The sequence below is a fragment of the Paracoccus sp. JM45 genome (assembly GCF_003590715.1).
In the GTDB taxonomy this organism is placed as follows: Bacteria; Pseudomonadota; Alphaproteobacteria; order Rhodobacterales; family Rhodobacteraceae; genus Paracoccus.
Map to the genome: position 1 here is coordinate 1 of NZ_QQVY01000008.1, position 113,448 is coordinate 113,448.

Below are 113,448 nucleotides of genomic sequence, written 5' to 3' on the forward strand. Positions count from 1 at the left end.
CGTGCGCGGTCGAGATCGTGATGCCGCGTGCCTTTTCTTCGGGCGCGCCGTCGATCTGGTCATAGGCGCGGAAATCGCCGAAGTACTTCGTGATCGCTGCCGTCAGAGTTGTCTTGCCGTGGTCAACGTGACCGATGGTCCCGATGTTGACGTGCGGTTTGTTCCGTTCAAACTTTGCCTTTGCCATGTGGGCCTCCTGATCAGCGGGGCATGGCTGTTCGGCCCCGGATTTGACGTGCGCAGCGATGTATAAGCCGTCGAAAGGAAAATCAAGGGGATCATCAACGATCCCTGCCCTGTCCGGCATGACAACCACAGCCGCTTTTACCCTTTCCTTGCGCATGATCATTGTCGATGCGCCGCAAAGCCCCATATCCTTTGATGAAGATGCCCCGCAGCATCCTGCGCGGGCGCCAAATCATAAGGGGATTCGCATGAGCCTGATGAAAAGCCTGACCAAAGTTGCAGCCGGTGTCATGGTGGCCAAGGGGATCGGTGCCGTCATGAACAATCGTCAACAAACCAGCCAGACCCCGACCAGCGGGTCATCCGGTGGTGGCCTGTTGGGCAGCCTTCTGGGAAACAATACCGGGGGCACCGGCGGTGGCATGTCACAAACACTGGGACGCGCCTTGGGTGGCGGTTCGGGCCAGTCGGGTGGTGGCCTTGGCGGGTTGCTGGACAGCCTGTCGGGAAAATCGGGCGGGACCACCGGTTCGGGTGGCGGCATTGGTGGAATGCTGACCGGCCTGCTGGGCGGCGCGGCTGCTGGCGGTGCCGCAACCGGTCTGGCGCAAAAAGGTGCGCAGGAATCAAATAACGCCACCTTTGGCGACCTCTTTAACGATTCGATTGCCAATGGCGGTGAACCCACTGTTGCCCCGACCGTCGAACAGAATGCCGTCGCAGGCCTGATGCTGCGTGCCATGATCCAGGCCGCCAAATCCGATGGCCATATCGATGATGCCGAAAAGCAGCGCCTGTTGGGGCATCTGGGTGATGATCTGGACGATGACGAACGCCAGTTCATCCGCGACCAGATGGCCGCCCCCGTCAATGCACAAGGTCTGGCTGCCGAAGTCCCCGAGGGGATGGAATCCCAGGTCTATCTGATGTCCCTGCTGGCCATCGATTTCGACAGCGAGGCCGAGGCCCGTTATCTGAACGATCTGGCCACAGCGATGAAGCTGGACCGTGCTGCAGTTAATCAGATCCATGAAAAAGCCGGTGTCATGCCCTTGTACAACCAAGACTGATACCTGCGCGGCTGCGTGGACCCCATGCAGCCGCATAGCATTATCGTGATGGTCGATACGCAAGATTGATCAAAAGCGCCTGCTCTGCCACTCTGACATCTTACACCTATGTCCGAACAGCAGGAGCCAGCCATGCGCCAGTCCATTCTTGTCGCCTCCCTTTGCCTTATCGGCAGCGCCGCCTTGGCAACCCCCGCCGAAGATGCGCTGGAAGCGCGCCACGGGTTGATGAAAATGATCTCGATGGAAATGGGCACCCTTGCAGGGATGGCCAAAGGCGAGGTGGATTACGATGAAACTGCAGCTAGCGCCGCTGCCAAAAACCTGATGGCGCTGGCGCAATATGATGCACCAAAGCTGTTTATCGAAGGCACATCCTCGGATGACATGGAGGGCTCGGACGCTTTGCCCGCCATCTGGTCCGACACCGAAGATTTCGCCGCCAGATACGCCAGCTTTGCCACCGCAACCGACGGCATCGATCAGGAAGTCATGGGCGGTCAAGGCAACCTCGGGCCGGTTCTGCAAAAACTGGGCAGCACCTGCAGCGAATGCCACAAACCCTATCGCGCAGACCGCTGATGCACGCCCGGCAGGCACAAAAGGTCAAGGTTTGGGATCCGGTTCTGCGGATCTTCCACTGGTCGCTGGCAACCCTGGTGATCGCGAACTGGCTGCTGGGCAAATTCGGTCCGACGGTGAAAACCTATCATTTCTGGATCGGCTATACGATTCTGGGTCTGGTGATCTTCCGCATCATCTGGGGGATCATCGGGCCTGATCCGGCACGATTCGTGAATTTCCTGCGCGGGCCCAAGGCGACGCTAGCCTATATGCGCCATCTGCCCCGCCGCCAGCCGAGCCTGTCACCGGGCCACAACCCGATGGGTGCGCTGTCGGTCATTGCGATTTTGCTGGTGCTGTTGTGGCAGGTCGGCAGCGGTCTGGTCATGGACCCTGACGATTTCATCAACGTCGGTCCTTTGGCGGATCAGGTCAGCCGCGACATCAACCGTTCAGCTGTCGGCTGGCACAGCTTGGGGGCAGATCTGATTTTTGTCGTGGTCGTCCTGCATATTGCCGCCATTGCCTTCTATCGCATCTGGAAGCACGAGGATCTGGTCCGCCCGATGATCACAGGTTGGAAGTGGGTTCGCAAAGGTTAACCCGCCTTTGCAGGAACCAAGAACGCGGGACTTTGTTGGCTTCGTGAAACAACCGCACGAGGTTACGATGTCCAGTGACAGCATCCAGCCGCCGTTCCGCAGCGGCGCAATTTCCGACCCCACGCTGCATGTTCCGGATTTTCCGGCACAAGAACAGGCCTTCCCCGGTCTGGCCCGCGAAATGTCCCCCCTGCCCGATCATGGTGAGACGAGCTATCGCGGGACAGGTCGCCTGACGGGCAAACGCGCCCTGATCACCGGCGGCGACAGCGGGATCGGCGCGGCCACCGCCATCGCCTTTGCCCGTGAAGGGGCCGACGTCGCCATCACCTATCTGCCTGATGAACAGGCCGATGCCGACCGCGTGGTCGCCTCTATCCGTGCTGACGGACGGACAGCCGTCGCGATTCCGGGCGATCTGCGCGAAGAAGCTTTCTGTAAAGAGATGGTCGAAAGCGCCACGTCCCAATTGGGTGGATTGGACATTCTGGTGAATAACGCCGGACGCCAGCAGTTCTGCAACCATCTGGAGGACCTGACGACCGAAAACTTTGACGCCACGATGAAGACAAACATCTATGCGCCTTTCTGGGTAACGCGCGCCGCATTGCCGCATATGTCCAAAGGTGCGTCGATCATCATCACGTCTTCGGTGCAGGCATTTTCACCTTCGGCACATCTGTTCGACTATGCCCAATCCAAGGCGGCGAATGTCGCCTATGCCAAGTCACTGGCCAAACAACTGGCCCCGCGCGGCATTCGCGTGAATGCGGTCTGTCCCGGTCCTTACTGGACGCCGCTGCAAACCAGCGGTGGCCAACCCACTGAAAAAGCGATGGAGCACGGGAAAAGCGCGCCCCTTGGCCGTCCGGGCCAGCCGGTCGAAATTGCCCCGATCTATGTGCTGCTCGCCTCGGATGAGGGCAGCTATATCACCGGTGAATATTTCGGATCCGTTGGCGGCAGCGGATTGTAAAACACAAAGGGCGGGGAATTTCCCCGCCCTTTCTATTCAGTTTCCGGCAAATTTGTTATCGCGCGGAAAACCCCTTGGCGCCATCCGCCCCGAAGTTCCCCGTTTGCCGATCCAGTCCGACAGATCGCTTTCGGTGCGGGTTTTGCCCCCGCCCATCGGCCATGACATGCCCTCGGCCAGCGTCAGGGTAATGGCATCGGTCAGGAATTCATCCTTGAACAGACCGCCCGGCTTCAGTTTCATCAGGCGAACGCCTTTGCCGCGCGACATTTCCGGCAATTCTGTCAAGGAGAAAACCAGCATCCGGCGTGTGCCTGCCACTACGGCAACATGGTCACCCGTCACGGGGCGGCACAGCAAAGCCTCTCCGTTCAGGACCTGCTTGCCGGATTTGGTCTGCGCCATAATATCTGCCGAACTGACGATAAACCCGTTCGCATCCTTGGAGGCGACCAGATATTTCGCACCAGCCTGCCACGGGAACATGGCGATCACCTCAGCCTCGTTCGGCAGATCGACCATCAGACGCAAAGGCTCGCCCATACCGCGCCCGCCGGGCAGAGTATTGGTTGCCAGCGTATAGAACCGCCCGTTCGAGGCATAGACCATCAGCTTGTCGGTCGTTTCCGCATGGACGGCAAAGCCCGGTCCATCGCCATCCTTGAACTTCAGTTCCGCATCAAGCGGTTGATGGCCCTTCATCGTACGGATCCAGCCCATCTTCGACAGGATCACCGTCACGGGTTCGCGCTCGATCATCGCGTCCATATCGATGACCAGCGTTTCGCCTTCTTCCTGAATCCGCGTGCGGCGCTGACCTTCGGGGGTGGATTTGCCAAAGAGGTTGCGCACCTCTTTCAACTCGTCCGAGATTTTGCCCCATTGCAGGGTTTCGCTGTCCAGCATCGCCTGCAAACCGGCACGTTCGTCCATCAGGGCATCGCGTTCGGCCCGCAGTTCGATTTCTTCCAGCTTGCGCAGGGCGCGCAGACGCATGTTCAGGATCGCTTCGACCTGAACATCGCTCAGCTTGAATTCGGCGATCATCAGGGCTTTGGGCTCATCCTCGTAGCGGATGATCTCGATCACGCGATCAAGGTTCAGATAGGCAACTAGATAGCCTTCCAAGACCTCAAGCCGTGCGGCGATCTTTTCCAGACGGAAGTTCGTGCGGCGGACCAGCACCTCGCGGCGGTGGTCAAGGAAAGCGCGCAGAACCTCTTTCAGGCTGCAGACCTTGGGCACGCGGCCATCGATCAGCACGTTCATGTTCAGGTTGAACTTGATTTCCAGATCACAGGACCGGAACAGCGCACCCATCAATTGTTCAGGATCAACCGTGCGGTTCTTGGGTTCCAGAACAATGCGGATGTCTTCGGCGGATTCGTCGCGCACATCACCCAAGATCGGGATTTTACGTGTGTGGATCAGCTCGGCCAGACGCTCGATCAATTTGGATTTTTGGACCTGATAGGGGATCTGCGTGACAACAATCTGCCACAACCCGCGACCCAGATCTTCCTGTTCCCAAGATGCGCGCACGCGGAAGGCACCACGTCCGGTGCGATAGGTTTCCGCGATGGATTCGCGGCTTTCGACGATGACGCCGCCTGTCGGGAAGTCCGGCCCCTGAATGATTCCCGCCAGCGTATCGTCGCGGGCTTCGGGGGTTTTGATCAGATGCAGGCAGGCATCGACAACATCATGCAGGTTATGTGGCGGAACGTTCGTGGCCATGCCAACCGCAATGCCTGACGACCCGTTGGCCAGCAGGTTCGGGAAGGCGGCGGGCAGGACCACAGGCTCGGTCAATGTGCCGTCGTAATTGGGGCGGAAATCGACCGAATCTTCCGTCAGGCCGGTCAGCAATGATTCTGATGCCTGCGCCAGACGCGCTTCGGTGTAACGGGCGGCGGCGGGGTTATCGCCGTCGATATTGCCAAAGTTCCCCTGACCATCGACCAGCGGATAGCGCATGGCAAAATCCTGCGCCAGACGGGCCATCGCATCATAGATCGCGGCATCGCCATGCGGGTGATAGTTGCCCATCACATCGCCGGTGATCTTGGCCGATTTACGGAACGGCCCGTTCGGCGCAAGGCGCAATTCGCGCATCGCATAAAGAATGCGGCGATGCACAGGTTTCAGGCCGTCACGCGCATCGGGCAAGGCGCGATGCATAATCGTGGACAGCGCATAGGTCAGATACCGTTCGCCAATAGCCCGGCTGAGCGGTTCTGTTTCAAAGCCCTTATCGGGTGCGGGAAGTTGATCATCGGACATGCGTCTTGGATAGGCTGCGTGGCCCTGACGGTCCAGACGGAAATGCATGCCATCCGGTTGGCCTTATGTCCTCATTTGGTTTAATGGTGCCTGAAACGCGTTGCGAAGGGCTGCAGGATGATCAGACTTGGATTGCTGATGCTGGCAACATTGCTGGGGCTTTTTGTGGCGTTGCAGACCTTCGGGACCGGTGATCTGCGCAGCCGCCAGCACCCCCCGCGCCCCGAAAAACCGGTCAGCGCGGCGCAGGATGCAGGCCGCGACCCCTTGGCGCAGACGGCCCCCATCCAGCCGGTTGTGCAGGCCGAAGCACAGACACCCGAAAAAAAGATCGAATATCCGGGACCGGAGCTTGTCCCTTCGCCCGAATATGCGGGGCGCACGCCAGCGGCCCCTGCGGTGGTTCTGGGCGAAGATGGTGAGATCATGTATGTGACGGCATCACGGGTAAATATGCGGTCGGGTCCGGGCACGCAGAATTCGGTCGTCGACAGTCTGGCGCGCGGCACCGCGGTCGAGGCTGTGGCCAGCGCCGACGGCGATTGGGTGCAGATCCGCACCGCACAGGACCAGTTGGGCTATGTATCGGGGCAGTTCCTGTCGCCTGACGCACCATGATAAAGCCTCGCGTTCTGATCACCGGCTGTTCGTCAGGCATCGGCCTTGATGCGGCGCGTCACTTGCAGGCGAATGGCTGGGATGTCATCGCAACCTGTCGCAAACCTGAAAACATCGCCGCCCGTCAGGCAGAAGGGATGGAATGCCTGCATCTGGAACTGTCAGACGAAGACAGCGTCGCGGCCTGTGTCGCGCAGGCATTGGCGGGCGGCCCGATCGATGCGCTGGTCAATAACGCTGCCTTCGCCCTGCCCGGCGCGGTCGAAGATATGCCGCGCGGTGCGATGCGCGCCATTCTGGAAACCAACCTGCTGGGCACCCATGATCTGACCACGCGCCTGATTCCGCATTTCCGCCAACGGGGCGCGGGACGGATCGTGACCATCAGCTCGGTCCTCGGGCTGGTCGGCATTCCTTGGCGCGGCCCCTATGTCACCAGCAAATTCGCGCTTGAGGGGCTGACCGATGTCCTGCGGCTGGAAATGCACGGCACGCCCGTCAAGATTGTGCTAATCGAACCCGGCCCCATCACCAGCCGCATCCGTGAAAATGCCATTCCGCATTTCGAAAAATGGGTCGATTGGCAGGCCAGCCCGCGTGTCGAACAATATCGTGCCAGCCTGCTGAAGCGGCTTTACGAACCTTCGGGCAAGGACCGGTTCGAATTACCACCATCTGCTGTCAGCGCACGTATCCTGACTGCTTTGACAGTGCCGGACCCCAAAGCGCGTTACTATGTCACAGCGCCGACGCGCATATCGGCGGTGGCGCGGCGGGTTCTGCCGGGGCGCGCTCTGGACTGGTTTGCGCGGCGCAGTTAATCTTTGCGCCGAAAGGCGGTGCGCCCATGCAAGATAAATCCCTGTTTGTCGTCTCTGTTCTGGCCATCGGCGTTGTGCTGGCGGTTCTGATGACCGGTATCGGCGGCTTTGCCCGTGGCGGCGAATTCAACAAGAAACATGGAAACCGGATGATGCGCTGGCGGCTTTATGCACAGGCAGCCGCAATCGTCATCATGCTGCTTTTCGTCTGGTGGAGGGCCTGAACCATGGTCGTGCTGAACAAGATCTATACCCGTACCGGCGATAAGGGCGACACCGCCCTGTCGGACGGCAGCCGTGTGGCCAAACATGATCCGCGTGTCGAAGCCTATGGCACGGTTGATGAACTGAACGCCACGCTTGGCCTGTGCCGCCAACATGCCACCGGCGATCTGGCCCGACAAATGGCAGTGATCCAGAACGATCTGTTCGATCTGGGCGCAGACCTGTCACGCCCGAATATGGCGGCTGACGATCAGGCGGGTTACCCTGTGCTGCGCATCATTGACGCACAGGTGGATCGGCTTGAGGCCGAGATCGACGTGATGAACACCGACCTGCAGCCGCTACGCAGCTTTATCCTGCCCGGCGGGACTGCATTGGCTGCGCATCTGCATCTGTCGCGCACTGTCGCGCGCCGCGCCGAACGCCGCGCGACCGAAATGCTGGTGGCTGGTGACGTGAACCCTGCGGCCATCCGCTATCTGAACCGGCTGTCCGATTGGCTGTTCGTGGCGGGACGTGTGGCCAATAACGGGGGGACCGATGACATCCTGTGGGTGCCGGGGGCCAGCCGTTAACCTATGAAAACAAAGGGGTTCCTGCCGCGATTTTCTGCAAACGCTGCGTCTTTTCGCGTTTTTGCACTGTTATCGCGGCGTTTCCCTGTCTAACAATTTGCCCGGACAGATGACGCATATAAGGGAGAGAGACCAATGAAGGTGCTCGTGCCAGTCAAGCGCGTGATCGACTATAACGTGAAGGCCCGTGTCAAAGCGGACGGATCGGGTGTCGATCTGGCCAACGTTAAAATGTCGATGAACCCATTCGACGAAATCGCCGTCGAGGAAGCCATCCGCCTGAAGGAAAAAGGCGTTGCAACCGAAGTTGTCGCCGTATCCATCGGCGTCAAGCAATCCGCCGAAACGCTGCGTACCGCGCTGGCGATGGGTGCGGACCGTGCGATCCTTGTGATTGCAGCCGACGACGTCCATCAGGATATCGAACCGCTGGCCGTCGCCAAGATCTTGAAAGCCGTGATCGATGAGGAACAGCCCCGTCTGGTCATCGCCGGCAAGCAGGCGATCGACAACGACATGAACGCCACCGGCCAGATGCTGTCCGCCCTGCTGGGTTGGAGCCAGGCAACCTTTGCCAGCAAGCTGGACATCGAAGGCGACGCAGCCAAGGTCACCCGCGAAGTCGACGGCGGCCTGCAGACCATCGAGGTCACGCTGCCCGCGATCATCACTGCAGACCTGCGCCTGAACGAACCGCGCTATGCGTCCTTGCCAAACATCATGAAGGCGAAGAAAAAGCCCTTGGATGAAAAGACCGCCGCCGATTACGGCGTCGATGTCACGCCGCGCCTGACGGTTGTCAGCACGCGCGAACCCGAAGGCCGTCAGGCCGGGATCAAGGTCGGCTCGGTCGATGAACTGGTGTCGAAACTGAAAGAAGCGGGGGTCGTGTGATGGCTGTTCTACTTCTTGCCGAAGTCACCAATGGTGAACTTAGCCGCGATGCGACGGCCAAAGCCGTTGCCGCAGTCCAGCCTCTGGGCGATGTGACCCTGCTGTGTGCAGGGGCATCCGCCCGTGCCGCCGCAGACGAAGCCGCCAAGATCGACGGCGTTGCCAAGGTGCTGGTCGCCGAGGATGCGCGCTATGGCCATCGCTTGGCCGAACCGACTGCCGCGCTGATCGTCAGCCTTGCGGGCGATTACAGCCATATCGTCGCGCCCGCCACGACCGATGCCAAGAACGTCGTGCCGCGCGTGGCCGCCTTGCTGGACGTGATGGTGATGTCGGATGTGTCCGCCGTTATCGACGCTGACACGTTCGAGCGTCCGGTCTATGCCGGTAACGCAATCCAGACGGTCAAATCTACCGATGCGACCAAGGTCATGACCATCCGCACCGCCAGCTTTGACGCAGCGGGCGAAGGCGGATCGGCTGCGGTTTCCGATGCGGCAATTGCCGATGATCCGGCGCTGTCGAAATGGGTCTCGGACGAGGTTGCCGAAAGCGACCGCCCCGAGCTGACCTCGGCGGGTCGTGTGGTTTCGGGTGGTCGTGCGCTTGGTTCGAAAGAACAATTCGCCATCATCGAGGCGCTGGCCGACAAGATGAATGCAGCCGTCGGTGCATCGCGTGCGGCAGTTGATTCGGGTTATGCGCCGAACGACTGGCAGGTCGGGCAGACCGGCAAAGTGGTCGCGCCGGACCTGTATGTTGCCATCGGCATTTCAGGTGCAATTCAGCATCTGGCCGGTATGAAGGACAGCAAAGTCATTGTCGCCATCAACAAGGACGAAGAAGCGCCGATCTTCCAGATTGCCGACTACGGTCTGGTTGGCGATCTGTTCACCATCGTGCCGGAACTGACCGAAAAGCTGTAAGGCTTCCGACAATCCGACCTGAACCGCCCCCGATATTTTCGGGGGCGGTTTTGCATTGCAGCACCTTTCCCCCCGCCCTATCGTCACGTCCAAAGAATATGAGGGTGCAAAATGGCAATTCAGTCGGTTGGCGTGATCGGTGCGGGTCAGATGGGCAACGGAATTGCCCATGTCTTTGCACTTGCGGGGTTCGACGTTCTGATCAACGACATCAATCAGGATGCGCTTGATAAGGCAGTCTCGCTGATTGATCGTAATCTGGAACGGCAGGTCAGCCGTGACAAGATCAGCGCCCGGATCAAATCCGATGCCATGGCCCATATTAAAACTACGCTGAAACTGTCCGAATTGGGCCAATGTGATCTGGTAATCGAGGCTGCGACCGAACGCGAAACGGTCAAACAGGCAATTTTCGAAGATCTTGTTCCGCATCTGAAGCCTGAAACGATCCTGACCTCGAACACCTCCTCCATCTCGATCACGCGTTTGGCCAGCCGCACCGACCGGCCAGAAAAATTCATGGGTTTCCACTTTATGAACCCCGTTCCCGTGATGCAGCTGGTCGAGCTGATCCGCGGAATTGCGACGGATGAACCAACCTATACCGCCTTGCACGAGGTGGTTGAAAAACTGGGCAAGACCTCTGCCACGGCAGAAGATTTCCCCGCCTTTATCGTCAATCGCATTCTGATGCCGATGATCAACGAAGCTGTTTATACGCTGTATGAAGGCGTCGGATCGGTCAGTTCGATCGACAGCGCGATGAAGCTGGGGACCAATCATCCCATGGGACCGCTGGAACTGGCGGATTTCATCGGTCTGGATACCTGTCTTGCGATCATGAATGTCCTGCATGACGGTCTGGCAGATACGAAATACCGCCCCTGCCCGCTGCTAACCAAATACGTCGAGGCTGGTTGGCTGGGCCGCAAAACCGGTCGCGGCTTTTACGACTATCGCGGCGAAACGCCGGTTCCGACCCGCTAAGGCCCGAAGTCAGGCGGCGGGGCCGTTCACCGGCCCCGCTTGTCGCATTACGCTGCGTCTTTGGGTGCGCGGCTTTCCATGAACTGATCGAATTCGGCTTTATCCTTGGCTTCGCGCAGCTTCTGCAGGAAGCCGATGAATTCGTTATGTTCATCCTCAAGGCGCTTGAGCGTCTGTTCGCGGTAAGCGTCGAAAGCATGGTTGCCCGTGCTGGGCGCGGCATAGGTGGCGCGGGCCGTATAGCTGCGCTTGTTACATCCGAACATACGTTTGCTCCAAATCATATAGGTTAATAGGGCCAGACCAACCGGCCAGAAGGCGATGAAGCCAAGGATCATCGCAGCGATCCAAGCGGGTCGCCCCTTGCTGTCCAGCCAGTCACGACCGCGCGCTAGAAAATCGCTGAAACGCGTCTTGGCGGGATCGGCCGGATAGATTGCCTGAGTGGCGGTGTTCATGTGGTGTTACTCCCAATGTTAATGTTAATCACATTTACATAGATTGGCATGACAGGGCCATCCGTCAAGGGTTCAAGGATGAAATTTCAATCGGGGATCAGGCCAAGCCCGCGCAGATAGATGATCGCGCCACTTTCCAGCATCTCGGACGGGGCCACGGGACTGCGGCTGCCGGGCTTGCCACGGGAAAACAATTCGACCACGCCGTGACTTAGCGCCCAGATATGGTTGGCCACCATGCGCGACGGCGGGCGCTTGTCGACAGGCAGGCGGATTGCCAAAGCCTCGGCTGCCGAGATCAAGACACCTTGTGCGCGATCGGACGCTGCAGAAAGCTCGGCGTTACCTGCGACCGAGATTCCTGATTCAAACATTGCCATATAGAAACCGGGCCGCGCTGCAGCGAAATCAAGATAGGCCTGGCCCGTGCGAAGGAAAGCCGTCAAAGGACGGGGACGGCCATCATCGAAGGCGGCCTTCAGCCTGTCGGCAAAATCGACGAACCCTTGGCGGGCAACCTCTTCCAGCAGGTCTTCACGTCCTTTGAAATGGCGATAGGGCGCGGCAGGGGACACACCTGCACGGCGCGCAGCCTCGGTCAGGGTGAAAGCTTGGGGGCCGTTTTCTTCAATCAGGGTGGCGGTCGCATCCACCAATGCCTGACGAAGATTGCCGTGATGATAGGATTTCCGGTCGGCCACTACATGCCTTCGCCGAAGAAATCCTTGACCAGGGCTTCAAGCGCGTCTGCCAGTTCCACAGCTTGCGGACCACTTGTGGTCACGCGGATTTCGCTGCCACGCGGGGCAGTCAGCATCAGCAGACCCATAATGGAATCGCCGGACACGCCCTGCCCGTCCTTTTCCACATGCGCCTGTGCATCAAAGCGTTCGACCACATCGACGAATTTCGCACTGGCCCGCGCATGCAGGCCTTTGACGTTAATGATTTCGAAGGTGCGCGTCACAGGTCCGGTCATCAGGCATGGCTTCTTGTAATGATGCCAGCCTCGGGCGGGACATTGTATGAATTGATATATTTGCGGCCAGCTTCCTTGGCAAAGGACACCGCATCGACAACCGACAGCTTACGCGATTTTGCCAGTTTGACCAGCATCGGCAAATTGGCACCGTAAAGGATCGTCCGGTCCTGCACCGCACAAGCGGGCAAAGACAGGTTCGAGGGTGATCCCCCGAACAGATCGGTCACCAGAATGACGCCATCGCCGCGATCCACAGCATCGGCGGCGTTTTTGATTTCCGCAGTTTTGGCCGCGCGGTCATGATCGTCTTCGATCGCGACAGCAGCGATACCCACCTGCGGGCCCACGACATGTTCAACCGCCGCGAGATATTCTCGCGCCAAGCCGCCATGTGCTACGATGACTATTCCGATCAACGCGTCCTACCAAGTTCAAAAGCCCGCGTCATCATGACGCCTGCCTCTGCGTCGGTTTTGCCTCGCCGTTAGGCGACGCGTCCCCGCCAGAGTGCAACGCCGCATTGCGACGCTCTAGTTCTCTATGTCTTATTGACACCGGCCAGCCAGCATTCGCAAGCGCCACGGCCATCTTTTCCACCAAAGTGACGGAACGGTGTTGCCCTCCGGTGCAGCCAAAGCCCACTGCCAGATGGGATTTACCCTCTTGCAGATGTGCGGGCAGCAGAAATTCAACCAGACCTTGGGTCCGGTCAAAGAATTCATCGAATCGCGGATCGGCAGTGACATGGTCTTGAACACGAGTGTCGCGACCGTCGAAGGCGCGCAAACAGGGTTCCCAATGCGGGTTCGCCAGAAAGCGGCAATCGAACATCACATCGACCCCACGCGGCACACCCCGTTTATAGCTGAAGGAATGCAGTGACACGCTCAGGCTTTTTTCAGGCTTCAGATCGAACCAGCGGGTCAGTTCCGCCTTCAGATCGTGGGGCGACAGTTCGGACGTATCAAGAAGCACATCGGCACGGGTCCGGATGGCCGCCAGCAGGTCGATTTCGGCCTGCACCCCTGCCATCGGTTCGCTATCCGGTGTCAGCGGATGGCGACGTCGTGTTTCATTATAACGGCGCACCAGCACATCGGCCTGACAGTCCAGAAACAACACCTCGGGGGAATATTGCGGCAGACGGGTCAGACGGTCGATGAGTTCGATCACGTTGCTTGATGAAAAATCCCGGTTGCGGACATCCAGCCCCAAGGCCAAAGGTTCCGGCCTCGCCGGACCGTCCAGCAAGCGCGGGATCAGCGACAACGGCAAGTTGTCGATCGCCTCGAATCCCAGATCCTCCAGCACGTTAATGGCGGTCGATCGCCCTGCCCCCGAGGGTCCGGTCACAAGCACCAGTCGCTGCACCCCTTCGGGCGGGTCTTCGGGGGTCGTGCTGTCGTCGGCCATCCGTCTTCCTTTATGCGTCAGGCGGGGCAGCTATGCCAAGCGATGTCCCAGCATCAACTGCCGCAACGCAGCATAAAGATGCGACCGATACGGCCCCGATACAAGGGGAACCCTGATCCCCAGCCATTCCTGATGGCGCAACTGTGGCAAACGATCCTCTTCCATATGTCCCAGATCGCAAGCCTGCGTCACGGGAACAGGGGCGGAAGGGGTGGCCTGCAAGATGCCGACACCGCGCGCCTCGATCTTGCCCAGCAGCGGATGTGGCGCTTGCGCAATCAATCGCCCTGCTGACAGACGCAGATCGGTGCGGTCATCAGCCACCAACAACGCACCCACTGCCATCAGCTGCAGCGCCACGGAAGATTTGCCAGATCCCGACGGGCCAAGAATGACCAGCCCTTTGCCGTTGATTGCCACAGTCGTTGCGTGAATCTGGATCATGCGAATCACCCTGCCTTCGGTTTTCGGGTTCACAAGCCTGATGGTCCGCCCGAAACTGTCGCAAGACTAGTCTGTTGGCGATAACATTCAAAGTTTGCGCTAACTGTTAGCGCTGGCTTCTTTCGCAATAAAAAGCCCGTGCTATAGCCGATTCATCCGCATCACACAGCATTGCGGACAGCTTACAAAGCAGGAGCTTCAAATGACGACGCGCGTGAACCCCGATTGCCGGCTAGAGGATCAAGGCATTAACGGGCTGGGACAGGTCTATTACAACCTGCCAGAGCCTGCCTTGATGACCGAAGCAGTCGCACGCGGCGAAGGCAAATTGGGGCTGGGCGGCGCGTTCCTTGTTTCGACCGGTGCGCATACGGGCCGATCGCCCAAGGATAAATTTGTCGTCCGCACGCCCTCGGTCGAAGACACGATCTGGTGGGAAAACAACGCGCCCATGTCGCCCGAGGCGTTCGATCTGCTGCATGCGGATATGCTGGAACATATGAAGGGCCGTGATTACTTTGTGCAGGACCTGTTTGGCGGCGCCGATCCGGCTGAACGTCTGGATGTGCGTGTCGTCACCGAACTGGCATGGCACGGCTTGTTCATCCGCCACCTTCTGCGCCGCCCCGAAGCCGAAGAGCTGGCAGGTTTCGCCCCGGAATTCACCATCATCAATTGCCCGTCTTTCAAGGCGGATCCCGCGCGCCATGGCTGCCGCTCCGAAACCGTCATCACGCTGAACTTCGACAAGAAGCTGATTCTGATTGCGAACACCGCTTATGCCGGTGAAAACAAGAAATCGGTCTTCTCGCTGCTGAACTATATCCTGCCGTCCAAAGGCATCATGCCGATGCATTGCAGCGCAAACCATGCGCCGGACAATCCTGATGACAGCGCGATTTTCTTCGGCCTGTCGGGCACGGGCAAGACCACGCTGTCGGCTGACCCGTCGCGTGTGCTGATCGGCGATGACGAACACGGCTGGTCCGATGATGGTATCTTCAACTTTGAAGGTGGCTGCTATGCCAAGACCATCAATCTGTCCCCCAAGGCCGAGCCTGAAATCTATGGCACCACGACGCGCTTTGGCACCGTGATCGAAAACATGGTCTACGATCAGGACACGCTGGAACTGGATTTCGAGGATAACTCGATCACCGACAATATGCGCTGCGCCTATCCGCTGGAGGCGATTTCGAACGCATCACCGACCAGCCTTGGCGGTCACCCGAAAAACGTGATCATGCTGACCTGCGATGCCTATGGGGTGCTGCCCCCGATCGCGCGACTGACACCAGCACAGGCGATGTATCACTTCCTGTCGGGCTTCACTGCCAAGACGCCGGGGACCGAGGTCGGGGTGGTGGAACCGATCCCGACATTCTCGACCTGTTTCGGCGCGCCCTTCATGCCCCGCCGCCCCGAGGTCTATGGCAAGCTGTTGCAGGAAAAGATTGCCCAGCACGGCGCGTCCTGCTGGCTGGTGAACACCGGCTGGACCGGTGGTGCGTTCGGAACGGGTTCACGCATGCCGATTGCGGCCACCCGCAACCTGCTGGCCGCAGCATTGGACGGTAGCCTGAACGAGGTCGAATTCCGCAAAGATCCGAACTTCGGCTTCGAGGTTCCGGTCAGTGTGCCCAATGTCAGCGACATCCTGCTGGACCCGCGTCGCACATGGGATGACCCGATGGCCTACGACGTGCAGGCCGCAAAGCTGGTGCAGATGTTCTGTGACAATTTCGCGCAATATCTGGATGCCATCGACGATGAAGTTCGCAGCGCGGCTATCGGCTGACGCAGGGGCCGCCGCAGCCGGCGGCCCATATCATCCTGCTATGGCTAGACAAATAAGAGTGCCCCGGAACGGCATGATCAAGCGTTCCGGGGCATCTTACATATAATGTCGCGGACTAGAGTCCGAGGCAATGGCGCATAACGGCTTTTTGCGCGTGAAGCCTGTTTTCCGCTTCGTCAAAAATGACCGAATGCGGACCGTCCATCACTTCGCTTGTCGCCTCATCATCGCGGTGTGCGGGCAAACAATGCATAAACAGCGCTTCAGGCTTGGCTTTTGCCATTAAGGCCGTATTGACCTGATAACCGCGCAATTGATTGTGACGACGCTCTTTTGCGGATTGGGGATCATGCATGCTGACCCATGTGTCCGTGACAACCAGATCGGCACCTATAACGGCTTTATGCGGGTCGCGCTCGATCGTTACCGGATAACCTTTGGCGGCTGCGTAATCCAGCCATTCGCGTTCGGGGTCCAGCGGGGGCGGGCCGGTGAAGGTCAGGTCAAAGCCGAACTGGCCAGCTGCCTGCGCGAAACTTGCAAAGACGTTATTGCCATCGCCCGACCAGACCACCTTTTTGCCCGCAATCGGACCGCGGTGTTCCTCGAAGGTCATGATATCGGCCATGATCTGGCAAGGGTGGGTACGATTGGTCAGGCCGTTGATCACCGGAACGGTGGCATGTTCGGCCATTTCCAGCAGGGTTGCTTCCTCGAACGTGCGGATCATGATCAGATCGACATAGCGCGAAAGGACCCGCGCCGTATCGGCAATGGTTTCGCCGTGACCCAGCTGCATTTCCGATCCCGACAGGATCATCGTCTGCCCGCCCATCTGGCGCACACCCACATCGAAACTGACGCGCGTGCGGGTCGAGGGCTTTTCGAAAATCAGCGCGACCATATGGCCTGCCAGCGGCGTTTCGTCGTCCGGCGTTCCCTTGGGCTGGCCTTTACGGGCCGTTTTCATCGCTTTGGCATTGTCGATGATGGACCGCAGGTCCTCGGGGCTGGTCGTGTGGATATCAAGGAAATGGGTCATCTGTCTGTCTTTCGGCGATTTTCGCAAGCAAGCCCGCTTGAGAGGGCGGGGTCAAGGGGGCGTTGCCCCCACCGCGCATTCACGCGGCCCCTTGGAATGTTTTCACACCAATGATGCCCTCATCGAAGGCGTTTTCGCGATTTACCGGCCAGACACAGCGACATCCTTAGGCCGCCAGATCGCTGGCGGCCTGATCCAGACGGTCCACCGCCTCGGCAATATCCGCATCCGAGATATTTAGCGGCGGCAACAGGCGCAGGGTGTTGTCGGCGGCAGGTACCGTCAGGATGTGCCGGTCATAACCTGCCCTGACCAGATCGACCGGAGCCACCTTGCACTTCAGGCCCAACATCAAGCCCTGACCGCGCACGCCCTTGAAGACATCGGGATGGGCCGCAATCAGCCCTTCCAGCTTTTGCCGGAACAAACCGCCCTTGCGGTTCACCTCGGCCAGAAACTCCGGCTCGGCCACGATCTCCATCACACGGGATCCGACAGCGCAGGCCAACGGGTTGCCGCCATAGGTCGAACCATGCGTCCCCGCCACCATTGCAGCCGCCGCTTTTTCCGACGCCAACACCGCCCCCAAGGGGAAGCCGCCGCCGATGCCCTTGGCGATCATCATCACATCCGGCGTCACGCCGGAATATTCATGGGCGAACAAACGTCCGGTCCGGCCAACACCACATTGAACCTCGTCCAGTACCAGCAGCGCGCCTGTTTCATCGCATAGCTGGCGAATGGCGCGCAGATCCTCATCCGCGATGGGACGAATGCCGCCTTCGCCCTGCACGGGTTCCAGCATCACAGCAGCAGTCCGGTCCGACATCACGGCCTTCAGTGCCTCCAGATCACCCCACGGCAGGGTCCGGAAACCGGGCATCAGCGGACCAAAACCCTTAACCATTTTTTCGGCGCCCGATGCGGCGATGGCACCAGTGGAACGGCCATGGAAGGCACCTTCAAAGGTCAGAACCTCGATCCGGTCGGGGTCACCGGCGTGATCCCAGTATTTGCGAATCATCTTGATCGCCAGTTCCGCAGCCTCGGTGCCGGAATTGGTAAAGAAGACCGTATCGGCAAAAGTTGCTTCGACCAGTTGCGAGGCCAGTTTTTCCTGCTGGGCGATCTGGTACAGGTTCGACACATGCCAGATCTTACCGGCCTGTTCGGTCAAAGCGGCCACCAGCTCGGGGTTTGCGTGGCCCAGAACATTGACTGCGATGCCCGCGCCCAGATCCAGATATCGGGTCCCGTCAGCGGTAATCGCCCAAGAGCCTTCGCCCCGTTCGAAAGACAAAGGGGCACGGTTATAGGTCGGCAAGACATGCGAAATCATGGGAATGCTCCGGCAACGGGATCAAAAGAAGCGGGAAGAAGAAGACAAACGGGGGGCGGGACGCGGCCCGCGGGGGCTGCGTCAGCGTCGGTTGATGCGGGCACGTCGTTTGCTCATGCCGGCAAAGATGCGCAGGATGCATCTTCGACGCAAGCGCTATTTGCGCATTTATCAGGGTTTCATGCGATATCCCGATTTCAGCCAGCGCCACGCGACATAAAGCACAACCACTGCCACAGCCACGCAGATCAGTGCACCACGCAGGGGCGGCGCATCACTGACGCCTGTCACGCCAAAGCGTGCGCCGTCGATCAGATAAAAGATGGGATTCCAATGCGACAGTGTGTTGAACGGCTGTGGCAAGGTTTGCACGGAATAGAACGTCCCCGACAAAAAGCTGAGCGGTGTGATAATAAAATTCGTGATCGCAGCCATTTGATCGAATTTCTGAGCCATGATTCCGGCCAGAATGCCCAGACCGCCCAGCAGCACTGCCGCCAGCAGGACAAAACACAGCGCCCACAAAGGATGGGAAATTCCCCGTCCCGTGACCAGCACCATACCCGTGCCAATGACCGTCGCCACCAGCCCTGCGCGCACGACCGAACCGGCCAGATAACCGGCCAGCAATTCGCCCGCCGACAAGGGCGGCATCAGCGTGTCGACGATATTCCCCTGCACCTTGGCCGAGGTGATGCTGCTGGAAGTATTGGCAAAACTGTTCTGGATCACTGTCATCATCAGAATGCCCGGTCCAAGGAAAACCAGATAGGGCAGGCCCATGATTTCACCGCGCCCCTGCCCCAAAGCCAGCGCGAAAACGACAACGAACAACCCCGCCGTCATCAGGGGGGCAAAAATTGTCTGTTGCCAGACGGCCATGAAACGCATGACCTCTCGTCGGGCCAAAGTGCGAAGGCCCAGCCAGTTTACACGTCCGAAACGGCGGACGCCCATTGCGGGGCGGTCAGGTATCATCTGCAAGGTCATCATGCGGTCCTTGAATTTCTGCGCATCGGCGGCTAAATCTCGGCATCCCGTTTCTGACGGGACCAATCGCAGGTTACAAGATGGGGCGGCAGGTCAGACCCGCCCGGAAAGGCAGCCATGTCCTGGACGGATGAACGTGTCGAGACGCTGAAGCGCATGTGGTCCGAGGGCCAGTCGGCCAGTGCCATCGCAAAAGAACTGGGGGGCGTCACCCGGAACGCCGTGATCGGCAAGGTGCACCGCCTTGGCCTGTCCAACCGCACCGAAGAGCCCGAGGCAACGCCTGCACCCGCAGCAGCAGCCCCCGCGCCCGAAGCTGTGGCACCCAAAAAGCCGGCAGCACCCAAGGCCGCAGCCCCCGCGCCGCAGCCCGCAGCCCCACGCCCCGCACCTGCCGCGGTCGAGCCCGAGGAAAAGGAAGAACCCGCGCCCCAGCCCGTGTTCACCCCCGTCCCCCGTCGTCCGATCGTGCCCGCAGGTCAGCCCCTGCCGCCGCAGCCTTCTGCAAACGAGATCAGCCCCGAGGCGCTGGCCTCGGTCCGCGAAGTCGAAAAGAAGGCGTTGAAGCTGTCGTTGATGGAATTGACCGAACGGACCTGCAAATGGCCGATCGGCGATCCGGCAACGGAGAAATTCTGGTTCTGCGGTCTGCCCAGCCAGCCGGGCAAACCTTACTGCGAGGCCCATGTCGGTGTCGCCTTCCAACCCATGAGCTCGCGTCGCGACCGTCGTCGCTGAATGCCACGCCCATAGAAATCACGAAAGGCCGCCTGCATGGGCGGCCTTTTTCATGTCAGCCCTTGTTTTGATGTGCCGAGATCAGGGCGACCACTTGCAGGATCAGGATGGCGGCCACCAGTTCAAGCGCCTCCTCGGCGCGGCCCGCGACTGTATTGGTCCAATCTGACAGATTGATCCCCCAAGGCGCCAGTTTGCGACCCAGACCGTCCAGCGTTTTTGCAATGACATGCAGTCCAAGGCAACCAGCAACCAGCCACGCAGCCACATCACCTGCCCGCAGTGACATCACCCAAGGTTTGAAATCACGGCGCAGCAAACGCAGCCCCGCCGTCATCAATAAGACCAGAATCACCAGACCGGCCAGCTTTTGCCCCCAGCCGCTGTCACCTGAATAAAGCCGCAGCGATAAGATCCCGCTGTCGGTAAACGCCTTGTCCCAATCCAGCTCGCGCAACCCGCCAGCAGCGATCAGCACCACCTGATGCCAGCGTGACAGGTCGGTTATGACACCCAGCCATATGGCTGCGCAGACCAGATAGATTGCCGACAAACGCTCGATCGGGCCGCTTTCGGCAAAAACATCCTTGGGCGTATGGGCCATCACCAGCCCCGCCATGACAACTGTCAAGGTCGACAGGCAAACAACAGCGAACAGAAGGACAGGATCGAAGGGGCGGTTCTGGGCGGAATAGGGCAATGCAGGCTCTGTGACAGTTATGTGAAAGCAGGCCAACTGTCGAAAGTGGCGCGGGGTTGCAATGCCCCGGCACGCTGACGTTGCGTTAATATGGCCGGCATTCATTCCACCGAAAATCCAGCCCAGACTTTCAATCGCATCCAACAAGGGCTAGAGATGCGCCGACTGAAAAGGACGCATTCCATGGCCCGCCATCTCATCACCTCTGCCCTGCCCTATATCAACGGGATCAAGCATCTGGGGAACCTTGTCGGGTCCCAGCTGCCCGCCGATCTTCTGGCCCGCTATCAGCGCGCAAGGGGGCACGAGGTGATGTTCATCTGCGCCACCGACGAACATGGCACGCCCGCCGAACTGGCCGCCGCCAAGACCGGTGAAGCGGTCGAGGATTACTGCGCGCGGATGCATGGCGAACAGGCCGAACTGGCCCGTGGCTTCGGGCTGTCTTTTGACCATTACGGCCGGTCCAGCAGCCCGCAGAACCGTGCACTGACCCAGCATTTCGCAGGTCAGCTGGCCGATCAGGGCTATATCCGCGAGGTGTCTGAAAAGCAGGTCTATTCCAACGCCGATGGCCGCTTTCTGCCCGACCGCTATATCGAGGGCACCTGCCCCAATTGCGGTTACGACAAGGCGCGCGGCGACCAATGCGAAAACTGCACCAAGCAGCTGGACCCCACCGATCTGATCGACCCGCGCAGCGCCATCAGCGGCAGTACCGATCTGGAAGTGCGTGAAACCAAGCATCTGTATCTGCGCCAATCCGCCCTGAAGGACGAGATTGCCGCATGGATCGACAGCAAAACCGACTGGCCGATCCTGACGACCTCAATTGCCAAGAAATGGCTGACCGATGGCGACGGCTTGCGTGACCGCGGCATCACGCGCGATCTGGACTGGGGCGTTCCCGTCAAGCATGGCGACAAGGATTGGCCGGGGATGGAGGGCAAGGTCTTCTATGTCTGGTTCGACGCCCCCATCGAATATATCGCAGCCACCGCCGAATGGGCCGATGCGAACGGTCGTTCCGATGCCGACTGGCGCAGCTGGTGGCGCAAGGATGAGGGCGCGGATGACGTGACCTATACCCAGTTCATGGGCAAGGATAACGTTCCCTTCCACACGCTGTCCTTCCCGGCGACCCTGATCGGCTCGGGCGAACCGTGGAAGATGGTCGATTACATCAAGTCGTTCAACTATCTGACCTATGACGGTGGCCAGTTCAGCACCAGTCAGGGACGCGGCGTTTTCATGGACCATGCGCTGTCGATCCTGCCCGCCGATTACTGGCGCTGGTGGCTGTTGTCCCACGCCCCCGAATCAGGCGACAGCGAATTCACGTGGGAAAACTTCCAGCAGTCGGTGAACAAGGATCTGGCCGATGTGCTGGGCAACTTCGTCAGCCGCATCACCAAATTCTGCCGCAGCAAGTTCAGCGAAGCCGTCCCTGAAAGCGCCGATTACGGCCCCGAGGAACTGGAACTGATCGCCGATCTGACGTCCCGCATCCGCACCTATGAGCGGATGATGAACGATATGGAGGTTCGCAAATCCTCGGCTGAATTGCGCGGCATCTGGGTTCGTGGCAATGAATACCTGCAAGCCGTAGCCCCATGGACGGCCTTCAAGACCGATCCGGACGAGGCCGCGATGCAGGTCCGTATGGGCCTGAACCTGATTCGCCTTTATGCGATCCTGTCAGAACCCTTCATCCCCTTTGCCGCCAAATCGACCCTACAGGCGATGAATGTCACCGATGCTGCATGGCCCGATGATGTCACCGCAGCGTTGCGCGCCCTGCCCGCAGGCCATGTCTTTACTGTCCCCGATGTGCTTTTCGCCAAAATTTCGGATGAAAACCGCGCCGAATGGGAAGAACGTTTCAGCGGCGTCCGCAGCTGACCGTTTGCACCGCCGTGACAACAATCACGGCGTCGCCCCCGAGGTGGACATTCCACCGCCGGACAGGTCTTATCCGGATCAACCCTGAATAACGGAGATCCGGATGACCCATTGCATCCTTATCGGCGCCCCCGTGGACGAAGGGCAGCGTCGCCCCGGCTGCCTGATGGGCCCTGCCGCCTATCGCACCGCAGGTCTTGCCGGCACCCTATCCGCCCTTGGCCACACGATCGAGGATCGCGGCGATGTCGCACCCGCCCCCATCGGGCAGGAAACCTGCGCCAATCCCGCTGTTCATCACCTGCCTGAAACTATCGCATGGACCAAGGCGCTGGCATCTGCGACCCAAAATGCCCTGCCTGACGGCATGCCCATCATTATGGGCGGCGATCATTCACTGGCCTTGGGAACGGTCGCGGGCGTTGCGGCGCATGCTGCGAACATCGGACGCCCGCAGTTCGTGATCTGGCTGGACGCGCATAGCGATTTCCACACCGTCAATTCAACCACATCGGGGAACCTGCATGGCACGCCGATGGCTTATGCCAATGGTCAGGACGGCTTTGACCCCTTCCCGCCTTTTCCAAACCCGATCCCCGGTGACAACATCTGCATGTTCGGTATCCGCAGCGTCGATCCCGCCGAACTGGCACTGATGCAGCCAACCGATATCACCGTGAACGATATGCGGGTTCTGGATGAACAGGGCATCGTCGCGCCGCTAAGGACCTTCCTCGACCGCGTCTGTGCGGCAAACGGGTTGTTGCATGTCAGTCTGGATGTCGACTTCCTTGATCCCTCCATCGCACCAGCTGTCGGCACAACCGTCCCCGGCGGTGCCACTTTCCGCGAGGCGCATCTGGTGATGGAGCTGCTGCACGAATCAGAGCTGGTGACATCGCTGGATCTAGTCGAATTGAACCCGTTTTTGGATGAACGCGGCCGGACAGCCAAGCTGATGGTCGATCTGGTCGGCAGTCTGATGGGCCGCAAGGTCTTTGACCGTCCGACTCGCAGTTACGGATAAGGGGCAGCCCCCGACCAAGACAAAATCCGGGGGCATGATGCCCCCGGGATACTGGTTACCAAAGCTTGTTTTCGCGGTCATAGAACCGCTTTGACGCGGCTGCCACAAATGCATCTGCATCCAGCGCGGTAACGCCGTCGTCAGCTTCGACGCCTGCAGCCTTCAGCAGGGGTGCCGCGGCATCATCGGCAGCGATTGCTTTCAGGTGCGCGAAGGCGTCCGATACAAAGTCGATGGCGGGTTTGTATTTGGCGAATTTTGCCCCGTCATCTTCGCCCAGAACCAATGCAATCGCGTCCAACAGGACCGAAGGCGTGCCTGCCAACTGCGCCTCTGCCTTGCCGCGTTCCTTTGCGATCATGGTGACCTTGCCACCCTGCGCCTCGACGGCGGCCTTGATGGCATCTGCCTTCGCCGTATCGCCCCCATCGCCGATCAGAATGCCGACACTCCGGCCTTTCAGCGTATGCTTGGCATTCTTGACGATCGACAGCGCGTCCGAGACGGGCATGTCGATCGGGTCACGGAAGGGGGTCGCGGCCTCTGGCAGTTCCTCGGCCAGACCTTCTGCGACCATCTTGGCCAGACCCTCGTCCACGACGCGCAGATGTCCCAGAATGCGCTGAATCACATGACCCAAGCCGACCTTTGACAATTCGAACGTAATTGCATCCGCAATATGATGCTGTTCAGCCTCGGTCTGGCTGCGATAGAACATGCGGGCCTGACTATAATGGTCACCGAACAGCTCCGAACGCACGCGCAGTTTCTGGTCCGGCTCATTCCCCAGATCGGTCATGGATTTGACTGTTTTGAAGCCCTGATCAACGGCGCGGGGGCCAGTTTCCTCACCCACTTGGCTGAGGCTGTTGGGTTCGTAATTGGCACGGCCTTTGGGCACGGCCATTTGCATCATACCGTCGCGCTGGAAGTTGTGCATCGGGCATTTGGGCGCATTGATCGGGATCTGGTGGAAGTTTGCCGTCCCCAGACGGGATTTCTGCGTATCCAGATAGCTGAACAAGCGACCTTGCAGCAGCGGATCATCGGTGAAATCGATGCCGGGAACGATATTGGCAGGACAGAAGGCGACCTGTTCGGTTTCGGCAAAGAAGTTATCGGGGTTGCGGTCAAGCACCATACGACCCACGATGCGGACCGGAATATCCTCCTCGGGGATCAGCTTTGTGGCGTCCAGCACGTCATAGGGCTGCTGTTCGGCCCATTCGGCGTCAAATGTCTGGATGCCCAGTTCCCATTCGGGGTAATCGCCGCCCTCGATGGCTTCCCACAAATCCTGACGGTGGTAATCCTGATTGGCACCGGCGGTTTTGACAGCCTCGTTCCAGACCTGACTTTGCAGACCCAGTTTCGGCTTCCAGTGGAATTTGACAAAGGTCGATTTGCCTTCGGCATTCACCAGACGGAATGTATGGACGCCGAACCCTTCGATCATACGATAGCTGCGTGGAATGCCGCGATCGGACATGGCCCACATGATCATATGCATCGATTCGGGCATCAACGATACGAAGTCCCAGAAGGTGTCATGGGCACTGGCGGCTTGGGGATAGCCCTTGTCCGCCTCCATCTTGACGGCATGGATCAGGTCGGGAAATTTGATGGCATCCTGAATGAAAAAGACCGGAATGTCGTTGCCGACCAGATCCCAATTGCCTTCTTCGGTATAGAATTTCACCGAAAATCCGCGAACATCGCGGGGGGTATCCACACTGCCCGAACCGCCTGCAACGGTCGAGAACCGCGTAAACACCGGAATGCGGGATTTTTTAGTCAGAAAACTGGCCGAGGTCAGCTCGGGAATAGGATCCGTGCATTCGAAATAACCATGTGCGCCTGACCCGCGGGCGTGGACGATCCGTTCCGGAATACGTTCATGGTCGAAATGGAAAATCTTTTCACGCAGAACAAAATCTTCCAGCAGAGTTGGCCCCTTGGCCCCTGCTTTCAGGCTGTTCTGGTTGTCTGAAACGGGAATGCCCTGATTGGTGGTCAGCGTTTCGCCGCCCCGCTGGTGCAATTCGCCGCCGTTGCCTTGCGTCTCGGTGATATCGGACATGCTGGCCTCCTCTGGTCGCTTGCGCATCTGGGCAAGTAACACGTGCATCAATCACGCAGTTCCCGATTTCATCGGCTGATATACATCAACCCGCTTGCCGAAGGCGGCAGCATTTGTCATATGCAGGGACGGTCACGCGGACGTGGCGAAATCGGTAGACGCACCAGACTTTAAAATTTGGAGTGCCCGGCGGGAAATCGTCGGAGTAGAACCGCTCAAATTCGGGGAAAGCTGTGGGGGTCAAACCCCGTGCCAATCCCGAGCCAAGCCCGAGCGATCGGGAAGGTGTAGAGACTAGACGGGCGGCACCTAAGACCCCTTGCGGGGAGATGGTGAAGGGATAGTCCAGACCACGAACGTCGAAAGACGGCGGCGAAAGTCGAAGTGGTACGAAAATCTGTTTTCCGTAAGGAAGTGCGGGTTCAAGTCCCGCCGTCCGCACCACCACCCCCTTGTTTTACCGGCGGCCCGCCGCCATTCTGGCGGCCTGCGGCAGCCCCCGCAGGCGCATCATGGCCCATGCACCCATGAAAGGTCCGGGCATCAGGGCCAGAAAAACCCAACGCCATCCGCCAAGCAGCGTTGCCAATACCGGCATCAGCCAGATTGCCACCACCGTCAGCGCAAAGCCCAAGGCCAGCTGCATCGTCAGCGCCGTACCGACAAGGCGCGGGTCGGACAGCTCTGTCAGGGCGGCGGAAAACTGGGCGCTGTCACCGATGATGCTGATCCCCCAGATGATGGCAATCAACGCCACCACCCATGCAGGCCCAGCCCATGCCAGACAGATCAGCACGGCACAGGACCCCGAAACAGCCATCATGCCTGCGGTGGTCAGACAACGCCCGACCAGATCGGACAAAAAGCCGCCAAGTGCACATCCGATGACCCCCGAGGCGATCACAACAAATGTCAGGACCGAAGCGTTGCCGAACGGCAAATCGCCCGCCTGCCCTGCCGCAATCGCAAAAGACAGGAACCACGCCCACATCGCATAGAGTTCCCACATATGGCCGAAGTAGCCCAGATTGGCCAAGCGGACCGGACGGTCGCGCAGAACGGCCAGCGTCTGGCGGGGATCAAAGCTGGCGCGGGCAAATCCGTGCGGACCCTCACGCACGGTCAGTCCGAAGATACAGGCCGATGTCAGGGCCGCAATGCTGGCCCCCGCCACGACAAGGCGCCAATCCAGCCCCTGCCCCAAAGCCCGCAACAGATGCGGCATGGCAGACCCCAAGGTCAGCGCCCCGACCAGCAGACCCATGGCAAGACCGCGCCCTTTGACGAACCATGTTGCCATCAGCTTCAATGCTGGGGGATAGACACCGGCCAAAGCCACACCTGTCGCCAGCCGTGCCAACAGCAGTCCGGCAAAATCCGGTTCCAGCAAAACAGCACCATTGGCCAACGCCGCCAGCGTGGCTGCGATGGTAATCAGCCGCGTCATGGGCATAATATCGGGCAGGTTCACCGCCGAGGACGCAAGCGCCCCCAGCACGAAACCGATCTGGACCGCATTGGTCAGCCACGCGGATTGCGTATTGCTTAGCCCCCAATGGCTTACCAGATCGGGACCGATTGCCGTGGTCGAAAACCAGCACGCCATTGCACCGATGACACCGGCACAGATCAGCGCCAACGCTTTCCAGCGTCCGTCCGCGACCACAGCGGACATCAGGTTTCGACCTGCTGCGGCTCGCGCGGGGGGCGGCCGATGATGTCGCGCAGGGCGTCCAGCTCGATGAAGTTATCCGCCTGACGACGCAATTCATCGGAAATCATGGGCGGCTGGCTGCGGATTGTCGAAACGACCGACACCCGCACACCTTGCCGTTGCAATGATTCCACCAAAGGCCGGAAATCACCATCGCCCGAAAAGATGACCGCGTGATCCAGCCGCGGGGCCAGTTCCATTGCGTTCACCGCCAGCTCGATGTCCATATTGCCTTTGATTTTACGGCGTCCGACAGCATCGGTATATTCACGCGCCGGTTTCGACACGACACAAAAGCCGTTGTAATGCAGCCAGTCCACCAAAGGACGAATGGGGGAATATTCGTCGCCCTCGACAAGGGCGGTATAATAATAGGCGCGCATCAGCTTGCCACGTCGGTCGAATTCCTGACGAAGCAGTTTATAATCGACATCGAACCCAAGCGCCTTCGCTGCCGCATAGAGGTTCGCACCATCTATAAAAATTGCCAATCTGTCGTCTTTGTAGAACATTCAATGTTGCCTTTAATGGACTTGAGGATTCAAGGCGCGTATCAAAACCGGGGTGAGGGACCCGGAAATTGAGGCCCATGGCGTAACCTGTAGGACAAAGCGGAAAGCGTGGTTAACCTATCTTTTGGTATCGTTGCACTTGGTGCGAACCTTCCGGTGTCAGCGCAGAGTCTTTGGGCGACCTTAGGGTCGACCTTGGGCATTCTGCACAAACATGCTGATATTTCAATATGTTCAGTAAGCCGGTTTTGGAAAACACCGGCCTTCCCTGCGGGCTCTGGCCCTGATTATGCAAATGCTGTGGCACTTGTCTCTACTAAACTTTCCCCTACGGCACTTTTGACGGAACTGCACAGGATCGAAGCGGGGGCCGGACGCGACAGAACCAACGGGCGCTGGTCCGCACGGGTTTTGGATCTGGATCTGGTTGCTTATGACCGGGTGATATTGCCCGATGCAGCGCATGTGGAAAGCTGGATCGACCTGCCTTTGGACCAACAAAAGATCAAGGCCCCCGACCAGCTGATCCTGCCCCATCCCCGCCTGCAAGATCGCGCATTTGTGTTGGCACCGATGGCGGAAATTGTCCCGAACTGGCGTCATCCGATGACAAGCCGCACCGTGGCGCAGATGCTGGCCGATCTTCCCCCCGATGCACTGGCCGGAATACAGCCCATGCCAGCCGCTGATTTACCGGCTTTTGCTTGACAAAACCGCCGCATCTGCCCACTAGTCCTTTTTCGCCCCGAATATTCGATTCGCAACTGCACAGGTGATTCCATGGCCCGCGTAACGGTTGAAGACTGCGTCGACAAAGTTCCCAATCGCTTTGATCTGGTGATGCTTGCGTCGCATCGCGCCCGTGAGATCACGGCCGGCTCTGCGCCGACTGTGGATCGTGACAATGATAAAAATCCGGTCGTCGCCCTGCGCGAGATCGCTGATGAAACCCAGCCCGTCGATGATCTGCGCGAGCGGATGATCGAATCGACCCAGACGCAGATCGAAGTCGATGAACCCGAAGAAGACGCGATGGCGCTTTTGCTGGGTGCCGAGGTTGATCGTCCCAAGCCCGCCGATGAAGAATCGGAAGAACGGATGCTGCGGATGATGCTGGAAGCCAACCAGCGCGGCTGATACAAACACGCGAAAGCACAGGGCAGACGAGGTCTTCGACAAAGCTATGATTGACGTCGAGGATCTGCTTGCCCTGGTGCGAAACTATAACCCGCGCAGCAATGCCGCGCTGATCCGCGACGCTTACGAATATGGCATGCGGATGCATGAGGGGCAGTTCCGGCATTCCGGCGAACCCTATTTTACCCACCCCATTGCTGTCGCTGCCATCCTGACGGAAATGCGTCTGGATGATGCCACCATCATCACCGCCCTTCTGCATGACACGATCGAGGATACGCGTTCGACCAAGGAAGAAGTCGCGGGCATGTTCAGCCCCGAGATTGCCGAACTGGTCGATGGCGTCACCAAGCTGACCAATCTGGAACTGTCCAGCACCCAGTCGAAACAGGCCGAAAACTTTCGCAAACTGTTCATGGCCATGTCGCGCGACATGCGGGTCATTCTGGTCAAACTGGCCGACCGTCTGCACAATATGCGCACCATCCGGTCGATGCGCCCTGAAAAGCAGGTCAAGAAAGCCCGCGAGACCATGGATATCTATGCCCCCCTTGCGGGCCGCATGGGCATGCAATGGATGCGCGAGGAGCTTGAGGATCTGGCCTTCAAGGTCATCAACCCCGAGGCGCGTTCCTCGATCATCCGCCGTTTCGTCAGCCTGCAAAAAGACAGCGGCGATATCATTGGCCAGATCACCACGGACATCCGCGCCGAACTGGAACGCGAAGGCATTGATGCCGATGTTTTTGGCCGCGCCAAAAAGCCGTTCAGCGTCTGGCGCAAGATGCAGGAAAAGCAGCTGGCGTTTTCGCGTCTGTCCGACATCTATGGCTTTCGGATCATCACCCGCTGTGAAATGGACTGCTATCGCACACTTGGTGTGATCCACCATCGCTGGCGCGCCGTTCCGGGCCGGTTCAAGGATTACATCAGCCAGCCAAAAACCAACGGATATCGGTCCATCCACACGACGGTTTCGGGCCGTGACGGCAAGCGGGTTGAAATCCAGGTTCGCACCCGCCAGATGCACGAAGTCGCCGAGGCTGGCGTTGCGGCCCATTGGGCTTACCGCGATGGCGTTCGCACGAAGAACCCCTTTGCTGTCGATCCCGCCGAATGGGTTGCCAGCCTGAATGACCGTTTCGACACCGAGGATCACAACGAATTCCTCGAACATGTCAAAATGGAGATGTATCAGGATCAGGTCTTCTGCTTCACCCCCAAGGGCGACGTGATGCAGCTGCCGCGTGGTGCAACCCCGATCGACTTTGCCTATGCCATCCATACGCGTCTGGGCAATTCCTGCGTCGGCGCGAAAATTGACGGCATCCGCGTCCCCTTATGGACACGCCTGAAGAACGGCCAATCGGTGGATATTATCGCCGCGTCCGGCCAGCGCCCGCAGGCGACATGGCTGGACATCGTCGTTTCGGGCCGCGCCAAAGCCTCTATCCGCCGCAGCTTGCGCGAGGAGGACCGCGACCGCTTTATGCGTCTGGGTCGCGAATTGGTCCGCGTCAGTTTCGAACATGTGGGCCGCAAGGTCACCGATAAGGCGCTGCGAACCGCTGCTAGACAGATGGGCATCGCCTCGGCCGAGGATCTGCTGGCCCGCATCGGCAGTGCCGAAAATTCCGCCAAAGAGGTTCTGGGCGTCCTTTATCCTGAACTGGCCGACCGTCAGGATGAAATCGACGGCAAGCGCCCCTTTTCAGGGTTGGAGGCTGACGCGAATTTCAAACGTGCGCCCTGCTGTAATCCGCTGCCCGGTGAACGCATTGTCGGCATCACCTATCGGGGTGCGGGTGTGGTGATCCATGCGATCGATTGTCCGGTTCTGGCCGAATTCGAAAGCAGCCCTGATCGTTGGGTCGATCTGCAATGGCGTGACGGGCGCCATCCTGCCGCTTATTCCAGCGTGTTGAATTTGACGATCCGCCATGATGCCGGCGTGCTGGGACGCATCTGCACCTTGATCGGGGCCCAAGGGGCGAATATCTCGAATCTCGAGTTTATCGCACGCAAGCCTGATTTTTACCGGATCGAGGTTGAAATTGAACTGCGTGACCATGAACATCTGCATAATCTGCTGACCGCACTGGAAGCAGAGAGTGATGTTGCACAGGTCGAACGGGTCCGTGATCCGGCGCTGAAACCCTAGGGCATGTCGGGCCAAAAGGCCCGCATCCCCCATTTATCGGGTGCCATTTTGTTTAAACGACGCAAGCCGCGCAGCTATGGGCAGATCGCCAGCGAGATGATCTATCCCCGCGGGGGGTGGCGACGTGCCACACGATACGTGATGTATCGCCTGCGCCGCCTGCCCGACCAGCCGCATCGCATTGCCCGAGGGGTGGCTGCGGGGGTGTTTGTGTCCTTTACGCCGCTTTTCGGGTTTCACTTTCTGTCAGCGGCGGCTGTGGCATGGATCATCCGCGGCAATATCCTTGCCGCGCTATTGGCGACATTCGTCGGCAATCCGGTAACGCTGCCCTTTATCGCCTTCGCCTCGACCGGCGTGGGGCGGCATATTCTTGGCCTGCGGGGTGATCTGTCGCCGCATTTCATCTTTCGCGAATTTTCCCGTGCCACAGGGGAAATCTGGCACAATATCCATTCGATGTTCGGCCCCAAGGTCGCGCATTGGAATATGCTGCACGATTTTTTCTTCCAGATTTTCTGGCCCTATGTGGTCGGCGGGACAATCCTCGGGCTGCTGATATCGGTGGGGGTGCATTATCTGACGGTGCCGGTCTTTCGCGCCTATCAAAGACGGCGCGAAAAGAAGATGGCGGACCGGATCGAACGCGCCTCGCAGCGGGCCATCGCGCTGGCGGCCCAACGTGCAGCCGCCCTGTCCAAGGCCGAAGCTGACAAGGATCTTCCCTAATACCCTTTGTTGCGGTCGACCAGGTTCCTCACGGGCTGCCCGTTCATGGCGCGCGAAATATTTTCGACCGCCACCTTGGCCGCCGTTTGCGCCCGCGTATCGGCGGCAATATGCGGGGTGACGGTGATCGCCGGATGGCCCCAGAACGGATGGTCCTTTGGCAAAGGCTCGGTCCGGAAGACGTCCAGAACCGCATGGGCGGGTCTGCCGCTTTCCAGCCCTGTCAGCAGGGCCTCGTCGTCAATCAGCGTCCCGCGCCCCGGATTGATCACCCATGCCCCTTGGGGTAACAGGGCCAGCCTGCGGGCATCCAGCAGGTTCCGCGTCTGCGGCGTATCGGGCAGCAGGCAGATCAGGATCTGCGAGCTGGTCAACACATCATCCAACTGCGCCAATGATCGGACATCGATACCATCAACCGGACGCCCCGACGCGCTGACCCCCGTCACAGGAAAACCGACCGCTGACAGCATTGCGGCGGTGGCGCGTCCCAATTCCCCGACACCAAGGATCGTAACGGGGCGTTCGGATGCCAAAGGGGGCACCGTGCTGTTGCGCCATGTCCCGTCCTGCGCATAACCGTCCATCCCCAGATGCGCGCGCATGGTCCAGCCGGTGCAATATTCGGCCATGCCCTGCGCCAGTCCCGGATCGACCATACGGGCCAGCGGCTGGGTCAGCGTCTTGTTCGTGACGATCTTTTCGACCCCAGCCCATAGGCTCTGGATCAGGCGTACATTCACATAGGGGGTGAAATCCGTAATATCGCCGTTCGGGGCATAGATGATCGCATCAAAGCTGGCCGGATCGCCGTCCTGATGCAGCGACAGGTCGGAATCGGCGGCGCGCAGGGCCGGTGCCCATTCTTCCCAAGAGGCGGCAGAAGCGGAAAAACGGACTTTCATAGGATCACCTTGGTCTGTGGACGTGGGCTGACTGCACCAGACCAAAGCCCAGCATCAGGATCATCAAGGATGTTCCCCCATAGCTGACCAATGGCAAAGGCGAGCCCTTGGCGGGCAGCAGCCCCATCACTGTGGCCATGTTGATCGCGAAATACAAAAAGAACGTGGCACTGATGCCGATTGTAATCAGGCTGGCAAAGCGGTCCTTGTTCGAAAGCGCGGAATACAGGCAAAATCCGATGATCAACATATACAGCGACAACAGGGAAAACGCGCCGATAAAGCCGAATTCCTCGGAAAGGACGGTAAAGATAAAGTCCGTGTGCTTTTCAGGCAGGAAGTTCAGGCGGGACTGCGTGCCCTGCATAAAGCCGCGGCCCGACCAGCCCCCCGATCCAAGCGCGATCTGGCTTTGGATGATGTTATAGCCCGCGCCCAAAGGGTCGGCTGTGGGGTCCAGAAAAGTGTCGATCCGCCGGAACTGGTAATCCTTCAACAGCTGCCAATCGGTCCCGCGCGAATGCAGCACTGCATAGACAGCCCCCACCGCCGCACCGATCACCGCCGCAAAATACCACAGCGAAACCCCTGCAACGAACATCACGATCCCGCCGCCCGTGATCAGCATGATCGAGGTGCCAAGGTCAGGCTGCATCAACACCAAAGCCGTCGGTGCCAGAATGATGATCACGGGGATCAGCACCCAAAGCGGGCGCGACACCTTCTTCAGGTCCAGCCAGTCGTAATAAGCCGCCAGCAGCAGCACTTGCGCGATCTTCATCAGCTCGGACGGTTGGACGCGGATGGGGCCGATGTCGATCCAGCGCTGTGCGCCCATGCCGATGGCACCGAACAGATCAACCGCGATCAGCAGCAAAAAGCAGACCACATAGGCCGACACCGAAATGCCGCGCCAGAACCACATCGGCACGAACGCCAGCCCAAGCATGATCACCATGCCCACGGCAAAGCGGTACATCTGCGGTTCGGCCCATGTTTCGATCTTTCCGCCCGCGACGGAATACAGCATCAGAAAACCGATGCAGGATACGGCGGTGATCAGCAGGACCAAGGGCCAGTTGATAAAAAAGACCTTGCGCAGTCCGGTGGGGACCTGCGCGACCTTGTAATTCAGATATGACATCTATCCCTCAGGCGCGGCTGCGACCGGGGCGCGGGGCCTCGGGGGTGTAAAGCTGCATGGCGTTATGGCGTTCTTCCATCTCTGCCCGCTGGTTGGAAGGCACGGCGTCCAGCGGTGGCAGTCCCCCGTTCAGGGCGAACAGCATGATATCGCGGGCAATCGGCGCGGCCACGGTCGATCCGCCACCGCCATGTTCCACAACGACCGACACCGCATAGCGCGGCGCGTCATAGGGGGCATAGCAGACAAACAGCGCATGGTCGCGGCGTTCCCAAGGCAGCTGGTCGTTGGAAATGACGCCACGCGCGCGTTCTGCGGCGGTAATGTTTCGGACCTGACTGGTGCCGGTCTTGCCGACCATGCGCCATTCCTCACGCTCGATCCGGGCTTTGCGGGCTGTGCCGCGGGCGCTGTTCATCACCGCATCCATTCCCGCGCGCGCCACCTTCAACGAGGCTTCGCTGATATCCAGCGGGGGGAAATCCTCGGGCAGTTTCTTGACGCCGTCGATGGACCGGATCAGCTGCGGGTCGATCTGGCGACCAGAGGATATCCGCGCCGTCATCACCGCCAGCTGCAAGGGCGAGGCCAGCACATATCCCTGCCCGATCGAGGCGTTCAGGCTGTCGCCGATCTGCCATGCCTGACCATAACGCGCCTCTTTCCACGCGCGGTCGGGGGCGATGCCTTCTGAAACCGCCGACATCGGCAGGTCATGTTTGACCCCGATGCCCAGCTTGCGGGCCATAATCGCCATGCGGTCAATGCCGACGCGCTGCGCCAGTTCGTAAAAATAGACGTCGCAGCTTTCCTGCAGGCTTTTGACCGCATCGACGGACCCGTGGCCACCGCGGCTCCAGCAATGGAAACGACGACCACCCAATTCGGTATAGCCGGGACAGAAAAAGCGACTGCCGGAATTGATGACACCGGCTTCCAACCCCGCCAGCAGGGTCACCATCTTGAAAGTAGACCCCGGGGGATAGACCCCCTGAACGGTCTTATCGGCCAAGGGACGATGGTCGTGATCCATCAGCCCGCGGTAATCCTTGGTGGAAATCCCGCGCACGAATTTATTAGGGTCAAAACTGGGCGATGAACAGATCGAGACCAATTCCCCTGTCCGGCAATCAATGACGACAGCAGCGGCACTTTCCTGCCCCAGACGTTGGGCTGCATAATTCTGCAGGGCGGCATCAACGGTCAGTTGCACCGTCGCCCCCTGTTCACCTTCCTGACGCGACAGCTGGCGCATTTCGCGGCCCATGCTGTTCACTTCGACCCGACGGGCACCGGCTTTGCCGCGCAAAACCTCCTCCAACCGGCCCTCGACACCGATCTTGCCAAGCTGGAAATCCGGCAGGCGCAGAACGGGATCGGGGTCCTCGATACGCGACAGATCATAATCCGAAACAGGCCCGACATAGCCCATGACATGCGCCAGATCGCCCGCCCGCGGATAGGCCCGCGACAGCGCCGATTCCGGCGTCACACCCGGAAGCGAGGGCGCATTGACCGCAATTGTGCTGAATTCTTCCCACGTTAGGCGGTCAGCCAGCACAATCGTGGTGATCGCGCTGCGCTTGGAAAATTCGTCGCGCAATTCGGTCATCCGCGCATCGCTGATCGGGATCAGCTGGGCCAGACGCTGCAACACGGGTTCGACATCACCGCCCGCTTCTTCGCGGGTCAGGGTAACGCGGTAATTCTGCTCGTTTCCGGCCACGATCAGGCCGGTGCGGTCAAGGATCAGCCCGCGTGACGGTGGCAGCAGACGGATCTTGATCGAATTGCCGTCCGCCAGCGTCCGGTATTCCTCGGCGTGATCCAGCTGCATTGACCGCATTTTCAGCGCCAATGTCGTCACGGTGCCGATCTGGATCCCCGCCAGCAGCAGACCACGACGCGTGATCTTGCGATTGCTGTCCACGATTTCGCGTTGAGACTTTTTCATTCGCGGTCCCTTTTTACGTCCCCTCGCCATGCCCCACGCGGCGCAGGCCAATCAGCAAGCGCGCCACGAAGATGACAAGCGGATAGACCAGCACTGTCGCCAGATATTGCAGGATCACCTGACCAAGTGCCGGCACCGGCAGTATGAACAGGATCTGGACCAGACGGCTGCCCAGCAGCATCAAACCGATCAGGATGGTCACCCGCAGCCATTCAACCATAAATGGCTGGTCCCGCCAACGGTGCTCTCGAACTCGTGCGGCCTCGCTGCCCATCAGGACAAAGACGGCCCACAGACCAAGCGGACGCATCAGCAAGACATCCTCGACCAGAACGGCCAGAACGATGACGGGGGCAGACAGCTGGTCGGGGCGACGCAGCACCCATGCAAGGATCAGGGCCAGCAGCATATCAGGGCCGGGCCAGCCCATAATACCGCCCTTCAGTGGCAAAAGCCGCAGGAACAGCAACAGGGCTGCCGACAACAGAAAAACGAATGTGCCGGTCAGAAAGCTGCGGCTGGGCAATTGGATCATGGCGTGGTGCCGGGGTCCAGTGGATCGGTCGCCGATGCGGCGTCCACAGGACTTTCGGGCAGCATCGGCCCGATGAACCCTTCGGGACCACGGCGGATGACGGCACTGGTATCAACCACCGATTCTGCCGGATGGGACCGCAGAACGCGCAGGAATTCCAGCCGGCCATAATCAGCCGCCATACGCAGACGCATCCGGCCATCGGCACTCTGTGCCACCTGCCCGACCAGCAGGCCCGGCGGAAAGACCCCGCCATCCCCCGAGGTGACAATCCGGTCACCCGGACGGACGTTATCCCCTGATTCGATAAATTCCAGCACCGGCAGCGGGGTATTGTCCCCCGTGGCCAGTGCACGTTCACCAGTTGGCTGAACCACCACCGGAATGCGCGACGACGGATCTGTCAGCAGGATGACGCGGCTGGTGCGCTGCCCGACCCCTGCAATGCGGCCCACAAGCCCCAACCCGTCCATCGTAGCCCAACCTTCGATGATGCCATCGCGTGCACCGACATTCAGCAACACCGATTGGCGAAACGCCGAGCCGCTGTCCATGGTGACAACGCCCGTCACGCTGGTCAGCGCGGGATCAATGCGGACATTGTTCTGCGCCAACAGCTTGCTGTTTTCCTGTTCCAGCTGGACGGCGGCTTCTTTCCATGCGGACATGCGCTGCAATTCGCGGCGCAATTCCTGATTCTGTTCGTAAAGCCGCGAATAGCTTTGGAAACCCGCGACCATTTCGGACAAGCGGGTCACCGGCACCAGGGCCCATTCGAAACGCGGCACGATGCGGTCAATCATCGCGGTGCGCATCTGTTCGGCACGTGGACTGTCGATGCGCCAGAACAGGAACAACGCCAACAGCGCAAGCGCCATCAGCGTTATCAGGACGCGCCGGACCGGCGTCGCGAAATCTGGTCCCTTGCGGGCCATTCAGGATCAGCTGTCGTAGTCGATGACGTGGCGCAGCTGCTTCTCGAATTCGAGCGCTTTGCCGGTACCCAGTGCGACGCAGCTCATGGGCTGGTCGGCTAGGCTGATCGACAGGCCGGTCTGTTCGCGCAGCGCCAGATCCAGCTCGCCCAGCATCGCGCCACCACCGGTCAGCATCACACCGCGATCGACGATATCGGCGGCCAGATCCGGCGGGGTCGCTTCCAGCGCGACCATCACAGCCTCGCAGATGGCCTGAACCGGCTCGGTCAGGGCTTCGGCGATCATGGCCTGGCTGACCTCGATTTCCTTGGGAATGCCGTTCAACAGATCGCGACCACGGACCATCAGCGTCGCGCCACGGCCATCATCAGGCATGCGGGCAGTGCCGATGCTGGTCTTGATGCGTTCGGCGGTCGAATCACCGATCAGCATGTTTTGGTTGCGGCGCAGATAGTTGATGATCGATTCGTCCATCCGGTCGCCACCGATCCGGACCGAACGTGCATAGACCACATCGCCGAGCGACAAAACCGCAACCTCGGTGGTGCCGCCGCCGATATCGACGACCATGCTGCCGGTCGGTTCGGTGATCGGCATGCCTGCCCCGATGGCCGCTGCAATCGGTTCGGCAATCAGACCGGCCTTGCGCGCGCCTGCTGACAGAACCGACTGACGGATCGCCCGCTTTTCGACCGGCGTTGCGCCATGCGGCACACAGACGATGATTTTCGGCTTGGAAAATGTCGTGCGTTTGAACACTTTTTTGATGAAATGCTTGATCATCTGTTCGGCACTGTCGAAGTCGGCGATAACGCCTTCACGCATCGGGCGGATCGCCTCGATGCTGCCGGGCGTGCGGCCCAGCATCAGTTTCGCATCCTCACCCACGGCCAGAACCTGCCGTTTGCCGTCCTTGACGTGATAGGCCACGACGGACGGTTCGTTCAGGATGATACCCTTGCCCTTGACATAGATCAGCGTGTTCGCCGTCCCGAGGTCGATTGCGATGTCGGTCGAAAACAAACCACCGAATGCCATGCCCGTATCCTTTTCGCGCCGGTTGGCCCGGCCTGCCCTGCTTTGAAATCAGTCTTTCGGACTTATAATGCCCTGAATCGCCCCTGCAGGCGTGGCCCCGTATAGAACCCAGACCCGCAGGCGAAAAGCCCCGATACACGCAAAACGAGGTAATGGCGGCTTCTTGCGCGTGATGTGATGGTCCGGACCCGCAATAGGTCCGGACCGGTTAATCAATGTGAATACATGCTGATCTGCTTGGCGTCGCTGCCCTGCGCGGTCATCGCACGGCGAAGGATCAGGCGGTTCAGCGCGCCGACATAGGCTTTGACAGACGCCAGAATCGTGTCCGTATCGGCGGCCTGACCGGTGACGATGCGGCCCTCTTCCTCCATCCGGACGCTGACGGTGGCCTGCGCGTCTGTGCCTTCGGTCACAGCATGCACCTGATACAGCTGCAGCCGCGCGTCATGCGGAAAGATCTGCTGGACGGCCTTGAAGCAGGCATCGACCGGACCGTCACCGCTTGTTTCGGCCTGTTTTTCAACACCATCGACCACCATCGTCAGCTGGGCGGACTGCCCGTCGCTGCCGCAGATGACGCGCAGATGCTTGACCTGAAGATGGTCATCCTGGGTGTTGGCAGCCGCATCCAGAACCAGCGCAATGATGTCTTCGTCAAAGACCTCTTTCTTGCGGTCGGCCAGCGCCTTGAAGCGGACGAAAATATCCTTCAGCTGGTTGTCGCCAACCTCGTATCCCAGATCCGCCAGCTTGGCGCGCAGGGCGGCGCGGCCCGAATGCTTGCCCATGGCGATGTTGTTTTCGTTCAGACCGATATCGGCGGGGCGCATGATTTCAAACGTCTCGACGTTTTTCAGCACGCCATCCTGATGGATGCCCGATTCGTGCAGAAACGCGTTCTTGCCGACGATCGCCTTGTTGAACTGCACCGGAAACCCGGAAACCGAGGCCACGCGCCGCGAGATTCCCATGATTTTCGTTGTATCGATGCCTGTCTGGAAGGGCATGATGTCGTTGCGCACCCGCATCGCCATCACCACCTCTTCCAGTGCCGTATTACCGGCGCGTTCGCCCAGACCGTTGATGGTGCATTCGATCTGGCGGGCGCCCGCCTCGACCGCGGCCAGCGAATTCGCGGTCGCCATGCCAAGATCGTTGTGACAATGCGTGGCGAAGATGATGTCGTCCGCGCCGGGAACGCGTTCCAGCAGCATACGGATCAGCTCGGCGCTTTCACGCGGGGCGGTATAGCCGACGGTGTCGGGGATGTTGATCGTCGTGGCACCTGCCTTGATGGCAATTTCGACAACGCGGCACAGATAGTCATGTTCGGTGCGCGTGGCATCCATCGGTGACCATTGCACATCCTCGCACAGGTTGCGGGCGTGGCTGACGGTCTGATGGATGCGGTCTGCCATCTGGTCCATGTCCAGATTGGGAATGGCGCGGTGCAGCGGCGAGGTGCCGATAAACGTGTGGATACGCGGGCGTTTGGCGTGCTTCACAGCTTCCCAGCAGCGGTCGATGTCGGGCAGCTGGGCGCGGGCGAGGCCGCAGATCACGGATGTCTTGGCCTGCGCCGAAATCGCGGAAACAGCGGCGAAATCACCTTCAGAAGCAATGGGGAAGCCGGCCTCGATCACATCGACGCCCATTTCATCCAGCATGCCCGCGATTTCCAGCTTTTCGGCATGGGACATTGTGGCACCGGGTGACTGTTCGCCGTCACGCAGGGTGGTGTCGAAAATCACGACGCGGTTTTTATCGGTCATTTGTTCTGTCTTTCTTACGGCCCGTATCGGGCTTCATGCGTGTCTTGGGATAAACCCGGACCATGACCTGACTGAGCGGCGGCCCGGACGACCCGCTCAGCGCAGCGTAAGACGCAACAAACCACGGAGATTCACGGCCGACAGCGCCCCGTAGGGCGTTGAAATTGCAGTGGCGATATGGCGCATCCGTGTCATGGGCCGAATATGCAGCCCCTGCCCCCGGTTGAAAAGTCAAAAATTCGCCAATCGACCGGAAACCCGCGAAAAACCCTGCCCATCACACGGGCAGAATGCCCGTCACGAATGCGCCACAATATGTATCGCTACATTTTCTCTGGCCCAAACACAAAGCTGTGCCTATCCTTTCAGCACCAATACAAAAAACAAAACCAACAGATGAGGGTAAGATGTCACGCAAATTAGTCGTCGGTTTCGACGGCAGCGATGCCTCCCTGCGGGCGCTGGATTTCGCCATTACCCGGGCCCAGACCCAAAGCGACAGCCTGCTGATCGCCCATGTCCTTGAATGGTCACCCTATAGCTTTTTGACCCCGAGCGAACTGGAAGACCGTCACCGTCGCCGCAAGGAAGAACTGCAGCGTGCGGAAACCTCGGTGATGGGGCCCGTGATGAAACGGATGGAGATCGCCAATATCCCGTTCGAAACCACCATGCGTTACGGCCATATCGCCGAAACCCTGTGTCGCGTCGCAAAAGAGGAGGTCGCCGCCATGATCTTTATCGGGCGGATGGGCAATTCCGGTTTCGCCAGCCGCATTTTCGGCTCGGTCGCGGCAACTCTGGCGCAGGTCGCACCTGTGCCGGTCGTCATTGTTCCCTGAACCTCAGCGCGCGTAAGCAATAAGGACTGAAGATTATGAAGACATCGACACAAGCGCTGATGTCGGCAGCCACGGGGGCCATGTTGGCCACAGGGCCAGCCGCAGCGCAGGGCATCGACGAAACCATCAATACCGTTTTTGCCAATTCGACGGGCTGGTTCGTCAGCCTGATCTTTGCCAACTTCCCGGGAACGACCTTCCCGTGGATCGTCGGCTGGCTGGTGATCGGAGCGATCATTTTCACCATCTATTTCGGCTTTGTTCAGTTCCGCGCCTTCGGTCATTCGATCGCATTAGTGCGCGGCGATTATTCCGACCCTAATGACGCGGGCGAGGTCAGCCATTTTCAGGCACTGACCACCGCATTGTCGGGCACTGTCGGTCTGGGCAATATCGCAGGCGTTGCCGTTGCCATCGGCATCGGCGGGCCGGGCGCAACCTTCTGGATGATCCTTGCAGGTCTTCTGGGAATGGCGACCAAATTCACCGAATGTACGCTTGGCGTGAAATACCGCAACGAATACGCGGATGGCACGGTTTCCGGCGGACCGATGTATTACATGACCAAAGGGTTCGCGGAACGCAGCCTGCCGGGGGGAAAATTCCTTGCTGTTCTATTCGCGATCTTCTGTATTCTCGGGTCGTTCGGCGGCGGGAATATGTTCCAGTCCAATCAGGCACATGCGCAGATCATCAACGTCGTTGGTGACTATCCGGGCTGGATTACCGGTGTCGTCATGGCGGTCATCGTGTTTCTGGTCATCGTCGGCGGTCTGAAATCCATCGCCAGCGTGACCGAGAAAATCGTCCCCTTTATGGCCGCGCTTTACGTTGGCACGGCGTTGATCATCATTTTGATGAACTTCAACATGATCGGCACGGCCTTCGGCCAGATCTTTGCCGGTGCATTCACCAATGACGGTGTCGTCGGCGGTGCTATCGGCGCGTTGATCCAGGGCTTCCGCCGCGCTGCGTTCTCGAACGAGGCTGGCGTCGGTTCGGCCGCCATCGCGCATAGTGCGGTCCGCACCAAGGAACCTGTCACCGAAGGCTTTGTATCGCTGTTGGAACCCTTTATCGATACGGTCGTCATCTGCACCATGACGGCTTTGGTAATCATCATCACCGGACAGCTGGTCACCGACCCTGCAACCGGAATGTTCTTGTTGAACGAGGCGGGCGACGCAATCCAGACCGTGGATGGCAATTCCGGCGTGGCACTGACCTCGGCTGCGTTCAGCAGTTCTTTTGGCTGGTTCCGCTATATTCTGGTGGTTGCGGTGGTTCTGTTCGCCTTCTCAACCATGATCTCGTGGAGCTATTATGGCCTGAAGGCGTGGACCTTCCTGTTTGGCGAAGGCCAGACCAAAGAGCTGGTCTTCAAGATCATCTTCTGCCTGTTTGTCGTCATCGGCGCGTCCGCCGGTCTGGGTCCGGTCATCGACTTTTCCGATGCGGCGATCTTTGCCATGGCAGTCGTGAACATCCTTGCGCTGTATATGCTGATGCCCGTCGTGAAGGCCGAGATGACCCGCTATCTGGAGCGTTTGAAAACCGGCAAGATCCGCAAGTTCGAATAGGCCATTGGGTCTTTTGCCATAAGCCGCCGAAGGGCGGGCGCATCACGCGCCTGCCCTTTTTCCATTCCGCCGGACCGTCGCGCACATAAAAATGGCCCGATCAGGGATCGGGCCATCGCGCCATATCTTGGTAAAAACAGGCTGTCAGTCTTTGCGGGGGATCAACTGTTGCACCGCCCCTGCCAGCAGTAACCAGACCGATGTCGCAACCAGCCCCCAGATCGCCCAGCTTGAGGGATGAAATCCGACCCAGGCCGCACGTCCTGCGAACAGCACCCAAAGGATGGCGACAGGCAATGAAATCGCACGCCAGCGTTCGGTCCGTACCGGGTGGATGAATTTGATGTTGGTGAACATCGCGATGCTCAGGATCAGAACGATGGCCAGACTGACGGTCCAATGTGGCTGGACCGCGAATAGCACCAGCACCACCATGTTCCAGCAACCCGGAAAACCGGCAAACGAATTGTCTTTGGTCTTCATCCGCGTATCCGCGAAATAGACCACACTGCCGAAAACAATCACGATATTGGCGACCCAGCCCATCCAGCCCGCCAGCAGCCCCGATTGGAACAGCGCGAAGGCAGGAATGAACACATAGGTCAGATAGTCGATAATCAGATCCATCAGGACGCCATCATAGGCGGCCCAATTCTTCTTGACGTCATAACGACGTGCCAATGGCCCGTCGATTCCGTCGACAACAAAGGCGGCCACCAGCCATAAAAACATGATGGCCCAATCGGCATTGGCCGCCGCCAGCATCGCCAGCATGGACAGGACAGCGCCGGTGGCGGTCAAAAGATGGACGGACAAAGCTTTGTGTTCAATCTGCATCCGCAGGTTCTCGCAGGTTGATGCAATCCGTGCAACCGAGGAAGAATCATCAGCGCAGGATCGGTGGTCCCTTGGGCTTGGGTGGCACAATAACCGGTTCCGGCGGCGTTAGATCGAAAATCAGTGCACCAGAGGGGGTTACCGCCTCAGCAAAGGTAATATCGACGCCACCGGGTTGGGGCGGCAGGAAGGCAAGCGCCTCGGACAGGGCTTTTGCGATGGCGGGCTGACGTTCGACCGGTGCCCCCGAAATCAGCAGAAGATGCGCCGCAGGGCCGTTTTCACCTGCAACCCCCACCAGCGCCGCACCTGCAATCAACCCGCGCATATCGGCCAGCCGGTCGGCAAGTGCAGGGGCCAGTTCGTCAACCACCGCCGCATCCGGTGTCACAAGACGCATCCGCGCCTCATCCTGTTCGGGGCTGTTTTCCAAGGCACCCGTCAGCCAGTCCAGCATCGACGCATCCAGCATCATTTCGGATGGCGCACCGGGATTGACCAGCACTCCGGCCCCGTCAGCTTTCAGCAAGGATGCCAGCACCCGTCCGGGCAAGGCGGCATAGGCAACGGCATGGCCAAAGAAATCGGCCAGACGGTCTTCGGAATCACAGGCCAGTGCCATGCGGGCGCCCTCCAGATCGAACAGCTTCAGTTCGACTTGATCGTGCAGAGGTTCTTTCACCAAGGCGACAGAAAGTTCGGTATCAGCCAGACGCGACAGCATGCGGGCGCGTTGCGGCGCATCGGCGTCGTGGAACGGAACAATAGCTAGATCATCCAAAGCGGTCATGTTGCGGCCTTTATGAATGCGGGTTGCCCTGCCCTAATCGCAGCGACGCGACGGGACAAGCCCATGACACTGTCATAGGCGATTGCGTCTTCGGCGAAAATTCGCCCATATTGTGCAGATGAAACGTCGCGACCTGATCATGACCGCCGCCCTTGCCCCGCTTCTGGCCGCACCCCGTGTGGCGCAGGCAGGACTTCTGCCCATTATCGAGGAAGCCGCCAGCCTTGACCCGCTGCGTAGCGTTGCCATGTGGTGTGACGACGAAAGCGGCGGGCAAGAGATCGCAGCACAGGGTTTTCATGGCGCGACACCCGACACGCCAACGAATATCAAATCGGCATCGAAATCCATCATCTCGGCGATGGTCGGCATTGCGATCGGACACGGCCTGCTGGAAGGGACCGATCAACCCATTGCCCCCTTGCTGCGCCCCGACCTGCCCGCAGATCCCGACCCGCGCCTGATGCAGATCACCCTTGGCCAGTTGCTGTCGATGCAGGCAGGGCTGGAACGCCAGTCGGGCCCGAACTATGGCCGTTGGGTCAGCAGTGGCAATTGGGTCAAAGCGGCATTGGCGGCACCCTTCACCCAGGACCCCGGCGGCACGATGCAATATTCGACCGCATCGTCCCATCTGGTGGCAGCGATCCTGACCCGCGTGACGGGCAGACCCTTGCTGGATGTGGCGCGCGACTGGCTGGGACAGATACCGGGGTTCCGCATCACCGGCTGGGACCGCGACCCGCAAGGCATCTATATGGGCGGGAACCAGATGGCGATGACCACACGGTCACTTTTGGCCTTTGGCGCGACCTATGCCCGTCAGGGGCAGGCGGCAGGCCGTCAGGTCATTCCGAAATCATGGATCCACGACAGCTGGCAAAGACAGACCACATCGGTCTTTACCGGTCAGGCATATGGTTATGGCTGGTTTCTGGGGCGAATCGGTGGACGTCCAATGCGCTGCGGCTGGGGATATGGCGGGCAGATGATCTATGTCTTCCCCGCAACCTTCACCCATCCGGCCATGGCCATCGCAATTACATCCAATCCGGACCAGCCTTCATCCCATAACGGATACAGGATCGAATTGAACCGGCTTGCCGACAGGATGGTGCGCGCCGTCTGATCCGGCGCGCCACCCGTTTAGTCGATAAAGTCGCCAGCCTGGAAGTTTCCAAGGTTGCCCAGCAGCTGTCCGATCAGCGACACCTCGATCACGCTGCCTTCTGTCACACGGCGCGACAGCGACACGACACGACCGCGTTCCAGTCCGAAACGTTCGACATTGCTGACAACACCCGTCGGCGTGAAAGAGATGGCAACAACCTGCCGCTCGATCTCTTTCGAGGGGGCGGGACCGTAACGCCGCCAGCGCGATCCGACGTAATACCAACCCGATCCCGTCAGCAGACCCTGCGCCGAGGGGCGCCCGATCAGGGTGGACAGATCATCCATCGTCGTCTGGCCGACAACAATTTGTGCCAGATCGATATCGGGCGGGACATAGCCGTGGTTGCGATAGACCGGGGCACAGGCTGCAAGCCCGAGAATGGCAATGAACGCCAGTGTCATCAGACTTCTGATGGCAGTCATGGGCAAGGTTCCCTTCCTGGGGCGGTTGACGCGGCCCGCCCTGCCTAGCAAACTCGGGCACCCTGCTCAAGAATATCAATCGGCTGGCGGGTTCAGGACAATCCGATGTCCGCCTCTGCCATCCGCCGCATCCGCACACGAACCCCCGAGGCCCCTATGATCGCCCCCGAATCGCATCCGCAGCGCCTGCGCGTCGCGCATCTGAACCCGAACGCGGCAAACCCTTTTCACCTGAAGCCTGGTGAACAGCCCCGTCTGGATATCGCGGACGAACTGGGACTGGACGGCCTGACGCGGCTGGACTTTCAGGGCAATATTCGTGGCGAAGGCCGCGATGGCTGGGTTTTGATCGCAAAATTGCAGGCGCGTGTGACGCAGCCCTGCGTTGTTTCATTGAAACCCGTGCGTACGGATATCGCCGAAGATGTCCGCATCCGCTTTACGCCCCACATGCCGAAGGTCGAAAGCGAAGAGACCGAAATGCTGGATGAGACGTTAGAGCCTTTGGGCAGTTTCATCGACCTGACCGCCCTGATGGTCGAGGCGCTCAGCCTTGCCCTGCCCGAATATCCGCGGGCCGAAGGGGCGCAGTTGACGACGGGCGCACAAGATAGTGATGACGCACCCGCATCCGACACACGCCGCCCCTTTGCAGGACTAGAGGGCCTTTTGCGCGACAGCAAACGCGAATCCTGACACCTATAGCCCGGCGCGATACCTGTGAATCGGTCTTATCATGGTGCCTGTTTGCAGCATCGCGCCGAATATCGGGTCATTTCGCCCGCAAATACGCCCAATTCGGCCTTGCCAGTGACCACGAGGGCTTGCGGGCAGGGCTTTGATGCCGTATCTGCGCGGTTCATTTACGAATTCAAATCCACGGTGTACGCGCGTTTCGACGCAACACCCTGACAACTCGAGGTGGTGACATGGCTGTCCCTCAGAATCGCGTAACCCGCTCGAAGCGTAACATGCGCCGCGCGCATGATGCCCTGGTTGCGGGCAACCCGAACGAATGCACTAACTGCGGCGAACTGAAGCGCCCGCACCACGTTTGCCCGTCCTGCGGTCATTACGCGGACCGCGAAGTGATCGCGCAGGCGAACGAGATCGATCTGGACGACGACGCAGCCTGATAAGGGCCAGCGTCGCATCTAAATGATCGTCGATTCAGCGACCACAGCGTCACCACGTCCTTCAGAAGACGAAGGCACCGTGGTGATATCGGTTGACGCCATGGGCGGCGACCGCGGCCCTTCGGTCGTGGTGGCTGGCATGGCGCAAAGCGCCGAAAAGAATCCTGAAATTCGCTTCATCGTCCATGGCGATGAAGTTGAATTGCGTGGTTTGATCGCCCGTAAGAAATCACTGGTTGGTCGTTGTGACATCCGTCACACCGAATCAGTCGTGACGATGGACGACAAACCAAGCCAGATCGTCCGCAAGGGCGCGGGCACCTCGATGTGGTCCACAATCGAATCGGTCAAACAGGGCGAAGCTCAGGTCGCTGTGTCCTGCGGCAACACCGGCGCGCTGATGGCGTTGTCGATGCTGCGGCTGCGCAAACTGCCGGGCGTCAACCGCCCCGCCATCGCCTGCCTTTGGCCGTCGCGGAACCCGCAAGGGTTCAACATCATGCTGGACGTTGGTGCCGATATCCGCGCCGACGCGCATGACCTTTTGCAATATGCGCTGATGGGCACCTCTTATGCCCGCAACGGCCTTGGGCTGACCTGCCCGCGTGTCGGTCTGTTGAATGTCGGCACCGAAGAACACAAAGGTCGCCCCGAACTGAAGCAAGCCCATGACATGATCGAAGCCGCCGCCAAAACCGGTAACTTCGAATACATCGGCTTCGTCGAGGGGGGGGATCTACCTTCGGCACGCGTGGATGTGATTGTCACGGACGGCTTTACCGGCAACGTCGCCTTGAAGACCGGCGAAGGCACCGCCAAGTTGGTTGGTGCGTTTCTGAAAGACGCGTTCTCGAATTCACTGATGTCGAAATTCGCGGCCCTCGTTGCAATGACGTCATTGAAACGATTGCAAAAACGTATCGATCCCCGTCGGGTCAACGGCGGGATATTCCTTGGCCTGAACGGAACGGTCGTGAAATCGCACGGCTCTTCTGACGCGACGGGTGTCTCCGCCGCGATCAAGCTGGCCTTCACATTGGCCAAGTCGGGCTTTCAGGACCGGCTGGCCGCCCGAGTCGCCTTGGGTGCAGCAGCCTCGGCCGACACGGCCGAGACAGGAGCATCGTCTTGATTCGACGTTCGGTCATCCGGGGCAGCGGACATTACCTGCCAGAACGCATCGTAGAAAACAGCTGGTTCGAAGAACGGCTTGAGACGACTGACGAATGGATCCGGTCCCGCACCGGCATCGAGCGTCGCCATTTCGCCGCCGAAGGTCAGACCACCAGTGATCTGGGTATCCGTGCTGCCCGCGTGGCGCTGGATCGCGCTAGTATGACGGCGGCTGATATCGACGGCATCGTTCTGGCAACCTCGACCCCCGACCTGACCTTTCCTGCCGTTGCGACGATGGTGCAGGCAGGTCTGGGCATGAAACGCGGCTTTGCCTATGACGTGCAGGCCGTCTGCGCGGGCTTTGTCTTTGCGTTGGCAAATGCCGATGCGATGATCCGCGCTGGTCTTGCCGATCGGGTGCTGGTCATCGGGGCCGAAACTTTTTCGCGCATTATGGATTGGACCGACCGTGGCACCTGTGTGCTGTTCGGTGACGGCGCCGGCGCGGTTGTTCTTGAAGCGCAGGATGGAAACGGGACCAGCGATGATCGCGGTATCCTTTCAGCCGACCTGAACAGCGACGGGACCTATCGCGATCTGCTTTATGTCGACGGCGGCGTTTCCTCGACCGGATCGGCAGGACAGTTGCGCATGCAGGGCAATCTTGTCTTCCGCCACGCGGTGGAAAAATTGTCCAAAACTGCTGCCGCCTGTTTGGCCAAAGCCAACCTGACCGATCAGGATGTCGATTGGCTGGTGCCGCATCAGGCCAATTTGCGGATCATCACCGCAACCGCGCAAAAGATGGGTCTGCCACTGGACAAGGTTGTCCTGACAGTTGCAGATCACGGCAACACCTCGGCGGCTTCGATTCCGCTGGCGCTGTCGGTTGCCGATCAGGAAGGTCGCTTCAAACCCGGCCAGTTGCTGGTTACCGAGGCGATCGGTGGCGGTCTTAGCTGGGGGTCGGTGGTTCTGCGCTGGTAACCAGCGCGGACCGTTACTTCAGCAAGGCATCCTTGCTGGCACGCCTGTTTATCCCGCCAAATTGCCGATGCGACCTGTCTTGGCCGCTTTGGCATGACACACACAGCTTGACCCCCGGCACGGCCTGACGGCGCGCCTGCGGGATCGGCTCATCGCAATCCGCACAAAATTCCGCACTGTTCCCACGTGCTGTCTGTCGGGCAGCGTTTTGACGTGCGCGGGCGACAGCCTCGGCTGTGTTGATGTCGATCTAGTCGTTTACCGCGCCGTCGCGGGCCCATCCTCCGGCCATGACAGTCCTTTCTGTTACCTGTCCTTTCAGATGGGGATTGCGGTAACAGGATGCAAATCCGGTCAGCACGGTTGACACAAGGGCAACCATTGGGAACACTTTGATGTGCAGGTGCAGAAAAAAGCCCTGCAACTCTGGGGAGGGTTCACAATTTGCCGATTATCCGTCTTATCGACGGCATAAACGAGGCCGTCGGGCGAATCGTTTCGGTCGTCGCGCTCGTTTTTGCCGCTATGATTATCTATGACGTTTTCATGCGCTATGTCTTGGGTCAGCCGACCCGCTGGGCCTTTGATGTCACCAAGCAGCTGTACGGATTTTATTTTGTTATGCTGGGCGGTTACGCGCTGCGCCATCAGGCCCATGTGCGTGTTGATCTGGTCACATCCCATCTGACCGGCCTGCCCCGCCGTCTGGTCGAGATTGCCGGTTACATCATCTTTTTCTTCCCCTTTGCATGGGTCTTTGCCACCCGCAGCTGGTCCTTTGCCATCACATCGTGGCGGCAGGGCGAACTGACCTATGGTGCGGTGCAACTACCCGTCTATCCGCTGAAAATGGCCATGTTCGTGGCCGCCGTCCTGCTGTTGATCCAAGGCATCAGCGAGGTTCTGAAACTGGCCCTGAACAAGGCCGACCATCTGGAGCCGCATGATGTCGGGTGAAACGATTGCACTGATCATGTCGGGCCTGCTGCTTCTGGGCCTGTTCATGGGACATCCGCTGGCGATGGTTCTGGGCGGCACCGCCGTTCTGGGTGCGCTGATCGCGGGCAAACCGATGGTGCTGGGCATCGTCATCAACCGCATCTTCGGCGACGTTCTGGACAATTATGTCCTGATCGCCATTCCGCTGTTCGTGCTGATGGCGCGGTTCCTGTCCGACAGCGGCGTCACCGACCGCATGTTCGAGGCACTGCGCCACCTGATGTCCCGCGTCACCGGCGGGTTGGGGTTGGCGGTCGTATTCATATCCATCCTGCTGGCCGCAACGACGGGGATTATCGGCGCATCCATCACCGTGATGGGCATGATGGCCCTGCGGCCGATGCTGCAATACGGCTATGACAAGCGGCTGGCGACGGGGCTGATCGCGGCCTCGGGCTGTCTGGGCATCCTGATCCCGCCGTCGATCATGCTGATCCTTATGGCATCCTATGCCCCCGGTCTGTCGGTTGGACAGCTGTTTGCAGGGGCGATGGTGCCGGGCATGCTGCTGGGGGTCATGTATGCGATCTATGTCGCCTTCATCGCATGGCTGCGTCCCGAATGGGCACCAAAGGTCGCGGACGCCGATAAGATCAGCCGCGGTGCCATGTGGCGCATGCTGATCGTCGAGGCTGTGCCGCCGCTGATCCTGATTCTTGGCATCCTTGGATCACTGCTGGCCGGTATTGCGACGGCGACCGAGGCCAGCGCCATTGGCGCGGTTCTTGCGCTGCTGATCGTCATCATGCGCGGGCGCTTCGAGTGGAAAACCTTCTATTCGGCGCTGCTGGAAACCGGACGCACATCGGCGATGATCCTGTTCATCGTCATCGGGGCCACGGCCTTTACCGGCGTTTTCAACATTACCGGCGGTCTGCGTGCCAGTCAGGACCTGATTCGCGGCTTGGCAGATGATCCCTATACGCTGGTGGCCGTCATGCTGCTGGTCGTGTTTATCCTTGGCATGTTTCTGGACTGGACGGGCATCGTGCTGCTGTCCTTCCCGATCTTTCTGCCCTTGGTCAGCGAAATGGGCATCAACCCGCTATGGTTCGTGGTCCTGATGGCGGTCGTGTTGCAGACCAGCTTCCTGTCGCCGCCCTTCGGCTATGCGCTGTTCTATATGCGCGCCATCGCCCCGCCCGAAATCAGGACAGCCGATATCATCATGGGCGTGCTGCCCTTTATCGGGCTGGTGCTGTTCATGTGCCTGATGATGATCCTGTTTCCGGCGCTGGTCACATGGCTGCCCGCCGTTCTGTACGGCTGATATTTTCACCCTGAGGAGGATAATATGAAACATCTGCTGACCACAGCCGCCCTTGCGTTGACCGTCGCCACCCCCGCCCTGTCCGAAAACTGGACGATGACCACGACGTGGCCCTCCAGCCTCGAACTGATCGAGCTGGACAAGCATTGGGTCGAACTGGCCAACAAGCTGGTTGATGACGACAAGCTAACCATCGAATTCTTTGACGGCGGCAGCCTTGTCCCCGCGGGCGAGGTTTTCGGCGCCGTCGAATCAGGCACCATTCAGGCCGGTGCCGACTGGCCGGGCTACTGGGCAGGCCGCGACAGTGCCTTTTCACCATTGGCCACCACCACCAGCCTGTTCAACGCTGTTGATTACGTGAACTGGATTCAGGAATGGGGCGGCAAGGATATCTATAATGAAGTTTATGGCAAATTCGGCATGGTCTATCTGCCCTATGGTGTGACCAACAACGAATCAGGCTTCCGCACCGTCAGCCAGCCGATCAGCACTCTGGAGGATCTTCAGGGCCTGCGTCTGCGGCTTTCTGGTCTGGAACAGGGTAAGTTGCTGGAAAAGCTGGGCGGCAATCAGGTCAGCATGGCGGGTGGCGAAATCTATCAGTCGCTGGAGCGCGGCGTGATTGACGGGGCCGAATTTTCCACGCCGAATGTCGATTTTTCGGGCGGCTTCCAGCAGGTGACAAAATACTGGTCGACGCCCGGCTGGCACCAGTCGTCTTCGGTCTTCGGGGTCATGATCAACAAGGGCGCGTGGGACGCGCTGGATGACGAAACCCGCGAACGTCTGGAAATCGCGGCCGAGGCGACGATGCTGTGGTCGCTGTCCTTTACGGAAAAGCGCGCGACCGAAGCCTATGGGCAGTTTCAGGAAGCGGGCACCGAAATTACCCGTTTGGACGATGCGGCACTCACGCGCGTGCAGGAACTGGCCAATGAAACCATCACCGAGGTTGCCTGCGAAAACCCGTTGTCGGCCAAGGTCTATGCCAGCCAGCTAAGCTATCTTCAGGATTACAGCAGCTGGCGCGAAGCTTCGGCGCCATTCAACCTTGGACGGACGCCGAATGGTCCTGATCTGGCTGAAATTCAGGCCTGCGCCGAATAATACGACATTAAACTTACAGCCAAGTATCGGGCGGGGAACAGTTTCCCCGCCCTTCTCGTTGACAGGGGACGCAAACACACCCATCCTTGATCCCAATCCAAGAGGACTGACCATGGGCTATAAGACTCTGACCCGAATGGACTTGGCCGAAGCGGTGTTCCGCGAAGTCGGCTTGTCACGTCACGAATCGGCACAGCTTGTCGAAAGCGTTCTGGATCATGTCTCGGACGCGCTTGTGCGCGGCGAACAGGTCAAGATATCGTCTTTCGGCACATTTTCCGTTCGCGACAAGAATGAACGAATCGGACGCAATCCCAAGACCGGGGAAGAGGTTCCGATCACCCCCCGTCGCGTCCTGTCTTTCCGCCCCTCGCATCTAATGAAAGATCGCGTGGCGGAAGGAAACAAGCGATAGGATCTGACTGACAGCATGGCCAAAAGCGCAGAGGCATTCCGATCCATCGGCGAGGTCGCCAAACTGATCGGGGTGGCACCCCATGTCCTGCGCTATTGGGAAACGCAGTTTACCTTGCTGCGTCCGATGAAACGCGGTGACGGCAGGCGGTATTACCGGCCTGCCGATGTCGCATTGATTGCTGGCCTTTGCGAATTACTACGCGATCAAGGTCTGACGATTCGCGGCGCCCGCAAGATATTGGCCGAAGATAAGGGCGCATCCGTACGCCATTTAGGCAATGAACGCTTGTCCCGCGATAACGCCGGAGCGTCTGGCACCACCGACCCGTTACCGCCCCTGCCCCGGACCGACTGGTTACTGCAGTTGCATGATCTTGGCCGCAGATTGCGCCATCTGGGGCCACGCGACCCACGCTGGCAGGCAGCAAGACCTGTTGCCATACGTCTGGGTCGGCTGCTGAACGCCGTTTTGTGACAGGTCATTGCAATTTGGCAAAGAATTCCGCCTCTCAGCCCTTGTGCCCGCTTAGGAAATCGCACTATACGGTGCGCGTCGGGCCGTGGCGCAGCCTGGTTAGCGCGTCCGTCTGGGGGACGGAAGGCCGCGAGTTCGAATCTCGCCGGCCCGACCATTCCGAAAACGCCCATTCTCATCCGAGAATGGGCGTTTCCCCTTTTTAAGACCACGATCAGGAGAGATCTGGATGAACGGTGTCCTGTCCGACAGTGAAATCCGCAACCTGATCAGCACTGGCGTTATCCGTGCCGATGCCCCGATTATCCCCGAACAGATCCAGCCAGCCTCGCTTGACCTTCGCTTGGGCCAGACCGCCTATCGTCTGCGCGCCAGCTTTCTGGCCGGTAAAGGCAAACGGATTGCCGACCGGATGGACGATCTGCAAATGCACCAGATGGACCTGTCTGGCGGCGCAGTTCTGGAACGCGGCTGCGTCTACTTGGTCCCGCTGCAGGAACGCATCACCCTGCCCCACGGGCTGACGGCGGTGGCCAACGCCAAATCATCGACCGGACGTCTGGACCTGCTGACGCGGCTTGTGACCGACGACGGCACGGAATTCGACCGCCTGCCCGAAGGTTATGACGGTCCACTTTATGCCGAGATTTGCCCGCGCAGCTTCTCGGTCCTTGTCCGCCCCGGCATGCGCCTGAACCAGCTGCGCCTGCGCCGTGGGCAGGCTGTTCTGAACGACGACCAGCTGCGCGATCTGCATGCCGACCAGCCCCTTGTCGGGGGCGGCGAACCGCTGATTGATCAAGGTTTGGGATTCTCTGTCGATCTGCGGCCCGAAACCGGCGATCTGGTCGGCTATCGTGCCCGCCCGCACAGCGGTGTCATTGATCTGGACCGGATCGGCAAATACCCCGCGTCGGAATTCTGGGACGAATTGCACAGCACCGAAGGTCGCCTGATTCTGGACCCCGGCGCGTTCTATATCCTTGTCAGCCGCGAATCAGTGGCCATCCCTGCCGATTACGCCGCTGAAATGGCCCCCTATCTGGCAATGGTCGGTGAATTCCGCGTCCATTATGCGGGTTTTTTCGATCCGGGTTTTGGCATCGGCGACACAGGCAACGGCGCGCGCGGCGTGCTGGAGGTTCGCTGCCACGAGGCGCCCTTTGTGCTGGAACACGGGCAGGTCGTCGGACGGCTTGTCTATGAACGCATGGCGACCCGCCCCGAACGCCTTTACGGCGAAGGGATCAAGTCGAATTATCAGGGTCAGGGCCTGAAGCTGGCCAAACAGTTCCGCTAAAGCGCCGCTGTCTGCCACAAACGAACCTTCAGCCCGCCATGCGCCACGATCGGGCCTGCGGGCTTGAAGGGCAGGCCGGTCGCCTTGGCCAGCCCCGCCTCGCTGGTAACGATGCCGATGCGCCAGCCTTGGAAGCGGGTGCGGAACACTTCGCCCATATTGCCATGCAAGCCGAACAGCGGGCCTTTGTTGCCGATCCTCGCGCCATAGGGCGGGTTCAGGATGACGATCCCCGGTTCGCAATCGGGGCGCTGCAAATCGGCAATCTGGCAGGCGTCAAATGTGATCAGATCCTCAACACCGGACCGTTCGGCGTTTGCGCGGCTCATCCGGATGGCACCGGGGTCGCGGTCACTGCCAAAAAACGGCGTCGAAACCGGGCGGCGCTGGACCTGCGCCTTCATCTGGTCCCATGCTGCAGGATTGTGGTTGGCCAGACGTTCAAAGGCAAATTCACGGCTGCGTCCGGGGGCAAGGCCCGCTGCCATTTCAGCAGCTTCCAATAGAAACGTCCCCGAACCGCACATCGGGTCCAAGACAGCTTGCGTGCCGTCATACCCCATTTCGGCCAGAAACATCGCGGCCATGGTTTCGCGCATCGGCGCTTTGGCCACCGCAACCTTGTGACCGCGTTTATGCAGCGATTCGCCCGTGGTATCGATGCTGAAAGTGACCAGATCATCCTCGATTCGGGTCTTGATGGTCATCGGCGCATCGGCGGCGATGGGCGCGCCCAGTTCTTCGGTGATCGCACGTTCGATCCGCTGCGTCGCCGCCCCCGCGTGATAGATTTTCGAGGCTTTGCACACCGCCTCGACCTTGACGGGCAGATCGGGGCGCAGGATGTCGCCCCATGCAAATTTACGCGAACGCTTGTCCAGCTGCGCCAGATGCATGGCACGAAAGCTGCCGATGCGGGCCAGAACGCGGGTCGCGCCGCGCAACATCAGGTTGGCGCGGCGAACATCTGTCCAGCCGCCCTGAATGGTTACGCCGCCCGGCTGGATCACCGGTTGCCAGCCCAAAGCAGCAGCCTCGGCTGCCAAAGGGGCTTCAAGACCCGGTGTTGCCACCAGAAAAATTTCGAAATGATTGTCGCTCATATCGCAGCCCTAGCGCGGGTTGCGCGAAAAGCAAAGCCTCAGCGGCGCGTCATGCGGTTCAGGTTCTTAATCCGCTTGGCAACATCTTGCGTTTGCTGGTTCGGACGTTGCTTTTTCCCCGCGATCTGGTCATCGGGTTGGTCGCCCTTGCGCGCAAAAGAGTTCACGCCCTTGTTGATCCCCCAGTTCATCGCCTTTCGGGCGATCAGCTTGGTAAACATATTGATCAGCATGTTCATATTCATTGGCCTGCCCCTTACGTGTCCTTGAACAGATCCTCGGGGGGATCCACATGTTCAATATCGTCATCCTCACCCCGTCCGGCAAGGGGCATGGCCAATCCTTCTGCCGGTGGACGCGAATCCAGCAACCCTGCCGCGCGTAATTCTGACAAACCGGGCAAATCGCGCGAGGTTTCCAGACCGAAATGATCCAGAAATCCGTCGGTTACCACAAAGGTCGCGGGGCGGCCGGGCGACATCCGGCGACGGCCCATGCGGACCCACTCCATCTCGATCAGTTGATCCAAAGTGCCGCGGCTGACGGCGACGCCGCGAATCTCCTCGATCTCGGCGCGGGTGACGGGCTGGTGATAGGCAATGATCGCTAGCGTTTCGATGGCCGCACGCGACAGGCGGCGTGATTCGACGGTCTGTTCCTGCATCAGGAAGGCCAGATCGGGGGCCGTGCGAAAGGCATAACCGTCACCAAGATGTTCGACCGTTACACCGCGCCCGTCATATCGGCGGCGCAGGGCGGCCAAAGCCTCGGCGGGGTCACAGCCATCGGGCATCCTTGCGGTCAGATCACGCATGGTGACAGGCACCGCAGAGGCGAACAGGATCGCCTCGACCATGCGTTCCTGCTGGTCCAGCGAGGGGGGCGGAAAATCATGGCTCATGCGTGGTCTGCCGATAACTGATGGGGGAAAAACTTTCGCCCTGCCGTATCTCCAGCCGCCCCTGTCGCGCAAGCTCCAACGAGGCGGCAAAGGTGGCGGCGGTCGCGCTGCGGCGGCGCTGGCCGTCAGCCTCCCACCCTTGGGGAAGAAAGACAGAAAGGTCGGTCCATTCGCCCGCAAAGCCGATCATCTTACGTAGTCGGTCCAGCGCCTGCTCCATCGTGAAGACATCCTTGCGATCAAAGGCATAGGGGCGGAATTCATCGCGGGTCTTCAGTCGGGCATAGGCGCGCATCAGGTCGATCAGGCCGGCCTTATATTCGGTGCGACGACTGCGGGCGATGGTGTCAGGTGCCCCGCGTGCAAAGCGGTCGATGCCCAGCCGGTCCCGCGCCATCAATTGCGCCGCCGCTTGGCGCATGGCCGACAGGCGTTCCAGCTGGAACGCCAGATGTCCGGCCATGTCTTCGGCAGTGGGACCATCGGCTTCGGGGTCGGGTGGCAACAACAGGCGCGATTTCAGAAAGGCCAGCCATGCCGCCATCACCAGATAGTCCGCCGCCAGTTCGATCCGCAGTTTGCGGGCCTTTTCGACAAAGCGCAGATATTGTTCGGCAAGTTCCAGAACCGAGATGGTCATCAGATCGACCTTCTGCGACCTCGCCATCGTCAACAGCAGATCCAGTGGCCCTTCATAGCCTTCGACATCGACGATCAACGCCTCATCCGCGCGGCGCTGCGCGACGTCCTCTGCCGCGTCGAAATCGGGCATATCTGCGGAAGACTGGGGCACGCGGCCTCCTGTTCGGGGGATCACCGGAGGGTTCGGGTCAGATTATGCCGGATTGCCGGTCAGTTCACGCCACTCAGCCATCAGACCGGCGATATCGGCGTCTTGCGGCGCATGGCGGCGTGCAATGGCAGCGTCCGCACGGCGTATGGCATCAGGCGACATGGCCCCTGCGGCCTGCACCACGGGCTGCATATCGGCAACGCTGCCATTGCAATGCAGGACCAGATCGCAGCCTGCCGCAATGGATGCCGCAGCCCGTTCGGCTTGCGTGCCTGACAGCGCATTCATTGTGATGTCATCGGTCATCAGCAGGCCATCGAACCCGATCAGATCGCGAATCAGTCCGATCATCCGCGCCGAGGCGGTTGCGGGGGCATCGTCCAGTTCCGTGAAACGGATATGCGCCGTCATCCCCATCGGCAGGTCCGCCAAGGCATGGAAGGGCGCGAAATCCAGCGCCTCCAGCGCGGTCTGCGATGCGGTTACGGTCGGCAAGCCATGGTGGCTGTCCGCGATGGCGCGTCCGTGTCCCGGCATATGTTTGACGACGGGCAGCACACCTGCTGCCAGCAAACCATCCGCCGCTGCACGCCCCAGTTCGGCCACATGCGCCGGATCGGTGCCAAAGCAGCGGTTGCGAAGGAAGGGGTGGGTGTCCGCCTGCGCGACATCCAGCGTGGGCGCACAGTTGGAATCGATGCCGACGGCGCGCAATTCCTGCCCGATCAGGTGATAACGCAGCCACATGGCGCGCAATCCGGCCTGTGCCTGATCCAGCGGGGCGGGCCAGTCGATCCATTGCGGACCGCGCAGACGTTGCACGCGCCCGCCTTCCTGATCGACCGTGATCACGGCGTCACGACCCACGGCGTCGCGCAGATCGCCGGTCAGGCGGCGCAATTGTTCGGGGCTTTTGACGTTCCGCCCGAACAGGATAAAACCCCACGGGTCGGCGTTACGGAAAAAGGCAGCCTCGTCGGGGGTCAAAGACGTACCGGCGATGCCGCCCAATATGGTCGCATTCTGGGTCATAGGGATGGGATCAACCGCCCAATGCCAGACAATCGGTCCCCGACGTTTTCAGTGCCGAACAGAACTGCCGCGCCTCGCTAAGGGACCCAAAACCGGCGACCCGCAAACGCCAGAAACTGCGCCCGTTGGAATCATGCTGCTGGATCACAGGTGATTTCCCCGAGAAAAGCGACGAATTTTTGCCCGACAGGCGCGCCCATTGGTTCTGGGCAATCGCACTGCTGTCAAAGGCACCGACCTGCACAACAGGCCCATTGGCCGAGCTGGCAACAACTGCCGGCTTATCCGCAGGCTTTTCGGCCACCGCAGCAGCGGGGGCCACAACGGGCGCGGCGGCGGCCACTTGGGTCACGCGCGGACGGCGCGTCGGACGCGAGGATGCAACCAGCACGCCGGGGTTTGCTTCGGCTTGGGCTTGGGCCAGCGCCTCGGTGATGGCGGCGGCTTGGGTGGGGACACCGTTTTCATCGGTCACGACACCGGTCACGGTACCCTCGCTTGCGGGGGCATCGATGATCGCGGCTTCTGCCACAGCCTGATCGGCCAGCGCGCGTTCAGCGTCGGCGGCGGCTTTGGCAGCCGCTTCGCTGTCGGACATTGGCACGATCGGTTCACCGGCAAAGGTCAGTGGCGTTTCGGACGGGTTCATCGGTTCGCGCGCTGTGGCACCCAATTGGCCCATCGCAACATCCTCGTCCGAAAGCTCGGTCGCGGCGGGGGCAATGGCCACCTGCTGGGCAGGGGATGCGGTATCGCCACCGGCAACTGTGTTCACCGCTAAACCGGTGTGATTGGTCAACTGGCCACCGGGATCATCGGCGGTAGTGCGGGCTTCGCCCTGAACCGCGCGGATGACCGGAACGCCCGACACATCGCGTGACACCAGCTGCCAGCCCCAAGCCAGCAGACCGACCATCAACCCGACCGAGGCGACAGCACCGACATAATGGGTCAGACGCCCCAAACGGGCCTGCAGACCATCCCCGTCAACGGCTGCGCCGTATCGGGGTTCTGCCTGCCCCTGGGCTTGGGTTTCATCCCATCCCTGCTGGTCATACGAGAATTCGCGCTTCACCTTGTGACGCGAGAACACATAGCCGCCTTCGCGGAAATCCATCACTGCCATGTCTGTCTGCCTGCCCGCCGGTTGTTCCGGATTAACGTTGTGACTGCTCTAGCATGTCCTGCAGCGGCACTGTTGATCAGCGCATTTCTTCTGCAGGTGCGACGCCAAGAATACCCAGACCACATGAAATAACAACGCCAACCGCCCGAACCAGTGCAATTTTTCCCTGGCTGGTTGCCGCGTCGCCATCTTGCACAAAGCGCAAGGAATGGTCTTCATTCCCACGATTCCAAAGGGAATGCAGGTCCGAGGCGATGTCATAAAGGAAGAAAGCGATGCGATGCGGCTCGTGTGAACGGGCTGCATTTTCGACCAAACGGGGCCATTCCGCGATCTTGCGGGCCAGTTCCAGTTCGGCCGGATGGCCCAAAACGGACAGATCGGCAGCCGCCAAGGCAGAATCGCTGACGTCGATACCGGCTTCTGTTGCCCGGCGCAGGATCGAATGGACCCGCGCGCTGGCGTATTGGACATACCAGACCGGATTGTCCTTGGACTGTTCCAGAACCTTGGCAAAGTCGAAATCCAGCGAGGCGTCGTTCTTGCGGGTCAGCATGATGAAACGTGTCACATCCGCGCCCGCTTCCTCGACCACGTCGCGCAGGGTGACGAAGGTCCCTGCCCGCTTGGACATCTTGAAGGGCTCGCCGTTCTTATACAGCTTGACCAGCTGGATCAGCTTGACGTCCAGCGGCACGCGACCGTTGGACAGCGCCTTGACCGCGGCGTTCATCCGCTTGACGTAACCGCCATGGTCAGCGCCGAAGACGTCGATCAATTGGTCAAAGCCACGGTCGATCTTATCCCAGTGATAGGCGATATCAGGCGCGAAATAGGTCCATGCACCGTCCGATTTCTGGATTGGACGGTCCACGTCATCGCCATGTGCTGACGACCGGAACAACAGCTGTTCGCGGGCTTCCCAATCCTCTGGCAGTTTGCCTTTCGGTGGTTCCAGCACGCCGCGATAGATCAGGCCCTGACTTTCCAGCCGCGCAATGGCGGATTCGATGCGACCCGTGCCGTAAAGCGCCTTTTCGCTGGAAAAGACGTCCATCTGCACGCCCAAAGCGGCCAGATCGCCACGGATTTCTTCCATCATCGCCTTTGTGGCGAATTCACGGATATCTTCCAGCCAGTCTTCTTCGGGGCGGTCCAGAAGGCTGTCGCCATACTTTTCCTTCAACGCCTCGCCGACAGGGATCAGGTAATCGCCGGGATAAAGGCCTTCACGGATCTCGGGCTCCAGCCCGTTCGCCTCGCGATAGCGTTCAAAGGCCGAACGTGCCAGCACATCGACCTGCGCGCCGCCGTCGTTGACGTAATATTCACGCGTCACATCATGACCGGAAAAGTCAAGCAGCCGCGCCAGCGCATCCCCGAAGACCGCGCCACGTACATGGCCGACATGCATCGGGCCGGTCGGGTTCGCGCTGACGAACTCGACGTTGACCTTCAGCTGCGCGCCCATATCCGAACGACCAAAGTCTGCACCTTTGGTCAGGGCCGCGGCAACCACGCCCTGCCAGACTGTGGGGGACAAACGCAGGTTCAGGAAGCCCGGCCCCGCAACCTCGGCTGCGGTGATGCGCGGGTCGGTCAGGCGGGCGGCCAGTTTGTCCGCAATGTCGCGCGGCTTCATTCCGGCAGGCTTGGCCAGCACCATTGCAGCATTGGTTGCCATGTCGCCATGCGCCGTATCGCGCGGCGGCTCGACCGTGACGTTGCCGTAATCCAGACCGGCGGGCAGTTCGCCCGCGGCAGTCATTTGGTCAAGCGCCTCGACGACGACGCCGCGAAGATCGGTGAATAGGTTCATCATTAGCTTCCTGATTGATGCTTGCGGGTTAACGCCACAGGTCGGGCAAGGTCAACACTTAGCCCCGAAACCGCGCCCTCAGGTGCCACTTTCCTTCTTGTTGCGCTGTTCTTCGGCCACGTCCTTGGCATCCTCCGCCAAGGCACGGGCGGCAGCATCACGCGCCGCCGCAAGTTCGGGCGGAAGGAAGGCCGTGATCCAGTCGCCGGAATTAGCCGCAACCGGCTGATCCGGCCCCAGAAAGCGCAAATCGCCGCCCTTTGTGACCACGACGAAAGGTTCGGCCCCCGGACGTTCGCTTTCCCATGTCTCAAGGTCGTATTCATCGGTCAGACGGGTGCTGCGCAGACCCCATCCTTCGGCCAGACGCTGGTTCACATCCTCGAATGTCATTTTTCCGACAACACGCTGTCCACCCAGCTGTGCGGGCAGGGCATGGCGGGAATTGTCCTTGACGCGGCTAAGTTGCCAGATCGCCTCGCGTCCCATTTCCGGCCCCAGATCGGTGGCGACCAGCGTATTATAGGCATCATTATCCGACGCCGTCAGAACCGAGGGGTAGGCGATGAATTCCACCTGGTGCTCGGCAGCCTCACCCAGAATATCGCCATAGAAGGTCGCAATGCCGGCATGGCGGGCCTTCGTCAGATGCTGGCGGTTGGTATCGGCAATCAGCGAATTGACCCCCGCCTTGTCCAGCGCCTGCGACAGGGCCACGGCAAAGGGCGAACCGCCGACAATCAGCAGGCCGGGGTTTTCCGCGCCCGACAGTTCCAGCCGTCGCGCCAAAGGCGCAAGGGTAAAGCCGTGGATAATGACCGTTGCCAGCACGATGATGAATGACAAAGGCGCAAGTGCTGCGCCATCCTCGATTCCGACGCTGACCAGCTGTTGCCCGAACAACCCTGAAATCGCCACCATCACCACACCGCGCGGTCCGGTCAGGGCAATCAACACACGTTCCTTCATCGGAAGCTTCGTTCCGATCAGTGGCAACAACACTTGCAATGGACGAACGACAGCCACCGTCAGCACGACGAACAGGGCAGCGCGCCATGTCAGCTGTGTCAGGGTCGCAAAATCAAGCGATGCTGCCATCAGGACGAAAACACCCGACACCAGCAGAATAGTAGCATGTTCCTTGAAACGGTGCAGTTCGGTATAGGAAGAGAGGTTGGCATTCGCCAGAACCATCCCCATCACCGTCACCGCCAGCAGACCGGATTCATGCAGGACCGTATCGGTCAGTGCAAAAATTGCGATCACAACTACAAATAGAACCGGCACCTTCATATATTCCGGCACCCAAGCGCGGCGGAAGGCAATTTCCAGCCCCTTGCCCGCAGCCAGCCCCGCCAGCAGGGCAAAACCGATCCCCGTTCCCAGCAGCATGACCGCATCGCCCGCCGAAAGGCCGGTTTCGATGACCAGAACCACCTCCAGCACAAGAACCGCGATCAATGCCCCCAAGGGGTCGTTCACAATCGCCTCCCATTGCAGGATCTGGGCGGGGCGGGCACGCAATTTGGCCTGCCGCAGCATGGGTGCGATAACTGTCGGGCCAGTGACGACCATAACGCCGCCAAAGACCGCTGCCGATTGCCATGACAGTCCGACGGCCAGCCACAGGACCAATGTCGACAGGGCCCACCCAAGCGGCGCACCAAGATAGACCAAACGTCGCACCGGACCTTTGGCATCACGCAGACGCTGGTATTCAAGGGTCAGGCCGCCCTCGAACAGAATAATGGCGACGGCCACGCTGATCAGGGGTTTATAGATCGGGCCAAGATCGCGGTCGGGCAGAAACAGCCCCATCACCGGACCGACCAACAGGCCGATGCCCAGCATCAGCACAATTGCGGGCAAGCGGAAACGCCATGCCAGCCATTGCGCACCCACGCCCAGCACGCCAACCAGCGCCACCACCTGCACGGGGCTAAGCGCCTGCATCACACCATCATCCATTCCTGCCCCTTCGCATCCTTGTCGTTCCAAAGCCCTAACTAACAGCTTGGGTTCCGCCCGTCTGCCATGACGCGGAAGATTGACGCGGCAGGCAGTTTGGTCTAGGCGATGCTGGCTTGCATCCGGCAGGCAAGAAGGCGGGGCGTCCGTAATTGCGTCCCAACTTTGTCGCGATTGCGCCGATCGGCGCGCGGCATGGAACGCATTCGCGCCGCAGACGGCGTGGCTAATGGAAAGCCCCCTATGATAAAGTTCTCTGATCTGAAGCTTGATCCCAAAGTGCTAAAGGCCATAACCGAAGCCGGTTATGAAAGCCCGACGCCCATCCAGCAAGGCGCGATCCCGCCCGCACTGGAAGGCCGCGACGTGCTGGGGATCGCGCAGACGGGAACCGGCAAGACCGCCAGCTTTACCCTGCCGATGATTACCCTGCTGGGCCGTGGCCGTGCACGTGCGCGTATGCCGCGCAGTCTTGTGCTGTGCCCGACGCGCGAACTGGCCGCACAGGTCGCGGAAAACTTTGACACCTATGCCAAGCACACCCGCCTGACCAAGGCCCTGTTGATCGGCGGCGTCAGCTTCAACGAACAGGACAAGCTGATCGACCGAGGCGTAGATGTGCTGATTGCAACGCCCGGCCGTCTGCTGGACCATTTCGAACGTGGCAAGCTCTTGCTGACCGGCGTGCAGATCATGGTCGTGGACGAAGCCGATCGCATGCTGGACATGGGCTTTATCCCCGACATCGAACGCATCTTCCAGATGACGCCCTTCACGCGCCAGACTCTGTTCTTCAGCGCGACCATGGCACCTGAAATCGAACGCATCACCAATACCTTCCTGCATGCGCCGGAACGGGTGGAAATCGCACGCCAGTCCAGCGCCAGCGAAACCATCACCCAGCGTCTGGTGGAAATCGCCGCAACGCGCCGCGACACAGCCTCGAAGCAAAAGCGCGACCTTCTGCGCGCCCTGATCGAGGCTGAAGGCGAAGATCTGAAAAACGCCATCATCTTCTGCAACCGCAAGACGGATGTGGATATTGTGGCGAAATCACTGGCCAAATACGGCTATGACGCAGCGCCGATCCATGGTGATCTGGAACAAAGCCAGCGCACGCGCACGCTGGAATCCTTCCGCGACGGCAAGCTGCGCTTGTTGATTGCGTCCGATGTGGCTGCCCGCGGTCTGGATATTCCGGCCGTTAGCCATGTCTTCAACTATGACCTGCCCACCCATGCCGAGGATTACGTCCACCGCATCGGCCGGACCGGTCGCGCGGGCCGTCTGGGAACCGCGATCAGCATGTCGGCCCCTTCGGATGAAAAATACCTGACGGCGATTGAATCGCTGTTGAAAACTACCCTGCCGCGCGTCGATCAGCCTGCCGGATTTTCGGCATCGGGTGCCCCTTCGGCCCCCGCACGCAAACCCGAAGACGCACCGCAGGACGACCGCAAGGGTGGCAGCCGCGAACGCAGCCGTCGCCGTCGCCGTGATGACGACCAGCCCGCAGCGCAGGCCAATGCCGCCCCCGCCCCCCAACAAGAACCCGCCAAACCCGAGGTTGTTATGCCCGAGGTCATCGAACAGACCCGCAAGGAAGCCCAGCCCCGACAGGAGCAACCGCGCCAGCAGCCCCGTCTTGCCGCTGCGGCAGCACCCGAACAACCGGCACGCCGTGACAACCGTCGCGATGGCCGCCGTGGGGGCAACGATGGCAATCGCGGTCAGCAGATCGTCGGCATGGGCGATCATGTCCCGCGCTTTATGCTGGTCGAATTGCGCACCACCGACACCCCCGAGGATGACGACACAGCCGTCGCCCCTGTGACGGATACCGCGCCGCAGGCAGCGGTCGAAGCGCCCGCCAAGCCCAAGCGCACCCGCAGCCGTCGCAAACCGGCAGCCGCCGCAGCACCTGTCGCCGAACAGCCCGCACAGAACACTCCCGCCGCGCCGCAGCCCGAGGTTGCCGCTGCACCGCAGGCAGAAACCGCACCCGAGCCGCAGGTGGAAGCCGCACCCCAGCCCGACGCGACGGAAGCACCGGTCAAGCCCAAGCGGACCTATACCCGCAAGACCGCTGCCAAGCCCGCAGCAACCGAAGGCGAAGAAGCCCCCAAGCCCAAGCGGACCCGCACACGCAAGCCTGCTGCGACCACCGAAGCCGCCGCGACCGAAACAGCAGCAGAACCTGCGGAAAAGCCGAAACGCACCCGCCGCAAGAAAGCCGAAATCGAGGCTGATGCTGCGGTTGAAAAGCCCAAGCGCACCCGTCGCAAAAAGGCCGATATCGAGGCTGAAGCAGCGGCCAAGGACACTTCCTCCGAGGGATAATGACCGCGGGTCTTTCCAGCCAGATCCCGTTAAGCCTGCATCGTAGGGGCCGACCGCCCCTGCGACAGCTGTGGCCGGATCTGCTGCTGGGGGCGGTTGCTGCCTTGGGACTTGCGCCTTTCGGCATCTGGGCTGCGACACCTGTTGTTCTTGCGATCCTGATCTGGCGGCTGGCGCGTGTGCGGGCCGCCGCCGTTTTCTGGCACAGCCTTGTCGCAGGCTTTAGCTGGTTCGCCCTTGCCCTGTTCTGGATCGTCGAGCCGTTTCTAGTCGAACCCGAAACCTATGGCTGGATGGCACCTTTCGCTTTGATGCTGATGGCGCTTGGCGGTGCCTTGTTCTGGGCCATCCCCGCATGGGCCGCTGCGATCTGGACGCGCAACTGGCGGTCCCAAGCCATCGGCATCGCCGTGGCGCTGGCCCTGTCTGACTGGCTGCGCGGCTGGATTTTCACCGGTTTTCCCTGGGCGCTGATCGGTCACATCTGGATCGACACCCCCGTCGGCCAACTGGCGGCATGGGGTGGCGCGCTGGGGCTGACTGTCTTTACCATGACACTGGCCTGCCTTCCGACGCTGCTGTGGCGTCCCCATATGACGCGCATCGCAGGCTATCTTCCCGCTATTTTCGTGATGATCCTGACCATCGGCGCGGCGTGGGCCGTGGGTCTGGCCCGATTGGCCAGCCCTGCCCCCCCAGATACGGGCAAGGTCGTCCGCATCGTCCAGCCGAATGCAACACAGCATCTGAAATGGGACCCCGAATGGTCACAGGTCTTTTTTGACCGCCTGATGGATCTTTCAGCCGAACCCGGCGCGCATGATCTGGTCATCTGGCCCGAAACCGCCGTGAACTTCCTGCTGGAGGATGCCACAGGCCTGTTACCGATCATGTCGCAAGCGGCAGGCGCGCCGCTGGTCATGGGCATCCAGCGTCGCGACGACAGCCGCTATTACAACAGCCTTGCCGTCGTCGACCCCGGAGGAGAAGTCAGCCAGACCTATGATAAATTCCATCTGGTGCCTTTCGGCGAATATGTCCCATGGGGTGACCTGCTGGCCCGCATCGGCATCAGCGCCTTCGCTGCCCAGCAGGGCCACGGCTATTCCTCGGGAAGCGGCCCGAAGGTCATCCGGACGGGCGATATCCCACCCTTCCAGCCGCTGATCTGTTACGAGGCGATCTTTCCCCAGCATCTGCGTAACCTGACGTCGCGACCCGCATGGATTTTACAGGCAACGAATGATGCATGGTTCGGTAATATTTCAGGGCCGTACCAGCATCTGGCACAGGCACGGTTGCGGGCCATCGAAAGCGGCCTGCCCGTGGCGCGGGCAGCAAATACCGGTGTCAGCGCGATGATCGACGCCAAAGGCCGCATTCTGGACAGTCTGGAGATGCAGGTGGCGGGCAAGATGGATGTGATGTTGCCCGGGGCATTGCCGACGACCCTGTGGGTCCGGATTGGCAATCTGCCATTGCTGATCCTGCTGTCGCTGGTGTTATTTGCAACCCTGCGGATCAGGCGGCGCTAAGGGGGCCAAAGCCCCCCGCAGTTGACCCGCGACATTCCTAGTCGCGGATAAAGCGGCTTTCCTTGATCTGGTCCCATGCCCAGACAACCTCGGACAGGCGATCCTCGTCCGAACGGTCGCCGCCGTTCATGTCAGGGTGCAGATCCTTGACCAGCGCCTTGTATTTCTTACGAATTTCAGGGCGGGTCCAGCTGTCCTTCGCTTCCAGAATATCCAGCGCGCGACGTTCGGTGGGCGGCAGCTTGCGGGTGCTGACCTGTGCGCGGGCTTCGGGGGCTGTGCCATTCGCGCCAAGGATCTCATGTGGATCGCTGACGCCGTGGCGGGCCCATTTCTGTTCCTCGGTGCTTTTGCTGAACGGCTTGGTCGGACGTTCCCACACCGTGGCATTGTCGATGAACTGCTGGAATTCTTCTTCGGACTGGCCTTGGAAGTAATTCCAGTTGGCGTTGTATTCACGCACGTGTTCTTTACAGAACCAGAAATAATCATCCAGATTGCGCGGGTTCTTGGGCGCGCGGTATTGACCTGGTTCGTCACAACCTTCGCGTTCACACACGCGGGTCGAGGTTTCGAAGGCACCCGACATCCCTCTGCGGCCTTTGGACTTGCGCTTTTTGTCCTTGGCAGCAGAAATGTCGAAACCAAACGGGTCGTTCTTGCTCATGGTTGGGGCACCTTTGCGACTCGGAGGCGGCAGTCTATGCTATCTGGCGGCACATGAAAGGGCTTGACGAAAAGTTATGCAGTTGATTTCGGATGAAATGACAGAGCGGCTGGAAAGCCTGACCCCCACCCGGCTGGAAATATTCGACGAAAGCGAAAGCCATCGCGGCCATTCAGGTTTCCGTGAAGGCGGGCAAAGCCACTTTCGCATTGTCATGGCAAGCCCTGCCTTTGCGGGATTATCACGGTTGCAAAAGCACCGGCTGGTGCATGAAACCCTGGGCGATATCGTTCCGCGCATCCATGCATTGGCGCTGGAATTAACCGAAAGCTGAAACGTTAGCGCCCCCAGTCTTGCCGCCCCGCGGTGTGATCCCTAGAAGCGCGGTAAATTTGCCCGAACCACACAGGGGATAAGGGATATGACCGCGTCGAAGGATTTTGACGATCGCCTGCTGTCACTGGGACTGGCGCGCGTCAGCGAAGCTGCAGCCTATGCTGCGGCCTCGCTGATCGGGCGGGGCAATGAACATGCTGCCGATCAGGCAGCCGTCAGTGCCATGCACGCCGCGCTGAACCAGATGGATATTACCGGCACAATCGTCATCGGCGAAGGTGACCACGACCAGACGCCGATGCTGTATCTGGGGGAAACCCTTGGCACCGGCGACGGTCCGCGGGTCGATATCGCGCTGGACCCGTTGCAGGGCTGCACGCTGACCGCCAAGGATATGCCGAATGCGATGACAGTCATTGCGCTTGCCCTGCGCGGCAGCCTGATGCAGGTGCCCGATGTTTATATGGACAAGCTGGCCATCGGGCCCGGCTATCCGCCCGATCTGGTCACGCTTGATATGTCCCCCGCCGAACGGGTCCATACACTGGCACAGGCACGCGGCTGTGCTGCCAGCGATATCACCGTCTGCATTCTGGAACGCCCCCGTCACGAAGACATCATCGCCGAGGTCCGCGACACAGGTGCCGCTGTGCGCCTGCTTAGCGATGGCGATGTTGCAGGGGTCATCCACACCGCCGAACCCGAACTGACGGGCATAGATATGTATATGGGATCGGGCGGTGCCCCTGAAGGCGTGCTGGCCGCATGTGCGATGAAATGTATGGGGGGCCAAATCTGGGGTCGCCTGATCTTCCGAACCAAGGATGACGAAGCCCGCGCACGGCAGGCCGGCATTACCGATCTGAACCGCATCTATGGGCGGGACGATATGGTCACCTCGGATGTGATTTTCGCGGCAACAGGTGTGACGGATGGAACAATCGTCGCGGGGGTCAAGCGTGAACCCGGCTATCTGACGACCGAAACCATTTTGATGCGGTCCAAGACCGGATCGGTGCGGCGGATGACCTACCGCAGCCCCGTCAAATAGGTTAGACGGGGCCTGATTAACGGGACCAGAACAAAGGCGGGCACGACGTGGCATTCCTAGGCATCGACACTTCGGTGACAGGGCGGCGCTGGATCGGCCCCGCCGCAGACCTTGAACGGTGGGCCGAAGGACTGGCGCAGCAGGCAAAGCTGCCGTTGCCGGTCGCACGGGTTCTGGCCGAACGCGGCATCGACCCGATCGATGCCGAGGCTTTCCTGACCCCGAAACTGCGCGACCTGCTGCCCGACCCCTTGGTCCTGCGCGATATGGAGGTGGCAGCCGCCCGCATTGTCGATGCCGCGATCAAAGGCGAACGCATCGCCATTTTTGCCGATTATGACGTGGATGGCGGTACATCGGCGGCGCTGCTGATCGACTGGTTGCACCAGCAGGGGCGGCAGGCGACGCTGTATATTCCCGACCGGATCGATGAAGGCTATGGCCCGAACGAACCTGCCATGTCGGCGCTGGCGGCGGAACATGACCTGATCATCTGCGTCGATTGCGGCACGCTTAGCCATGACGCGCTGGCGGCGGCCAAGGGCGCAGAAGTCATCGTGCTGGACCACCACCTTGGCGGGGAAACCCTGCCCCCCGCATTGGCCGTGGTGAACCCCAACCGCGTGGACGAAGACAGCAGCCTTGGCCATCTTTGCGCGGCGGGCGTCGTGTTCCTGACGCTGGTGCAGGCGGGACGTGTGCTGCGGGCCAAGGATCTGCCGCAGCCCGACCTGATGGCCATGCTGGATCTGGTGGCGCTGGCCACCGTGGCCGATGTGGCCCCCTTGGTCGGTGTGAACCGTGCCTTTGTGCGTCAGGGGTTGGCCGTCATGGCCCGCCGCCAACGCCCCGGTCTGGTGGCCCTATCCGACATCGCACGGTTGGACGGCCCGCCTGCGGCCTTTCATCTAGGGTTCCTACTAGGGCCGCGCATCAATGCCGGTGGCCGTGTGGGCCGCGCCGATCTGGGGGCGCAATGTCTGGCCTCGCGCGATCCGGTGCAAGCGGCGCAGCTGGCACAACAGCTGGACGATCTGAACCGCGACCGCCGCGCGATCGAGGCTGCCGTCCGCACCGAAGCCTTGGCGCAGGTCGAGGCGCGGATGGACAGCCGCCTGTCATGGGCCGCCGGTCAGGGCTGGCATCCGGGCGTCGTCGGCATTGTCGCCGCCCGCGTAAAAGAGGCGACCGACCTGCCCTCGGTCGTGATCGGGGTCGAAGGCGGCATCGGCAAAGGCTCGGCCCGATCGGTGCCGGGCGTCGATCTGGGGCGTGCCATCCAGCGACTGGCCCGCGAGGGGCTGCTGATCAAGGGCGGCGGCCACGAAATGGCCGCGGGTCTGACGGTTGCCGAAGACAAGATCACTGCGGCGATGGAACGTCTGTCGGACCTGCTGGAACGCGATCTGGCGGGCCGGACGGGCGGTGGCGATCTGCGAATTTCCGGCCTGTTGGAAACATCGGGGGCCACACCACAGATGTTCAAAATGCTGGAAGACGCCGGCCCCTATGGTCAGGCCGCCCCTGCCCCGCGCTTTGCCTTTGCCGATCAGGTGATCGACAGCGCCGCGACCATGGGCGACCGCCACCTGCGCCTGTCCTTTCGCACCCCCGGCGCCCCCGCGATGGAGGCTGTGGCATGGGGCGCGATGGACGGCCCGCTTGGTCCGTCGCTGATCGGGTCTAAGGGACGGCGCTTCCATCTGGCGGGCAAGCTGGAACTGTCCACATGGGGCGGGCGTGAAAGGCTGCGCCTGCGGCTGGATGATGCCGCCCCTGTGATCTGACGCAACCCGATCGGGCGGGCGCGGGTTCTGATACCGACTGAACGTGATATTCTTCAAAGACAGGAGCCTATGATGAAACTGATCTGGCTTGGCCATTCCGGCTTTCGACTGGAAACAGGGGATGCGGTTATTTTGATCGACCCGTGGATCACCGGAAACCCCGCCTTCCCGCAGGACCAGCGCGATCAGGCCATCAAGGGCGCCACCCATATTCTGCTGACCCACGGTCACGGCGACCACAGCGGTGATGCGCTGGCACTGGCGCGTGATCTGGATATTCCTATCGCCGGCATCTATGACCTGATCACCTATTGGGAAGCCGAGGAAAACATCACCGGCATCGGTTTCAACAAAGGCGGCACGGTCGATCTGGCCGGCGTGCAGGTGACCATGGTCAATGCCTGCCATTCCAGTTCCATCAGCGGACCCAACGGCCCGATCTATGCGGGGGCCGAGGCGGGCTATATGATCGCCGCCGAAGGTCACGTTATCTATCTGTCGGGCGATACCGACATCATGGCCGATATGGACTGGATGGGCGATCTGCATAAACCCGATATCGGCATTCTGTGTGCGGGTGGCCATTTCACCATGGATATGACCCGTGCCAGCTATGCCGCGAAACGCTATTTCAATTTCAAGACGGTCATCCCCTGCCACTACAAAACCTTCGACGCGCTGGAACAGGATGCATCGGTGATGATCCAGGCCCTGCCCGACGTTCAGGTGGTCGAGCCTGAAATCATGAAAGCCATTGAATTATGACCCCCTTCCAGACATTCGACGACCCCGAGGGCGGCGGCAACCACGCCCCCCGTCTGGCTGAACTTCGCACTGCATTACGGGATCAGGATCTGGTCGGCTTCATCGTTCCGCGCGCCGACGCCCATCAGGGGGAATATGTTGCCGATGCCGATGCACGGCTGGAATGGCTGACAGGTTTCACCGGCAGCGCAGGCTTTGCCATTGTCACGATGGATCGGGCCGGTGTCTTTATCGATGGCCGATACCGTGTGCAGGTCCGCAGCCAGATCGACCCCGCCCATTTCACCCCCGTTCCATGGCCAGAAACGCGCCCCTCGGACTGGCTACGAGAGGCGCTGCCGAAAGGCGGTCGCATCGGCTTTGATCCTTGGCTGCACACCCGCAAGGAAATCGAAGGGATGGAGCAGGCGCTTGAGGGCAGCAACATCGGCCTGATAGCCCTTGACCAAAACCCCGTCGATACCATCTGGCCCGATCGCCCCGCCACCCCCGTCGGGCAGGCCCGCATCCACCCCGCCGAATGGGCAGGGGAAGGCGGCGACGAAAAACGCGCAAGACTGGCCGCGCAGCTGAAATCGGCAGGACAGGCTGCCGCCTTCATGTCGCTGCCCGATTCGATTTCATGGCTGCTGAATATCCGCGGCACGGACGTCCCCAAGAACCCCATCGTGCAATCCTTTGCCGTATTGTCCGACAGCGGCCATCTTGCGCTTTTCGCCGATCCGGCGAAATTCGATGATCAGCTGCGGGCGCACTTGGGCAATCAGGTCACCATCCTGCCCCATGATGCCCTATCTGCTGCATTGACTGATCTGGAGGGCCCCGTCCGGCTGGACCCTGCCTCTGCCCCAGAAGCCGCCTTCCGCATCCTTGAAAACGCACAGACGGATATCGCCCGCGCGCCTGATCCCGCCATCCTGCCCAAGGCAATCAAGAACGGCCCCGAATTGGCCGGAATGCGCAAAGCCCACCATCAGGACGGCATCGCAATGGTCCGCCTGCTGTCATGGCTGGACCGGCAGCAACCCGATACGCTGACCGAAATCGGCGTTGTCCGCCAGCTTGAGGATTTCCGCCGCGAACAGGGCATTCTGGATATCAGCTTCGACACAATTATGGGGGCAGGTCCGAACGGGGCGATTGTCCATTACCGCGTGTCACAGGCAACGAACCGCACCATCAGCGCGGGCGATTTGCTGCTTATCGACAGCGGCGGACAATATGAGTGCGGCACCACGGATATCACCCGCACCGTACCCATAGGTGACCCCGCTCAAGAAGCGATCGGCCCCTATACTGGGGTTCTGCGGGGCATGATCGCCCTCAGCCGCGCCCGCTTTCCACAAGGCGTCACGGGCGGCCATCTGGACGCATTGGCGCGCCAACATCTCTGGGCGCAGGGACTGGATTTCGATCACGGCACCGGCCATGGCGTCGGCGCGGCCCTTTGCGTCCACGAAGGCCCGATCCGCGTCAGCCGCGCCAACGATGTTGCCCTGCAAGCGGGGATGATCCTGTCAAATGAACCTGGCTATTACCGCGAAGGTGCCTTTGGCATCCGGATCGAGAATCTGATCGCCATTGAGGAAGCACAGGCTGAAGCAGGCCGTCAGATGTTGGGCTTCCAGACACTGACCCTATGCCCGATTGATCGCAGATTGATCGATATTGCGGCATTGTCCCCCGATGAACGCGACTGGCTGGATGCCTATCACGCACAGGTTCGAGATGCCTTGTCGGATGACTTGGACGACAGGGATCGCGCATGGCTGGCCAAGGCCACGGAACCGCTGATCGCCTCGTGACACGACGCCCCGGGGGGGGGGTGCGGGGGGCAGGCAGCCCCCCGCTGCGCCGCGGGACGCAATTTACAGGGCGCTCAGAATCCGCTCGGCCTCGGCTTTGCAGGAGATCAGCTGGCTGCGATCCTCGCCGGGGAAAAACCGTGCGCGCACAGCAGTTGGCATGGGTGCGGGCGAATCAATCACCACACGTGGCCCCATACGGGCTGTTTCGGCCTGCCATGTGCGGGCCAGCGCAATCTGGGCTGCCTTGGTTGCACCATAGACGCCAAAAAACTTCTGTCCTTCGCGCGGATCGTCAAAGAACAGCGATGTACCGCCATTGCGCCGCAACAACGGCTCCAACAGTGCGATCAGACCGCGCGTCACCTCGACATTGATCAACATCGATTTGGACCAGTCGCGGCCTTCTATATGCGGCGCAGGCGACATGGGGGCCGCGTGGATCGCGCAATGCGCCCACAGGTCCAGCCCACCCCAACGGCCTGCAATCGCTTGCGCCATCTGCTGCATCGCCGCAGCCTCGCCCACATCCATCGGCGCAAGGGTCGCCTGACCGCCCGCCGCGCGGATACGGTCGTCCAACTCCTCCAGCCCGCCGACCGTTCGTGCCACTGCCAGCACGTGATACCCGCGTGCTGCCAGACTTTCGGCCAAAGCCGCCCCCAGCCCGCGCGAGGCCCCCGTCACCAACGCCACTTTTGGCGTCTTTGCCTGATCATGTTCACTCATGCCGGACCCCTTGCCACTGCCGCGCCTGTCACGCAAGCTTTTCGTTGTCGCATAAAAAAGGGGCCCGCGACGGGGCCCCTTTCCTTTATCCCCCGAAAACTTAGCGCTTCGAGAAATCTACATAGTCGCGGCGTTCCGAACCGACATACAGCTGGCGCGGACGACCGATCTTGTTCTGCGGATCGCCGATCATCTCTTTCCACTGGGCAATCCAGCCAACCGTACGCGACAGCGCAAAGATCGGCGTGAACATGGACGTCGGGAAGCCCATGGCTTCCAGAATGATGCCCGAATAGAAATCGACGTTCGGATACAGCTTCTTGCTGACGAAATATTCGTCCTCAAGCGCGATGCGTTCCAGTTCCTTGGCGACCTGCAGGGTCGGGTTGTCCCCGACGCCCAGCAGCTCCAGAACCTCGTCTGCGGATTCCTTCATCACGTTCGCACGCGGATCGAAGTTCTTATAGACGCGGTGGCCAAAGCCCATCAGGCGGAACGGATCGTTCTTGTCTTTGGCGCGGGCGATGAATTCCGGAATCCGGTCAACCGTGCCGATTTCACGCAGCATTTCCAGACATGCCTGGTTTGCGCCACCATGTGCCGGACCCCACAGGCATGCAATGCCCGCAGCGATACAGGCGAAGGGATTCGCACCCGACGAACCTGCCAGACGCACGGTCGAGGTCGAGGCGTTCTGTTCGTGATCGGCGTGCAGCGTGAAGATGCGGTCCATGGCACGGGCCAGCGCCGGATCGACAGTGTATTTCTCTGCCGGAACCGAGAAGCACATGTGCAGGAAGTTGGACGCGTAATCCAGCTCGTTGTCGGGATACACGAAGGGCTGCCCGATCGAGTATTTATAGGCCATCGCAGCAATCGTCGGCATTTTCGCGATCAGACGGATCGCGGCCACTTCACGCTGCCACGGATCGGCAACATCGGTGCTGTCGTGATAGAATGCCGACATTGCACCGATTACGCCAACCATTGTGGCCATCGGATGCGCATCGCGACGGAAGCCACGGAAGAAGTTGTGCATCTGTTCGTGGACCATCGTGTGACGGGTCACGCGGTGTTCAAAATCAGACATCTGCTCTGCCGAAGGCAGTTCACCGTAAAGAAGCAGATAGCAGACTTCCAGATAGTTGGACTGGCCGGCCAGCTGTTCGATGGGATATCCGCGATACCACAGTTCACCCTTGTCGCCATCGATGAACGTGATGGTCGAATCGCAACTGGCGGTCGAGGTAAAGCCGGGATCATAGGTGAAGACATCGGCCTGACCATAGAGCTTGCGGATGTCCAAAACATCCGGTCCCTGCGTCGGGCTAAGGATCGGCAGATCGTAATCCTGGTCGTTAATTCGCAGTTTGGCGCTTTTATCAGCCATCCTGTGCGTCCTTTCCGGCTAAGCCTTACAGCCTGTCGTTAAAACCGGCAGGCTGTATTGGCATGTGAAAGCAGGCTTCAGCCTGCCAAATCGGTCTGGTCCTGAAGCCGGGCCAGCGTTTCGTCGCGACCAAGCGCAGTCATCATGTCGAATACACTGGGGGTCGCGCTGGTTCCGGCCAAGGCTGCCCGCAAGGGGCCGGCAATCTTGCCAAGGCCCACGCCATGTTGCTCTGCGATTTGCTTGGCGAAACCCTCCAGCTCGTCTCGGCTCCAGCTAGCATTCTGCACCGCGGCAGTCAATGATTTCAGCATACCACGGGATACCGCGTCAAGATTCTTGGCCGCTTTGGCGTCGACCTCGATCGGGCGCTCGATCAGGGCGAAGCGTGCCTGATCCATCAATGCAGGCAGCGTTTTGGCTTTTTCTTTCAAGGCAGGCATGGCGCCTTCGATCCGTTGAAGCTGCACGGGCGTCAATGCCGCGCCATCCGATTCCGTAAGGTAATCCTGCAACGCTTCCATGACAGCGGCGTCGGACATGGTGCCGATATGGTGGCCGCTGACATGTTCCAGCTTCTTGAAATCCAACCGCGCAGGCGCACGACCAATGCCCGAAAGATCGAACCATTCGCGGGCCTGCGCGTCGTCGAACAGCTCGTCATCGCCATGGCTCCAACCCAAACGGGCCAGATAGTTACGCATGGCAGCGGGCGGATAGCCGAGGGCCGCAAATTCATGCAGGCCGACCGCGCCGTGGCGCTTGGACAGCTTCTTGCCATCCTCACCATGGATCAGCGGGATATGTGCAAAGACCGGACGGTCCCAGCCCATCGCGTCATAGATCTGGATCTGGCGGGCCGTGTTGGTCAGGTGGTCATCGCCGCGCACAACATGGGTGACGCCCATATCATGGTCATCCACAACCACGGCCAGCATATAGGTCGGTGTGCCGTCGCTGCGCAGCAGGACCATATCGTCCAGCTGGTCATTGGCCACACGCACATCGCCCTGCACTTCGTCGGCAATCACCGTTTCGCCGTCGCGCGGGGCCTTCAGGCGGATCGCATAGGGCGCATCCGGCAGGTCGGTCGCATCGCGCCACGGGCTGATGAAGGGCTGACGGGGGTTTTCTTCACGCCATGCGGCGATTTCATCAGTCGTCGAAAAGCATTTATAGGCCTTGCCCGCCGCCAGCATCTGGTTGGCGACCTCGGCGTGGCGGTCCTTTTGTTCGAACTGGCTGACGGGTTCGCCGTCCCAGTCAAGGCCCAGCCATTCCAGACCCTTCAGGATCGCGGCGGTGGCTTCGGGGGTGGAACGGGCGCGGTCGGTATCTTCGATCCGCAGCAGGAACTTGCCACCACGACCACGGGCATAAAGCCAGTTGAACAGCGCCGTTCTTGCGCCACCGACATGCAGATATCCGGTGGGCGAAGGGGCAAAACGGGTGACGACAGAGGGGGTTTCGGACATGGGGGCCTTCGGAAAATGTCATGATGCGACACGGCGGTCGGGCGTTAACGCTTTGGTAACAGTCGCCGTGCCATTCTTAGGGGCAATTGATAGTCAACAGGCCGCGAAAGGACAAGGATGTTGCCCCATACGGGTACGCCCCCCTTCCAGCCACGCCCGGCCGCCGCAACGCGTGCGGGCCTGTTCCCTTGGGTGCCTGTGCTGCTGTCGGTCGGTATCACCCTGTGGTTCTGGCGACCGGCGCTGCTTGGCGCGTGGCAATGGGTGGCCCTTGGCGCGCTGGTTCTTGCGGCCCTGACGCTGGCGGTATCGGCCCATCGTTTTGCCGATCGCGGGCGTATCGGCTGGCGCATGGCCGATGCGCTGCATCTGGGGGCTTTGGCCGTGATGCTGGTGGGCATCGGCACCGGTTTGGCCGGTTTTCGCGCGGCACATATCGCCGCGCCGGTGTTGCAATGGCGGTATTACGGCCCCGTCGAAGGCCGCGTGACCGAGATTGACCGGTCATCGCGCGACCGGATGCGCGTGACGCTGGATCAGGTGATGCTGCGCGATCTGGCCCCCGATCGCACGCCGGCCAGGGTGCGTCTGTCGCTGATGACGCCCGACGCCGATCTGCCGCCCGTCGGCCAGCGGGTGATGATGACCGGACATCTTGGGCCGCCTTCGGGCCCTGCCGCGCCGGGCAGTTTCGATTTCCGCATCTATGCGTGGTTTCAGGAACTGGGGGCGGTCGGTTATTCCCGCACGCCGATCATGGCGGTGGCAGCCCCCCAAGGCGGCATCTGGTGGCTGCACCGCGCCCGCCTGAAGGTCAGCGCCGCCATCCGCGACCGCATCGGCGGTCAGGCGGGGGGCGTCGCATCGGCCCTGATGACAGGGGACCGGTCGGGAATTTCGGAACAGACGAACGCAATCATGCGGGCCTCGAACCTGTATCACATCATCTCCATCTCGGGTCTGCATATGGGGATGCTGGCGGGGTTCGTGTATGCGGGGCTGCGGTTTTTGACCGTGGGCCTGCAAGGGGCGGGCATCGGGTTGGGCCAACCCTTGCACAAATGGGCGGCGGGCGGCGCATTGGCGGCGGCGGCGGCGTATCTGTGGCTGTCGGGGGGCGGGGTGGCGACGGAACGCGCGTTCATCATGGTTGCCGTCATGCTGGGCGCAATTCTGGCCGACCGGCGGGCAATATCGTTCCGGTCCGTCGCGCTGGCGGGGACCGTCATCCTGATCATCACCCCCGAAGCCGTCACCGGCGCCGGCTTCCAGATGAGCTTTGCCGCAACCATCGCCCTAATTATCAGCTATGGCCCGTGGTCGCGGATTGCCCCCTGGTTCCCGTGGTGGATCAAACCTGTGGCGATGCTGGTGGTATCATCGCTGGTGGCGGCGCTGGTGACATCGCCCATCGCTGCCGCGCATTTCAACCGGATGTCGCAATACGGGCTGTTGGCCAACCTGTTGGCGGTGCCGGTGATGGGGACGCTGGTCATGCCCGCAGGCGTCATCGGTGCGATTCTGGCGCTGATCGGGGCCGAGGCACCCGCCCTGTGGGTCATGGGCATCGGCACAAAATGGATGCTGTTGGTGGCAGGATTTGTCGCAGGTCTGGGTGGGTCGGTGATGGCCGTCTCCAAACCGCCTGCCGCCGTTATTCCAATGATGGAGTTCGGGGCCGTGCTGGCCATCCTGTGCTGGCGGTTGCGGGGGCAACGGACATGGGTGCTGAATTGCGGGTTGGTAGTGGGGCTGGTGATGATGGTCGCAGCGGGCGGGATATGGGCAACCACGCAGCGTCCGATGATCCTGATCGCGCCCGAGGGCGAGGCCGTCGGTCTGATGACCCCCCAAGGTCGCGCCGTGTCAAAACCGGCGGGCGGGGCCTTTGTCATCTCAAGCTGGTTGCAAGAGGATGGCGATATGGAAACGCAGGAAATATCCGCCGCCCGCCCCGCATGGCAGGGGGATAAGCGCGACCATTGGGCCGACCTGCCGAACGGTTGGCAGCTGTGGCATCTGACGGGCAAAGGATCGGGTGATCGCGCCCAAGGGGCCTGTAAGGCCAAGCGTATCGTTGTTGCCTCAGAAAAGCTGCCCGAAACCGGACATCTGCCCTGTCTGCTGTTCGATCCGGCCAGTCTGCGCAAGACCGGCGCGATTTCGATGGATTTCCGCGACGGCGCACCTGTCTGGCATCAAGGTGATGTCATGCGACTGCGGTGACATGCCCGCCCCTTTGACAGGGACGGGCGTTGATCCGGTCAGGCGACTTCGGCGAAGACCTTGCCCAGCGCCTTGTCCAGCTTTTCGAACATTTCATCCATCTGGGGTTCGGTCATGATGAACGCAGGGCACAGCACGATGGATTGGCCCAGCGGACGACAGATCAGGCCCATATCGGTGCAGGTATTGGCAATGCGTTCGCTGACCGACAGATGGCCGTCAAAGGGTGTCTTGGTGGCCTTATCCTTGACCGCCTCCAGCGCCCACATAAAGCCGATGCCGCGATATTCGCCGATATTGGGGTTCTGGGCCAATTGGCGCATGCCGTCTTCGAACCGCGGCGCAAGGTTGCGGACGTTTTCGGCCAGACCTTCATTCATCACCACATCAATAGCCTTCAACGCGATCGCGCAGCCGACCGGATGACCCGAGGCGGTGAAGCCATGCGGGAATTCCTCGATCTTTTCGATGGCGGCTTGCAGGCGGTCGGACAGTTCCGGCCCAAGGATCACAGCCCCCATGGGGAACAGGCCCGCCGTCAGGTTTTTAGAGCTAATGATGGCGTCCGGTGTGAAATCATAGGTTTCACAGCCCCATGTGTTCCCCGTGCGGCCAAATCCGGTGATCACCTCGTCCGAGATCATGGGGATGCCATATTTCTTCAGGATCGGCAGGACCGCCTGGAAATAGCCTTTGGACGGCGGAATAACCCCGCCAGCACCCTGCACAGGTTCTGCAAAGAAACCGGCGATGGTGTCTGCGCCTTCCTGCAAGATGGTGTCTTCCAGTTCGCGCGCAAGGCGGGCGGTGAACTGTTCTTCTGTCTCGCCCTCGGCACCGAAACGCCAGAAGTGAGGGCAGCCCACATGGATAAAGCCGGGCAGCGGCAGGCCGAAAACCTCGTTATAGGGCTTGGCGGTCATACTGGCCGACACAGCCGTCACACCGTGATAGGCATTGCCACGGGTGATGATCTTGCGCTTTTGCGGATTGCCTTCGGATGCATGCATGAACCACAGCATCTTGACCATCGTGTCATTCGCTTCGGAACCGGAGTTCGTATAGAACACCTTGCCGTTGGAAAAAGGCGACACCTCGATCAGTTTTTCCGACAGCATCACGGTCTGGTCGGACATCCGCCCGAAAAACGCGTGATAGCCCGGAAAGCGGTCGTACTGGTCTTTGGCAGCCTGCGCCAAACCCTTGTGGTCGAAACCGGCGACCATGTTCCACAGGCCCGAATTGGCATCCAGATAGCGGTTGCCGTTAACGTCTACGACATAGGGGCCTTCGCCATGGGTCAGCACGACCGCACCGCGTTTATGCACGCTGGGCAGGTCCGTGAAGCCGTAAAGGGAATATGCGTCGGCGCGTGCTTCCCAGCTTTGCGGTGTCGTCATGGTGATGCTCCTCAACCGGATATTGCTGGCAGGCTATCCGCCGCACACGGCGCGTTCAATGGGTGTCGCAGCGACTTGCCAACTGTGTGGACCGCACGCACAGTGCGCCGAAACTTCAGGAGGAGATATCCGTGAGACAATTTTTGATGGCCGCAGCCGCCGCCATGGTCTGCGCGACACCACTTGCCGCCGAAGAACCCGCCATGAACCGCATCGATATGATTCGCCCTGATGCGCCCGAACTGGCCGCTTATGGCGATCTGCCCGTTGGCGTCAGGACCGTGGAATTCACCGACCCCGACCGCATCAACGTTGCGGCCACCACTGCCGAAGGCACCCCGCCGACCGGTCCCCGCACCATGACTGTGGAAATCTGGTATCCCGCAGCCGAAGACACCCAAGCGGGCGGCACCTATGATGTCCTGCTGCGCGACGGTGAAACCCATGTGATCCTGACAGGCCGTGCCAGCCGCGATGCCGCCACCGCCACCGGCGAATTCCCCCTGCTGATCGTCTCTCACGGTTTTCCCGGCAACCGTTATCTGATGAGTCATCTGGCGGAAAACATGGCCTCAAAAGGTTATGTCGTTGTTTCGGCAGACCACCCCGAAAGCACCTATGACGATATGGGGCCTTTCATCTCGACCCTTGTGAACCGTGCTGTTGACCAGCGTTTCCTGCTGGACAGCATGGCGGGTCTTGATGATGAAATCGGCGCGATTACCGATGCCGATCATACCGGCGTTATCGGCTATTCGATGGGCGGCTATGGCGCGGTGATCTTTGCGGGCGGTGGCCTGACCGAAACCGCCGTTACCCGGTCCGAGCCTGACCGCTTCGTCGCCCCCCAGCCCCTGCTTTCCCGCCTTCAGGCCGGCAGCGACGAATTTGCCGAACTGGTCGACCCCCGCGTCAAAGCCGTCATGGCAATTGCCCCATGGGGTCGCCAGCATGATTTCTGGGACGCCGAGGGTCTGGCACAGATCGACAAGCCCCTGATGCTGGTCGCAGGCAGTGTTGATGACGTGTCGGAGTATGATGCCATCCGTCAGATTTTCGACGAAACCACCGGCACCACCCGCCATCTGTTGACCTTCAACCACGCCAACCACAATGCTGCCGCCCCTATGCCAGCCCCAGCCGAATCCTATGCGATGTCGGAAAAGCTGGGCTGGGCGCCTTTTGAACATTATGCCGATGCAGTCTGGGACACGGTGCGGATGAACAACATCCTGCAACATTTCAGCACCGCCTATTTCGATGTCCACCTGAAGGACAAACAGGACGAGGCGCGTTTTCTGGACCTGACGCCGGTCTCGGATGATGGCGTGACCGCGCTTGATGATGACGGCAATGAAACGCCCGAACACACCTATTGGGCCGGTTTCCCGGATCGCAGCGCCAAGGGCCTGCGGTTCGAAACCCACGCCAAAGGCGAATGACCTAACCGGGGCGGCGCAGGCCTATGACATCCAGTTCGGCCTCCAGTCCGGACAGGGGGTCGCCCCGCACATCTGCCACCAGCGCATCGAAGCGCTGGCGCAGGGCGGCCTTTTCGTCGCCCTTGCAATCATTCCACGGGCGTCCTTGCAGCGCCATATGCATCACATAATAGCCGATGAAATGCGGTCGCTCCCCGCCTGCCAGCAACATAGCGTAGGCCGCATCCGCCCCCAGCCGGTGCAGGGTTGCAGCATCGGGAATACCGACAGCCATCAGCGATTTCGCCGTCGCGGGCCCGATATTACGGATGGTCACCAGATCGCTGTCCATGCTCTGTCTTTCCAAAAGCCCGCCTTTCCTGTATCAGCGCGCGAACCCCAAGGACAGCGTGGCATGACCGAAGAAGCCAAGACCGCACCGGCGGCCAAAAAATTATTTATCAAAACCTATGGCTGCCAGATGAACGTCTATGACAGCCAGCGCATGGCAGAAGCCATGGGCGCCGAAGGCTATGTCATGACCGAGGATCAGTCGGACGCCGATATGGTCCTGCTGAATACCTGCCATATCCGCGAAAAAGCGGCGGAAAAGCTGTATTCCGATCTGGGTCGTCTAAAGCCGCTGAAGGCCGCGAAACCCGACCTGAAGATCGGCGTCGCAGGCTGCGTGGCACAGGCCGAGGGCGCCGAGATTACCCGCCGCATGCCGCTGGTCGATCTGGTCGTGGGCCCGCAATCCTATCACCGCCTGCCCGCCATGGCGCGCGGCGAAGGCCCAAATATCGACACCGACTTCCCCGAGGAAGACAAGTTCGACCACCTGCCCGAACGCATGGCCACCCGCCGCGCACCGGCTGCGTTTTTGACCGTGCAGGAAGGCTGCGACAAATTCTGCGCCTTTTGCGTCGTGCCCTATACCCGCGGGGCCGAGGTTAGCCGCCCCGTCGACCGCATTCTTTCCGAGGCACGCAATCTGGTTGCACGCGGCGTGCGTGAACTGACCCTACTGGGACAGAACGTGAACGGCTGGCATGGCGAAGGCCCCGATGGCCGCGAATGGGGCTTTGGCCGCCTGATCCGCGCCATCGCCGAACTCGACGGTATGGACCGTATCCGCTATACCACCAGCCACCCCAATGACATGGCCGAGGATCTGATCGCCGCCCATGGCGATGTGCCGCAACTGATGCCCTATCTGCATCTGCCGGTCCAATCGGGCAGTGATGGCATCCTAAAGGCGATGAACCGTAAGCATACGGCGGATCACTATCTGCGCCTGATCGACCGTATCCGTGCCGCGCGCCCCGACATCTTGCTGACCAGCGATTTCATCGTCGGCTTTCCGGGTGAAACCGATCAGGATCATCGCGATACGCTGCGCCTGATCGAACAGGTCGGCTATGGCATGGCCTACAGCTTCAAATATTCACCCCGCCCGGGCACCCCCGCCTATGACCGCCCCGAGGTCGAGGCCGCCGTCGCCGACGCCCGCCTGCAGGAATTGCAGGCCCTGCTGACCCGCCAGCAAAAAGCCGTCCAGCAGGATATGGTCGGTCGTACGGTCGGCGTGCTGTTCGAAAAACTGGGCCGAGATGCTGGTCAGATTATCGGCAAATCCGACTATCTGCATTCAGTTTTCGTCAACGCCCCGCAGGCGCAGGTCGGCGATCTGGTGCAAGTGCGGATTATTGAAAGCGCGACAAACTCCCTTCAGGGCGAATTGATCGCTTGAGCCGCCAGCGGGGGGTCCGGGGGGCTGCAGGCCCCCCGGCGTCGCGGGACGCAATCACACCCCGCGCAGGTTTCCCCACAGCATGACATGCAATTGCGGCAACACCCGTGGCCTGAACCAGCGGTCCGCAGTGACCTTATTCACCAGCCATAACAGCCGGTCCGCCACATCCTGCGCGGCAACAGGCACATCGGGGTCCACCTCGGGGTTGCCGGGTTGCAGATACAGCGGCAGGTTCGGATAGCGGGCCGCAGCCTCCTGCGCCCACCGGTAATCAGCATCGTCGAAAATCACGATCTTGATGACGGTTTGCTTGGCCGTCTGCCCCGCCTGAACGCAGGCATCAAAGGCATCCCAATCCACCACCTGATCGCTGGAGGGCGGCTTGGGGCTGAGCACCAGCATATCCAAATCGCCGAACCAAACCCGCGCGACCGACCCTTGGGTTTCGCAAGCAAAGCGATAGCCGTCGCGCTTTCCCATCGCAATCACCGGCCCGAAATCCTGAATCGCCGGATTCCCGCCCGAAATGGAGATCGTCAGCGGTACGCCCCCCGACAGATCGCGCACCTTGACCCAGACCTGTTCAGGTTCCAACGGCGTCCATGTCTCGCGGAAGGCGCTCTCCACCGCATGCAAGGAATCGCACCAGCTGCATCGGTAATCGCAGCCACCTGCGCGGATAAAGACGGTCGGTTCGCCGATCAACGCGCCCTCGCCTTGGATGGTCGGGCCAAAGATTTCAGCAATGCGAAGGCGGCTCATGGGCGGTACTCGGCCCATGTCTTGGGCGTCTCGCTGATCTTGACGGCGGTGGTTTCGGGCCAGCGGGCCTTGCACCAGTCAAAGAAATGCCGCGCCATGTTTTCGGCGGTGGATGGACCCTTTAGCACGTCGTTCAGATGGCGGTGATCGAAGGTGCCGTCGATGTAATCTTTCAGCGGCTTTAGTTCGTGGTAATCGCGCACGAAGCCATCGGCGTTCAGATCGGTCGATGCCAGTTCGACTACAACGATGTAGTTATGCCCATGCAGCCGCGCGCATTGGTGATCGTCCGGCAGATGCGTCAGCTGATGCGAGGCACTGAAGTGAAATTCCTTGCTGATCTTGTACATCACGGCCCCTCATGCGCGGCGATGGCCGCCTGCCAGAAATCGGGATCGGCATAATCGGTGGGGTCGGTAACGCCCGCCAGATGGAAGGCCTCGCGCCGCTCGACGCAGGTGCCGCAGCGCCCGCAATGCCGGTCGCTGCCCTTATAACAGGACCATGTTTCGGCAAACGGCGTGTTGTGACGCGCGCCTTCGGTCACGATGTCGGCCTTGGTCGCGTGGACAAAGGGCACATGCAGATCGATATCGGCATAGCCGTCCAGCGCCGCCTTCTGCATTGCACCAAAGGCATCCGTAAAGGCGGGGCGGCAGTCGGGATAGATGAAGTGATCGCCCCCATGCACCGCCGCAGCAACTGCATCATCACCATTGGCAGCAGCAATACCAAAGGCAATCGTCAGCATGATCGCGTTGCGGTTGGGAACGACGGTGACGCGCATCGTTTCTTCGGCATAGTGGCCGTCAGGAACGTCGATATCATCAGTCAGGGCCGATCCTGACAGTGCCGACCCAAGGCCGGACAAATCGACCAGATGGAACGGCACGCTCAGACGGCGCGCACAAGCGGCGGCAAAATCCAGCTCCTTGCGGTGACGCTGGCCATAATCAAAGCTGACCAACCGCGACAGGTGCCCCTGCCCCGCAAGGCTGTGCGCCAAAGAAACGGAATCGATTCCGCCAGAGCAGACGAGAGTAGTTTTCATATCTGTAACCCTTGTTTTTGTGACCCGGGTAGGCTGCGACCGGGTGCGCGCCGCCTAACAGGCAGCGCGCGGAAAGTGAAGCCTTGGCTTAATGGGCATCCGCCCAGTTCAGCCCCTGTCCCGCCTCGACCGTCAGGGGAACGGACAGCTTGATCACAGGTTCGGACGCGTTTTCCATGATGTCACGGGCGACTTTGATCAGATCGTCAACCGCATCGTCGCGCACTTCAAAGACCAGTTCGTCATGAACCTGCAACAGCATCCGCGCGGGCAGATGCTTGATGGCATCAGGCATTCGTACCATCGCGCGGCGGATGATATCGGCAGCAGCACCCTGAATCGGCGCGTTAATTGCCGCACGACGCGCACCACCTGCGGCAGGGCCGGACTGGTTGATGCCGGGCGTATTGATACGCCGCCCGAACATGGTCCGCACAAAGCCGTCCTGTTTGGCATCCGCCACGGTTTTGTCCATATAGGCACGGATTTCGGGGAAGCGTTCGAAATAGGTGTCGATGAAGCTCTGTGCCTCGGCCCGCGGAATACGCAGGTTGCGCGACAACCCGAACCCCGAAATGCCATAGATGACGCCAAAGTTGATCGCCTTGGCCTGACGGCGAATCATCGGGTCCATACCCTCAACCGGCACGCCGAACATCTGGCTGGCGGTCATGGCGTGGATGTCGATATCATCACGGAACGCCTGCTTCAGCGCCGGAATATCCGCGACATGGGCCAGAATACGCAATTCGATCTGGCTGTAATCCAGACTAACCAGTTTATACCCGTCGGGTGCCACAAAGGCCTGCCGGATACGGCGACCTTCTTCGGACCGGATCGGGATGTTTTGCAGGTTCGGATCACTGGACGCCAAACGCCCCGTCTGCGCGCCCGTGATGGAATAGCTGGTATGGACCCGCCCCGTTTCGGCATTCACATAGGTTTGCAGCGCATCGGTATAGGTCGATTTCAGCTTGCTGATCTGACGCCAATCCAACACCCGCGCCGGCAGGTCGTGACCTTCGGCGGCCAAATCCTCCAACACGTCGGCACTGGTTGAAAACGCACCGGTTTTGCCCTGCTTGCCGCCCTGCAAGCCCATGCGTTCAAACAGGATTTCACCTAATTGTTTGGGGCTGGCGATGTTGAATTTCTCACCGGCCAGTTCGTGAATCTCATCCTCTAGCTGGGCCAGTTTTTGGGCAAAGACGTTCGACATCTGGCTCAGGGTGGACCCATCGACGCGGATGCCGGTCATCTCCATTTCCGCCAATACCGGAATCATTGGACGTTCCAGCGTCTGATAGGCGGTCATCACCTGCTGGTCAGGCAGCATCGGCAGGAAATGTTGATACAGACGCAGCGTGACATCCGCGTCTTCGGCCGCATAGGGGGCGGCCTTTTCAATGGCCACCTGACCGAAATGGATCTGGCTTTTGCCCGTGCCGATCAATTCCTTGATGGGGATACATTTATGGCCCAGATAGCGTTCGGCCAACTCGTCCATACCGTGATTATGCGTGCCCGCATTCAGCGCATAAGACATCAGCATCGTATCGGCCAAGGGCGTCATCTGCACACCCAGCCGCGCCAAGATCTTCCAGTCGTATTTCAGGTTCTGCCCGATCTTCAGGATCGAGGGGTCTTCCAATAGCGGCTTCAACGCCGCCAACACGGCCTGCATGTCCAACTGGCCTTCAACCAGTGCGGATTTGCCGAACAGATCGTCGCCCCCCGCGACATGGCCAAGCGGGATATAGCAGGCCCTGCCCGCAGCCACGGAAAGCGAAATCCCGACCAGATCGGCCTGCATTTCGTCCAGTCCGGTGGTTTCGGTATCGATCGCCACCTGACCGGCATCGCGAATCGCGGCAATCCAGCCGTCCAGCGCGGCCATATCGGTCACGGTTTCGTAGCTGGCAGTGTCGATGGCGGGCTGTTCGGGTGCGGCGGGCGCATCGGCCACGGGGGGGGCCGTAATGGCGGGGGCTTCGGCGCCCAGCTTGTCGGCAATGCGTGTTGACAGCGTCCTCATTTCCATCACGGACAGAAACTCCAACAAGGTCTGCGGATCGGGGTCGCGCACTTCCAGACTGTCCAGCGTAAAGTCCAACGGCGTGTCGCAATCCAGCGCGACCAGACGGCGGCTGATGCGGATTTGTTCGGCATGGTCGATCAGGGTCTGGCGGCGCTTGGGCTGCTTGATTTCACCCGCCCGTTCCAGCAACGCATCCAGATCGCCGTATTCATTGATCAGCAGGGCGGCGGTCTTGATGCCGATGCCGGGCGCACCGGGCACGTTGTCGACCGCATCGCCTGCCAGCGCCTGCACATCGATGACACGATCGGGGCCGACGCCGAATTTCTCCATCACCTCATCGGAGCCGATCAGCTTGTTCTTGATCGGGTCCAGCATATCGACGCCATTGCCGACCAGCTGCATCAAATCCTTGTCGCTGCTGATGATGGTGACACTGCCCCCCGCATCGCGCGCCTTGCAGGACAGGGCAGCGATGATGTCATCGGCCTCATACCCTTCGGTCTCGATGCAGGCGATATTGAAGGCGCGGGTCGCATCGCGGGTCAGCGGGAATTGCGGGCGCAGATCCTCGGGGGCCTCGGGGCGGTTGGCCTTGTATTCGGGATAGATCTCGTTGCGGAACGTCTTCGAGGAATGGTCAAAGATTACCGCCGCATGGGTCGGCGCGGCATTGCCATCCTCGTTCTGGACATAGCGCCACAGCATGTTGCAGAACCCTGCGACGGCACCCATCGGCAAACCGTCCGATTTGCGCGTCAGGGGCGGCAGCGCGTGATAGGCGCGGAAGATAAAGGCCGAACCATCAATCAGATTCAGATGGCAGCCCTTGCCGAATGCGTCGCTCATGCTCAACTTCCCCTATGGTCCAAGCATGTCTTTTGGCACGGCTGGACCGAATCTTCCAGCCGCCGAAAAGGGGGGCTTATGCCCAAAATGCGCCGGAAAGCGGACTTGCCGCAAAAGACCTGCACAGCCTGCGGGCTGCCGTTCACATGGCGCAAGAAATGGGCCAAGGACTGGGATCAGGTCAAATATTGTTCGGACCGTTGCCGCAACAGCGGTCGCAAGGGTGGCGAAGCCACCCGGCCTTGACGCCCCCTCGACGGGGGCGGGCAAGGCCAGCCGTGCCGGGACGGATCAGTGATCGTCGTGGGCGTTTTCGCGGTCGATCACAAAGCGCTTGTCGCAATAGCCGCAATCGACAAACCCCAATTCCGGAGAGATTGCCAACCACACACGCGGATGGCCCAGACCTGCCGTATCGTCGCCATCACAGCAGACGCGCCACTTGGTGACTTTTTCGGTGACTGGGGCGGGCATTTTCATCGCCTCGGGACCCGTCTCGGTCGAGAGAGCGGTCCGTGACGTGACATGGCGGATGATGGGTTGGGTCATGGGCTGGCCTTCTTGTGGCGGCGGGCTTCATCTGGTCTAACTCCACCAATAGCGCAGCGCCGCCTGCCTTCGCAAGCACTGCAAGGATAGACCTATGACCGACGCTCTGAAAATTACGGGTCTTCGCAAGACCTATGCCGCCCAAGGCAGCGCCCCTGCCAAACATGCCCTGAAGGGCGTGGATATGACCATCAAGGCCGGCAGCATCTTCGGGCTGCTGGGTCCCAATGGTGCCGGAAAATCCACGATGATCAATATTCTGGCAGGTTTGGTGAATAAAACCGCCGGTCAGGTGGTCATCTGGGGCTTTGATCAGGATGTGAACCCGCGCCAGTCGCGGGCCGCCATCGGGATCATGCCGCAAGAACTGAACATGGACCCCTTCTTTACCCCGCGCGCCAGCCTAGAGGTGCAGGCAGGCCTTTACGGTGTCCCAAAATCCGAACGCTGGACGGATGAATTGCTGGCCCTTGTCGGCCTGACCGAACAGGCCAATGCCTATGCCCGCAACCTGTCGGGCGGGATGAAGCGCCGTCTGCTACTGGCCAAGGCCTTGGTGCACCGGCCACAGATTCTGGTGCTGGACGAACCGACAGCCGGCGTCGACATTACCCTGCGCGATATGCTGTGGGCCAATGTCCGCAAGCTGAACGAACAGGGTATGACCATCATCCTGACCACCCATTATCTGGAAGAGGCCGAACAGATGTGTGACGAAATCGCCATCATCAACCACGGCGAGGTCGTCATTCGCCAGAACACCAAAGAACTGCTGTCACGCACCGATGGCAAGACGCTGGTTCTGGACACCGGCGGTCCGGTCACCCTGCCTGCCCTTCCCGAAAGCGTGCGCCATGAACGCCGCGATGATGGACGGCTGGCGATCACATATCCGCCATCGACCCTGCGGGCGGACCAGATTCTGGACGCATTGCGCGGTGCAGGCATCCCGATTTTGGATGTTGCCACCGAACAGCCCGACCTTGAAGATGTCTTCGTCGAACTGACGCGCGGCAAGTAACCCCGCCGCGCCGGTGTTGATCAGTCGCGCAGGCTGACCATCGGTCCCATCATCCGGCCACCCATGATGTGCAGGTGGAAATGCGGAACCTCTTGCACGCCGTCTTCGCCGGCATTGGTGATGGCGCGGAAACCGTTACCGCCATCCAAGCTGACGCCCTCAGCGGCGGCAACTTCGGCGCACAGCCGCATAAAGCCGACGATCTCGGCGTCCGAGGCATTTTTCGAGAAATCGTCGAAGCTGACATAGGCCCCTTTCGGGATCACCAGCACATGCGTCGGCGCCTTGGGCGAGATATCCCTGAAGGCCAGCGCGTGGTCGTTTTCCGCGACCGTATTGTTGGGAATCTCTCCTCGCAGGATTTTGGCGAAGATGTTGCTATCATCATAGGCAAAGCCCATAGAAAGAACCTTTCTAATCGTCGAACAGATGCGGCGTTTCCGCCAGCGTACTGGCCTTATCTGCCGGAAGTTTCAGGAAGGCCGCAAGGGCTGCCGCATTTTCTTCCTGTGATGCCGTTTCGGAAATCAATGACAGATAGGTAAAGCCCGCTTCTTTCAGGCGGTCAGCCTCATGTTCCAGATCGCTGCGCACGACGGGCAGCAAGCTGTCGATCTGGCCGCTTGGGGCGTCATCTGCCACCAGACCGACACGTCCCATATGGCCACGAACGTAATCATCGCTGAACTTGCTGTCGACGAACAGGACGCGGACCTCGGACCGGTCGCTGTGGAAATCACGGACCAGATTAAGCGCCGAAGGATCGACGCAAAACGCCAACCGGTTCGCATCCAGCTGGTCGAACATCAGTTTGACCAAGGCCCGACGGTGGCGTTCCCGCTTGCCAAGGGATGATTCGACGCCACCCATTTCCGGCAGATTGGCCTCTTCTTCGTTGAAGACATAATCCACCGCGGGAATATCCGTATGATAGCGGATCGCAGCGGTCAGGCGTTTGGCAATATGCCATTTCTTGGCAACAATAATGTGGGCAACCCGATCATTTCCCAGACTGCCGTCCGTTTCCCAGAATCGCGGGGCGAAACGGCGACCGATTCGCCCCCGACCAGTCAGAAAACTGAACAGACGCCGCCCTTCGGCAGCAATAGGAAAATTCTGGCCGATTGTCTGCCACAGCGCGCCCAGCCTTGCACGCAGCTCGACAGCCTCGGTGCTGATCTTGCGGGCGAACAAATAATCCTGCCGCAACAGCAGATCGTAATGATCGTTATAAAAGGTCACCGGCATTCCGTAATCGGTGAAAATCAGGAATGTCAGCGTCCGCGTGCGTATCTGGGTCTTGGGCACGACATGGGCAACCAGTGTCTGGAAAAAGGTTTCATCGGGAATCCACGTCGTGCTGAAAAACCTGACAATTTCCGGACGTTCGCGGATCAGATCAAGGATCGCCTCGATGGTTTCGCGACGCAGGCACCACCATTGCGATCCGATCATGATCTGCAGATCCTTGGGAATCTGACGGGTGATTTTATAGCGTTTCTGGATGTTATAGCTGGTATAGAACAGCCATTTCTGGGTCCGCTCATTGAACCAATGCCTATAAATCAGGCGTTCTTCCTTGAAGCCGGTCTTGATCCAGTCGCTTGCCAGAAAATCAAAGCTTTCGATGTAATCGCAGTCTTCGTTGTCCAGAAACGCCCGTGCATATTCCCCTGATTTCACAGGCATGCAATCGCCGGATAGCATATAGAAATGCGTGGCTTGCGGAAATGCGGCCTCGGCTGCCCGCACAGCCTCCAACGTGGCGGCCACAAGGGACCAGGCACCCCAGCCACACTTCAACCGTCGTTGCGCAAACGTCACCCCGGGATGGTCAGCCAGCGCGTCATGGACCTGTTGGAACATGGCTGCAGGTGCACGCTTGTCGAAATGGATGGAAACAAAATCCCCGGTTGCTGTCAGACGCCGCGCTTGGTCAATTACGCCCTGAGGATCCTTATGGGTCAGCAAAATGAAGGCTATTCGTGCCATATTACGAAAACTTCCCCCGGACTGATTACATTTGAATAGACGTAAGGCGTTGAAAATCTCTGTCAGTTTTGCTTTGAGTGTGTAACCATTTTTAACGTTGGGACAAGCAGCACGGTCAGACCCTGATTTTACGTCGGGCCATAAGCTAGCAATTCGGAGTAGTGCGCATATGGGTTTTCCCGGCGTCTGGATGACGGAAAGTGAAAGCATGATCTATAGGGTCGTGCCTAAATGTGCCTGTTCGACCATCGGACAGATTATGTTTTATTCTGACCAAGGCCGTTTTTTCGATGGAGATATCCACGATTCGACCGAGGGGATGCATAAATGGGCCCAGGACTACAGCCATGAGCCGATCGAACGGGCTGTACGCGCACATGAGGCGCTAAGCTTTACCTGCGTCCGAAACCCCTATGCACGGCTTTTGTCGTCGTTTTTCGACAAGATCGCAGGCATCCAGCGTAATGGCCGCCGGTATCGTGGCAATCTGGTCCCGCAACTGGTCCAGCGTTACGGCATTGACGTCGGTACGCCGGAAAACGGCTTCGAATTTGACCAGATCGCCAGTTTCCGCCGCTTTTTGCTGTTTGCACGCGACACCATCCGCTTTCGCAAACCGATGGAGCCGGACATCCACTGGTCGGCCATGTCGGGCCATATCTCGACCTTCATCGTGAACGGTGGTCGCTATGACCAGATTTTCCACACCGAAGCCTTCAACGACGGGATGCAGAAGGTGCTGGATCAGGCCGATACCAAGGTCGAGATCGACCTGAACACGGTTCCGCGCTTTAACGAATCGGAAGGTCACGGGCCCAAGCGTGCCCATAAGGTCAGCGAATATTTCGATGATCTGTCGCGGCATCTGATTTGGGAAATCTACAAAGATGATTTCCAGCTTTTCAAATACGACTTTGATAATCCGGATAATAAATTCGCGACCGCCGAAATCGATATGGACGAGGTCCACGCCAAATTGGGTCGCTAGAATAAAAGAAAATGAAATTCAAAAGGGCGCCGAATTGGCGCCCTTTTGAATATGTAGATATTTATTATTCCAGATGGCTTTCCAGAAACCACAGATCTTTATCTGCCGTACGTGATGCGGCGGTAAAGATATCTGCCGTATTTGCCTCACCTGCTTCATCGGTCGTATCGATGGCTGCGCGCAATTTCGCGCCATGTTCGCGGAAACGTTCGCAAAGTTCGCGAATGTGATCATTGGCTTTGGTCACATCGGTCGGATAGGGCGTCAGGGTTGTTTCCTTGGCCACAATCTCGGCGGTTCCGACAGCAACGCCGTCCAGAATCTGCACGCGTTCGGCAAAGGTATCCAGATGCTCGTTCAGGCGATCATAGGCGCCGTCCAGAAATTCATGAACAGCGATAAAATTGATGCCCTTCATGTTCCAATGCGCCTGTTTGATCGACATGGCCAAAGCCAGACCATCGGCCAGACGGCCATTCAGTTCGGAAATTGCGGTTTTGCGGGCGTTATCGGTTAGCCCTTTCAGGTCAACAGCCATGATGTGCTCCTTTATCGTCATTCGGCCTCTCAACACGAATGCCACGACGCAGGTTCCACAAATGAAAAAACGGCGCCTCCCGTTCGGGGAAGCGCCGTCTTATTTGTTACCCTGAAGCGGGCAACCAAAAGCGTGGAATCAGACCGCGCCTTTGATAAAGCTCACAGCATCGCCAACCGTCTGGATGGTTTCTGCGGCGTCATCGGGAATCTCGATCCCGAACTCTTCCTCGAAAGCCATGACCAGCTCGACGGTGTCGAGGCTGTCAGCGCCCAGATCGTCGATGAACGAAGCAGCTTCAACCACTTTGTCCTCGTCGACACCCAGGTGCTCGACTACGATCTTCTTCACGCGATCAGCGATATCGCTCATGTTATATCCTCATACTCGCGGGCATCCGCCCATTTTTTGCACGGGCCGATGACCCGTTTCAGCACAGGGCGGTTCCCCTGCTACTAAAGCGGGGGATATAGCACCCATGAACCTTCATGCAACCGCTTTCGCATGGTTTGCAATGCAGCGATGCAAGGCGGCCAGCACCGGTCAGATCATCGCCATGCCGCCGTTCACATGCAAGGTGGTTCCGGTGACATAACCCGCCTGCGGGCTGGACAGGTAAAGAACCGCCGCCGCAATATCATCCGAAGTGCCCATAGCCCCTGCCGGAATCTGCGTCAGGATTTTGGATTTCTGGTCCTCGGTCAGCTTGTCGGTCATCGGCGTGGCGATAAAGCCGGGGGCCACGCAATTCACTGTGATTCCGCGGCTTGCAACCTCATATGCCACGGATTTCGACATGCCGACCAGACCCGCCTTGGCCGCAGCATAATTCCCCTGCCCGGGATTGCCCGTGGACCCCACGACCGAGGTAATGTTGACGATCCGCCCCCAACGCGCCTTCATCATGCCGCGCAGCACCGCGCGCGACAGCTTGAAGACGCTGGTCAGGTTCACATCCATGACCTGCGCCCATTCATCATCCGACATGCGCATGAACAGGTTATCACGCGTGATACCGGCATTATTGACCAGCACATCGATGCTGCCCATCGCTTCGGCAGCGGCCTTGGGCAAGGCGGCAACCGAATCAGGGTCGCCCAGATTTGCCAGAACAACATGCGCCCGATCACCAAGGCGGTCGGCCAGTTCGCGCAAAGGGGCCTCGCGCGTGCCCGACAGAGCGACAGTCGCACCGGCACCATGCAGCGCAGTGGCAATCGCGCCACCGATCCCGCCCGAAGCGCCGGTTACCAGCGCGGTCTTTCCTGTCAGATCGAACATATATGCCTCATCATCATTCGTGCTTAAATATCCCGGGGTCCGGGGCTGGCCCCGGTCCGCCTTATGCCTTCAGCGCCGCGATATCGGCAGTTGCACCGATATTACGGACCGCGGCATCCTTGACGATCCGCTTGATCATCCCCGACAGCGCCTTGCCTGCCCCGATTTCCCAGAATTCGGTCACGCCCGCTTCGCCCAAGACCGCCATCGACTCGCGCCAGCGCACGGTGCCGGTGACCTGTTCGACCAGCAAACGACGGATTGCACCGGGTTCGGTGACCGGTTCGGCCCGCACATTGGCAATCAGCGGAACCAGCGGCGACTGGATATCCACACCCGCCAAGGCATCCGACATGACGGCGGCTGCGGGCTGCATCAGCACCGAATGGAAAGGCGCCGACACCGGCAGCATCAACGCGCGCTTGGCACCGGCTTCTTTCATCGCGGCCGCCGCACGTTCCACAGCGTCCTTATGACCCGAGATCACAACCTGACCCGGATCATTGTCATTGGCGGACTGCACGACTTCATCGCCCCCAACATCGCGGGCAATACGGTCGACGGTTTCGAAATCAAGGCCCAGAATGGCGGCCATCGCACCAATGCCGACGGGCACAGCCTCTTGCATGGCCTGACCGCGCAGACGCAGAAGACGCGCGGTATCCGACAGCGTCAGCGCACCGGCTGCACAAAGGGCGGAATATTCGCCCAGCGAATGGCCAGCAACATAGCTGGCGTCATGGATGCTGAAGCCCTCAGCCTCCAATGCGCGGAATGCGGCAATGGACGTCGCCATCAGCGCCGGTTGCGCGTTCTGCGTCAGGGTCAGCGTTTCGGCGTCCCCTTCCCAGATCAGGGCGGACAGCTTTTCACCAAGCGCCTCGTCCACCTCATCGAAAACGGCGCGTGCGGCAGGATAGGCCTCGGCCAGTTCACGCCCCATGCCGACGGTCTGCGCCCCTTGCCCCGGGAACACGAATGCCCGCATTTTGGCCTCCTGATTGAATGATCGTTGCGCAAGGCAATAGCCTGCCCGCCCCGTTCCCGCAACCAAGCCCGACATATGCCCATGAAAAAGGGCCCCCGAAGGGACCCGTTTCCGATCGAAAAAAGGTGGCGATCAGCCGACCAGTTCAAGACCCGAGAAGAAGTAGGCGATTTCTTCGGCAGCCGTTTCCGGTGCGTCCGAACCGTGGACCGAGTTTTCGCCCATGGACAGTGCGAATTCTTTACGGATGGTGCCCTCATCGGCGTTTGCCGGATTGGTTGCGCCCATGACTTCGCGGTTTTTGGCAATGGCGTTTTCGCCTTCCAGAACCTGAACGACGACCGGCTCGGAGGCCATGAAATCAACCAGTTCGCCATAGAAGGGGCGGTCTTTGTGCACTTCGTAGAATTTGCCGGCTTGCGCGGTCGACAGGTGCAGGCGCTTTTGTGCGACGATGCGCAGGCCGGCATCTTCGAATTTGGCGTTGATCTTGCCGGTCAGGTTGCGGCGGGTGGCGTCGGGCTTGATGATCGAAAGGGTGCGTTCGGTGGCCATTTGGGTCATACCTTGTCTGATCGGCGGGCCAGGCCCGCCGTGAACTGAAATCCGCGTCCGATTAACAGGATTGGATGGATCGGGCAAGCCAAGCCATTGCTTTGCACGATCATACGGAACCGCAACGGCCAGCCGTGGTTGGATCGCAAAGCCCCCAGAACACAGGCCCCCCATGACCCGACCCATCACCCCGGAACCCCGCCGCCTGACGGTCGGCACGCTGGTTGCCGCTTTCGCAGTCGCATTGCTGATTGCTGCTGCATGGTTCTGGTCACAGATCCTGATGCTGGTCTTCGGGGCGGTGCTGATCGCCATCGCCTTGCGGGCGGGGGCGCAGGCCTTACACAACCATCTGGGGCTGAACATCAAGCTGGGGGTGCTGGTCGTGGTTCTGGCCGTCATCGCGGTGATCACCGGCGGCGTCCTTCTGGCGGGGCAACCTGTGGCCGACCAGTTCAGCCAGCTGGTGTCGGGTCTGCCTGAATCATGGGACCGCATCAGCAGTTGGGCGTCCGATAATACCATCGCCTCGGCCATTCAGGACCAGATGCCGTCTTCCGACCAGATGGAGGAGAGCGCCTCGAAGCTGGCCAGCAGTCTGCCCGACATCATGGGGACGCTGACCGGCGTTCTGGATACGGTGCTGGGCGGGCTTTCATCAATCTTGCTGATGGTGGTGGTGGCGATCTTTGTGGCGATGGATACGTCCGTCTACCGTCAGGGTGCGCTGCGCCTTGTTCCGCCCCGCCACCGCCCCCGTGCGGGCCAGATCGGGGATGAATTGGGCACCCAACTGGGTCGCTGGATGGCCGGACAGGCGCTGGATATGGCGATTGTCGCAGTGCTGGCAGGTGTCGGACTGTGGCTGCTGGGCGTGCCGCTGGCGTTGCTGCTGGCGTTGATTGCGGGACTGACCAATATCGTCCCGATCATCGGGCCGGTGTTTTCAGGTGGCATTGCCGCGCTGTTTTCCCTGTCCCAAGGTTTGGATACCGCGATCTATGTGGCCTTGCTGTTCACCGCCATCCAGATGTTCGAAGGCAATGTCCTGATGCCCGTCATCCAAAGCTATGCGGTGCAATTGCCACCCGCCCTGACCATCGTGGCCATTATGGCCTTCGGCAGCCTGTTCGGTTTTGCAGGGGTAATTCTGGCCGCACCTTTGCTGATTGTCGTCATGCTTCTGGTCCATCGCATCTATGTCGAGGACGTCTTGGGCGACGCAGACCGCAACTGATGCCAGAGGATCCGGCATTTTGACGGAAATTCTTCTATCACCATACGGCATTTCGTGATTTCGACACATGGGCGGGTTATACTGGCCGCAGGTTCCAGCAAAGGTCATGTCATGCAGCCCATTTGCAAAGGTCTCTATCGTGCGCGGCTTGCCGAAACGGCCGGTGATCTGCGCGCCGCCCAACGGCTGCGCTGGACCTGTTTTATGGCGCGTGACGGCCTGCCCGATGACGGTGTCAGCCTTGATCAGGACGCGCTGGACGATGAATGTAGCCATATGATGATCGAGGATCTTGCATCGGGTCAGGTCATCTGCTGTTTCCGTTTCCTGCCCCTGACGGACGGGTCGCAGATCGCGCGCAGCTATTCCGCACAATTCTATGATCTGGCCGCCCTGGGCAGTTTTGACGGCCCGATGATGGAAATGGGGCGTTTCTGCATCCATCCCGACATCCATGATCCCAATATCGTCCGTCTTGCATGGGCTGCACTGACCCGTTTTGTCGATCAGACCGGCGTCGAGATGCTGTTCGGCTGTTCCAGCTTTACCGGCTGCGAACCCGAACCCCACGCCGAGGCTTTTGCCATGCTGAAAGAACGCCATCTGGCCCCGCGCCGCTGGTGGCCTGCGGTCAAGGCCCCCAAGGTCTTCCGCTTTGCCCGCGCCTTACGGTTGCGCAAGCCCGACCCGCGTCAGGCCATGGCCGCCATGCCGCCGCTGCTACGCAGCTATCTGGCGATGGGGGGCTGGGTCAGTGACCATGCCGTTGTCGATCCGGTCCTGCGGACCATGCATGTCTTCACAGGGGTCGAAATCCGCGCCATTCCCCCTGCCCGCAAACGCCTGCTGCATGCGATGCTGGATCATCCGGCCTAGACCTGCCTTAAATACAGGCAAATATAAGTTCTGATGGCGAAACTCGGTGCCTTTGCCTGTCCGGCAAGCATAAATGGATGCACAGACGGTTGACCTTACCCCACCCCCCGCGCCCTTTTGCCCATATGTTCGACACAGCCACAGCCGGAGCCAAAATGCAGCGCAGCCATGGGGCGGCGCATGTGGTCATGGGTCCGCGTGGGCTGATCGACCTGTCGCAGGCCGGATCGGCCAAGGCGCAACTGCCCCGAATGACCAAGGGCTTGCCGGAAATCGTGTTCCTGAACACCTCGGGCGGATTGGCATCAGGTGACCGCCTGCGCTTTGCGGTCGATCTGCGGGATGGCACGCGGGCCTTGGCGACGACGCAGACCGCCGAACGCGCCTATCGCGCCAAGGATGCCCCCGCCCGCGCGCAGGTTGCGCTGACCGTTGGCAAGGGCAGCTGGCTGGACTGGCTGCCGCAGGAAACCATCCTCTATGACAACGCCAGACTGGAACGCGACACGCAGGTCGATCTGACCGGCGATGCGGGCTGTATGCTGCTGGAGATTCTGGTGCTGGGCCGTCTGGCCATGGGCGAAACCATCAGCCACCTGCATCTGCGTGACCGCCGCGTGGTGCGCCGCGATGGCCGCGTGATCCACCATGACGCGCTGGCGCTGGATGATGCCGCCCTGCCCCGCCTGAACGACCCCGCCATGCTGAACGGCGCGCGGGTCATGGCCAGCATGGCAATCATCGCCCCCGATGCCGCCGATCTGCTGCCGCGCGCACGGGCCGTGCTGGACGAACCGGGCGTGACCGCCGCCGCCAGCGCCCTGCCGGGGCGGCTGTGCCTGCGCATCCTGTCCCATGACAACTGGCCGCTGCGGCGGCAGGTGAACCGACTGTTGGGCGCGCTGCGTCCTGATCCCCTTCCCCGTATCTGGCAGGTCTGACATGAACCTTTCCCCCCGCGAACGTGAAAAGCTGCTGATTTCTGTGGCTGCGATGGTGGCACGTGGCCGCCTGCAGCGCGGCGTCAAACTGAATCATCCCGAAGCCATCGCCCTGATCACCGATTTCGTGGTCGAGGGCGCGCGCGACGGTCGCAGCGTCGCTGACCTGATGCAGGCAGGGGCCCATGTGATCACCGCCGACCAATGCATGTCCGGCATTCCCGACATGATCGAATCGGTTCAGGTCGAGGCGACCTTTCCCGATGGCACCAAACTTGTCACCGTCCACCACCCGATCCGGAGTCTGTAAATGCGCGCCCTTATCACCCTTGCCGTTCTTGCCCCCTCCGCTGCATTCGCCCATCAGGGCGATCACAGCCATTCATCCCCCACGCATCTGCTGACCCAGCCCGACCACCTGATTATGCTGGGGCTGGTGGCGACGGCGGGTGTGGCGCTGTGGGTCTGGTATCGGGGGCGTTCATGATTCCCGGTGAAATCCTGCCTGCCGATGGCGACATCACCCTGAACAAGGGTCGCCCGACCATTGATCTGATGGTGGCCAATACCGGCGACCGGCCCATTCAGGTCGGCAGCCATTACCACTTTGCCGAAACCAATCCGGCGTTGAACTTTGACCGTCCCGCCGCACGCGGGATGCGGCTGGCGATTGCGGCAGGCACGGCTGTGCGGTTCGAACCGGGCCAGTCGCGGCAAATCGCGCTGGTTGCCTATGCCGGTGACCGCATCGTTCAGGGCTTTCGCAAGGACATTATGGGGGCGCTGACATGACCACGCTTTCACGCGCTGATTACGCGGCGCTTTACGGCCCCACCACGGGCGACCGCATCCGTCTGGCCGATACCGAGCTGTTGATTCAGGTTGAAAACGACCTGACCATCGCCGGCGAAGAGGTGAAATTCGGCGGCGGCAAGGTTGTCCGCGACGGCATGGGCCAGTCACAGGTCACGCGCGCGGATGGCGCGATGGACACGGTCATCACCGGCGTCGTCGTCTTTGACCACCAAGGCATCACCAAGGCCGATGTCGGTCTGCGCGACGGGCGCATCGCAGGCATCGGCAAGGCCGGCAACCCCGACACCCAGCCGGGCGTGACGCTAATCATCGGGCCGGGCACGGAAATCATCGCGGGCGAGGGACGAATCCTGACGCCGGGCGGTTTTGATTGCCACATCCACTATATCTGCCCGCAACAGGTCGAACACGCGCTGCATTCCGGCTTCACCACGCTGCTGGGTGGCGGCACGGGTCCGGCGCATGGCACGCTGGCCACCACCTGCACCCCCGGCCCGTGGCACATCGCCCGTATGCTGGAGGCTTGCGCCGAACTGCCCGTCAATATCGGCATCGCAGGCAAAGGCAACGCCAGCCAGCCCGCCCCGCTGGAGGAACAGGTCCGCGCGGGTGCCTGCGCCCTGAAGCTGCACGAGGACTGGGGCACCACCCCTGCCGCCATCGACACCTGCCTGACCGTCGCCGACAAGATGGACGTGCAGGTGATGATCCACACCGACACGCTGAACGAATCCGGCTTTGTCGAGGATACGATGGCGGCGATCAACGGCCGCACCATCCACGCCTATCACACCGAAGGCGCGGGCGGCGGGCATGCCCCCGACATCATCCGCATGGTCGGCATGGGCAACGTGCTACCGTCCTCGACCAACCCGACGCGGCCCTATACCGGCAACACGATCGAGGAACACCTCGACATGCTGATGGTCTGCCACCATCTGGACCGGCGTGTTCCTGAAGACGTCGCCTTTGCCGAATCCCGTATCCGCCGCGAAACCATCGCGGCCGAGGATATCCTGCACGATCTGGGCGCGTTTTCGGTGATTTCATCCGACAGTCAGGCGATGGGCCGGATTGGAGAGGTGATCATCCGCACATGGCAGACCGCCGACAAGATGCGACGCCAGCGTGGCCGTCTTGATGGCGAACAGGGCGAAAACGACAACCTGCGCGCCCGCCGTTATATCGCCAAATACACCATCAACCCTGCCGTGGCCCATGGCGTCAGCGCCCATATCGGGTCGATCACCGCGGGCAAGCGCGCCGATCTGGTCCTTTGGTCGCCCGCCTTCTTTGGCGTAAAGCCGGAAATGGTGCTGGTCGGTGGCCAGATCAGCGTGGCGCAAATGGGCGATCCGAACGGGTCCATTCCCGTCCAGCCGGTCTTCAGCCGTCCGATGTGGGGCCATACCGGTCGCGCCTCGGCGATGTTCATCAGTCAGGCGGGTCTGGATGCGGGGGCGGCGGGCAATCTGTCCAAGACCTTGATTCCCGTGGAACACACCCGCGATATCGGCAAATCCGACATGGTGCTGAACAACGCCATGCCCGAGATCGAGGTCGACCCCGAAACCTATGAGGTTCGCGCAGATGGGGTGCTGCTGACCTGTGAACCCGCCAGCGAACTGCCGATGGCGCAGCGCTATTTCCTGTTCTGAGGACCTGACATGACGATCCATTCCCATTCGGTGATCCGCGCGGCGGACGGCCCCTTCGACGGGCAGGTCAGTCTGGATTACGACGCCCGCCTGCTGCGCCGCAAACGCCTGACCTCGGATGCCGGTGACTTCCTGCTGGACCTGCCCGAGGTGACCAGCGTGAACGACGGCGATGCCTTCGCCCTGTCCGATGGCCGCCGCATCGCGGTGGTCGCTGCCCCCGAACCGGTGATCCTTGTTCGTGGCCCTCTGCCGCGTCTGGCATGGCACATCGGCAACCGCCACACGCCCTGCCAGATCAAGGATGACCATTTGGTCATACGTCAGGACCACGTGTTGCAGGCCATGCTGGAACAGCTGGGCGCGGATCTGACCCTGACGACCGCCCCCTTCACCCCCGAAGGCGGCGCCTATGGACACGGTCGCACCTTCGGCCACGATCACGGGCCGGACACGCACAGCCATGACCACGGGCACGACCACCACCATCATGACCACGCCTGAAACCGCCCGCCTGCAACTGGCGCAATTCCTGTCGCCCGCCTTTCCGGTGGGCGGCTTTGCCTGGTCACAGGGGCTGGAATTCGCGATGGATCAGGGCGCGGTCACACGCGCGACCCTGCCGCAATGGCTGGCCGATTGGCTGGACCACGGCGCAGGCTGGACCGATGCTGTGCTGGTCGCGCTGGCGCTGGCGCCTGATGCCGATCACGACACGCTGGACGATCTGGCCCGCGCCGCCTGCCTGACCGCCGAACGGCTGTCGGAAACAGTCGAACAGGGCGCCGCCTTTGCCGCCAATGTCGCCGTGCTGACGGGGAACGGCCAACCGCCCGTCGCCCTGCCCGTCGCCTTTGGCCGCGCCTGCACCAATATGCCCCTGCCCGCGCCCGAGATCATCGCCGCCTATCTGCTGGCGCAGGTTCAGGCGCAGATCAGTGCCGCCGTGCGCTTTATGCCGCTGGGGCCGGTGCAGGGGCAGACAATGCTGGCCGCCATGCACTCCGCTATCCTGACCCGTGCAAGCGCAGCTGCCACCGCCACCCCCGATGATCTGGCCAGCGCCACTTGGGGGGCGGATATCGCCCAGATGCGCCACGAAACCATGACCACAAGGATCTTTCGATCATGAGCCTGAACGGACCCCTTCGCGTTGGCATCGGCGGCCCCGTCGGTGCGGGCAAAACCACGCTGACAGAACAACTGGCGCGCGCACTGGCCCCGCGCCTGTCGATGGCGGTCGTCACCAACGACATCTATACCCGCGAAGACGCCGAGGCCCTGATGCGCGCGCAGGTTCTGCCGATGGAACGTATTCGCGGCGTCGAGACCGGCGGCTGTCCCCATACCGCCATCCGCGAAGACGCCAGCATCAACCTTGCCGCCATCGCCGATCTGAATGCTGCCTTTCCCGATCTGGATCTGGTGCTGATCGAATCGGGCGGAGACAATCTGGCAGCGACCTTCAGCCCCGAACTGGCAGATCTGACCATCTATGTCATCGACACTGCCGCAGGTCAGGACATTCCGCGCAAGCGGGGGCCGGGGCTGGCGCGGTCCGACCTGTTGGTGGTGAACAAGACCGATCTTGCCCCCTATGTCGGGGTCGATCCCGTATTGCTGGAAAACGATGCCCGTGCTGCACGGGGAACGCGTCCGGTGGTCATGGCCCAATTGCGTCAGGGCGGCGGCGTGCAGGCCGTGGTCGATTTTCTGGTGGAACAGGGCGGGCTGACCCTGCGCGACACCGAAGCCGCCTAATAATTACACAAACCGGCCCTCTGATGCCCGCTTTTGCATCAAGGGGCGTAACTGCCTGCCTTCTACTGCCCTCTTCCTATCCAGATGCCCGTTTTTCACGTCTTTTTGAAACCGCGAGGGGCGACCCTCAAAAAGACAACGGGGAGATCGGCCAAAGAGCCGACGGAAAAGGGTAACAATGACCAATTTTACCAAAGCACTGCTGCTGACCAGCGCATTGACCGCCGCCGGTGGCGCATGGGCGCAAGAAGGCGAACCCATCAAAATCGGCGTGCTGCATTCGCTGTCCGGCACGATGGCAATTTCGGAAACCACGCTGAAGGACACGGTCCTGATGATGGTCGAACAGCAGAACGCCAAGGGCGGCGTCCTTGGTCGCCCGCTAGAGGCTGTGGTCGTCGACCCCGCATCCGACTGGCCGCTGTTCGCCGAAAAGGCGCGCGAGCTGCTGACCGTCAGCGACGTGGACGCGATCTTCGGCTGCTGGACATCGGTCAGCCGCAAATCCGTCCTGCCCGTGATCGAGGAACTGAACGGCCTTCTGTTCTATCCAGTGCAATACGAGGGCGAGGAATCCTCGAAGAACGTCATCTATACCGGCGCCGCGCCGAACCAACAGGCCATTCCGGCGGTCGATTACATGACCGAGGAACTGGGCGTTGAAAAATGGGCGTTGCTGGGGACGGATTACGTCTATCCGCGCACGACGAACAATATTCTGGACGCCTATCTGAAATCGAACGGCGTCGCCGAGGATGATATCTTCGTCAACTACACCCCCTTCGGCCACAGTGACTGGTCCAAGATCGTCGCCGATGTCGTGGCGCTTGGCGCCGATGGCAAGAAGGTCGGCGTCGTGTCCACGATCAACGGCGATGCGAACGTCGGCTTCTATAAGGAACTGGCAGCTGCGGGCGTTTCGGCGGACGACATCCCCGTCATGGCCTTTTCCGTGGGCGAGGAAGAGCTGTCGGGTCTGGATACCGCCAACCTTGTCGGCCACATGGCGGCCTGGAATTATTTCGAGACCGCCGAAAGTGACCAGAACGACGAATTCATCACCGCATGGCATGAATTCACCGGCGACGACAAGCGCGTGACCAACGACCCGATGGAGGCCACGATGATCGGCTTCAACGCATGGGTCGCGGCCGTGGAAGCCGCAGGCACCACCGATGTCGATCCGGTTCTGGATGCCATCGTCGGCGTCGAGGTTCCCAACCTGACCGGCGGCACCGCGCAGGTTCTGCCCAACCACCACCTGACCAAGCCGGTTCTGATCGGTGAAATCCGCGAAGACGGCCAGTTCGACATCGTCAGCCAGACCGAGCCTGTCGCCGGTGACGCATGGACCGATTATCTTCCCGAATCCGCCGTTCTGGATGCCGATTGGGCAGATAAGGATTGCGGCATGATCAACACCGATACCGACACCTGCGTCCAGCAGCAGTCGAATTACTGATCCTGCGGTCGGGCGGCATCCGTCGCCCGACCTTTCTTTTCAGAAGGCCATTTTCATGCACCGGATCCGCCTGATCGCCACCCTTGTCGTGGCGCTGCTGATGCCCCTTGCCGTCATGGCGCAATCGCTGGACGCGGTTGTGGCCGACAGCATCGACCAGATCGAAAAACCGTCGCGCCGGACAGTCGGCCCGCTGGTTGACCGGATCGCGGCCACCGGTCCGCAGGGTCTGGCGCTGTTGCAGGCATGGGCGGATCGTCAGCTGGTGCTGACGGAAACCGGTGATCTGCTGATTATCGACGGCGATGCCGCAACCGACGCCCTGACCGGTGATACCCTTGCCGCACCGGACGACCGCCCCCTGCGTCCCAACTCCGGTGTGCGCGGCCTGATCGAAAGCGCGCTGGTCGCCAGCCAATTGAAGGACCCCGACCCTGCGCGTCGCGCCATGGCGCTGGATACGCTGGCGCGGTCCGGCAATGCCGATCAGCTGGCCCCCTTGCGTGCGGCGCTGGATGACCCCGATCCGGCACTGGCTGCACGCAAGGCACGGCTGGAAAAGCTGATGACCATCCAGCACGGCACCGATCCCGCCGCCCGCATCGCCGCGATCGAGGCGATGGCAGGCGATATCAGCCTTGATTTTCGCGCCGTGCTGAACCCGCTGCTGGCCACGCGGCTGGTGGCCGATACCGACATGCCGCAAGGCAATGTCGCGCGCGAACTGAGCGTCGGTGACGACCTGCCCCGCGCCGATGCCCTGGCTGCGCTGGTGGATATGGGCGCGCTGCAGCCCTTCATGACCCCGGACGAACAGCGGACCGCGCTGGCCGCCAACATCGTCGATGGCCGCGTCGCAGACACCCCCGTGGCCGATCTGGGCGATTCCGACATCCGCGACACCACCTATGACGCGCTGGAGGCATCGGGCGCCGTCCCCCCCGCCGCCACCGAATCCGAAGCGCGTGAGGCGCTGGCCGCCCACCGCTTCTTCCAGCTTTACGCCGAACCCGACCGCGACGTGACCGACGCCGCCCGCGCCGCTCAGGTCAGCGCCGAGGTCCGCCTTGTCGCCATGAAGGGCGTCGATCTGGGGCTGGATGCGCTGTCGCTGGCATCCATCTATTTCCTTGCGGCCATCGGTCTGGCGGTCACCTTTGGCGTCATGCGGGTCATCAATATGGCGCATGGCGAATTCATCATGCTGGGTGCCTATACCGCCTATACCGTCCAGACGCTGATCGCTGATCGCACGCTGTCGCTGATCGTGGCGCTGCCGCTGGCCTTTGCGGTGACCTTTGCCGCGGGGGTAATCCTTTACCGCTTGGTCATCCGCCATCTGGCCCATCGCCCGTTGGAGACCCTTCTGGCGACCTTCGGTGTCTCCATCGCGCTGCAACAACTGGCCAAGAACATCTTCGGGACGCAGGCGCGTCCGCTGACCGCGCCTGCGTGGCTGGAGGGGTCGATCACCATCAACGACGTCATTTCCATCAGCTCGATCCGCGTGGCGATCTTTGTGCTGGCCCTGCTGTTTCTGGGGCTGTTCCTGTTCATCATGAAACGCACAAGGCTGGGGTTAGAGGTTCGCGCCGTCACCCAGAACCCCGGCATGGCGGCATCCATGGGCATCAACCCCGACCGCATTGCCATGATGACATTCGGCCTCGGGTCCGGCATCGCGGGCATCGCGGGCGTCGCCATCGGTCTGTTCGCGCAGGTCACATCGGAACTGGGCCAAGGCTATATCGTTCAAAGCTTCATGACGGTGGTTGTCGGCGGTGTCGGCAACATCTGGGGCACGCTGGCCGGTGCCGCGCTGATCGGCGGGCTGTCCAAGGTCATCGAATCGCTGAACCCTGCCAACACGCTGGCGGCGCAGACCTTCATGATCCTCTTCATCATCATCTTCATCCAGTTCCGGCCCCGTGGGATCATCCCGCAAAAGGGCCGCGCGGCGGAGGCATAGGCCATGACGCGAACCCCCTTCATCCTGCGCAACAAATCGGTCCTGCCGGTTCTGGCTGTGCTGGCGGTCTTTACGCTGGCGGTCACCTTCCTCAGCCACGCCTATGGCAACGGGGCGATCCCGACATCAATGGTCAAGGTTCTGGGCAAGACGCTGTGTCTGGCGCTGGCCGCCGTCGCCATGGATCTGGTCTGGGGCTATCTGGGCATACTGTCACTGGGCCAGATGGCGTTCTTTGCCCTTGGCGGTTACATGATCGGCCAATGGCTGATGTATGCCCGCACGGAAGACATCGTCGCCGCATCGCTGGCGCAAAACCCCATCCCCCCCACCCCGCTGGAGCTGCAACAGGCCACCGCCAACCAGATTTTCGGCGTTGTCGGGTCGGCTGATCTGCCGACCACATGGGCGTTTGCGCATTCCCTGCCGCTGCAACTGATGCTGGTCGTCGCCGTACCCGGTTTGTTGGCGCTGGTCTTTGGCTGGCTGGCCTTCCGTAGCCGCGTGAACGGCGTCTATCTGTCGATCCTGACGCAGGCGATGACGCTGGCACTGGCGCTGTGGCTGTTCCAGAACGACAGCGGCTTTCGCGGCAACAACGGGCTGTCGGGGCTGCAGAACCTGCCGGGACTGGAAGGGGTCGGTCAGGCCAAAGTCTCGGTCTGGTTCCTCTGGGCGTCGGCTGTCGCACTGGGGCTGTGCTATGTGCTGGCCGCCTGGATCGTCAGCGGCAAGTTCGGCAGCGTGATCCGCGCGATCCGCGACGATGAAACCCGTGTGCGCTTCCTTGGCTATCCGGTCGAGGGGTTCAAGCTGGTTGTCTTCACCCTTGCCGCCATGATCACCGCCATCGCGGGCGCGCTCTATTATCCGCAGGCGGGCATCATCAATCCGGCGGAGATGATGCCCATCGCATCCATCTATCTGGCGGTCTGGGTGGCGATCGGCGGTCGGGGTCGGCTCTATGGTGCGATCATCGGCGCGGTTGTCGTGTCGCTGCTGTCCAGCTGGTTCACCGGCGGGCGCGCACCCGACATCGCCCTGCCCGGCTATGTCATCAAATGGGTGGACTGGTGGCAGGTGGCACTGGGCCTGTCTTTCGTGCTGGTCACCCTGTTCGCCCCCAAGGGCATCGCAGGCATCTTCGACCTGATGCCCCGCAGAAAGGACAAGGCATGAGCGCGCTTCTGGAAGTCAGCGGAGTTTCGGTCAGCTTTGACGGGTTCCGCGCCATCAACAACCTGTCCTTCAACATCGGCGAACGCGAATTGCGCGCGGTGATCGGCCCGAACGGGGCGGGCAAGACGACCTTCATGGATATCGTCACCGGCAAGACCCGTCCCGACAAGGGTCAGGTGTTATGGGGCGAAACGTCGAAATCGCTGTTGAAGATGACTGAATCGCAGATCGCCCGCACCGGAGTGGGCCGCAAATTCCAGCGCCCTACTGTCTTCGAGGATCAGACGGTCGAGGATAATCTGGTCATGGCGCTGAAGGCCAACCGCAACCCCTTTGCGGTGCTGGCATGGCGCCCCGCCCCCGTCACCGGCGCCCGCGTCATCGAACTGGCCGCCGAGGTCGGCCTGTCCGACCACATCCACCGTCAGGCGGGTCAATTAAGCCACGGCCAGAAGCAGTGGCTGGAAATCGGCATGCTGCTGGCGCAGGAACCGCGCCTGCTGCTGGTCGATGAACCCGCTGCCGGCATGACGCTGGCCGAACGCGAACTGACCACGGCGCTGCTGGTGCGGTTGGCACAGACCCGCGCGGTCGTCGTCGTCGAACATGACATGGATTTCGTGCGCCGCCTGAACTGCAAGGTGACCGTCCTGCATCAAGGCTCGGTTCTGGCCGAAGGGTCACTGGACCACGTGACCCGCAATCCCGACGTAATCGAAGTCTATCTGGGGCGATGACATGCTAAACGCAACGAAGCTGACCCTGCATTACGGTGGCAGCCAGATCCTGCACGGGATCGACCTGCAGGCGCGCCTTGGAACCGTCACCTGCGTGATGGGCAATAACGGGGTGGGCAAGACATCCCTGATGAACCTGCTGGCCGGACGCCATCCGCGTTCGGGAGGGGAGATTACGGTTGATGGCAAACCCCTTGGCCGCATCAACGCCCAGCAGATGGCGCGGCTGGGTGTCGGTTATGTTCCACAGGGCCGCGCTATCTTTCCGATGCTGACCGTGCAGGAAAACATGGAGACCGGCTTTGCCTGCCTGCCCCGCGCCGAACGCCGCATCCCGCAGGAGATTTTCGACAGCTTCCCGGTTCTGGCCGAAATGTCGCATCGTCGCGGCGGTGACCTGTCGGGCGGGCAGCAGCAACAGCTGGCCATCGCCCGCGCCCTGATCACCAAGCCGCGCATCCTGCTGCTGGACGAACCGACCGAGGGCATCCAGCCCAATATCATCGCTCAGATCGGCCGCGTCATCGCTGCCCTGCGTGACAGGGGCGATATGGCCATCGTGCTGGTCGAACAGTTCTTCGACTTCGCTTGGGATCTGGGCGACGATTTTCTGGTGATGGAGCGTGGCCGCGCCGTCATGCAGGGCCCGAAAGCCGATCTGCGGCGCGAGGATCTGCATGCGCGGCTGGCAGGCCACGCCGCAGCCTAACGCTTGCGTTCCCAGCGGCCCGATTCCTCGGACCAATATTGCGCCTCGATGCCCGCGCCGGTCAGTTCGCGCCACTGATCGCGGGCGCGGGCCGTCGCGGTATCATCGCCGCCGTCGAAGATGATGCAGGCGCGGTCAAGGCGGGTCATTTCATCGGGCGTGACCGCCACACCGTCCAGCGCCATCAGGCAGGCCGGATCATTGCCCGCCTGTTGACCGGCCACCGTCAGCAGCACCGGCTGGCGCGCGTCATGCGGACCGCCCGCCATGCCATGCGGCAAGAAGCCGTCGCTTTGCCACAGATGGTGGTCCAGACGTTCAAGACGTTGCGCATCACCTGCACGCAATTCGACACGCCAGCCCGCCCCCATCGCCTTGCCCAGCAGCGCGGGCAGCAAATGTTCGGCGGGCGAGCGTGTCAGATGGTAAAACAGCGCGTTGCCCATCGGATCACGCTGCCTTCCGCGACCGGCAGATGCCGGACGCGGTGATGATGTGGTTCGGGATCACTTTGCTTCGAACTGGTCGCGGACCAGACGGTCCAGCGTCATCACGCCCCAACCTGTCGCACCCTTGGGTGCCAGATCGGTGGCCGAGGGCGGCAGCGCCACACCCGCGATATCCAGATGCGCCCAAGGCTGGCCCGGCTTGATGAAGCGTTGCAGGAACTGCGCCGCCGTGATCGACCCTGCTGCGCGTCCGCCGGTGTTCTTTATATCGGCCAGACGCGATTTGATCAGATCGTCATAGGGCTTGCCCAGCGGCAGACGCCATGCGCCCTCGCCCTCGGCCTTCGCGGCTGTAAGGATTTGGTCGGCGAAGGTGTCGTCGTTGCAGAAGACGCCCGCATTGTCATGGCCCAGCGCGATGATGACCGCACCCGTCAGCGTTGCCAGATCGACAATGGCGCTGGGTTCGAACCGTTCCTGTGCGTACCATAGCACGTCGGCCAGAACCAAGCGGCCCTCGGCGTCGGTATTGATCACCTCGATCGTGTCGCCCTTCATGGATTTCACGATATCACCGGGGCGCTGGGCCTTACCGTCGGGCATGTTTTCGACCAGTCCGACCAAACCGACGACGTTCGCCTTGGCCCGACGCAGTGCCAGCGTCCGCATGACACCGGCGACGACGCCCGCGCCGCCCATATCCATAGTCATGTCTTCCATGCCCGCAGCGGGCTTGATGGAAATACCGCCGGTGTCGAACACCACGCCCTTACCGACCAATGCCAACGGCGCTTCATCGCCACCGCCATTCCAGCGCATGACGACAACCTTGGAAGGTGCCTCGCTGCCCTGACCAACGGCCAGCAGCGCGCGCATGCCCAAGGCTTCCAATTCGTCTTCTTCCAGAACCTCGACTTCCAGACCGATTTCTTCCATCGCCTGCAGGCGGTCGGCAAAATCGCTGGTGGTCAGGATGTTGGCGGGTTCGTTGACCAGATCGCGGGTAAAGAAGACACCCTCGGCCAAGGCGGCGGCGTCGGATGCAACCTTTGCCAGTTCCTCGGGCTTTTTGACAAGGAAGGTGACATGCGGGCGGGTGCCGTCGCCGTCCTGCTGATCGGTATGATAGACAGAAAAGTCATAGCTGCGCAGTGCAAGACCCAAGGCCACATCATTGGCCTGCGCATGACCGCCCGCCATGACCAGCGTATGCGACTTGCCCAGACGCGCACCGATGGCGGCACCGGCAATCCGCGCTTCGGATTGGGTCGAACCATGCGGCAACATCACCAGCATCAGCGATTCTGCGGCCATGCCAGCCGGAAAGGCCAGTTCCAGAACCTGACCGGGCTTCAACGCCTGACCGGCTTTTGAATCCAGCGCACGGGTTGCGGCCTGACGTGTCGGGCGGGGCAGACCGCCGGGCAGACGGTCGGTTGCCGTCAGGATCAGGGCAACGCGGCCTTCGTGTTCTGCAAGCTTTTCGGGGGCGGTGTCGGTAAAGCTGATTTCAACTGGTTGGGTCATCAAAACATCCTTCACGTCTTGTTGCCTCTGAACCTAGACGCGCGCCCGCCTCTTTTCCAGAGCCGCCCTTACCGCTAAGCAGGAATGAACGTCACGCGCGAAAAGGCCACCCATGCCCCGGATCGACAAATATGTCCTTGGTCTGATGCTGACATTGTTCGGCTTCTTTGCACTGGTGCTGGTGTCTGTCTATTGGATCAACCGCGCGGTCAGCCTGTTCGATGACCTGTTGAACGATGGACAAACCGCCCTTGTGGTGCTGGAATTTACGGCACTGACCCTGCCCTTGGTGATTTCGGTGGTCCTTCCGGTCGCGGCCTTTGCGGCCACGGCTTACGGCACCAACCGCCTGTCGGGCGAATCCGAACTGGTCGCCATGCAAGCGGCGGGCCTGTCGCCATGGCGGCTGGCGCGGCCTGTGCTGGTTTTCGGCCTGACCGTGGGGTTGATGGTCGCGGTGCTGGTGCACGGGCTGGTGCCAATGGCGCGCACCCGACTGGCGGACCGTTCGGCGGAAATTGCCCAGAACGTGACCGCGCAATTCCTGCGACCCGGTTCGTTCCAATATCCCGCCGACGGGATCACGCTGTTTATCCGCGATGTTGCCTCGGACGGTCGCCTGCTGGATCTGTTCATCGAGGATGCGCGCAATCCCGACAGTCAGGTCATCTATACCGCACAAGAGGCTTTGGTCGTGCGCACAGACACCGGCCCCGTGCTGGTCCTGCTGGACGGCATGGCCCAGAACCTGCGGGTGCGTGGCACCGGTCCCGAACTGTCGGTCACGCGGTTTACGGAATTCAGCTATGATGTCGGGGCGATGTTTGCCGGATCGGGCAGCAAGGGGCGTGATCTGCGTGATTACGGCACGCCGCGCCTGCTGAACCCCGACGAGGACCTGCTGTCCGCCACCAATGCCACCCCCGCCGCCGCAAGGCGAGAGGCGCATGAACGCATTGCCCAGCCCCTTTTGTCCCCGATTGCGGCTATGCTGGGCTTTGCGACACTGCTGATCGGCGGGTTTTCCCGTTTTGGCGTCTGGAAACAGGTCGGTTGGGCCATTCTGGGGCTGATCATGATCCAGTTTCTGTCGAATGCCGTCGCCAATCAGGTGGGCAAGAATGCCGATCTTTGGCCGCTGCTGTATCTGCCTGCGGTGGTCGGTACGCTGCTGTGCACCGGACTTTTATGGCTGGCTGCGCGACCACGCGGGCCCAAAGGGGGTGCGGCATGATTCTGGCATTTTATGTCGCAAGGCGCTTTCTGCGCAGCTTCCTGATGGTCGCAGGGGTTTTCCTGCTGATCCTGTTCCTGATTGACATGATCGAGATGATTCGCCGCTTTTCCGACCGCGATATCGGCGTGACCGGTGCGGCCCGTCTGGCGGCGCTGAACATCGCCGACAGTTTCTATTCCATCCTGCCGCTGATCACGGTGCTGTCTGCCATCGCCA

The 113,448-nt window shown here is 60.6% G+C and carries 115 protein-coding genes, 1 tRNA gene and 1 pseudogene (1 of these 117 only partly in view); 63 read left to right on the top strand and 54 right to left on the bottom strand.

The annotated features are described in order from the left end of the window. A partial coding sequence (locus tag DWB67_RS18360) for a GTP-binding protein (RefSeq protein ID WP_255418654.1) occupies positions 1-349 on the bottom strand: 349 nt, incomplete at its 3' end. An 85-nt stretch (positions 350-434) separates the two neighbouring features. On the opposite strand from DWB67_RS18360, the gene DWB67_RS11420 reads away from it, so the two are divergent. The 4 genes from DWB67_RS11420 (at position 435) to DWB67_RS11435 (ending at position 3,398) form a co-directional block, all read left to right on the top strand. Then, a complete protein-coding gene (locus DWB67_RS11420) occupies positions 435-1,256 on the top strand; it encodes a DUF533 domain-containing protein (RefSeq protein WP_119807792.1) in 822 nt (273 codons plus the stop codon). 132 nt (positions 1,257-1,388) lie between these two features. After that, complete coding sequence (locus DWB67_RS11425; RefSeq protein ID WP_119807679.1) at positions 1,389-1,838, top strand: cytochrome c; 450 nt, start codon at positions 1,389-1,391, stop codon at positions 1,836-1,838. Further along, on the top strand, positions 1,808-2,422 hold the full coding sequence (locus DWB67_RS11430; protein ID WP_255418655.1) for a cytochrome b/b6 domain-containing protein: 615 nt from the start codon (positions 1,808-1,810) through the stop codon (positions 2,420-2,422). Before DWB67_RS11425 ends, DWB67_RS11430 begins: the two co-directional genes overlap by 31 nt. 43 nt (positions 2,423-2,465) lie before the next feature. Beyond that, positions 2,466-3,398, top strand: a complete 933-nt coding sequence (locus DWB67_RS11435; protein WP_255418656.1) for an SDR family oxidoreductase — start codon at positions 2,466-2,468, stop codon at positions 3,396-3,398. Between the two features lie 36 nt (positions 3,399-3,434). On the opposite strand, the gene parC is transcribed toward DWB67_RS11435, so the two are convergent. Continuing rightward, positions 3,435-5,681 carry a DNA topoisomerase IV subunit A gene (gene parC / locus DWB67_RS11440; protein WP_119807794.1) on the bottom strand — a complete coding sequence of 749 codons (2,247 nt, stop codon included), beginning with the start codon at positions 5,679-5,681 and terminating at the stop codon, positions 3,435-3,437. A 117-nt stretch (positions 5,682-5,798) separates the two neighbouring features. Between parC and DWB67_RS11445 the strand changes: the two genes are divergently transcribed. From DWB67_RS11445 to DWB67_RS11475, 7 genes are all read left to right on the top strand, one after another. Continuing rightward, a complete protein-coding gene (locus DWB67_RS11445; protein WP_119807681.1) occupies positions 5,799-6,299 on the top strand; it encodes an SH3 domain-containing protein in 501 nt (166 codons plus the stop codon). Further along, on the top strand, positions 6,296-7,120 hold the full coding sequence (locus tag DWB67_RS11450) for an SDR family NAD(P)-dependent oxidoreductase (RefSeq protein WP_119807682.1): 825 nt from the start codon (positions 6,296-6,298) through the stop codon (positions 7,118-7,120). Before DWB67_RS11445 ends, DWB67_RS11450 begins: the two co-directional genes overlap by 4 nt. Before the next feature lie 26 nt (positions 7,121-7,146). After that, the gene (locus DWB67_RS11455; RefSeq protein WP_119807683.1) at positions 7,147-7,344 is read left to right on the top strand and encodes a twin transmembrane helix small protein; all 198 of its coding nucleotides are present in this window, start codon (positions 7,147-7,149) and stop codon (positions 7,342-7,344) included. Between the two features lie 3 nt (positions 7,345-7,347). Then, positions 7,348-7,920: a cob(I)yrinic acid a,c-diamide adenosyltransferase gene (locus DWB67_RS11460; RefSeq protein WP_119807684.1), complete on the top strand. Its 573-nt coding sequence runs from the start codon at positions 7,348-7,350 to the stop codon at positions 7,918-7,920. Between the two features lie 135 nt (positions 7,921-8,055). Then, positions 8,056-8,814, top strand: a complete 759-nt coding sequence (locus DWB67_RS11465; RefSeq protein WP_119807685.1) for an electron transfer flavoprotein subunit beta/FixA family protein — start codon at positions 8,056-8,058, stop codon at positions 8,812-8,814. After that, positions 8,814-9,740, top strand: a complete 927-nt coding sequence (locus DWB67_RS11470) for an electron transfer flavoprotein subunit alpha/FixB family protein (protein ID WP_119807686.1) — start codon at positions 8,814-8,816, stop codon at positions 9,738-9,740. Before DWB67_RS11465 ends, DWB67_RS11470 begins: the two co-directional genes overlap by 1 nt. Before the next feature lie 111 nt (positions 9,741-9,851). Next, positions 9,852-10,727 carry a 3-hydroxybutyryl-CoA dehydrogenase gene (locus DWB67_RS11475; protein WP_119807687.1) on the top strand — a complete coding sequence of 292 codons (876 nt, stop codon included), beginning with the start codon at positions 9,852-9,854 and terminating at the stop codon, positions 10,725-10,727. A gap of 47 nt (positions 10,728-10,774) precedes the next feature. On the opposite strand, the gene DWB67_RS11480 is transcribed toward DWB67_RS11475, so the two are convergent. The 6 genes from DWB67_RS11480 to DWB67_RS11505 form a co-directional block, all read right to left on the bottom strand. Next, complete coding sequence (locus tag DWB67_RS11480) at positions 10,775-11,185, bottom strand: DUF2852 domain-containing protein (RefSeq protein WP_119807688.1); 411 nt, start codon at positions 11,183-11,185, stop codon at positions 10,775-10,777. Between the two features lie 86 nt (positions 11,186-11,271). Next, entirely contained in the window at positions 11,272-11,886 is a 615-nt protein-coding gene (locus DWB67_RS11485) for a TetR/AcrR family transcriptional regulator (RefSeq protein WP_119807689.1), read from the bottom strand. Then, the gene (locus DWB67_RS11490; RefSeq protein WP_119807690.1) at positions 11,886-12,164 is read right to left on the bottom strand and encodes an HPr family phosphocarrier protein; all 279 of its coding nucleotides are present in this window, start codon (positions 12,162-12,164) and stop codon (positions 11,886-11,888) included. Before DWB67_RS11490 ends, DWB67_RS11485 begins: the two co-directional genes overlap by 1 nt. Continuing rightward, positions 12,164-12,583: a PTS sugar transporter subunit IIA gene (locus DWB67_RS11495; RefSeq protein WP_119807691.1), complete on the bottom strand. Its 420-nt coding sequence runs from the start codon at positions 12,581-12,583 to the stop codon at positions 12,164-12,166. Before DWB67_RS11495 ends, DWB67_RS11490 begins: the two co-directional genes overlap by 1 nt. Positions 12,584-12,614: 31 nt before the next feature. Then, complete coding sequence (rapZ, locus tag DWB67_RS11500; RefSeq protein ID WP_119807692.1) at positions 12,615-13,580, bottom strand: RNase adapter RapZ; 966 nt, start codon at positions 13,578-13,580, stop codon at positions 12,615-12,617. A gap of 30 nt (positions 13,581-13,610) precedes the next feature. Further along, entirely contained in the window at positions 13,611-14,024 is a 414-nt protein-coding gene (locus tag DWB67_RS11505) for an HPr kinase/phosphorylase (protein ID WP_255418657.1), read from the bottom strand. A 202-nt stretch (positions 14,025-14,226) separates the two neighbouring features. On the opposite strand from DWB67_RS11505, the gene DWB67_RS11510 reads away from it, so the two are divergent. Then, positions 14,227-15,822 carry a phosphoenolpyruvate carboxykinase gene (locus tag DWB67_RS11510; protein ID WP_119807693.1) on the top strand — a complete coding sequence of 532 codons (1,596 nt, stop codon included), beginning with the start codon at positions 14,227-14,229 and terminating at the stop codon, positions 15,820-15,822. A gap of 115 nt (positions 15,823-15,937) precedes the next feature. Here the strand turns inward: DWB67_RS11510 and argF are convergent, their stop codons facing one another. From argF to DWB67_RS11525, 3 genes are all read right to left on the bottom strand, one after another. Continuing rightward, positions 15,938-16,864: an ornithine carbamoyltransferase gene (gene argF / locus DWB67_RS11515; RefSeq protein ID WP_119807694.1), complete on the bottom strand. Its 927-nt coding sequence runs from the start codon at positions 16,862-16,864 to the stop codon at positions 15,938-15,940. A gap of 166 nt (positions 16,865-17,030) precedes the next feature. Beyond that, complete coding sequence (locus DWB67_RS11520) at positions 17,031-18,203, bottom strand: aspartate aminotransferase family protein (protein ID WP_119807695.1); 1,173 nt, start codon at positions 18,201-18,203, stop codon at positions 17,031-17,033. A gap of 171 nt (positions 18,204-18,374) precedes the next feature. Next, on the bottom strand, positions 18,375-19,193 hold the full coding sequence (locus tag DWB67_RS11525; RefSeq protein WP_255418658.1) for an ABC transporter permease: 819 nt from the start codon (positions 19,191-19,193) through the stop codon (positions 18,375-18,377). Positions 19,194-19,310: 117 nt separating this feature from the next. On the opposite strand from DWB67_RS11525, the gene DWB67_RS11530 reads away from it, so the two are divergent. Beyond that, positions 19,311-19,931 carry a GcrA family cell cycle regulator gene (locus tag DWB67_RS11530; RefSeq protein ID WP_119807696.1) on the top strand — a complete coding sequence of 207 codons (621 nt, stop codon included), beginning with the start codon at positions 19,311-19,313 and terminating at the stop codon, positions 19,929-19,931. A gap of 55 nt (positions 19,932-19,986) precedes the next feature. Here the strand turns inward: DWB67_RS11530 and DWB67_RS11535 are convergent, their stop codons facing one another. Continuing rightward, complete coding sequence (locus DWB67_RS11535) at positions 19,987-20,631, bottom strand: hypothetical protein (RefSeq protein ID WP_119807697.1); 645 nt, start codon at positions 20,629-20,631, stop codon at positions 19,987-19,989. A 183-nt stretch (positions 20,632-20,814) separates the two neighbouring features. Between DWB67_RS11535 and metG the strand changes: the two genes are divergently transcribed. Next, positions 20,815-22,533 carry a methionine--tRNA ligase gene (metG, locus tag DWB67_RS11540; protein ID WP_119807698.1) on the top strand — a complete coding sequence of 573 codons (1,719 nt, stop codon included), beginning with the start codon at positions 20,815-20,817 and terminating at the stop codon, positions 22,531-22,533. Between the two features lie 97 nt (positions 22,534-22,630). Further along, positions 22,631-23,560 carry an arginase gene (gene rocF, locus DWB67_RS11545; protein ID WP_182911572.1) on the top strand — a complete coding sequence of 310 codons (930 nt, stop codon included), beginning with the start codon at positions 22,631-22,633 and terminating at the stop codon, positions 23,558-23,560. 55 nt (positions 23,561-23,615) lie between these two features. On the opposite strand, the gene DWB67_RS11550 is transcribed toward rocF, so the two are convergent. The 3 genes from DWB67_RS11550 to DWB67_RS11560 all read right to left on the bottom strand — a co-directional run bounded on the left by DWB67_RS11550 (position 23,616) and on the right by DWB67_RS11560 (position 27,866). Further along, a complete protein-coding gene (locus tag DWB67_RS11550; RefSeq protein ID WP_119807700.1) occupies positions 23,616-25,640 on the bottom strand; it encodes a catalase in 2,025 nt (674 codons plus the stop codon). A gap of 457 nt (positions 25,641-26,097) precedes the next feature. Further along, positions 26,098-27,315 carry a nitrate/nitrite transporter gene (locus tag DWB67_RS11555; protein ID WP_119807701.1) on the bottom strand — a complete coding sequence of 406 codons (1,218 nt, stop codon included), beginning with the start codon at positions 27,313-27,315 and terminating at the stop codon, positions 26,098-26,100. Next, positions 27,315-27,866, bottom strand: a complete 552-nt coding sequence (locus DWB67_RS11560) for an NYN domain-containing protein (protein WP_119807702.1) — start codon at positions 27,864-27,866, stop codon at positions 27,315-27,317. The genes DWB67_RS11555 and DWB67_RS11560 overlap by 1 nt, the downstream gene beginning before the upstream one ends. Positions 27,867-27,974: 108 nt before the next feature. Here DWB67_RS11560 and folK point away from each other — a divergent pair, with 108 nt between their 5' ends. From folK to DWB67_RS11580, 4 genes are all read left to right on the top strand, one after another. After that, positions 27,975-28,574 carry a 2-amino-4-hydroxy-6-hydroxymethyldihydropteridine diphosphokinase gene (gene folK, locus DWB67_RS11565; protein ID WP_119807703.1) on the top strand — a complete coding sequence of 200 codons (600 nt, stop codon included), beginning with the start codon at positions 27,975-27,977 and terminating at the stop codon, positions 28,572-28,574. Positions 28,575-28,646: 72 nt separating this feature from the next. Continuing rightward, complete coding sequence (gene rpoZ, locus DWB67_RS11570) at positions 28,647-29,003, top strand: DNA-directed RNA polymerase subunit omega (protein WP_119807704.1); 357 nt, start codon at positions 28,647-28,649, stop codon at positions 29,001-29,003. A gap of 46 nt (positions 29,004-29,049) precedes the next feature. Continuing rightward, positions 29,050-31,164: a bifunctional (p)ppGpp synthetase/guanosine-3',5'-bis(diphosphate) 3'-pyrophosphohydrolase gene (locus DWB67_RS11575; RefSeq protein WP_119807705.1), complete on the top strand. Its 2,115-nt coding sequence runs from the start codon at positions 29,050-29,052 to the stop codon at positions 31,162-31,164. A gap of 3 nt (positions 31,165-31,167) precedes the next feature. After that, positions 31,168-31,893: a DUF2062 domain-containing protein gene (locus DWB67_RS11580; RefSeq protein ID WP_255418659.1), complete on the top strand. Its 726-nt coding sequence runs from the start codon at positions 31,168-31,170 to the stop codon at positions 31,891-31,893. On the opposite strand, the gene DWB67_RS11585 is transcribed toward DWB67_RS11580, so the two are convergent. The 7 genes from DWB67_RS11585 to DWB67_RS11615 form a co-directional block, all read right to left on the bottom strand. Next, positions 31,890-32,798, bottom strand: a complete 909-nt coding sequence (locus DWB67_RS11585) for a glyoxylate/hydroxypyruvate reductase A (RefSeq protein ID WP_119807706.1) — start codon at positions 32,796-32,798, stop codon at positions 31,890-31,892. The genes DWB67_RS11580 and DWB67_RS11585 overlap by 4 nt on opposite strands. A gap of 4 nt (positions 32,799-32,802) precedes the next feature. Beyond that, a complete protein-coding gene (gene rodA, locus DWB67_RS11590) occupies positions 32,803-33,942 on the bottom strand; it encodes a rod shape-determining protein RodA (RefSeq protein ID WP_119807707.1) in 1,140 nt (379 codons plus the stop codon). 7 nt (positions 33,943-33,949) lie between these two features. Then, positions 33,950-35,896: a penicillin-binding protein 2 gene (mrdA, locus tag DWB67_RS11595; RefSeq protein WP_119807708.1), complete on the bottom strand. Its 1,947-nt coding sequence runs from the start codon at positions 35,894-35,896 to the stop codon at positions 33,950-33,952. Positions 35,897-35,909: 13 nt separating this feature from the next. Then, complete coding sequence (locus tag DWB67_RS11600; RefSeq protein WP_119807709.1) at positions 35,910-36,431, bottom strand: rod shape-determining protein MreD; 522 nt, start codon at positions 36,429-36,431, stop codon at positions 35,910-35,912. Continuing rightward, positions 36,428-37,366: a rod shape-determining protein MreC gene (gene mreC, locus DWB67_RS11605; protein ID WP_119807710.1), complete on the bottom strand. Its 939-nt coding sequence runs from the start codon at positions 37,364-37,366 to the stop codon at positions 36,428-36,430. Before mreC ends, DWB67_RS11600 begins: the two co-directional genes overlap by 4 nt. 6 nt (positions 37,367-37,372) lie before the next feature. Continuing rightward, positions 37,373-38,407, bottom strand: a complete 1,035-nt coding sequence (locus DWB67_RS11610; RefSeq protein ID WP_072296401.1) for a rod shape-determining protein — start codon at positions 38,405-38,407, stop codon at positions 37,373-37,375. A gap of 212 nt (positions 38,408-38,619) precedes the next feature. Beyond that, positions 38,620-40,182 (bottom strand): 2-isopropylmalate synthase, encoded by a 1,563-nt coding sequence (locus DWB67_RS11615; protein ID WP_119807711.1) that lies wholly within the window; start codon positions 40,180-40,182, stop codon positions 38,620-38,622. Between the two features lie 407 nt (positions 40,183-40,589). Here DWB67_RS11615 and DWB67_RS11620 point away from each other — a divergent pair, with 407 nt between their 5' ends. Together DWB67_RS11620 and DWB67_RS11625 are read left to right on the top strand one after the other, a co-directional pair. Then, positions 40,590-41,024, top strand: a complete 435-nt coding sequence (locus DWB67_RS11620) for a universal stress protein (protein WP_119807712.1) — start codon at positions 40,590-40,592, stop codon at positions 41,022-41,024. Positions 41,025-41,059: 35 nt separating this feature from the next. After that, positions 41,060-42,604 (top strand): sodium:alanine symporter family protein, encoded by a 1,545-nt coding sequence (locus DWB67_RS11625; protein ID WP_119807713.1) that lies wholly within the window; start codon positions 41,060-41,062, stop codon positions 42,602-42,604. A gap of 144 nt (positions 42,605-42,748) precedes the next feature. Here DWB67_RS11625 and DWB67_RS11630 read toward each other — a convergent pair whose 3' ends face one another. Continuing rightward, positions 42,749-43,441 (bottom strand): phosphatidylcholine/phosphatidylserine synthase, encoded by a 693-nt coding sequence (locus DWB67_RS11630; protein ID WP_119807714.1) that lies wholly within the window; start codon positions 43,439-43,441, stop codon positions 42,749-42,751. 49 nt (positions 43,442-43,490) lie between these two features. Then, entirely contained in the window at positions 43,491-44,231 is a 741-nt protein-coding gene (locus tag DWB67_RS11635) for an SseB family protein (RefSeq protein WP_119807715.1), read from the bottom strand. A 118-nt stretch (positions 44,232-44,349) separates the two neighbouring features. Between DWB67_RS11635 and DWB67_RS11640 the strand changes: the two genes are divergently transcribed. Further along, positions 44,350-45,360 carry a serine hydrolase gene (locus DWB67_RS11640; RefSeq protein ID WP_119807798.1) on the top strand — a complete coding sequence of 337 codons (1,011 nt, stop codon included), beginning with the start codon at positions 44,350-44,352 and terminating at the stop codon, positions 45,358-45,360. 17 nt (positions 45,361-45,377) lie between these two features. On the opposite strand, the gene DWB67_RS11645 is transcribed toward DWB67_RS11640, so the two are convergent. Then, complete coding sequence (locus tag DWB67_RS11645) at positions 45,378-45,827, bottom strand: outer membrane protein assembly factor BamE (RefSeq protein ID WP_119807716.1); 450 nt, start codon at positions 45,825-45,827, stop codon at positions 45,378-45,380. Between the two features lie 105 nt (positions 45,828-45,932). Here DWB67_RS11645 and DWB67_RS11650 point away from each other — a divergent pair, with 105 nt between their 5' ends. The 4 genes from DWB67_RS11650 (at position 45,933) to DWB67_RS11665 (ending at position 49,066) form a co-directional block, all read left to right on the top strand. Next, complete coding sequence (locus tag DWB67_RS11650; protein WP_255418660.1) at positions 45,933-46,523, top strand: DUF177 domain-containing protein; 591 nt, start codon at positions 45,933-45,935, stop codon at positions 46,521-46,523. A 233-nt stretch (positions 46,524-46,756) separates the two neighbouring features. Beyond that, complete coding sequence (gene rpmF / locus DWB67_RS11655) at positions 46,757-46,963, top strand: 50S ribosomal protein L32 (RefSeq protein WP_119807717.1); 207 nt, start codon at positions 46,757-46,759, stop codon at positions 46,961-46,963. 22 nt (positions 46,964-46,985) lie between these two features. After that, positions 46,986-48,095 (top strand): phosphate acyltransferase PlsX, encoded by a 1,110-nt coding sequence (gene plsX / locus DWB67_RS11660; protein WP_119807718.1) that lies wholly within the window; start codon positions 46,986-46,988, stop codon positions 48,093-48,095. Then, positions 48,092-49,066: a beta-ketoacyl-ACP synthase III gene (locus tag DWB67_RS11665; RefSeq protein ID WP_119807719.1), complete on the top strand. Its 975-nt coding sequence runs from the start codon at positions 48,092-48,094 to the stop codon at positions 49,064-49,066. The genes plsX and DWB67_RS11665 overlap by 4 nt, the downstream gene beginning before the upstream one ends. 13 nt (positions 49,067-49,079) lie before the next feature. On the opposite strand, the gene DWB67_RS11670 is transcribed toward DWB67_RS11665, so the two are convergent. Then, positions 49,080-49,316, bottom strand: a complete 237-nt coding sequence (locus tag DWB67_RS11670; protein ID WP_255418664.1) for a TraR/DksA C4-type zinc finger protein — start codon at positions 49,314-49,316, stop codon at positions 49,080-49,082. Between the two features lie 194 nt (positions 49,317-49,510). Between DWB67_RS11670 and DWB67_RS11675 the strand changes: the two genes are divergently transcribed. From DWB67_RS11675 to DWB67_RS11705, 7 genes are all read left to right on the top strand, one after another. Then, positions 49,511-50,023, top strand: coding sequence for a TRAP transporter small permease subunit (locus tag DWB67_RS11675; RefSeq protein WP_255418661.1), 513 nt, complete (start codon positions 49,511-49,513; stop codon positions 50,021-50,023). Further along, entirely contained in the window at positions 50,013-51,335 is a 1,323-nt protein-coding gene (locus DWB67_RS11680; protein WP_182911573.1) for a TRAP transporter large permease subunit, read from the top strand. Before DWB67_RS11675 ends, DWB67_RS11680 begins: the two co-directional genes overlap by 11 nt. A 24-nt stretch (positions 51,336-51,359) precedes the next feature. Continuing rightward, positions 51,360-52,445, top strand: coding sequence for a TRAP transporter substrate-binding protein DctP (gene dctP / locus DWB67_RS11685; RefSeq protein WP_119807720.1), 1,086 nt, complete (start codon positions 51,360-51,362; stop codon positions 52,443-52,445). A 112-nt stretch (positions 52,446-52,557) separates the two neighbouring features. Beyond that, positions 52,558-52,860, top strand: coding sequence for an integration host factor subunit alpha (gene ihfA, locus DWB67_RS11690; protein WP_119807721.1), 303 nt, complete (start codon positions 52,558-52,560; stop codon positions 52,858-52,860). Between the two features lie 15 nt (positions 52,861-52,875). Next, on the top strand, positions 52,876-53,337 hold the full coding sequence (locus DWB67_RS11695) for a MerR family transcriptional regulator (protein WP_119807722.1): 462 nt from the start codon (positions 52,876-52,878) through the stop codon (positions 53,335-53,337). A gap of 79 nt (positions 53,338-53,416) precedes the next feature. Next, a tRNA-Pro gene (locus DWB67_RS11700) sits at positions 53,417-53,494 on the top strand. Between the two features lie 72 nt (positions 53,495-53,566). After that, positions 53,567-54,637, top strand: a complete 1,071-nt coding sequence (locus tag DWB67_RS11705; RefSeq protein WP_119807723.1) for a 2'-deoxycytidine 5'-triphosphate deaminase — start codon at positions 53,567-53,569, stop codon at positions 54,635-54,637. Here DWB67_RS11705 and DWB67_RS11710 read toward each other — a convergent pair. From DWB67_RS11710 to DWB67_RS11745, 8 genes are all read right to left on the bottom strand, one after another. Next, positions 54,634-55,740, bottom strand: coding sequence for a class I SAM-dependent RNA methyltransferase (locus tag DWB67_RS11710; RefSeq protein WP_119807724.1), 1,107 nt, complete (start codon positions 55,738-55,740; stop codon positions 54,634-54,636). The genes DWB67_RS11705 and DWB67_RS11710 overlap by 4 nt on opposite strands. A 38-nt stretch (positions 55,741-55,778) precedes the next feature. After that, on the bottom strand, positions 55,779-55,979 hold the full coding sequence (locus DWB67_RS11715; protein WP_147385928.1) for a hypothetical protein: 201 nt from the start codon (positions 55,977-55,979) through the stop codon (positions 55,779-55,781). Between the two features lie 17 nt (positions 55,980-55,996). Further along, the gene (gene scpB, locus DWB67_RS11720) at positions 55,997-56,641 is read right to left on the bottom strand and encodes an SMC-Scp complex subunit ScpB (RefSeq protein ID WP_119807726.1); all 645 of its coding nucleotides are present in this window, start codon (positions 56,639-56,641) and stop codon (positions 55,997-55,999) included. After that, the gene (locus DWB67_RS11725) at positions 56,631-57,413 is read right to left on the bottom strand and encodes a ScpA family protein (RefSeq protein ID WP_119807727.1); all 783 of its coding nucleotides are present in this window, start codon (positions 57,411-57,413) and stop codon (positions 56,631-56,633) included. Before DWB67_RS11725 ends, scpB begins: the two co-directional genes overlap by 11 nt. 63 nt (positions 57,414-57,476) lie before the next feature. Beyond that, on the bottom strand, positions 57,477-58,466 hold the full coding sequence (locus DWB67_RS11730; protein WP_119807728.1) for a glycoside hydrolase family 3 N-terminal domain-containing protein: 990 nt from the start codon (positions 58,464-58,466) through the stop codon (positions 57,477-57,479). 10 nt (positions 58,467-58,476) lie between these two features. Then, on the bottom strand, positions 58,477-59,592 hold the full coding sequence (locus tag DWB67_RS11735) for an SPOR domain-containing protein (RefSeq protein WP_119807729.1): 1,116 nt from the start codon (positions 59,590-59,592) through the stop codon (positions 58,477-58,479). A 76-nt stretch (positions 59,593-59,668) separates the two neighbouring features. Further along, positions 59,669-61,411: an arginine--tRNA ligase gene (gene argS / locus DWB67_RS11740; RefSeq protein ID WP_119807730.1), complete on the bottom strand. Its 1,743-nt coding sequence runs from the start codon at positions 61,409-61,411 to the stop codon at positions 59,669-59,671. A gap of 78 nt (positions 61,412-61,489) precedes the next feature. Further along, positions 61,490-63,379, bottom strand: a complete 1,890-nt coding sequence (locus DWB67_RS11745; RefSeq protein ID WP_119807731.1) for a sodium:proton antiporter — start codon at positions 63,377-63,379, stop codon at positions 61,490-61,492. A 243-nt stretch (positions 63,380-63,622) separates the two neighbouring features. On the opposite strand from DWB67_RS11745, the pseudogene DWB67_RS11750 reads away from it, so the two are divergent. Both DWB67_RS11750 and lnt read left to right on the top strand, forming a co-directional pair. Then, positions 63,623-65,230 (top strand): annotated as a pseudogene (locus DWB67_RS11750) (DEAD/DEAH box helicase); the annotation flags it as partial. Positions 65,231-65,718: 488 nt separating this feature from the next. Then, positions 65,719-67,254, top strand: coding sequence for an apolipoprotein N-acyltransferase (gene lnt / locus DWB67_RS11755; RefSeq protein WP_119807733.1), 1,536 nt, complete (start codon positions 65,719-65,721; stop codon positions 67,252-67,254). Between the two features lie 37 nt (positions 67,255-67,291). On the opposite strand, the gene DWB67_RS11760 is transcribed toward lnt, so the two are convergent. Further along, positions 67,292-67,921 (bottom strand): J domain-containing protein, encoded by a 630-nt coding sequence (locus tag DWB67_RS11760; RefSeq protein ID WP_119807734.1) that lies wholly within the window; start codon positions 67,919-67,921, stop codon positions 67,292-67,294. 76 nt (positions 67,922-67,997) lie between these two features. Here DWB67_RS11760 and DWB67_RS11765 point away from each other — a divergent pair, with 76 nt between their 5' ends. From DWB67_RS11765 to DWB67_RS11785, 5 genes are all read left to right on the top strand, one after another. Next, complete coding sequence (locus DWB67_RS11765; RefSeq protein WP_182911568.1) at positions 67,998-68,255, top strand: BolA family transcriptional regulator; 258 nt, start codon at positions 67,998-68,000, stop codon at positions 68,253-68,255. Positions 68,256-68,342: 87 nt separating this feature from the next. Further along, positions 68,343-69,308: a class II fructose-bisphosphatase gene (gene glpX, locus DWB67_RS11770; protein ID WP_119807735.1), complete on the top strand. Its 966-nt coding sequence runs from the start codon at positions 68,343-68,345 to the stop codon at positions 69,306-69,308. 47 nt (positions 69,309-69,355) lie between these two features. Then, the gene (recJ, locus tag DWB67_RS11775; protein ID WP_119807736.1) at positions 69,356-71,095 is read left to right on the top strand and encodes a single-stranded-DNA-specific exonuclease RecJ; all 1,740 of its coding nucleotides are present in this window, start codon (positions 69,356-69,358) and stop codon (positions 71,093-71,095) included. A gap of 72 nt (positions 71,096-71,167) precedes the next feature. Then, positions 71,168-71,860, top strand: a complete 693-nt coding sequence (locus DWB67_RS11780) for a metal-dependent hydrolase (RefSeq protein ID WP_119807737.1) — start codon at positions 71,168-71,170, stop codon at positions 71,858-71,860. Further along, on the top strand, positions 71,857-73,665 hold the full coding sequence (locus DWB67_RS11785; RefSeq protein ID WP_119807738.1) for an aminopeptidase P family protein: 1,809 nt from the start codon (positions 71,857-71,859) through the stop codon (positions 73,663-73,665). Before DWB67_RS11780 ends, DWB67_RS11785 begins: the two co-directional genes overlap by 4 nt. 63 nt (positions 73,666-73,728) lie before the next feature. Here DWB67_RS11785 and DWB67_RS11790 read toward each other — a convergent pair whose 3' ends face one another. From DWB67_RS11790 to gltX, 3 genes are all read right to left on the bottom strand, one after another. Further along, positions 73,729-74,394, bottom strand: coding sequence for an SDR family oxidoreductase (locus DWB67_RS11790; RefSeq protein ID WP_119807739.1), 666 nt, complete (start codon positions 74,392-74,394; stop codon positions 73,729-73,731). A 100-nt stretch (positions 74,395-74,494) separates the two neighbouring features. Next, complete coding sequence (locus DWB67_RS11795) at positions 74,495-75,784, bottom strand: citrate synthase (RefSeq protein ID WP_119807740.1); 1,290 nt, start codon at positions 75,782-75,784, stop codon at positions 74,495-74,497. Between the two features lie 77 nt (positions 75,785-75,861). Next, complete coding sequence (gene gltX, locus DWB67_RS11800) at positions 75,862-77,259, bottom strand: glutamate--tRNA ligase (RefSeq protein ID WP_119807741.1); 1,398 nt, start codon at positions 77,257-77,259, stop codon at positions 75,862-75,864. 117 nt (positions 77,260-77,376) lie between these two features. On the opposite strand from gltX, the gene DWB67_RS11805 reads away from it, so the two are divergent. Next, complete coding sequence (locus DWB67_RS11805) at positions 77,377-79,485, top strand: ComEC/Rec2 family competence protein (RefSeq protein ID WP_119807742.1); 2,109 nt, start codon at positions 77,377-77,379, stop codon at positions 79,483-79,485. Positions 79,486-79,523: 38 nt separating this feature from the next. On the opposite strand, the gene DWB67_RS11810 is transcribed toward DWB67_RS11805, so the two are convergent. Beyond that, entirely contained in the window at positions 79,524-80,885 is a 1,362-nt protein-coding gene (locus tag DWB67_RS11810) for an aminotransferase (RefSeq protein ID WP_119807743.1), read from the bottom strand. A gap of 131 nt (positions 80,886-81,016) precedes the next feature. Here DWB67_RS11810 and DWB67_RS11815 point away from each other — a divergent pair, with 131 nt between their 5' ends. Further along, positions 81,017-82,327 (top strand): alpha/beta hydrolase family protein, encoded by a 1,311-nt coding sequence (locus DWB67_RS11815; protein ID WP_370453588.1) that lies wholly within the window; start codon positions 81,017-81,019, stop codon positions 82,325-82,327. A gap of 1 nt (position 82,328) precedes the next feature. On the opposite strand, the gene DWB67_RS11820 is transcribed toward DWB67_RS11815, so the two are convergent. Beyond that, positions 82,329-82,658: a TfoX/Sxy family DNA transformation protein gene (locus tag DWB67_RS11820; RefSeq protein WP_119807745.1), complete on the bottom strand. Its 330-nt coding sequence runs from the start codon at positions 82,656-82,658 to the stop codon at positions 82,329-82,331. 63 nt (positions 82,659-82,721) lie between these two features. Here DWB67_RS11820 and miaB point away from each other — a divergent pair, with 63 nt between their 5' ends. Then, positions 82,722-84,059 (top strand): tRNA (N6-isopentenyl adenosine(37)-C2)-methylthiotransferase MiaB, encoded by a 1,338-nt coding sequence (miaB, locus tag DWB67_RS11825; protein WP_119807746.1) that lies wholly within the window; start codon positions 82,722-82,724, stop codon positions 84,057-84,059. Positions 84,060-84,113: 54 nt separating this feature from the next. On the opposite strand, the gene queE is transcribed toward miaB, so the two are convergent. From queE to polA, 4 genes are all read right to left on the bottom strand, one after another. Beyond that, complete coding sequence (queE, locus tag DWB67_RS11830; protein ID WP_119807747.1) at positions 84,114-84,824, bottom strand: 7-carboxy-7-deazaguanine synthase QueE; 711 nt, start codon at positions 84,822-84,824, stop codon at positions 84,114-84,116. Then, complete coding sequence (queD, locus tag DWB67_RS11835) at positions 84,821-85,174, bottom strand: 6-carboxytetrahydropterin synthase QueD (RefSeq protein WP_119807748.1); 354 nt, start codon at positions 85,172-85,174, stop codon at positions 84,821-84,823. Before queD ends, queE begins: the two co-directional genes overlap by 4 nt. After that, complete coding sequence (gene queC / locus DWB67_RS11840) at positions 85,174-85,875, bottom strand: 7-cyano-7-deazaguanine synthase QueC (RefSeq protein ID WP_119807749.1); 702 nt, start codon at positions 85,873-85,875, stop codon at positions 85,174-85,176. Before queC ends, queD begins: the two co-directional genes overlap by 1 nt. A gap of 88 nt (positions 85,876-85,963) precedes the next feature. Beyond that, positions 85,964-88,762, bottom strand: a complete 2,799-nt coding sequence (gene polA, locus DWB67_RS11845; RefSeq protein WP_119807750.1) for a DNA polymerase I — start codon at positions 88,760-88,762, stop codon at positions 85,964-85,966. A gap of 78 nt (positions 88,763-88,840) precedes the next feature. On the opposite strand from polA, the gene DWB67_RS11850 reads away from it, so the two are divergent. Beyond that, positions 88,841-89,008, top strand: a complete 168-nt coding sequence (locus tag DWB67_RS11850; protein WP_119807751.1) for a DUF2256 domain-containing protein — start codon at positions 88,841-88,843, stop codon at positions 89,006-89,008. A gap of 45 nt (positions 89,009-89,053) precedes the next feature. Here the strand turns inward: DWB67_RS11850 and DWB67_RS11855 are convergent, their stop codons facing one another. Further along, the gene (locus DWB67_RS11855; RefSeq protein WP_119807803.1) at positions 89,054-89,242 is read right to left on the bottom strand and encodes a zinc-finger domain-containing protein; all 189 of its coding nucleotides are present in this window, start codon (positions 89,240-89,242) and stop codon (positions 89,054-89,056) included. Positions 89,243-89,405: 163 nt separating this feature from the next. Here DWB67_RS11855 and DWB67_RS11860 point away from each other — a divergent pair, with 163 nt between their 5' ends. Continuing rightward, positions 89,406-90,332 (top strand): ABC transporter ATP-binding protein, encoded by a 927-nt coding sequence (locus DWB67_RS11860; protein WP_119807752.1) that lies wholly within the window; start codon positions 89,406-89,408, stop codon positions 90,330-90,332. A gap of 20 nt (positions 90,333-90,352) precedes the next feature. Here the strand turns inward: DWB67_RS11860 and DWB67_RS11865 are convergent, their stop codons facing one another. Together DWB67_RS11865 and DWB67_RS11870 are read right to left on the bottom strand one after the other, a co-directional pair. Beyond that, a complete protein-coding gene (locus tag DWB67_RS11865) occupies positions 90,353-90,733 on the bottom strand; it encodes a histidine triad nucleotide-binding protein (protein ID WP_119807753.1) in 381 nt (126 codons plus the stop codon). Positions 90,734-90,746: 13 nt separating this feature from the next. Then, positions 90,747-92,324: a DUF5928 domain-containing protein gene (locus DWB67_RS11870; protein WP_119807754.1), complete on the bottom strand. Its 1,578-nt coding sequence runs from the start codon at positions 92,322-92,324 to the stop codon at positions 90,747-90,749. Between the two features lie 169 nt (positions 92,325-92,493). Between DWB67_RS11870 and DWB67_RS11875 the strand changes: the two genes are divergently transcribed. Next, a complete protein-coding gene (locus DWB67_RS11875; protein ID WP_119807755.1) occupies positions 92,494-93,312 on the top strand; it encodes a sulfotransferase family protein in 819 nt (272 codons plus the stop codon). 64 nt (positions 93,313-93,376) lie between these two features. Here the strand turns inward: DWB67_RS11875 and dps are convergent, their stop codons facing one another. From dps to ndk, 5 genes are all read right to left on the bottom strand, one after another. After that, entirely contained in the window at positions 93,377-93,850 is a 474-nt protein-coding gene (gene dps / locus DWB67_RS11880) for a DNA starvation/stationary phase protection protein Dps (RefSeq protein ID WP_119807756.1), read from the bottom strand. 138 nt (positions 93,851-93,988) lie between these two features. After that, the gene (locus tag DWB67_RS11885; protein WP_089342680.1) at positions 93,989-94,222 is read right to left on the bottom strand and encodes an acyl carrier protein; all 234 of its coding nucleotides are present in this window, start codon (positions 94,220-94,222) and stop codon (positions 93,989-93,991) included. A gap of 171 nt (positions 94,223-94,393) precedes the next feature. Next, positions 94,394-95,131, bottom strand: a complete 738-nt coding sequence (fabG, locus tag DWB67_RS11890; protein WP_119807757.1) for a 3-oxoacyl-ACP reductase FabG — start codon at positions 95,129-95,131, stop codon at positions 94,394-94,396. A gap of 61 nt (positions 95,132-95,192) precedes the next feature. After that, positions 95,193-96,119, bottom strand: coding sequence for an ACP S-malonyltransferase (gene fabD, locus DWB67_RS11895; RefSeq protein ID WP_119807758.1), 927 nt, complete (start codon positions 96,117-96,119; stop codon positions 95,193-95,195). A 132-nt stretch (positions 96,120-96,251) separates the two neighbouring features. Continuing rightward, positions 96,252-96,674 carry a nucleoside-diphosphate kinase gene (ndk, locus tag DWB67_RS11900; RefSeq protein WP_119807759.1) on the bottom strand — a complete coding sequence of 141 codons (423 nt, stop codon included), beginning with the start codon at positions 96,672-96,674 and terminating at the stop codon, positions 96,252-96,254. A gap of 172 nt (positions 96,675-96,846) precedes the next feature. Between ndk and DWB67_RS11905 the strand changes: the two genes are divergently transcribed. The 15 genes from DWB67_RS11905 (at position 96,847) to urtE (ending at position 110,019) form a co-directional block, all read left to right on the top strand. Further along, the gene (locus DWB67_RS11905) at positions 96,847-97,911 is read left to right on the top strand and encodes an AI-2E family transporter (protein ID WP_119807760.1); all 1,065 of its coding nucleotides are present in this window, start codon (positions 96,847-96,849) and stop codon (positions 97,909-97,911) included. A gap of 111 nt (positions 97,912-98,022) precedes the next feature. Further along, the gene (locus DWB67_RS11910) at positions 98,023-98,787 is read left to right on the top strand and encodes a GNAT family N-acetyltransferase (RefSeq protein ID WP_119807761.1); all 765 of its coding nucleotides are present in this window, start codon (positions 98,023-98,025) and stop codon (positions 98,785-98,787) included. A 125-nt stretch (positions 98,788-98,912) separates the two neighbouring features. Then, positions 98,913-99,728 carry an urease accessory protein UreD gene (locus DWB67_RS11915; protein ID WP_119807804.1) on the top strand — a complete coding sequence of 272 codons (816 nt, stop codon included), beginning with the start codon at positions 98,913-98,915 and terminating at the stop codon, positions 99,726-99,728. A gap of 1 nt (position 99,729) precedes the next feature. Next, positions 99,730-100,038: an urease subunit gamma gene (locus DWB67_RS11920; RefSeq protein WP_119807762.1), complete on the top strand. Its 309-nt coding sequence runs from the start codon at positions 99,730-99,732 to the stop codon at positions 100,036-100,038. Continuing rightward, the gene (locus tag DWB67_RS18050; RefSeq protein WP_182911569.1) at positions 100,039-100,215 is read left to right on the top strand and encodes a hypothetical protein; all 177 of its coding nucleotides are present in this window, start codon (positions 100,039-100,041) and stop codon (positions 100,213-100,215) included. Continuing rightward, a complete protein-coding gene (locus DWB67_RS11925) occupies positions 100,212-100,520 on the top strand; it encodes an urease subunit beta (protein WP_119807763.1) in 309 nt (102 codons plus the stop codon). The genes DWB67_RS18050 and DWB67_RS11925 overlap by 4 nt, the downstream gene beginning before the upstream one ends. Continuing rightward, positions 100,517-102,202 carry an urease subunit alpha gene (gene ureC / locus DWB67_RS11930; protein WP_119807764.1) on the top strand — a complete coding sequence of 562 codons (1,686 nt, stop codon included), beginning with the start codon at positions 100,517-100,519 and terminating at the stop codon, positions 102,200-102,202. The genes DWB67_RS11925 and ureC overlap by 4 nt, the downstream gene beginning before the upstream one ends. Before the next feature lie 9 nt (positions 102,203-102,211). Beyond that, complete coding sequence (locus DWB67_RS11935) at positions 102,212-102,706, top strand: urease accessory protein UreE (protein WP_119807765.1); 495 nt, start codon at positions 102,212-102,214, stop codon at positions 102,704-102,706. Next, entirely contained in the window at positions 102,615-103,334 is a 720-nt protein-coding gene (locus DWB67_RS11940) for an urease accessory protein UreF (RefSeq protein WP_255418662.1), read from the top strand. Before DWB67_RS11935 ends, DWB67_RS11940 begins: the two co-directional genes overlap by 92 nt. Further along, complete coding sequence (gene ureG, locus DWB67_RS11945) at positions 103,331-103,963, top strand: urease accessory protein UreG (RefSeq protein ID WP_119807766.1); 633 nt, start codon at positions 103,331-103,333, stop codon at positions 103,961-103,963. The genes DWB67_RS11940 and ureG overlap by 4 nt, the downstream gene beginning before the upstream one ends. A 178-nt stretch (positions 103,964-104,141) precedes the next feature. Then, positions 104,142-105,425 carry an urea ABC transporter substrate-binding protein gene (gene urtA, locus DWB67_RS11950; protein ID WP_119807767.1) on the top strand — a complete coding sequence of 428 codons (1,284 nt, stop codon included), beginning with the start codon at positions 104,142-104,144 and terminating at the stop codon, positions 105,423-105,425. A 55-nt stretch (positions 105,426-105,480) separates the two neighbouring features. After that, a complete protein-coding gene (urtB, locus tag DWB67_RS11955) occupies positions 105,481-107,394 on the top strand; it encodes an urea ABC transporter permease subunit UrtB (RefSeq protein WP_119807768.1) in 1,914 nt (637 codons plus the stop codon). Between the two features lie 3 nt (positions 107,395-107,397). Continuing rightward, positions 107,398-108,573, top strand: a complete 1,176-nt coding sequence (gene urtC / locus DWB67_RS11960; protein ID WP_119807769.1) for an urea ABC transporter permease subunit UrtC — start codon at positions 107,398-107,400, stop codon at positions 108,571-108,573. Further along, entirely contained in the window at positions 108,570-109,310 is a 741-nt protein-coding gene (gene urtD, locus DWB67_RS11965) for an urea ABC transporter ATP-binding protein UrtD (RefSeq protein WP_119807770.1), read from the top strand. The genes urtC and urtD overlap by 4 nt, the downstream gene beginning before the upstream one ends. 1 nt (position 109,311) lies before the next feature. After that, positions 109,312-110,019, top strand: a complete 708-nt coding sequence (urtE, locus tag DWB67_RS11970) for an urea ABC transporter ATP-binding subunit UrtE (RefSeq protein ID WP_119807771.1) — start codon at positions 109,312-109,314, stop codon at positions 110,017-110,019. Here urtE and DWB67_RS11975 read toward each other — a convergent pair. Then, entirely contained in the window at positions 110,016-110,465 is a 450-nt protein-coding gene (locus DWB67_RS11975) for a DNA polymerase III subunit chi (protein WP_119807772.1), read from the bottom strand. The two genes, urtE and DWB67_RS11975, sit on opposite strands and share 4 nt — an antisense overlap. A gap of 60 nt (positions 110,466-110,525) precedes the next feature. Further along, positions 110,526-111,995: a leucyl aminopeptidase gene (locus DWB67_RS11980; protein WP_119807773.1), complete on the bottom strand. Its 1,470-nt coding sequence runs from the start codon at positions 111,993-111,995 to the stop codon at positions 110,526-110,528. Between the two features lie 112 nt (positions 111,996-112,107). Here DWB67_RS11980 and lptF point away from each other — a divergent pair, with 112 nt between their 5' ends. Then, positions 112,108-113,229, top strand: coding sequence for an LPS export ABC transporter permease LptF (gene lptF / locus DWB67_RS11985; RefSeq protein ID WP_119807774.1), 1,122 nt, complete (start codon positions 112,108-112,110; stop codon positions 113,227-113,229). Then, on the top strand, positions 113,226-113,448 hold the 5' end (the start) of the coding sequence (lptG, locus tag DWB67_RS11990) for an LPS export ABC transporter permease LptG (RefSeq protein ID WP_119807775.1). It continues 887 nt past the right edge of the window; the window shows 223 of its 1,110 coding nt (coding positions 1-223); the start codon lies at positions 113,226-113,228; its stop codon lies beyond the right edge, outside the window. The genes lptF and lptG overlap by 4 nt, the downstream gene beginning before the upstream one ends.

Bases quoted from the DNA above. Each gene is read 5' to 3' on its own strand.
- DWB67_RS11550 (WP_119807700.1), bottom strand. From the start codon at position 25,640: ATGTCCGATATCACCGAGACGCAAGGCAACGGCGGCGAATTGCACCAG.
- DWB67_RS11810 (WP_119807743.1), bottom strand. From the start codon at position 80,885: ATGACGACACCGCAAAGCTGGGAAGCACGCGCCGACGCATATTCCCTT.
- DWB67_RS11445 (WP_119807681.1), top strand. From the start codon at position 5,799: ATGATCAGACTTGGATTGCTGATGCTGGCAACATTGCTGGGGCTTTTT.
- ureG (WP_119807766.1), top strand. From the start codon at position 103,331: ATGAGCCTGAACGGACCCCTTCGCGTTGGCATCGGCGGCCCCGTCGGT.
- fabG (WP_119807757.1), bottom strand. From the start codon at position 95,131: ATGTTCGATCTGACAGGAAAGACCGCGCTGGTAACCGGCGCTTCGGGC.
- DWB67_RS11705 (WP_119807723.1), top strand. From the start codon at position 53,567: ATGAACGGTGTCCTGTCCGACAGTGAAATCCGCAACCTGATCAGCACT.
- DWB67_RS11600 (WP_119807709.1), bottom strand. From the start codon at position 36,431: ATGATCCAATTGCCCAGCCGCAGCTTTCTGACCGGCACATTCGTTTTT.
- mrdA (WP_119807708.1), bottom strand. From the start codon at position 35,896: ATGAAAAAGTCTCAACGCGAAATCGTGGACAGCAATCGCAAGATCACG.
- DWB67_RS11465 (WP_119807685.1), top strand. From the start codon at position 8,056: ATGAAGGTGCTCGTGCCAGTCAAGCGCGTGATCGACTATAACGTGAAG.
- DWB67_RS11780 (WP_119807737.1), top strand. From the start codon at position 71,168: ATGAAACTGATCTGGCTTGGCCATTCCGGCTTTCGACTGGAAACAGGG.
- DWB67_RS11765 (WP_182911568.1), top strand. From the start codon at position 67,998: ATGCAGTTGATTTCGGATGAAATGACAGAGCGGCTGGAAAGCCTGACC.
- DWB67_RS11925 (WP_119807763.1), top strand. From the start codon at position 100,212: ATGATTCCCGGTGAAATCCTGCCTGCCGATGGCGACATCACCCTGAAC.
- rodA (WP_119807707.1), bottom strand. From the start codon at position 33,942: ATGTCATATCTGAATTACAAGGTCGCGCAGGTCCCCACCGGACTGCGC.
- rapZ (WP_119807692.1), bottom strand. From the start codon at position 13,580: ATGGCCGACGACAGCACGACCCCCGAAGACCCGCCCGAAGGGGTGCAG.
- metG (WP_119807698.1), top strand. From the start codon at position 20,815: ATGGCCCGCCATCTCATCACCTCTGCCCTGCCCTATATCAACGGGATC.
- gltX (WP_119807741.1), bottom strand. From the start codon at position 77,259: ATGTCCGAAACCCCCTCTGTCGTCACCCGTTTTGCCCCTTCGCCCACC.
- DWB67_RS11625 (WP_119807713.1), top strand. From the start codon at position 41,060: ATGAAGACATCGACACAAGCGCTGATGTCGGCAGCCACGGGGGCCATG.
- DWB67_RS11480 (WP_119807688.1), bottom strand. From the start codon at position 11,185: ATGAACACCGCCACTCAGGCAATCTATCCGGCCGATCCCGCCAAGACG.
- DWB67_RS11980 (WP_119807773.1), bottom strand. From the start codon at position 111,995: ATGACCCAACCAGTTGAAATCAGCTTTACCGACACCGCCCCCGAAAAG.
- ureC (WP_119807764.1), top strand. From the start codon at position 100,517: ATGACCACGCTTTCACGCGCTGATTACGCGGCGCTTTACGGCCCCACC.
- DWB67_RS11490 (WP_119807690.1), bottom strand. From the start codon at position 12,164: ATGACCGGACCTGTGACGCGCACCTTCGAAATCATTAACGTCAAAGGC.
- queE (WP_119807747.1), bottom strand. From the start codon at position 84,824: ATGAGCCGCCTTCGCATTGCTGAAATCTTTGGCCCGACCATCCAAGGC.
- DWB67_RS11805 (WP_119807742.1), top strand. From the start codon at position 77,377: ATGTTGCCCCATACGGGTACGCCCCCCTTCCAGCCACGCCCGGCCGCC.
- DWB67_RS11915 (WP_119807804.1), top strand. From the start codon at position 98,913: ATGTTCGACACAGCCACAGCCGGAGCCAAAATGCAGCGCAGCCATGGG.
- DWB67_RS11820 (WP_119807745.1), bottom strand. From the start codon at position 82,658: ATGGACAGCGATCTGGTGACCATCCGTAATATCGGGCCCGCGACGGCG.
- DWB67_RS11870 (WP_119807754.1), bottom strand. From the start codon at position 92,324: ATGGCACGAATAGCCTTCATTTTGCTGACCCATAAGGATCCTCAGGGC.
- plsX (WP_119807718.1), top strand. From the start codon at position 46,986: ATGATCGTCGATTCAGCGACCACAGCGTCACCACGTCCTTCAGAAGAC.
- rpoZ (WP_119807704.1), top strand. From the start codon at position 28,647: ATGGCCCGCGTAACGGTTGAAGACTGCGTCGACAAAGTTCCCAATCGC.
- ndk (WP_119807759.1), bottom strand. From the start codon at position 96,674: ATGGCCACCGAACGCACCCTTTCGATCATCAAGCCCGACGCCACCCGC.
- DWB67_RS11875 (WP_119807755.1), top strand. From the start codon at position 92,494: ATGGGTTTTCCCGGCGTCTGGATGACGGAAAGTGAAAGCATGATCTAT.
- argF (WP_119807694.1), bottom strand. From the start codon at position 16,864: ATGACCCATTTCCTTGATATCCACACGACCAGCCCCGAGGACCTGCGG.
- DWB67_RS11620 (WP_119807712.1), top strand. From the start codon at position 40,590: ATGTCACGCAAATTAGTCGTCGGTTTCGACGGCAGCGATGCCTCCCTG.
- DWB67_RS11455 (WP_119807683.1), top strand. From the start codon at position 7,147: ATGCAAGATAAATCCCTGTTTGTCGTCTCTGTTCTGGCCATCGGCGTT.
- DWB67_RS11905 (WP_119807760.1), top strand. From the start codon at position 96,847: ATGACCCGACCCATCACCCCGGAACCCCGCCGCCTGACGGTCGGCACG.
- glpX (WP_119807735.1), top strand. From the start codon at position 68,343: ATGACCGCGTCGAAGGATTTTGACGATCGCCTGCTGTCACTGGGACTG.
- DWB67_RS11505 (WP_255418657.1), bottom strand. From the start codon at position 14,024: ATGATCCAGATTCACGCAACGACTGTGGCAATCAACGGCAAAGGGCTG.
- DWB67_RS11555 (WP_119807701.1), bottom strand. From the start codon at position 27,315: ATGTCCGCTGTGGTCGCGGACGGACGCTGGAAAGCGTTGGCGCTGATC.
- DWB67_RS11615 (WP_119807711.1), bottom strand. From the start codon at position 40,182: ATGACCGATAAAAACCGCGTCGTGATTTTCGACACCACCCTGCGTGAC.
- urtB (WP_119807768.1), top strand. From the start codon at position 105,481: ATGCACCGGATCCGCCTGATCGCCACCCTTGTCGTGGCGCTGCTGATG.
- DWB67_RS11460 (WP_119807684.1), top strand. From the start codon at position 7,348: ATGGTCGTGCTGAACAAGATCTATACCCGTACCGGCGATAAGGGCGAC.
- urtA (WP_119807767.1), top strand. From the start codon at position 104,142: ATGACCAATTTTACCAAAGCACTGCTGCTGACCAGCGCATTGACCGCC.
- DWB67_RS11710 (WP_119807724.1), bottom strand. From the start codon at position 55,740: ATGAGCGACAATCATTTCGAAATTTTTCTGGTGGCAACACCGGGTCTT.
- DWB67_RS11865 (WP_119807753.1), bottom strand. From the start codon at position 90,733: ATGGGCTTTGCCTATGATGATAGCAACATCTTCGCCAAAATCCTGCGA.
- DWB67_RS11725 (WP_119807727.1), bottom strand. From the start codon at position 57,413: ATGCCCGATTTCGACGCGGCAGAGGACGTCGCGCAGCGCCGCGCGGAT.
- DWB67_RS11735 (WP_119807729.1), bottom strand. From the start codon at position 59,592: ATGGCAGTGATGGATTTCCGCGAAGGCGGCTATGTGTTCTCGCGTCAC.
- lptF (WP_119807774.1), top strand. From the start codon at position 112,108: ATGCCCCGGATCGACAAATATGTCCTTGGTCTGATGCTGACATTGTTC.
- DWB67_RS11920 (WP_119807762.1), top strand. From the start codon at position 99,730: ATGAACCTTTCCCCCCGCGAACGTGAAAAGCTGCTGATTTCTGTGGCT.
- DWB67_RS11935 (WP_119807765.1), top strand. From the start codon at position 102,212: ATGACGATCCATTCCCATTCGGTGATCCGCGCGGCGGACGGCCCCTTC.
- urtE (WP_119807771.1), top strand. From the start codon at position 109,312: ATGCTAAACGCAACGAAGCTGACCCTGCATTACGGTGGCAGCCAGATC.
- DWB67_RS11790 (WP_119807739.1), bottom strand. From the start codon at position 74,394: ATGAGTGAACATGATCAGGCAAAGACGCCAAAAGTGGCGTTGGTGACG.
- scpB (WP_119807726.1), bottom strand. From the start codon at position 56,641: ATGAGCCATGATTTTCCGCCCCCCTCGCTGGACCAGCAGGAACGCATG.
- dctP (WP_119807720.1), top strand. From the start codon at position 51,360: ATGAAACATCTGCTGACCACAGCCGCCCTTGCGTTGACCGTCGCCACC.
- DWB67_RS11510 (WP_119807693.1), top strand. From the start codon at position 14,227: ATGACGACGCGCGTGAACCCCGATTGCCGGCTAGAGGATCAAGGCATT.
- DWB67_RS11650 (WP_255418660.1), top strand. From the start codon at position 45,933: ATGTCCGCCTCTGCCATCCGCCGCATCCGCACACGAACCCCCGAGGCC.
- argS (WP_119807730.1), bottom strand. From the start codon at position 61,411: ATGAACCTATTCACCGATCTTCGCGGCGTCGTCGTCGAGGCGCTTGAC.
- parC (WP_119807794.1), bottom strand. From the start codon at position 5,681: ATGTCCGATGATCAACTTCCCGCACCCGATAAGGGCTTTGAAACAGAA.
- DWB67_RS11530 (WP_119807696.1), top strand. From the start codon at position 19,311: ATGTCCTGGACGGATGAACGTGTCGAGACGCTGAAGCGCATGTGGTCC.
- DWB67_RS11635 (WP_119807715.1), bottom strand. From the start codon at position 44,231: ATGACCGCTTTGGATGATCTAGCTATTGTTCCGTTCCACGACGCCGAT.
- DWB67_RS18050 (WP_182911569.1), top strand. From the start codon at position 100,039: ATGCGCGCCCTTATCACCCTTGCCGTTCTTGCCCCCTCCGCTGCATTC.
- DWB67_RS11885 (WP_089342680.1), bottom strand. From the start codon at position 94,222: ATGAGCGATATCGCTGATCGCGTGAAGAAGATCGTAGTCGAGCACCTG.
- ihfA (WP_119807721.1), top strand. From the start codon at position 52,558: ATGGGCTATAAGACTCTGACCCGAATGGACTTGGCCGAAGCGGTGTTC.
- urtC (WP_119807769.1), top strand. From the start codon at position 107,398: ATGACGCGAACCCCCTTCATCCTGCGCAACAAATCGGTCCTGCCGGTT.
- DWB67_RS11910 (WP_119807761.1), top strand. From the start codon at position 98,023: ATGCAGCCCATTTGCAAAGGTCTCTATCGTGCGCGGCTTGCCGAAACG.
- DWB67_RS11640 (WP_119807798.1), top strand. From the start codon at position 44,350: ATGAAACGTCGCGACCTGATCATGACCGCCGCCCTTGCCCCGCTTCTG.
- DWB67_RS11850 (WP_119807751.1), top strand. From the start codon at position 88,841: ATGCCCAAAATGCGCCGGAAAGCGGACTTGCCGCAAAAGACCTGCACA.
- queD (WP_119807748.1), bottom strand. From the start codon at position 85,174: ATGTACAAGATCAGCAAGGAATTTCACTTCAGTGCCTCGCATCAGCTG.
- DWB67_RS11525 (WP_255418658.1), bottom strand. From the start codon at position 19,193: ATGACCTTGCAGATGATACCTGACCGCCCCGCAATGGGCGTCCGCCGT.
- DWB67_RS11420 (WP_119807792.1), top strand. From the start codon at position 435: ATGAGCCTGATGAAAAGCCTGACCAAAGTTGCAGCCGGTGTCATGGTG.
- DWB67_RS11695 (WP_119807722.1), top strand. From the start codon at position 52,876: ATGGCCAAAAGCGCAGAGGCATTCCGATCCATCGGCGAGGTCGCCAAA.
- DWB67_RS11575 (WP_119807705.1), top strand. From the start codon at position 29,050: ATGATTGACGTCGAGGATCTGCTTGCCCTGGTGCGAAACTATAACCCG.
- DWB67_RS11730 (WP_119807728.1), bottom strand. From the start codon at position 58,466: ATGACCCAGAATGCGACCATATTGGGCGGCATCGCCGGTACGTCTTTG.
- DWB67_RS11940 (WP_255418662.1), top strand. From the start codon at position 102,615: ATGGACACGGTCGCACCTTCGGCCACGATCACGGGCCGGACACGCACA.
- DWB67_RS11785 (WP_119807738.1), top strand. From the start codon at position 71,857: ATGACCCCCTTCCAGACATTCGACGACCCCGAGGGCGGCGGCAACCAC.
- DWB67_RS11745 (WP_119807731.1), bottom strand. From the start codon at position 63,379: ATGGATGATGGTGTGATGCAGGCGCTTAGCCCCGTGCAGGTGGTGGCG.
- DWB67_RS11630 (WP_119807714.1), bottom strand. From the start codon at position 43,441: ATGCAGATTGAACACAAAGCTTTGTCCGTCCATCTTTTGACCGCCACC.
- DWB67_RS11680 (WP_182911573.1), top strand. From the start codon at position 50,013: ATGTCGGGTGAAACGATTGCACTGATCATGTCGGGCCTGCTGCTTCTG.
- rpmF (WP_119807717.1), top strand. From the start codon at position 46,757: ATGGCTGTCCCTCAGAATCGCGTAACCCGCTCGAAGCGTAACATGCGC.
- DWB67_RS11795 (WP_119807740.1), bottom strand. From the start codon at position 75,784: ATGGCTGATAAAAGCGCCAAACTGCGAATTAACGACCAGGATTACGAT.
- lnt (WP_119807733.1), top strand. From the start codon at position 65,719: ATGACCGCGGGTCTTTCCAGCCAGATCCCGTTAAGCCTGCATCGTAGG.
- DWB67_RS11715 (WP_147385928.1), bottom strand. From the start codon at position 55,979: ATGAACATGCTGATCAATATGTTTACCAAGCTGATCGCCCGAAAGGCG.
- DWB67_RS11430 (WP_255418655.1), top strand. From the start codon at position 1,808: ATGCCACAAACCCTATCGCGCAGACCGCTGATGCACGCCCGGCAGGCA.
- DWB67_RS11645 (WP_119807716.1), bottom strand. From the start codon at position 45,827: ATGACTGCCATCAGAAGTCTGATGACACTGGCGTTCATTGCCATTCTC.
- DWB67_RS11520 (WP_119807695.1), bottom strand. From the start codon at position 18,203: ATGATTTCGCATGTCTTGCCGACCTATAACCGTGCCCCTTTGTCTTTC.
- DWB67_RS11860 (WP_119807752.1), top strand. From the start codon at position 89,406: ATGACCGACGCTCTGAAAATTACGGGTCTTCGCAAGACCTATGCCGCC.
- DWB67_RS11475 (WP_119807687.1), top strand. From the start codon at position 9,852: ATGGCAATTCAGTCGGTTGGCGTGATCGGTGCGGGTCAGATGGGCAAC.
- DWB67_RS11470 (WP_119807686.1), top strand. From the start codon at position 8,814: ATGGCTGTTCTACTTCTTGCCGAAGTCACCAATGGTGAACTTAGCCGC.
- DWB67_RS11560 (WP_119807702.1), bottom strand. From the start codon at position 27,866: ATGTTCTACAAAGACGACAGATTGGCAATTTTTATAGATGGTGCGAAC.
- DWB67_RS11425 (WP_119807679.1), top strand. From the start codon at position 1,389: ATGCGCCAGTCCATTCTTGTCGCCTCCCTTTGCCTTATCGGCAGCGCC.
- urtD (WP_119807770.1), top strand. From the start codon at position 108,570: ATGAGCGCGCTTCTGGAAGTCAGCGGAGTTTCGGTCAGCTTTGACGGG.
- fabD (WP_119807758.1), bottom strand. From the start codon at position 96,119: ATGCGGGCATTCGTGTTCCCGGGGCAAGGGGCGCAGACCGTCGGCATG.
- polA (WP_119807750.1), bottom strand. From the start codon at position 88,762: ATGAGCGACGCATTCGGCAAGGGCTGCCATCTGAATCTGATTGATGGT.
- dps (WP_119807756.1), bottom strand. From the start codon at position 93,850: ATGGCTGTTGACCTGAAAGGGCTAACCGATAACGCCCGCAAAACCGCA.
- miaB (WP_119807746.1), top strand. From the start codon at position 82,722: ATGACCGAAGAAGCCAAGACCGCACCGGCGGCCAAAAAATTATTTATC.
- mreC (WP_119807710.1), bottom strand. From the start codon at position 37,366: ATGGCCCGCAAGGGACCAGATTTCGCGACGCCGGTCCGGCGCGTCCTG.
- DWB67_RS11975 (WP_119807772.1), bottom strand. From the start codon at position 110,465: ATGGGCAACGCGCTGTTTTACCATCTGACACGCTCGCCCGCCGAACAT.
- DWB67_RS11580 (WP_255418659.1), top strand. From the start codon at position 31,168: ATGTCGGGCCAAAAGGCCCGCATCCCCCATTTATCGGGTGCCATTTTG.
- queC (WP_119807749.1), bottom strand. From the start codon at position 85,875: ATGAAAACTACTCTCGTCTGCTCTGGCGGAATCGATTCCGTTTCTTTG.
- DWB67_RS11450 (WP_119807682.1), top strand. From the start codon at position 6,296: ATGATAAAGCCTCGCGTTCTGATCACCGGCTGTTCGTCAGGCATCGGC.
- DWB67_RS11585 (WP_119807706.1), bottom strand. From the start codon at position 32,798: ATGAAAGTCCGTTTTTCCGCTTCTGCCGCCTCTTGGGAAGAATGGGCA.
- DWB67_RS11855 (WP_119807803.1), bottom strand. From the start codon at position 89,242: ATGAAAATGCCCGCCCCAGTCACCGAAAAAGTCACCAAGTGGCGCGTC.
- DWB67_RS11760 (WP_119807734.1), bottom strand. From the start codon at position 67,921: ATGAGCAAGAACGACCCGTTTGGTTTCGACATTTCTGCTGCCAAGGAC.
- DWB67_RS11610 (WP_072296401.1), bottom strand. From the start codon at position 38,407: ATGGCATTCGGTGGTTTGTTTTCGACCGACATCGCAATCGACCTCGGG.